This is a genomic window from Achromobacter sp. GQ309 (assembly GCF_059759315.1).
On record NZ_JCAXDP010000003.1, the window covers coordinates 565,734 to 679,960 of the forward strand.

Below are 114,227 nucleotides of genomic sequence, written 5' to 3' on the forward strand. Positions count from 1 at the left end.
CGTCGCCACGCTGGCGCCCGTCACCGTGCAAGCCGACGGCTTCGGCGCGACGGAGGGGGCGCATAGTTACGCCATGACCGGCCCCTTGTCTTTTGCCACCGGCCTGCCGCTCACGCAGCGCGAGACGCCGCAAACCATCAGCGTCATGACGCGCCAGCGGATCGAGGACGAGGGCGTCGACAGCATCGAGGCGCTGCTGGACCGCACGCCGGGCATCTCGGTGCAGAACATCGGCACAGGACGGTTCTCGATTCTTTCGCGCGGCTACAACATCGATAACTATCAGTTTGATGGCGTTCTGACCGCGACCGACATCGTGTCGCAGAACATCCCGCAGAGCCAGACGGACTTGGCCATCTATGATCGCGTCGAGGTCCTGCGCGGCGCAACGGGGCTGATGACGGGGGCGGGCGATCCCTCGGGCACCGTCAACCTCATCCGCAAGAAGCCCACGCGCGAATTCCAGGGCTATGCCAGCGTGGGCGCAGGCACCTGGGGCCGTGGCCGCGGCGAACTGGACGTGGGCGGGCCCATCAACGACGCCGGCACCTTGCGCGGCCGCTTCGTCGCTGCGCACGAGCAGGGCAACACGCATATCGACTATTACAAGGAAAACAAGTCGGTTTTCTACGGCGTGCTGGAGGCCGACCTTACGCCGAACACAATGCTCACAGCGGGCATCGACTACCAGATCAACGATCCGCGCGGACAGTCGTCGACCGGACTGCCGCTCTTTTACGCTGACGGTCAGCAGACCGATTTCAAGGCGTCCGACAACGCCGGGGCACGCTGGAACACCGACGAGCTCAAGGTCTACAACGCCTTCCTCAACCTCGAGCACAAGTTCGTCAACGACTGGAAGCTCAAGTTTTCGGGCAACTACCTTCACGGCAAGCGCGAATTTTCGTCGGCCGACGCCAGTTGGGGTTTCGTCGAGCGCAATACGGGCGACGGCGTGCAGTTCTATGGCGGCCTGGGCAGCGCCCGCCAGCGCCAGACCGGCTTCGACGTGCAGGCGGCCGGACCATTCGAATTGTGGGGAAGGCAGCACGAGTTCGTCGTGGGAATGAATTGGGCGGAGTTCAATAACTATCACGAGCCGGCCGACGACGACATCGAAGGCCGTGACGTCAACATTTACACCTGGGGCAACGACCCTGCAGGGCCCACCGCGTCAGGCCAGAAACTCATGGATTACGACGGCTGGCAAAAGCAGCAGGGCGTCTATTCCGCGTTGCGCCTGAAGCCCACAGACGACCTCGCCGTCATCGTGGGGGCGCGCGTCAGCAACTACCGCTACAAGCTCTCGCAGATCTACACGTCGCCCGCGCTGGCGCGAAACAACAAGATCACGGAAATGAGTGAGAGCGGCGTTGTCACGCCCTACGCCGGCATCGTCTACGACCTGAACGACCAGCATTCCGTCTACGCCAGCTACACCAGCATCTTCAAGCCGCAAAGCGCCCGCGATCGCAATGGCAACGTGCTGGACCCGCGCACCGGCGACAACTACGAAATCGGCTTGAAGAGCGACTACTTTGGCGGCCGTCTCACCAGCGCCATCGCGCTCTATCAGATCCGCCAGGACAACCTTGCCGAAGTCGACGAAGGCCAGTTCGTGCCCGGCACCGTGCGGGAACCGGCGTACCGCGCCGTCAGCGGCGCCAAAACGTCGGGCCTGGATATCGAGTTCAACGGCGAATTGGCCCCCGGCTGGCAAGCCGCGCTCAGCTACAGCTACAGCATCACCAAGGACGGCGAGGGCGGGACTATCCGAACGATCTTCCCGCGCCACATGGCCAAGCTGTGGACCACCTACCGCCTGCCCGGCGACTGGCATCGCCTGACCGTGGGCGGCGGCGTCAACTGGCAAAGCCGCATCTACTACAGCGCCACCACCTGGTCCCTGCCGGGCGTCACCCTCAAAGGCGAGCAGCCCGCCTACGCCGTCGCCAACCTGATGGCGCGCTACGACTTCAACCGCCAGCTCTCGGCCACGCTGAACCTGAACAACGTGTTCGACAAGAAGTACCTGCAGGGGCTGGACACCACCTTCTACACCGGGATTTACGCGCCTACCCGCCACGCCATGCTGACGTTGAAGTATCAGTTCTGACCTGGGAGGCCGCGCCCGCGCCCGACCTGCTTCGGTGGGAGGGGGGAAGGCTGACGTGGGCGGCCAGGCGACCCGAGCTGCCTGACGCGGCCACCCTAATGCGAGTAAGGTACGGGAAAGGCCGTTTCGCCTGGCACGCCGGCCTGTGCCGCCAGCAGGAACCGAACACCATGAAGATTCATCACGCAGCGCTGCGCCTGGCGCTCGCCGGGGCGGCCATCGCAGCCCTCGCCGCCTGCGCAGAGACCCCGCAGCAACCGCGAAACAACGTGGACTACCGCAGCCGGCCGCTGGATTCGCCGGCGGGTTCCAACAACAACGCCAACCCGTCCGGCCAGCGCCTGACGATTCAATCGGGCGAGGGCGAACGCCTGAATCTCCCCTGGTTCATCGAAGGAGCCCAGGACTGGGTGAACCGGCAGTGACCCAGACGAAAAAAATCCTCAAGGGTCTGCACCCTTGAGGATTTTTGGTTTCAGCTGACGTTGCTGAACGGAATTTGGTGGAGCCGGGGGGAATTGAACCCCCGTCCGCAAGCCCTCCGCAACCAGTTCTACATGCGTAGTCGATTTATTTGGTTTTAACTTTGGACTTAGCCAACCGACAGGCCGGACCAAAGCGATTCACGTAATTTAAATCTGAGCCGTGTGACCCCAGCGCAGACCGATTCCTTGTGAATGTCGCTGCTGCGGTTCGAGGGTTACCCCCCTAGGAAGTTGCCTTCCTCCGCCTGACCCAAGGACAGATCAGTGCAGCGGCTCACCGCTTAAGCGGCGAGAGCGAAACGCTCGTCGTTGGCGTTTGTAGTGTTCCAGTGGTTTAACGAGCGTACTGGTGCTCGGCATGCCCTGAGTTGTTTCGCGACCCACGTCGAATCCGGATCGGCCCCAAGACCTTCCATTGTACTGCAAATGCAAGCGCCTGCCATCCTGTAAACCCAAGCGGTGTCAAGCGTGGCGGGGGCGAGACAAGCTTGGCGTCAGGCCGCGTTGGCGCACGCCGCCTTGGATTGCCGCCGGCCCCGGGACGCCGCCATCATCAGCGCGGCCAGCCCGACGGCAACCGCCACGATGACGGCCGCGGCGCCGCCCAGCGTCGCCAGGCCGTAGTGGTCGATCACATGTCCGCCAACCACCGCGCCCAGGCCGATGCCGATGTTCGCGCCGGAGATGTTCAGCGACGCGGCAAACGCGGGCGCCTCGGGGGCGGACTTCATCAGCCGTACGTGGCAGACGATGAAAAGTGCGGCCTGGGCGATTCCCCAGATGCCCAGCGCGACGGCCAGCAGGCCGTGCGATTGCATGACCGGCGCGACGAACGCCAGGCCAACCGCCATCAGCGACGAAAACAGCGCCGTCGCGCCGAGCGGGCTGCGGTCCACCAGGCGTCCGCCCAGCGTGTTGCCCACCAGCCCGACGGCGCCAAACGCCATCATCGTCCAGCCGACGGTCTCGCCGTCAAAGCCGCCCAGCCGCTCCAGCATGTCGGCAAGATACGTATAGGCCGTAAACATGCCGGTGAAAACCAGCAGCGACAGCACCACATGGCTCACAACGATGGGTTTGCGCAGGATCCGCAGCTGCGTGACGAGGCGCACGCTGTCGGCGCGGATGCGCGTGCTGGGGAAGGTCAGCAGCAGCAGCAGGGCCTTGGCAAACGCCACCACGGACAGCACCCAGAACGCGGCGCGCCACCCGAACGCGTCCGAGATCAGCACACCGATCGGAATGCCGAACACCGTGGCGGCGACGATGCCGAACGCTACCGTCGAAATGGCGCGGCCGGCGCGCGCGGGACCCACCAGTTCGACGGCGGTGGCGCTGGCCAGCGACCAGAACACCGGCAGGGCCAGCGCCGGCACAAAGCGCGCGATCGCCATGATCCAGATGTTGGGCGCCACGGCGGCCAGCGCGTTGGACAGGCCAAACAGCACCAGCACCCCGATGAACAGGCGCTTGCGTTCCATGTTGGCCATCAGGGCGGTGAGCAGGGGGCCGGTCGCCGCGACCGTGAAGGCAAACAGCGTCACCAGCAAGCCTGCCTGGGAAACGGTCACGTCCAGATCGCGGGCAAGGCCGGGCAGCAGCCCCACGATCAGGAACTCGGTGGTCAGGATGGTGAAGCCGGCGGCGGAAAGTAGTAGGATGGGCAAAAGCATAGGCATTCCTTGGACGCGAGGCCGGATGGCGCCGCGCGGGCAGGGAGTTGAAGGCAAGGTCAAAAGGTCGGGCGTGCGCCGCGTCAACGTAGCGGGCACGGTGCGGCGGGACGCGGAGGTCCGCCAGCACGGAGATGTCGTCGCCGCCTGCGGGAGGCTGCAACGCCGGCATGAGCCGGAAACGGAGCGATCCGGACAACCCCGGATCGCGATGCACGGTTCACACTTTAGGGGAGATCGCCGGACGGATAAACCCCCGGCATCCGGATAGATTGTTCGGCCTGCTGCACTAATTCGACAGAACAATCGCCGGCAGCTGCGGCGTCATCAGCGGGGATGCCGCGTTGGAAGGTGCGTCATCACCGAAGGCGGGGCGTGACCGAAGGCGGGGCGGACGGGCAAACGACCCAGCCCCGGCATTTAGCGCAAGTCGCGGGGCAGCAGCGGCTCGATGGCGGACCAGAGTTCCTCTGGCGAATTCGCGCAGGTTTCCGCCTGCCAGGCAATGACGTTGTCGTCTTCGCCGACATAACCATAGGCCGCGGCGACAGCGGGCATGCCCGCCGCGTGGGCGGCCTGGATATCGCGCAGGTCATCGCCGACGTAGACGCAGCGGTCGGTCTCAAAACCCGCTTCGCGCGCGGCGTGCTGCAAGGGCAGGGGATGCGGCTTGGCGTGGGCAGTGGTGTCGCCGCAAACCAGCACGGCGCTGTCGCGCGTCAGGTCCAGGAATTCGACGATGGGCAGGGTCAGGTAGGTGACCTTGTTGGTGACGATGCCCCAGGACATGCCACGGTTGCGGATGTCGGCCAGCAGGTCTTCGATCCCGGGGAACAGCTTGCTGTGCACCGTCGAGCTGGCGGCGTAGTCTTCCAGAAACTGCAGGCGGGTGGGCTCATAGTCCGCGTCGCCCGGTTGCAGGTTCAGCGCCACGCGCAACAGTCCGCGCGCGCCCTGAGATGCCACGGGACGCAGCGCCTCGTATGCCATTGGCTCCAGGCCGCGGCGGGTGCGCTGACGGTTCGCGGCGGCTGCCAGGTCGGGGGCGGTGTCGGCCAGGGTGCCGTCGAAATCAAACAGGATCAGGGCGCTCATTTACGGGTTGCCATCAGATAGTTGACCGAGGTGTCGGAAGTCAGCGAGTAGATCTGGGTGATCGGGTTGTATTCCATGCCGCGCATGCTCACCGGTTCCAGGGCGGCGCCGCGCGCCGCCGCCGACAGCTCGCTGGGCTTGATGAACTGGTCGTAGGTGTGGGTGCCGCGGGGCAGGAGGCGCAGGACGTACTCCGCGCCGATGATCGCGAACACGAACGACTTGGCGTTGCGGTTCAACGTCGAAAAGAACACCCAGCCGCCGGGTTTCACCAGCGTCGAGCAGGCGCGCACGATCGAGGCCGGATCCGGCACGTGCTCCAGCATTTCCATGCAGGTCACCACGTCATACTGGCCTGGCTGCTCGGCAGCCAGTTCTTCGACGGGCACCTTGCGGTACTCCACCTTCACGCCCGATTCCAGGCCATGCAGGCGCGCGATCTTCAGGGACTTGTCGGCCAGGTCGATGCCGGTTACATCGGCGCCGCTGCGGGCCATCGCTTCCGACAGGATGCCGCCGCCGCAACCTACGTCCAGCACCTTGCGGCCGGCCAGGCTGCCGGCGCATTCCTGAATCCACTCCAGCCGCAGCGGATTGATGGCGTGCAGCGGCTTGAACTCGCTTTCGGGGTCCCACCAGCGGCTGGCCAAGGCGCTGAACTTGTCGATTTCTGCCTGATCGGCGTTGACGGAGGCTTGCGCGGTGTCGTGAGTTTGCGTGTTCATGGGCGGTCCGGCGTAAGGCTGCTCTATATATAGAGGGGTCCAGCGCGCTAGGCGAGGAAGGGGCTTGCCGATGCACCAGAGGGGTGCATCGCAGGCGAAAAAAAGGGCCTCGCTATGCGAGGCCCCCTTATTGTAGCTAGTCCGGCAATTACTTGCGGCTACCCACGATTTCGATCTCAACGCGACGGTTCTGGGCGCGGCCTTCCTTCGTCTTGTTGGAAGCGATCGGCTGCAGTTCGCCCTTGCCTTCCGTGTAGATACGGTTGGGGTCGATGCCCAGGCTGACCAGGTAAGCCTTGACCGAAGCGGCGCGGCGCTCGGACAGCTTCTGGTTGTACTGTTCGGTACCGATCGAGTCGGTGTGGCCGACGGCGATGATCGTTTCCAGATCGATGGTGCTGGCTTGCTGAGCGACTTGCTGCAGCAGTTGGCGACCTTCGGGCTTCAGGGTCGACTTGTCGAAGTCGAAGAACGTGTCAGCATTGAACACGACCTTTGCCGCCATCGGGGCCGGCTTCGCCTTCTGTTGGGCAACCGGGACGCCGTCGCAACCGGGGATACCGGTGGCCGGGGTCCAGAAGGCATCGCGCCAGCACAGTTCGTTCGTGCCGTTCTTCCAAACGTTACCGAACGGGTTGCGCCAGTTGTCCACGGTTTGCGCGGAAGCTACACCAGAGGCCGTGACGGCGGCGAAGGCGAGCGCCAGAGCGAATTTGGAGGGTTTGTTCATGTTTCTCCTCGTTGAGCTTGAAGCTGGATAAGTGACTCGCAGCGAACCCCCGCCGCATATCAGGAAAACGGGGCCAGTATAGCAACGCCAAGAGCTGGTTCAAAGGAATAGCTACTGGGTTTCCTGCGTGCTGGAAACAATCTTAAGGCATTTGGGGGGCTTTGGCTTCCCTGGACAGGCGCATTAATGCTGGATATGACGTTTTCGGCACTCCTGCCGTTTCCCATGTTGGTTTTTGACAACAGGGCCGCAGGGCGCGGGTGGGCGTGGCCGGGCGGCGTTTCTGATCGGTCCGTTGCGGCCCGCTTGCGGCGCCTTCGGACGGCCCATCGGACCGGTCCCCCAATCGAATGATAGAATTTCCTGTTTACCCGGCCCGGGTTCCTCCTTACACGATTCTGTCGTTATATATATGGATTCCTTTGCCAAGGAGACGCTTCCGGTATCGCTGGAAGAAGAGATGCGCCGCAGTTACCTCGATTACGCGATGAGCGTGATCGTCGGTCGGGCGCTACCGGATGTGCGGGACGGCTTGAAGCCTGTCCACCGGCGCGTGCTCTACGCGATGCACGAGCTGAACAACGACTGGAACCGCGCCTATAAGAAGTCAGCGCGTATCGTCGGGGACGTCATCGGTAAGTACCACCCCCACGGCGACCAGTCCGTGTACGACACCATTGTCCGCATGGCGCAGGATTTCTCCATGCGCTACATGCTGGTCGACGGCCAGGGCAACTTCGGTTCCATCGACGGCGACAACGCCGCGGCGATGCGTTACACCGAAATCCGCCTGGCCAAGATCGCCCACGAACTCCTGGCCGACATCGACCAGGAAACCGTCGACTTCGGACCCAACTACGACGGCAGCGAACAGGAACCCCTGCTGCTGCCGTCGCGCCTGCCCAACCTGCTGGTCAACGGCAGCTCCGGCATCGCGGTGGGCATGGCGACCAACATTCCGCCGCACAACCTCCAGGAAGTGGTCGACGGCTGCCTGTACTGCCTGCGCAATCCGGCGTGCACGGTCGATGAGCTGATCGAGCTCATCCCGGCGCCGGACTTCCCCACGGGCGGCATCATCTATGGCATGTCCGGCGTGCGCGAAGGCTATCGCACGGGTCGCGGCCGCGTCATCATGCGCGCCAAGACGCACTTCGAAGACATGGAGAAGGGCAATCGCCAGGCGATCGTGATCGACGCGATTCCCTACCAGGTCAACAAGAAGACGCTGCAGGAACGCATCGCAGAGCTGGTCAACGACAAGAAGATCGAAGGCATCTCCGACATCCGCGACGAGTCGGACAAGGACGGCATGCGCCTTGTCATCGAGCTCAAGCGCGGCGAAGTGCCCGAGGTCGTGCTGAACAACCTCTACAAGAACACCCAGCTGCAGGACACCTTCGGGATGAACCTGGTGGCGCTGGTCGATGGCCAGCCCCGCCTGCTCAACCTGAAGCAGATGATCGACTACTTCCTGCAGCATCGCCGGGAAGTGGTCACGCGCCGCACGGTTTTCCAGTTGCGCAAGGCCCGCGAGCGCGGCCACGTGCTGGAAGGTCTGGCGGTGGCGCTGGCAAACATCGACGATTTCATCGCGATCATCAAGGCGGCCCCGACTCCTCCTGTCGCCCGTCAGGAACTGATGGCGAAGTCCTGGGATTCGTCGCTGGTGCGTGAAATGCTGTCGCGCGCCGACGGCGACACGCCGGGCGGCCGCGCGGCTTTCCGTCCGGACGATCTGGGCGTCGAGTTCGGTCTTCAGGGCGACGGCCTGTATCGCCTGAGCGATACGCAGGCCCAGGAAATCCTGAACATGCGCCTGCAACGCCTGACCGGGCTGGAGCAGGACAAGATTGTTGGCGAATACAAGGACATCATGTCCACCATCGCCGACCTGCTGGACATCCTGGCCCGTCCCGAGCGCATCACGACGATCATCAGCGAAGAGCTGCAGGCCATCAAGGCCGAGTTCTCGACCGGCGCCAAGGATTCGCGCCGTTCGGAAATCGAACTGAACGCGACGGAACTCGATACCGAAGACCTGATCACGCCGACCGACATGGTCGTGACGCTGTCGCACGGCGGCTACATCAAGAGCCAGCCGCTGTCCGAGTACCGCTCGCAAAAGCGTGGCGGGCGCGGCAAGCAGGCGACGGCCATGAAGGAAAACGACTGGATCGACCAGCTCTTCATCGCCAACACGCATGACTTCCTGCTGTGCTTCTCGAACCGCGGCCGTGTGTACTGGCTGAAGGTCTGGGAAGTGCCGCAAGGCACGCGTAACTCGCGCGGCAAGCCGATCGTCAACATGTTCCCGCTGGCCGACGGCGAGAAGATCACGGTGGTGCTGCCGGTCAAGGAATTCAGCGAAGACCACTATGTCTTCATGGCGACCTCGCGCGGCACGGTCAAGAAGACCCCGCTGTCCGACTTCTCCAACCCGCGCAAGGCCGGCATCATCGCCGTCGACCTTGACGATGGCGACTACCTGATCGGCGCGGATCTCACCGACGGCAAGCACGACGTCATGCTGTTCTCGGACGCCGGCAAGGCCGTGCGCTTCGACGAAAACGACGTGCGTCCGATGGGCCGCAACGCCCGCGGCGTGCGCGGCATGATGCTCGAGGACACGCAGACGGTCATCGCGCTGCTGGTCGCCGGCGACGAAACGCAGACGGTGCTGACCGCCACCGAAAACGGCTACGGCAAGCGCACGCCGATCGCGGAGTACACGCGCCATGGCCGCGGCACGAAGGGCATGATCGCCATCCAGACCACCTCGCGTAACGGCAAGGTGGTGGGCGCGGTGCTGGTCACGCCTACCGATGAGATCATGCTCATCACCACCGGCGGCGTCCTGGTGCGCACCCGTGTCGCGGAGATCCGCGAAATGGGCCGTGCGACGCAGGGCGTCACGCTGATCAACGTCGACGACGGCAGCACGCTGTCCGGCGTGCGCCGTGTCGTCGAAAGCGACGCGGACGATGACGGCGAACTGGACGAAGACGGCCAGCAAACCGGTGGCGACGACAGCAACGACGCAGCAGATTCGACGGAACCTACGGAGCAATAATGGCCCGCCCCTGGAACTTCTCGGCCGGCCCCTCGGTCTTGCCCGAGGTGGTGCTGCAGCAAGCCGCTGCAGAAATGCTGGACTGGCACGGCAGCGGCATGTCCGTGATGGAAATGAGCCATCGCGGCAAGCATTTCGTGCAGATCTGCGATGAAGCAGAGTCCGATCTGCGCGACTTGCTGGGCCTGCCGGCCGATTACGCCGTCATGTTCATGCAAGGCGGCGGTTCCGGGGAAAACGCCATCGTTCCCATGAATCTCATGGGACGCCGCGGCGCCCCAGCTGCGGATTTCGTCGTGACGGGCCATTGGTCCAAGCGTTCGTACAAGGAAGCCGGCCGCTACGGCAGCACGCACATCGCGGCCAGTTCCGATCACGCCACCAAGATCGACGGCCGCGAACAGGCGCCGCTGACCTGGGTGCCGCCTGCCGATACCTGGCAGGTGCGCAAGGAATCGGCCTACCTGCACCTGTGCAGCAATGAAACCATTGGCGGTGTCGAATTCCTGGACTGGCCCGACACCGCTGACCTGGGCGCACCCGACGTGCCCCTGGTCATCGACGCCTCTTCGCACTTCCTGTCGCGCCCGATGGACGTGTCGCGCTGCGGCATGATGTACGCCGGCGCGCAGAAAAACGCTGGCCCGGCCGGCGTCACCATGGTCATCGCGCGCCGCGACCTGATTGGCCAGGCCTTGCCGATCTGCCCCTCGGCGTTCGACTACGCCAACGTAGCGGCCGAACACTCGCGCTACAACACCCCGCCCACCTTTGCGATCTACATCGCGGGCTTGGTGTTCAAGTGGGTCAAGGCCAACGGCGGCGTGGCCGGCATGGAAGCCGCCAACAAGGCGAAGGCCAATCTGCTGTACGGCTACCTGGACAGCACCGGCTTCTACCGCAATCCCATTCACGCGCCCGTGCGTTCGCGCATGAATGTGCCGTTCGTGCTGCATGACGAGTCGCTCAACGACGCCTTCCTGAAGGGCGCCGAGGCAGCGGGCCTCACGCAGTTGAAAGGCCACAAGAGCGTGGGCGGCATGCGCGCCTCCATCTACAACGCGCTGCCGCTCGAAGGCGTGGCGGCGCTGGTCGAGTACCTGAAGGAATTCGAGCGCCGCCATGGATGACGAGCTGCAGCGCAAGCTGCTTCCCCTGCGCAAGCGCATCGACGACCTCGATGCGCAGATCCTCGATCTTCTGTCGCAGCGCGCGCGCGCCGCGCTCGAAGTGGGTGAGGCCAAGCATGCCGCGCACGCCGATGGACCCGTGCTGCGTCCCGAACGCGAAGCCGAGGTCATCCGCCGCCTGCAGCAGATCAATCCGGGTCCGTTCCCGAACGCCGGCGTGGCGTCGGTCTGGACCGAAATCATCTCCGCATGCCGGGGCCTGGAGCGCGGCATGACCGTCGCGTTTTTGGGACCGCAGGGTTCGTTCTCGGAGCAGGCTGCGCTGGAACACTTTGGCCATGCGGTCCAGAAGCTGCCTTGCGCCTCGTTCGACGAGGTCTTCCGGGCTGTCGAGGCCGGTCAGGCAGACGTGGGCATGGTGCCGGTGGAAAATTCCACCGAAGGCGCTGTCAACCGCAGCCTGGACCTGCTGCTGAACACGCCGGTCAAGATCCTGGGCGAGCGTTCGCTCGTCATCCGCCATTGCCTGATGTCGCAATCGGGCGGCATGGACGGCATCAAGACCATTTCCGCGCACCCGCAGGCGCTGGCCCAGTGCCAGGGTTGGCTGACGCGCAACTATCCCGACGTCGAGCGCGTGGCCGCCTCCAGCAATTCCGAAGCAGCGCGCGCCGCCGCGTCGGATGCGAGCATCGCGGCCATCGCCGGCGAAGTGGCCGCGCCCGCCTGGAACCTGCAGATCGTCGCCGCCGGCATCCAGGATGACCCGCACAACCGCACCCGCTTCCTGGCAATCGGCAACATCGAGCCCCTGGTCAGCGGCAAGGACAAGACCAGCCTGATCCTGGCGGTGCCGAACCGCGCGGGCGCCGTCTATGAAATGCTGGCGCCCCTGGCCGCCAACGGCGTGTCGATGACGCGCTTCGAGTCGCGCCCCGCGCGCACGGGCCAGTGGGAATACTATTTCTACGTCGACGTCCTGGGCCACCGGAACGACCCGAATGTCGAGCGCGCCCTGGCGGCCCTGCAGGCGCAGGTTGCCTACCTCAAAGTGCTGGGCTCGTACCCGGCGCAGTGAATCCCACATCATGACCCACGCATCCAAGCCCCTCGTTGCTCCCGCGCACGTCAGCGCCATTGCCCCGTACCAGGCAGGCAAGCCGATCGAAGAACTGGCCCGCGAATTCGGGCTGGATCCGGCGACCATCGTCAAGCTGGCCTCCAACGAAAACCCGTTGGGCATGCCCAAATCGGCGAAGGCGGCCATGCTGGCCGCGGCCGAATCGCTGGCACGCTACCCGGACCCCAACGGCTTTGACCTGAAGGCGGCGCTGGCTGAAGGCTACGGCGTGCCGATGAACTGGATCACGCTCGGCAACGGCTCGAACGACATCCTGGAAATCGCCGCGCTGGCGCTGCTGGAGCCGGGCGCTTCCGCGGTGTACGCGCAGCACTCGTTCGCGGTCTACCGCCTGGCCACGCAGGCGCGTGGCGCGCGCCACATCGTGGTGCCGGCCGTGGACCACGGCCACGACCTGGATGCGATGTTCGACGCGATCGCCGACGACACGCGCCTGGTGTTCATCGCCAACCCGAACAACCCCACCGGCACTTTCGTGCCGGGCGACAAGGTCGCGGACTTCCTGGAACGCGTGCATGCCGCGCATGGCGACCGCGTCACGGTCGTGCTGGACGAGGCCTACAACGAATACCTCGATCCGGAGCTGCGCTTTGACAGCACCGCGCTGGCGCGCCAGTACCCGAACCTGATCGTGTCGCGCACGTTCTCCAAGGCTTACGGCCTGGCGGGCCTGCGCGTCGGTTTCTCGGTGGCGCAGCCCGGCCTGACCGACCTGCTCAACCGCGTGCGCCAGCCGTTCAACGTCAATACGCTGGCCCAAGCCGCGGCCATCGCAGCGCTCGGCGATGCCGAATACCTCGAGCAAGCCTACGCTTCCAACAAGGCAGGCAAGGCCCAGCTGTGCGCCGCGTTCGACAAGCTGAATCTGCGTTACGTGCCCAGCTATGGCAACTTCGTGCTGGTTCACGTGGGCGACGCGCCGCGCATCAATCTTGAACTCCTCAAGCGCGGCGTTATCGTGCGTCCCGTTGCGGGCGACGGTCTGCCGGAGTGGCTCCGCGTTTCCATCGGACTGCCTCAAGAGAACGCCCGATTCATCGACGCCCTGACCGCCATCCTGACCGCATGAACGACGCGTTACCTTCTTCAGATCAGGGGGCCGCGGGCCCCCTGATTCCTGTATTGGCAGTGGTTGGCGTCGGCTTGATCGGCGGATCGTTCGCGGCGGCCTTGCGGCAGGCAGGGCAGGTGGGCAAGGTGCTGGGCGTGGGGCGCAATGCGCAGTCGCTGGAACGCGCTGTGGCGCTGGGCCTCATCGACGAGGCCGTGACGGCCGAAGCCGCGGCGGCCCAGGCGGATCTCATCATGCTGGCCACGCCGGTCGGCGGCCTGACAAACGTGCTGTCGCAGATGCGGACGCACCTCTCGCCGCACGCCGTGCTGACCGACGGCGGCAGCACCAAGGCTGAAGTGGTCGAGGCGGCGCGCGATGCGCTGGGCGATCGCATTGGGCAGTTCGTGCCGGGCCATCCCATCGCGGGCGCCGAGCGCACCGGGCCGGAAGCCGCGGATGCGGATCTCTACCGCGGACGCACCGTCATTCTCACGCCCGTGCCTGAAAACGGCGCGGCGGCCATGGCGCTCGTGCGCCAGGCTTGGCAGGCTTGCGGCGCGCACGTGATCGACATGGACGCCGGCGCACACGATCGCGTGCTCGCGTCGGTCAGCCATCTTCCGCATCTGCTGTCGTCGGTGTATATGGAACAGGTGGCCACGGCCGCCGACGCCGCGACCCGGCTGGAACTGGCGGGCAGCGGCTTTCGTGATTTCACCCGTATTGCCGCCGGATCGCCCGAGATGTGGCGCGACATTTTTTTGTCCAATCGCGACGCCATGCTGGCCGAGCTGGCCGCTGTGCGCGGCGTGCTGGACCGGGCCGAGCGCGCCATTGCCGATGGCGACGGCGAGGCTTTGCTGACGCTGCTGGACACGGCGGCGCGTGCGCGCCGCGGCTGGCGCAAGGAGTAGTTCAATGGGCGCTTTGTCTTACCTCGATCTGCCGCGCGTGCGGCGTGCGCAGGGCGCGATGGCCTTGCCGGGATCCAAGAGCATTTCCAACCGCGTGCTGTTGCTGTCGGCCATCGCCGAAGGCACGACGGTCATCACCGGCCTGCTGGACTCCGACGACACTCGCGTCATGCTGGCGGCATTGCGTCAGCTGGGCGTGCAGGTGTCCGACCTGGACGCCGGGCGCGTCACGGTGCAGGGCGTGCGCCGTTTTCCGGTCGAAAGCGCCGACCTCTTCATGGGTAATGCGGGCACCGCAATCCGTCCGTTGACGGCGGCACTGGCCCTCATGGGCGGCGACTACCGCCTGTCCGGCGTGCCGCGCATGCACGAGCGACCGATCGGCGACCTGGTCGATGCCCTGAACGCGCTGGGCGCGCGTATCGATTATCTGGGCCAGCCGGGCTATCCGCCGCTGCACATCGGCCGCGGCGACATCGCTGAAAACGCCGTGACCCGCGTGCAGGGTTCGGTCTCCAGCCAGTTCCTGACCGCCTTGCTGCTGGCCGCGCCTTTGCAGGCTGCTCGCAGCGGCAAGCCCGTCACGATCGAGGTCGTGGGAGAGCTGATTTCCAAGCCCTACATCGAGATCACGCTGAACCTGATGGCGCGCTTTGGCGTGCTGGTGCAGCGGGACGGCTGGAGCCGATTCGTTGTGGACGCGGGCGCCGCCTATCGCAGTCCGGGGCAGATCGCCGTGGAAGGGGACGCATCGACGGCGTCGTATTTCCTGGCGCTGGGCGCCATTGGCGGCGGCCCGGTGCGCGTGACCGGCGTCGGCGCCGACAGCATCCAGGGTGATGTGGGATTCGCGAGCACCCTGGCCGACATGGGCGCCAAGGTTACCTACGGTGCGGACTGGATCGAGGTGTCGGGCGTGCAGGTTGCCGACGGCGAGCGCCTCAAGGCCTTTGATACCGATTTCAATCTGATCCCCGACGCGGCGATGACAGCCGCGGCGCTGGCCCTGTACGCCGACGGTCCTTGCCGGCTGCGCAACATCGGCAGCTGGCGCGTCAAGGAGACGGACCGCATCCATGCCATGCAGACCGAGCTGGAAAAGCTGGGCGCGCAGGTGGAGTCCGGCCCCGATTGGCTGCGCGTGACGCCGCCGGCGCAGGACGCCTGGCGCGATGCCCACATCGGCACCTGGGACGACCACCGCATGGCGATGTGCTTTTCGCTGGCGGCATTCGGACCGGCGGCGGTCCGCATTCTTGATCCCGGATGTGTCAGCAAGACGTTCCCGGGTTACTTTGACGTCTACGCCGGCCTGGTTTCGGCCTAGCGCTGCATCGCATCCATGACTTTGACTGCTTCAACTTCCGCCTCCCTGGCCCCGGTCATCACGATCGACGGTCCCACCGCGTCCGGCAAGGGCACCGTGGCTCATCGCGTCGCCAAGGCGCTGGGCTGGGCGGTGCTGGACAGCGGCGCCCTCTACCGGCTGACTGCGCTGGCTGCCATCAACCGCGGCGTTGCCGCCGACGACGAGCCCGCCGTGGCGCGCGTGGCCGAGACGCTGGATGTAAGGTTCGACGGACCGCACGTTTACCTCGAGGGGGCCGATGCCGGCCATGACATCCGCCGCGAGGAAGTGGGCAATTTCGCATCTCGCGTGGCGGCTTTCCCGGGGGTGCGGCAGGCCTTGCTCGAGCGCCAGCGCGCCTTCCGGCTGCCGCCCGGCCTGGTTGCGGACGGCCGCGACATGGGCACCGTCGTGTTCCCGGACGCGTCCCTGAAGGTCTTCCTGGTCGCCGACGTGGTCGCCCGGGCGGAGAGGCGGCGTAAGCAGTTGATCGAAAAGGGAATTTCTGCTAATCTAGACGACCTTTTGCGGGATATGCGCGAGCGTGACGCGCGCGACACTGGGCGCGCCACTGCGCCGCTGGCTCCCGCAGCAGATGCACACGTGCTGGATTCGTCCAATCTGACGATCGCGGAAACGGTGCAGGCAATCCTGGATTTCTGGCAGCAAGCCAACCCGTGAAGTTAGTGAAGTTAACTGAATTTACGGGCAGTGTTGCTACAGGCAGTATTGCTACCGGCAGTTTTTAGCATTTTTTGATTAGGCCCTGCTCAAGCCAGGCGACTCCCCCACGGGCCACCCCGCAAGGGTCAGCCAGCCGGCAGGTATTTTGACTCCACTGTGGCGGGCAATCCGCTGCGGTGTGTTCTTAACGGCCATTTCGGCCCAATGGATTTCAACCCCATGTCTTCCGTTTCCACTACCGCCACCGGCGGCGAAAGCTTCGCCGACCTTTTCGCACAAAGCCTCAAGAGCCAGGACATGAAGTCCGGCGAGGTCATCAGCGCCGAAGTCGTGCGCGTCGACCACAATTTCGTCGTCGTCAACGCCGGCCTGAAGTCCGAAGCGCTGATCCCCCTGGAAGAGTTCCTGAACGACCAGGGCGAGCTCGAAGTGCAACCTGGCGATTTCGTCTCGGTGGCCATCGATTCCCTGGAAAACGGCTACGGCGACACCATCCTGTCGCGTGACCGCGCCAAGCGCCTGTCGGCCTGGCTGCAACTGGAAAAGGCCCTGGAGAACGGCGAACTGGTTACCGGCACCATCACCGGCAAGGTGAAGGGCGGCCTGACCGTCATGACCAACGGCATCCGCGCGTTCCTGCCGGGTTCGCTGGTGGACCTGCGTCCGGTCAAGGACACCACCCCGTACGAAGGCAAGACCCTCGAATTCAAGGTCATCAAGCTCGACCGCAAGCGCAACAACGTTGTGCTGTCGCGTCGCCAGGTGCTGGAAGCCAGCATGGGCGAAGAGCGTCAAAAGCTGCTCGAAACCCTGCACGAAGGTGCCGTGGTCAAGGGCGTGGTCAAGAACATCACCGACTACGGCGCGTTCGTCGACCTGGGCGGCATCGATGGTCTGCTGCACATCACCGACATGGCCTGGCGCCGTGTGCGTCACCCCTCCGAAGTCCTGCAAGTGGGTCAGGAAGTCGAAGCCAAGGTCCTCAAGTTCGACCAGGAAAAGAGCCGCGTCTCCCTGGGCGTCAAGCAGCTTGGCGAAGATCCGTGGGTGGGCCTGGCTCGCCGCTACCCGCAAGGCACCCGCCTGTTCGGCAAGGTCACGAACCTGACCGACTACGGCGCGTTCGTTGAAGTCGAAGCCGGCATCGAAGGTCTGGTCCACGTATCCGAAATGGACTGGACCAACAAGAACGTCGACCCGCGCAAGGTTGTGACCCTGGGCGAAGAAGTCGAAGTCATGGTCCTGGAAATCGACGAAGACCGTCGCCGTATTTCGCTGGGCATGAAGCAGTGCCGCCAGAACCCGTGGGAAGAGTTCGCCACGAACTTCAAGCGTGGTGACAAGGTCCGCGGCGCCATCAAGTCGATCACCGACTTCGGCGTGTTCGTCGGCCTGCCCGGCGGCATCGACGGCCTGGTTCACCTGTCCGACCTGTCGTGGGCGGAATCTGGTGAAGAAGCCGTGCGCAACTTCAAGAAGGGTGACGAAATCGAAGCCGTGGTTCTGGGCATCGACACCGACAAGGAACGCATCTCGCTGGGTATCAAGCAGCTGGAAGGCGACCCCTTCAACAACTTCGTCGCCACGTTTGACAAGGGCGCCGTCGTTCCGGGCACCATCAAGTCCGTCGAAGCCAAGGGCGCCGTCGTGACGCTGTCCGTGGACGTCGAAGGCTACCTGCGCGCTTCCGAGATCTCCTCGGGCCGCGTCGAAGATGCCACCACCGTGCTGTCCGCCGGCGAAAACATCGAAGCCATGATCGTCAACATCGACCGCAAGACGCGTTCGATCCAACTGTCGATCAAGGCCCGTGACAACGCCGAAACCGCCGACACGATCCAGCGCATGTCCGATGCCAGCGCTTCGTCCGGCACCACCAACCTCGGCGCGCTGCTGAAGGCCAAGCTGGACCAACAGCGCAACGACGGTTAATTCGTGACCAAGTCGGAGCTGATCGCCGCCTTGGCGGCCCGCTATCCTCAGCTGGCCGCCCGCGACACCGATTACGCGGTCAAGACCGTACTGGATGCAATGACTCAGGCCCTGGCCTCGGGTCAGCGCATCGAGATCCGCGGTTTTGGCAGCTTCTCGTTGTCGCAACGGTCACCCCGTATCGGTCGCAATCCCAAATCCGGCGAGCAGGTGCTGGTGCCTGGTAAACAGGTGCCGCACTTCAAGGCAGGCAAGGAATTGCGCGAGCGGGTGGACCTGGTCGGCGGCAATGACGAGGACGCTCAATCCTCTGGGTCGAGCGAGTCGATGCCGTCTTCCATGGCAGGTTTGCACGCCATGCACTGACGCGTCGGCCAGGCAGGGCTGCCTTCGGGCAGATCGGACCGCGAGCAAAGCCCCTTGAGAAATCAAGGGGCTTTGTTTTTGTGGCGCCGGTTCATGCGGGCGCCCGGCTTGCGCAAGGGCGGGCCGTGCTCCGCCTTGGGGCTTTTTTTTCTCTCGTCATGAAGACGTCGCTTACAATTGACGGTCTCGAATCATCTGGAGCATGCGCCATGCGCTATCTCGTCTGGGCCCTGCGATTGCTCGTCTTTGTTGCGGTGTTGATGTTCGCCTTGAAGAACACCGACCCCGTCGCCGTGAAGTTCTACGCCGACTACGTCATCCAGGATGTCCCGCTGATCGTCGTCATGCTGGTCGTGTTCGTGCTTGGCGCGCTGTTCGGCCTGCTGCTGACGGTGCCCGCCGCGCTGCGCCGCCGCCGCGAGGCCATCCGCCTGCGCCGCGAACTGGATCGCATCCAGGCCGCCGCCAATGGCACGACGCCCGTCGTGCCCCCCGAAGCCGTCGCTCCCATGTCGCCGCTGTGACATCGCGCCGCCTTTTTGCACCGAATTACCGCATGAGTCCGAATAGTGGATTTTGAACCTTGGTGGTTGATATTCGTCCCGGTGCTGTTCGCGCTGGGCTGGCTGGCCGCGCGATTCGACATCCGGCAGATGCTCCGGGAAACGCGCAGCCTGCCCGACTCCTATTTCCGCGGGCTGAATTTCCTGCTCAATGAAGAGCCTGATCGCGCCATCGACGCCTTCGTCGAAGTCGCCAAGCTGGATCCGGAAACCACGGAGCTGCACTTTGCTTTGGGCAGTCTGTTCCGCCGCCGCGGCGAAATGGAGCGCGCCATCCGGGTGCACCAAAGCCTGCTGAACCGTTCCGACCTGCCGCAGGCCGAACGCGAACACGCGCAGCACGAGCTGGCGCAGGACTTCCTGAAGGCAGGGATGCTGGATCGCGCCGAAAGCGGTTTCGAGCAGCTCAAGGACACGCGCTACGCCTTGCCCGCGCTGCGCTCGCTGATCCGCATTTATGAATCCGAGCACGATTGGCCGCGCGCGATCGAGGCCGTGAAGACCCTGCAAGGCCTGATCGACGAGCCCGTCCCGCAAATCGTGCATTACTACTGCGAACAGGCCCAGACCGCGTTGGCGGCCAAGCCCGCCGACGTCGAGGCCGCGCACGAGGCGCTGGACGCGGCGGACCATGCGCTGTCCACCACCGAAGCCGCCTCGAGCAAGGGCGCCAAGGTGCGCACCGCCATGCTGCGGGCGCGCCTGGCGCTGATCGAACAGGATCCGAAGCGCGAACGGCTGTATCTCGAGTCGGTCATGACCGACGCGTCCGAATACGCCGGGCTGGTGGCCGAACAGTTGCTGGCCAATTACCGCAATGCCAACCAGGTGGCGGAGGGCTTGGATTTCCTGCAAAAGCAGTATGGCCGCCATGCGTCCCTGGACCTTTTCAATGTCGTGTTCCGGGAGCTGCGGGTGCAGCAGGGCGCCGCGACCGCGTGGGCCTTTGCCCGCGGCGCGCTGCGCAGCCATCCTTCGCTGTTGGGGCTGGATCGCCTGCTGGAAGCCGAACTCGCCAACGGCGACAGCGACGGCGATCACGGTCCGGTGCCGGGCGCCGATCTGACGCTGCTGCGCAGCCTGATTCACAAGCACACGCAACGGCTCGATCGCTACGCATGCCGCAATTGCGGTTTTCAAGCGCGTCGTTTTTACTGGCAATGTCCCGGTTGCAACGCCTGGGAAACCTATGCGCCGCGCCGTCTGGAAGAACTTGAATGAACTCTTTTCCCGCCGAAGCCATTTCGCGTAGCCGCGTGCTCGTGGTTGGCGACGTCATGCTGGACCGCTACTGGTTCGGTGAAGTCGAACGTATCTCGCCCGAAGCGCCGGTGCCGGTCGTGCGGGTCGCGCGACGCGAAGACCGTCTGGGCGGCGCCGCCAACGTGGCGCGCAACGTCGCGGCCCTGGGTGGCCACGTGACCCTGGTCGGCGTGCTGGGCCAGGACGAAGCCGGCGACAGCGTCCGGCGCCTGGCCACCGAGGCCGGCATCCAGGGCGACCTGATTGCCGACAACGAACTGCACACCACCCTCAAGATGCGCGTGCTGGGCCGCCAGCAGCAGCTGCTGCGTGTGGACTTCGAACAGCATCCCACCCAGCCATCGCTTGACGCGGTGGACGCCGCGCTGGCCCGGCATCTGGCCAACCACGACATCGTCGTTCTGTCGGACTATGCCAAAGGCGTGCTGACCCGGGTCGAATCGCTGATTGCGCTGGCGCGCAGCGCGGGCATCCCGGTGCTGGTGGACCCCAAGGGCGACGACTATTCGCGTTATCGCGGCGCGACGCTGGTCACGCCCAACCGCTCGGAGATGCAGCAGGCAGTTGGCCGCTGGACGTCCGAAGCCGAATTGACCGATCGTGCGCAGCGCCTGCGCGCCGATCTGGACCTTGAAGCCTTGCTCGTGACGCGGTCCGAGCAGGGCATGACTTTGTTTTCCGACGCGGGACGCGACCACACCGACGCGCAAGCGCATGAGGTGTTCGATGTGTCCGGTGCGGGCGACACCGTGCTCGCCACGCTGGCGGTTACGCGCGCCATCGGTTTGCCGTGGGCCGAAGCCATGGGCTGGGCCAACAAGGCCGGCGGCATCGCCGTGGGCAAGCTGGGCACGTCCGTCGTCACGGCCGCGGAATTGGCAGGAGAATCCTCATGATCGTCGTTACCGGAGCCGCGGGCTTCATTGGCAGCAACCTGGTTCGCGGACTCAACCGCCGCGGCATCGAAGACATCATTGCCGTCGATGACCTGACCGAAGGCGACAAGTTCGTCAATCTGGTCGACTGCAAGATCGCCGACTACATGGACAAGGACGACTTCCGCCGGCGCGTCGCCGATGGCAGCCTGCCCGAAATCCGCGCGGTGCTGCACCAGGGCGCGTGCTCGGACACGACCGAGCGCAACGGCCGCTACATGCTGGACAACAACTACCGCGTCACGCTGGAACTCTTCGAGTTCTGCCAGGCGCGCCGCGTGCCGTTCCTGTATGCGTCCTCGGCGGCCGTGTACGGCGGTTCGACGACCTACGTCGAGCATCCCGACAACGAAGGCCCGCTGAACGTCTACGGCTATTCCAAGCTGCTGTTCGACCAGGTGCTGCGCAAGCGCATGGACAGCCTGACGGCGCAGGTCGTCGGTCTGCGATACTTCAACGTGTACGGTCCGCACGAGCAGCACAAGGGCCGCATGGCCTCGGTGGCGTTCCACAACATGAACCAGTTCCTGGAGCACGGGCACGTGCGCCTCTTTGCGGGCTGGGACGGCTACGTGGATGGCGGCCAGAGCCGTGACTTCATCTCGGTCGAGGATGTGGTGGCGGTGAATCTGCATTTCCTGGATCACCCCGAGCAATCGGGCATCTTCAATTGCGGCACCGGCAAGGCGCAGCCGTTCAACGACGTGGCGGCCGCGGTGGTGAACACGCTGCGCGCCGAGCGGGGCGAAGCCGAGCTGACGCTGGCTCAACTGGCCGAGCTGGATCTGATCCGCTACATCCCGTTCCCGGACGACCTCAAGGGACGCTACCAGAGCTACACGCAGGCGGACGTCACGCAGCTTCGGGCCGCCGGTTTTGCTGCGCCGATGCGCGATGTGCAGACGGGCGTGGCCGAGTACGTGCGCTACTGGCGCGCCCGGAAGTAATCCGCCGCGCAGGCAAGGCGACAACGAAGGCCACCGCGACGCGGTGGCTTTTTTTTGCCCGCGACGTTGCCTGCCATTGGCCGGGGACATTGCCGGGGTATCTGCACGCGTAGTTGCCGGGGTGGATGTTTTGGTTCACCGGACCGGCGCTGCGAGCCGCCCGCCCCGATGATGGCAACGGGGCGCGTCAACCGTCGCGTCCAGAACCGTCAGGAGAACCCCATGAATCCCTTCGTCCATCCCACCGTTGCCCGCAACGTGCCTCTGGCCTCGTGGCGCCGCGCGCGTCCCGCGGCCATGACCGCATGCCCCCGAGAGCGGCACCGCATCCTGCGGCGGGCGCTCGGCGCGTTGCTGCTGTCCGCTGGCCTGGGCGTGGCCGCGCCGCCCGCGCATGCGGTGGACATCAACCAGGCCACCGCAGCCCAGCTTGAGGGCGTGCGAGGCATCGGCCCGCGCACCGCTGAAATCATCGTCCGTGAACGCGAGCGCGGCGGCGGCTTTGAGTCGCTGGACGACCTGACCGAGCGCGTGCGGGGCATCGGCCAGAAAAAGGCTCAGGCGCTGCAGGCGGCGGGGCTGACAATCGGCGCGGCGGGTGCGGCCGCCAAGCCGTCGGCAGGCGCGGCCGGCGCGGCGCCCGGAGCCCGGTTCGCGCCCGGCAAGGCCGCTGCGCCAAAGCCGGCGCCGCCTGCCGCCAGTGCGCCGGCACAGGTCCGCGCAAAGCCCTGAGCCGGGTTCTGGCTAACCCTGGCGGGTGCGCGGCTTTTGCGGCCGCGCGGCGCCGGGCGGAGTTATGATCGACCGCATGACTACTACCTACCCCACTATCGAGCAGACCGTCGGCAACACGCCCCTGGTGCGCCTGCAGCGCATTCCTGGGGCGGCGGGCGACGCGCGCGGCAATGTCATCCTGGCCAAGCTGGAAGGCAACAACCCGGCGGGATCCGTGAAGGATCGTCCCGCCTTGTCGATGATCCAGCGCGCGGAAGAGCGCGGCGACATCAAGCCCGGCGACACCCTCATCGAGGCCACCAGCGGCAACACCGGCATTGCGCTGGCCATGGCGGCCGCCATGAAGGGTTACCGCATGATCCTGATCATGCCGGACAACCTGTCCGTCGAGCGGCGCGCAGCCATGGCCGCCTATGGCGCTGAGCTGATCCTGACGCCGGCCGACAAGGGCGGCATGGAATACGCCCGCGACCTGGCTACCGAGATGCAGGCCGATGGCCGTGGCGTGGTGCTGGACCAGTTCGCCAATCCCGACAATCCGCGCGCGCACATCGAAACGACGGGCCCGGAACTCTGGAATCAGACGGAAGGACGCATCACCCACTTCGTCAGCGCGATGGGGACCACGGGCACGATCATGGGCGTGTCCACCTACCTGAAGTCTCGCAATCCCGCCGTGCAGGTGGTGGGCGCGCAGCCGGCCGAAGGATCGCAGATTCCCGGCATCCGCAAGTGGCCCGAGGCCTACCTGCCCAAGATCTTCGACCGCAGCCGCGTGGACGCCTACGAGTCCATCCAGCAATCCGAGGCCGAAGTGATGGCACGGCGGCTGGCTGCCGAGGAAGGCATTTTCGGCGGCATTTCGTCGGCCGGTGCGCTGGTCGCGGCGCTGCGGGTTGCCGAACGCGTCAACGATGCGACCATCGTGTTCATCGTGTGCGACCGCGGCGATCGCTATCTGTCGACGGGCGTGTTCAACTGACACGCAGGGCCCCCGCCGGCCGCCCCGGCCAGTAGGGCACCCAAATGAAAAACGCCCTGGCGGTTGAACCTGCCAGGGCGTTTGTCTTTCGGCGCGGACGTGTCCGCACGAGGTCGCTCACCGAGCGACGCGGGCCTCGATCTCCGTTGCCAGATCCGCCACCGACGTCGCATAGAAGTAGCTGCGGTTGTACTTGGTCAGGGCAAAGAAGTTGGGCGTGCCCACGCGATACTGCGCCGTGCCGCGCATTTCTTCGACCAGATCCACCACGCCCAGCGGCTGGCTGCTCCAGCCATCGCTGGTCGCGCCAGGCTTGAGCTGCGAGCCGGCCGCCGACAGCGTGGTCCAGTTTTGCTTGGGCTCCAGGCCGCCGTCCACCAGCGCGGTGGGATCGGCGGGCAGCACCACGGGTGCGAACACCGGCAGGCCGCGCTGCCAGCCGTGCTGCGCCAGGAAGCTGCCCACGGACATGATCGCGTCCTGCGTGTTGTTGGTCAGGTCGATATGGCCGTTGCCGTCGCCGTCCACGGCATAGTGCATCACGCTGGTCGGCATGAATTGCGGCATGCCGATGGCGCCGGCATAGGAGCCCTGCGTTTCCAGCTCGAGCTTGTCGTTCATGACCAGCGTCAGGAAGTCCGCCAATTGGGTGCGGAACATGGTGGCGCGCTCGGGCTTGGCGGGGTCGGGGTAGTCAAAGGCTAGCGTGGCCAGCGCGTCCAGGACGCGGAAGTTGCCCATGTTGCGGCCATACAGCGTTTCGACGCCGATGATGGAGGCAATGATGGGCGCGGGCACGCCGAACCGTTGCGCGGCCTGATTCAGCAGGTCGCGGTTTTCGTTGTAGAACTCGACGCCCCAGGCGATGCGCTTGGGCTCGACGAAGCGCGACCGGTAGGTCAGCCAGCTGCGCCAGACCTTTTTGCCCGGCGGGGAGGGCGCAATCAGCCGCGCGACCGTCGCGTTGTAGCGCGAGCTTTCCAAGGCGGAGACCATCGGCGCCAGCGGCAGCTGCCGTTCGGCGGCCAGGTTCTCGACGAAGGTGCGGACTTCGGGGCGCAGCGCGCCCGACGGCGTCAGCGTGGCGGGCGCGTCGTCCGCCAGTTCGGGGCCGAGCGTCGGCGTGCTGGGCCCGATGCGGATGGGGGTTGTCCCTGAAGCCTGGGCCGTTTGGGGAGCGAGGGACGTGGAGGGTGCTGCGGTGGGAGTGGTGGTGGAGCACCCCGCCAGCAGGGCGGAAAGCGCGCCGAGTTGCAGTATTCGCCGACAGATGAACATAATCTTCCTTATGGAGACCATGTATCTTACCCACCCGGCATGCCGCTTGCATGAAATGGGAAGCTGGCATCCGGAAAGCCCCCAGAGGCTGGACGCCATCTCCGATCAGTTGCTCGCAAGCGGATTGATGCCTTATCTGGATGACCGGCAGGCGCCGCAGGCGTCCCGCAATGACCTCTTGCGCGTGCACACTGTCCAGTACCTGGACAGTTTGCAGAAACATACGCCGGACCAAGGGTATTACCCTATCGATCCCGACACCCTCATGAACCCGCACACCTACGAAGCCGCGCTGCATGCCGCGGGCGCCGGGGTGGCCGCGGTCGACGCGGTGCTGGGCGGCGAGGCGCGTACGGCCTTCTGCGCGGTGCGTCCGCCGGGGCATCATGCCTGCCGATCGCAGGCCATGGGATTCTGCTTTTTCAATAACGTCGCCATTGCGGCGCAGCACGCCATGGACTTCCACGGCCTGACGCGCGTGGCAATCGTCGATTTTGACGTTCACCACGGCAACGGCACGGAAGACGTCTTCGCCGGCGATGACCGGGTGCTGATGTGCAGCTTTTTCCAGCATCCGTTCTTCCCCAACAGCGGCGCGAATCACCCGGCCGCCAACATGCTGAATGTGCCCGTGCCTGCCTACACGGCGGGCGCCGCGGTCCGGACCATCGTCACGGACACGTGGCTGCCGCGGCTGGAAGCGCATCGCCCCGAACTGATCCTCGTGTCTGCGGGCTTTGACGCCCACCGCGAGGACGACATGGGGCAGATGGGGCTGGTCGAGGCGGACTATGCCTGGATCACCGAGCAGCTTGTCGACGTGGCTGACCGCCACTGTCAGGGCCGGATCGTGAGTACGCTCGAGGGCGGTTACAACTTGTCGGCCCTGGGCCGCAGCGTGGTCGCGCACATACGGGCGCTGGCGAAGCTGTAGAATCAGGAAAAAATTGTGCAATGCGATCCCGGCGCAAAGCCGGGTCATTATTTTCCAATTGGAGGCAGCGGGATGAAGGTGTTGGTACCTGTCAAGCGCGTCGTTGACTACAACGTCAAGGTGCGCGTCAAGTCTGATCAGACCGGCGTGGATATCGCCAACGTGAAGATGTCCATGAACCCCTTTGACGAAATCGCCGTCGAAGAAGCCACCCGCCTGAAGGAAAAGGGCGCGGTCGCTGAAGTCGTGGCGGTTTCTTGCGGCGTTGCGCAATGCCAGGAGACACTGCGCACCGCCATGGCCATCGGCGCCGATCGCGGCGTGCTGGTCCAGACCGATGCCGAACTGCAACCGCTGGCTGTCGCCAAGCTGCTCCGCGCGCTGGTCGACAAGGAACAGCCCCAGCTCGTGATCCTGGGCAAGCAGGCCATCGACGACGACGCCAACCAGACCGGCCAGATGCTCGCCGCGCTGCTGGACTGGCCGCAAGCCACGTTCGCCAGCAAGGTCGAACTGGCCGACGGCAAGGTCACCGTGACGCGTGAAGTCGACGGCGGCCTGGAAACCCTGTCGCTCAAGCTGCCCGCCATCGTGACCACCGACCTGCGCCTGAACGAGCCGCGCTACGTCACGCTGCCGAACATCATGAAGGCCAAGAAAAAACAGCTGGACACCGTCACGCCGCAGGACCTGGGCGTTGATCCCGCGCCCCGCCTGAAGACGCTGAAGGTCAGCGAGCCGCCCGCCCGCAAGGCCGGCATCAAGGTTGCCGACGTCGCGGCGCTGGTGGACAAACTCAAGAACGAAGCGAAGGTGGTCTGATCATGACGACGCTGGTTATTGCCGAACACGATAACGCCCAACTCAAGGGCGCAACCCTGAACGCCATCGCCGCCGCCGCCAAGATCGGAGGCGACGTGCACGTGCTGGTCGCCGGCGCCAACGCGCGCGCCGTGGCCGACCAGGCTGCCCAAGCCGCTGGCGTGGCGAAGGTGCTGTTGGCCGATGCCCCGCATCTGGCGGACGGTCTGGCCGAAAACGTCGCGGCGCAGGTGCTGGCCGTGGCCTCGAACTACAGCCACATCCTGTTCCCGGCCACCGCGTCGGGCAAGAACGTGGCACCGCGCGTTGCCGCCAAGCTGGACGTGGCCCAGATCTCCGACATCATCGGTGTCGAATCCGCCGACACGTTCCAGCGCCCGATCTACGCCGGCAACGCCATTGCCACCGTGCAATCGGCCGACGCCGTCAAGGTCATCACCGTGCGCACGACCGGCTTTGACGCCGTCGCCGCCCAAGGCGGTTCCGCCTCGGTCGAAGACGCCGCTGCCGTGGCCGATTCCGGCCTGTCCACGTTCGTGGGCCGCGAAGTCGCCAAGAGCGATCGTCCCGAACTGGCCGGCGCGCGCGTCGTGGTCTCGGGCGGCCGTGGTCTGGGCAGCGCCGAGAACTTCAAGATCCTGGATCCGCTGGCCGACAAGCTGGGCGCCGCGCTGGGCGCTTCGCGCGCCGCCGTCGACGCCGGCTATGCGCCGAACGACTGGCAGGTTGGCCAGACCGGCAAGATCGTCGCGCCGCAGTTGTACGTGGCTGTCGGTATCTCGGGCGCCATCCAGCATTTGGCCGGCATGAAGGATTCGAAGGTCATCGTCGCGATCAACAAGGACGCCGAAGCGCCGATTTTTGGTGTCGCCGATTACGGCCTGGTGGGCGACCTGTTCACGGTCGTTCCCGAGCTGACGAACGCGCTGTAAGCCACAGCCACTTCGATGAAAACCGCGGGCCTTCGGGTCCGCGGTTTTTTTTGTAGAAGCACCGCTCACATATTTCAAAAATTCGAAAATCTTTGATTTTCGGAAAGACTCTGATAAGGTACTTCGCGCGCTACTCACTGTTTGCGATTGTGCTTGACCTGTACAGAACGAAGGAGATTCGTGATGGAATGGTTCTTTGACACGCTACGTAAGTTCCCAGAGCTGGCGATTTTCTTGACCCTGGGCCTGGGTTATTGGATCGGGGCCAAGAAAATCTTCGGATTCAATCTGGGCGCAGTGACCGGGACATTATTGGTGGGCGTCCTGGTCGGCCAGCTCAATATCTCGATTGCTCCCATTCTGAAGCAGGTGTTCTTCCTGCTTTTTCTTTTTGGTCTTGGCTACGGCGTCGGACCGCAATTCTTCCGCGGCATGAAAAGCGATGGCCTTCCGCAGGTCATTTTTGCCGTCATCATCTGCGTGCTCTGCCTGCTGGTCACCTGGGTGACGGCCATCGGATTCGGCTTTGATGCCGGGACCGGCGCGGGGCTGCTGTCCGGCGCGCAGACGATATCGGCGGTCATGGGCGTGGCGACCGACACGATCAACGGCCTGTCCGTCGACGCGGCGACCAAGAAGCAGTGGATCGACAACATTCCCGTCGCGTACGCGGTCTGCTACATCTTCGGCACGGTCGGCAGCGCCTGGCTGCTGGCGTCCCTCGGTCCCAAGCTGATGCGCGTGGACATCGTGAAGGAATGCAAGGACTACGAGGCCAAGATGTCCGGCGGGGCCGATTCGATGGAATTGTCGGGCTACCGCAAGTTCACGGCGCGGGCCTACCGGCTGGACCACACGGAATACGCCGGAAAGACGGTGGGCGAACTGGAAGCAAAGTTCGTGGACGCCCGGGTCTTTGTCGAGCGCATTCACCGCGGCGACCAGATCATCGACGCCGACTCGACCACGATGCTGCAGGCCGGCGACGTGCTCGGCGTGACGGGCCGCCATGACGCGCTGGTGCTGCAGGCCTCGGGCCTCATCGGCACCGAGGTCGAGGACCGCGACGTCATCAACCTGCCGGCGGAGATCGTCGAAGTCGTGCTGACCAACAAGAACGTGGCCGGCAAGACGCTCAAGGAACTTGCCGAGAACGAGACCGTGCGCCAACTGGGCCGCGGCGTGTTCCTGCGCAAGGTCGTGCGCGGCGGCCACGAGATGCCGGTCAACTGGGGCCTGAAACTGGACCGCGGCGACCGCCTCTTCATCCTGGGCGCCACACGCGACGTCGAACGCGTGGTCAGCAAGCTGGGCTACGTGGACCGCGCCACCAACCAGACCGACATGGTGTTCGTGGGCTTCGGCATCCTGCTGGGCGGCCTGTTCGGCACGCTGGTGCTGACGGTGGGCGGCATTCCGATCACGCTCTCCACCTCGGGCGGCGCGCTGATCTCGGGCCTCATCTTCGGCTATCTGCGGTCGGTGCATCCAACGTTCGGGCGCGTGCCCGAGCCGGTGCACTGGTTCCTGACATCGGTGGGCCTGACCGCATTCGTCGCGGTGGTGGGCATCGTGTCGGGACCGGGCTTTGTGCAGGGCTTCCAGCAGCTGGGCGCAAAGCTGTTCATCGCGGGCGTCATCGCCACCAGCATCCCGATGATCCTGGGCGTGCTCATTGCCCGCTACGTCTTCAAGTTCCACCCTGCCATCTCATTAGGCGTGTGCGCGGGGGCGCGGACCACCACCGCGGCGATCGGCCAGATCACCGAGACGGCAAAGAGCCAGGTCCCGGCGCTTGGCTACACGGTGCCTTACGCCATCGGCAATACCCTGCTCATCATCTGGGGCATTGTCATCGTCATGCTCATGGCTTAGCAGGACTGCCCGCAAGCGCCGGCTTGCGGGTGCTGGATAGAAGCGCGGCAATCGTAACGGCGCTCGACTTGATGGCGCCTGTCAACACGCACACCAGGAGTACACAAAATGGCTTCCACTGCGCCTGTCACCGTCAGCCTGGCCTCGGCCCTGAAGACCACGCGTTCCCACCAACGCGACCTGGAGCAACTCTCACCGTTCGAACTGAAGGACTACCTGATCACGTTGGCCAAGGACAGCCAGCAGTCTGCTGCGGCGTCCATGTTGAATGCGGGCCGTGGCAATCCCAACTGGATCGCCACGGAGCCGCGGGACGCCTTCTTCCTGATGGGCCGGTTCGCCATGAAAGAGGCGCGCCGGGTGCGCGACGAGGGCATCCTGGCGGGCATGCCGGCCAAGAAGGGATGCGCCGACCGGCTGCGCAAGTTTCTGTCCAAGCACAAGAGCGAGGACGGCTATGATTTTCTCGTCGGGGTGCTGGAATACGGCGTCAAGATCAAGGGGTTCGATCCGGACGAGTGGATCCATGAACTGACCGACAGCATCATCGGCGACCACTATCCCGTGCCGCCGCGCGCGTTGGTGCACACCGAGCAGATCATCCACGACTACCTGATCAAGGAAATGTGCGACGGCCGCCCGCCCAAGGGCAAGTTCGACCTCTTCCCGGTGGAAGGCGGCACAGCCGCCATGTGCTACATCTTCGATTCGCTGATGGTCAACGGCCTTTTGAAGCAGGGCGACACCATTGCGCTGTTCCTGCCGACGTTCACGCCCTATATCGAGATCGCGCACCTGGAGCGTTTCCAGTTCAAGATCGTCGGCATCAACGCCAGCAGCCTGCGTGCCGACGGCACGCACGATTGGCATTATCCGGCCTCGGAAATCGCCAAACTGGAAGATCCCAAGATCAAGCTGGCGGTCACGGTGAACCCCAGCAACCCGCCGTCGGTGGCGTTCAGCCCTGCCGAGATGAAGCAGATCGTGCGCATCATCCGCAAGAATCCCGACCTGGTGCTGGTGACCGACGACGTGTACGGCACCTTCGTGCCGAACTTCCGCTCGCTGATGGCGGAGGTGCCGCAGAACACCATCTGCGTGTACTCGTTCTCAAAGAACTTCGGCTGCACCGGCTGGCGCCTGGGCGTCATCGCCACGCACGAAAACAACACGATGGACCGGCGCATCGCCGAGCTGCCCGCGTCCTGGAAAAAGCGCCTGGACAAGCGCTACGGCGCCATGACGATGGAGCCCGAAAAGCTGAAGTTCATCGACCGCCTGGTTGCCGACAGCCGCGAGGTGGCGCTGAACCACACGGCGGGGCTGTCCTTGCCGCAGCAGGTGCAGATGGGCTTTTTTGCGCTGTCGCATCTGCTGGACCTGAAGGACGCCTACAAGCACCTGACCATGCAGATCGTGCGCAGCCGACGCGACGCGTTGTGGCGCGGGCTGGGCATCCCGATGCCGCCGGAAGATCCGATGCGCGGCTGGTATTACGTCGAACTGGACTTCATGGTCTGGGCCAAGATCATGTACGGCGATGCGTTCTGCAAGTACATGATCGACAACTACGAACCGGTGGACTTCCTGTTCCGCCTGGCGGAGAAGACGGGCGTGGTGCTGATGGACGGCGGCGGGTTTGGCGGGCCGCCGTGGTCGATCCGGATCTCGCTGGCGAACCTGGACGATGCGGACTACGCCAAGATCGGCAAATACATGGTCGAGTCCGCGACCGAGTATGTCGAGGCGTGGAAGGCGTCCGAGCTGGTGCGTTCCGGCCCGACCGCGGGCAAGGGCCAGACGGTCAAGGCATCGGCCGCCAAGAAGGGCGCGGCTGCCGGCAAGACCGCCGCCAAGAAGGCCGTGAAAAAGGCGGTGAAGAAGGCGGACACGGCGGCCAAGTCGGCCAAGAAGGCGACCGCGAAGTAGGCCACCGAGAGACAGGCAACCGCGACGCCGGCAACCGTGCAGTCGGTTGGGGGCGACGCGGGCTGCCGCAGGCCAAGCAACCGCAAAGCAGGCAACCGCAGAGCAGGCAACCGCAGAGCAGGCAACAACAGGGCGGCGTGGACTTATGACGTGTTCGGTCGGGTTTTTCAATAGCGTTCCCATCGCGGTGCTGTTCGTCACGGTGGGTTTGGGATACCTGATCGGCAAGCTGAAGGTCGGGCCGATACAGCTAGGCGGCGTGTGCGGCACGCTCATCGTCGCCCTGCTGATCGGCCAGACGGGCTGCCAGATGCGCGGCGACCTGAAGGAGGTGGCGTTTGCCCTGTTCATCTTCGCCATGGGCTACTCCGGTGGCCCGCAGTTCTTCGCGAACCTAAACCGGTCCAGCCTGCGCTATGTCGTCCTGCCGCTGATCGAGGCGGTGCTGGTGCTGACGATCGTGCTGGCGGCCGTGCCGCTGTTCGGGCTGGATGCCGGCACTGCTGCAGGCCTGGCGGCGGGCGCTGCGACGGAATCGGCCGTGGTGGGCACCGCCGCCGAGGCGCTCAAGCACCTGGGCCTGCCGGACGCGGAAGTGCAGCGCATGGAGGCCAACATCGCCACCGCCTACACGCTGACCTATCTGGTGGGCCTCATCAGCATCGTGTTCTTTACCAGCCAGGTGGCGCCCGCGTTGCTGCGCATCAACCTGCGCGAAGCGTCCAAGGCGCTGGAGGCCAAGCTGGGTGCGGCGCCCGGCGACAACGAGGAGGCCAGCCTGCCGACGCTGCCGCGTCTGGTGGGACGCGCCCACATGGTCAAGGACGTGGACGGCAAGCGGGTGGGCGACGTGGAGGCGCAACTGGGCGGGCGCACCGTAATCAGCCGCGTCCTGCGCAACGGCGAGGCCGTCGACGCCACGCCCGACTACGTGCTTGCGACGGGCGACATCGTGGTGGTGCTGGGGCTGCGCCGCTTTGCCCTGCGCGCCGGATCGGTGATCGGTCCGGAGATCCAGTTGCCCGAGGCGCACGCGGACGACCTGCAATTGAGCGAGCTGCAGGTCATCGTCAGCAAGAAGGCCGTGAACGGCCACACGGTGGGCGAGCTGGCTTTGCGGCCCAATGCCCGGCGCGCGCGAGGCGTGTTCCTGCAATCCATCTCGCGTTCCGGCCACGTGCTGCCCCTGACGCCGGCGACTGTGGTGCAGTTCGGCGATCTGGTCACCCTGGTGGGGGCAGAGCCCGAGCTGTCCGAGGCGGGCGCGGCGCTGGGTTCCGAATTGCGCCGCAGCGGGGTGACGGACCTGGTGTTTCTGGCGTTTGGCATTCTGGCCGGGCTGATGATCGGCAGCCTGGGGGCAAGACTGTGGGGGATTCCGGTCTCGCTGGGCAGCGGGGGCGGGGCGCTGGTCAGCGGTCTGGTGTGCGGCTGGATCAACGCCAAGCGGCCGTCGATCGGGCACATGCCGGCTCATGCGGTGCAACTGCTCAAGGACCTGGGCCTGGCGATTTTCGTGGCCTGCGTGGGCTTGTCCGCCGGGCCGGATGCGCTGTCGCTGATCCGCGAGCATGGGGCGGTGCTGCCGCTGATCGGCCTGCTGGTGTCGCTGGGGCCCGCGTGCCTGTCGCTGTGGGTGGGACACAAGCTGTTGAAGATCGAGGGGCCGCTGCTGGTGGGCGCCATTGCCGGGCAGCATGTCAGCACACCGGCCATCAGCGCCATCCTGACCGCCAGCGGCAGCTCGGTGCCGCTGCTGGGCTACACGGTGACATACGCGATCGCCAACGTGCTGCTGCCCGTGCTGGGACCGATCATCGTGTCGCTGGCCTATCACCTGAGCTGACCCGGTGGCAGGGGCCGCCAGCGCTCGGCGTTAAGACGGCTGCGAATATTGCATAAGGTTATATGACTTGCGTATTTCCTCGCCTAAAGGTTTGATGGAAGAATCGTTTCACACGCGGTAACGTCACACGGCAACCTCCGCCACGAAACGCGATTGCCCGCTGCAGTCCATGCCGGACCGTCAGCCGGTCCCTACAACTGAATCCCGTACAGGAGACATCATGAGTCAACTACGCCTGGGCGACGTCGCCCCCGATTTCGAGCAGGAATCCTCGGCTGGCAAGATCCGCTTCCACGAGTACCTGGGCAACAGCTGGGGTGTGCTGTTCTCGCATCCGGCCGATTTCACGCCGGTTTGCACGACCGAACTGGGCTACACGGCCAAACTGGCCGACGAGTTTGCCAAGCGCAACGTGAAGGTCCTGGCCCTGTCGGTCGATGGCGCCGATTCGCACGCCAAGTGGATCGAAGACATCAACGACACGCAATCGACGACGGTCAACTTCCCGATCATCGCCGACAAGGATCGCAAGGTTTCCGAGCTTTACGACATGATCCACCCGAATGCCAGCGCCACGGCGACCGTGCGTTCGGTGTTCGTCATCGATCCGAACAAGAAGGTCCGCCTGACCATCACGTATCCCGCCAGCACGGGCCGCAACTTCAATGAAATCCTGCGCGTCATCGATTCGCTGCAGCTGACCGACAGCCACAGCGTGGCCACGCCGGTCAACTGGGAAGACGGCGACGACGTCATCATCGTTCCGTCCCTGCAGGACGAAGCGGTGATCAAGGAAAAATTCCCGAAGGGCTACAAGGCCGTGCGTCCGTACCTGCGCATCACGCCGCAACCGAATAAGTAAATTCGAAAAATGGGGGGTTGGCCCCCCGGCTTGAACGCGGTCCCGCGCCGCCCGAACCGCCGCGATCTTCATAGAGGATCGCGGCGGTTTTTCGTTGTTGGGATGCCTGTCCTATATGCCTCTTGGCGATGAGCAACCAAATAATGATTCGTTCCGTTCAGATCGGCCAACACGCAAACTTGCCTCCACATTGCAGATCACAGGGAGCAAGGGATGTCTTTCAGGAAAGCCGGTTGGTTGGCCGCCTTGGCCGCAGTGACGGTTTCATTTGCCGCGATTGCGCCGGCGCAGGCGCAGCAGAAGCAGACGCTGCTGAACGTGTCCTACGATCCGACGCGCGAGCTCTACCGCGCGATCGATGACGCCTTCATCAAGCAGTACAAGGAAAAGGCGAACGTCGATCTGACGATCCGCCAGTCGCACGGCGGTTCCGGCCGCCAGGCGCGCTCGGTGATCGACGGGCTGGAAGCCGACGTGGTGACGCTGGCGCTGGCCTACGACATCGACGCCATCGCCGACCGCGGTCTCTTGCCCGAGAACTGGCAGGCCCGCCTGCCGCAGAACAGCTCGCCGTACACGTCCACCATCGTGTTCCTGGTGCGCAAGGGCAACCCCAAGCAGATCAAGGACTGGGACGATCTGCTCAAGGACGGCGTGCAGGTCATCACGCCCAATCCCAAGACCTCGGGCGGCGCCCGCTGGAACTATCTGGCCGCCTGGGCGTATGCGCTGGAGAAGAACGGCGGCAGCGAGGACAAGGCGCGCGCCTTCGTCGGCGATCTGCTCAAGCACGTGCCGGTGCTGGATACCGGGGCGCGCGGCGCCACCACGACGTTCGTGGAACGCGGCGTGGGCGACGTGCTGCTGGCGTGGGAGAACGAGGCTTTCCTGGCGCTGGAAGAACTGGGTCCGGACAAGTTCGACATCGTGGTGCCGTCGCTGTCCATCCTGGCCGAACCGCCGGTGGCCATCGTCGATAAGGTCGTGGACAAGAAGGGCACCCGCGCCGCCGCGCAGGCCTATCTGGAATTCCTGTACACCCCGGCCGCGCAGGAAATCATCGCCAAGAACTACTACCGGCCGCTGGACAAGACGGTCGCCGCCAAATACGAAGCCAAATTCCCCAAGGTCAAGCTCGTCACCATCGACGACAAGATCTTCGGCGGCTGGCGCAAGGCACAGAAGGATCACTTCAGCGACGGCGGCACCTTTGACCAGATCTATCAGCCGCAGAAGAAGTAACTGCATAACGTTCGGACGACGGCCATGACTTCAGCCTCGAACCCGGCGGCAATCGGCGCGCAAGCGCCTTTTGCCGTTCGGCGCAACAGCCCGGGCGTACTGCCCGGATTCGGCATTTCCATGGGCTACGCGGTGCTGTATCTCAGCGTGCTCGTGCTGATCCCGCTGGCCGCCTTGCCCATCAAGAGCGCCGGCCTGGGATGGCAGGGTTTCTGGGACGCGGTGACCGCGCCGCGCGTGATGGCCTCGTACAAGCTGACTTTCGGCGCGTCGTTCATCGCCGCGCTGGTGAACCTGGTGTTCGGCACGGTCGTCGCCTGGGTGCTGGTGCGCTATCGCTTTCCCGGCAAGAAGATCCTGGATGCGCTGGTCGACCTGCCGTTTGCGCTGCCGACGGCGGTGGCGGGCATCGCGCTGACGGCGCTGTATTCGCAGAAGGGCTGGCTGGGCGGGCCGCTGTCCGACTGGTTCGGCCTGAAGGTGGCGTTCACGCCGCTGGGTATCGTCATCGCGCTCATCTTCATCGGGGTGCCGTTCGTCGTGCGCACGGTGCAGCCGGTGCTCGAAGACGTGGAGCGCGAAATCGAAGAGGCCGCCGCCAGCCTGGGCGCGGACCGCTGGCAGACCTTCCGGCGCGTGCTGCTGCCGACGATCATGCCGGCCCTGATGACGGGCTTTGCGCTGGCGTTCGCGCGGGCGGTGGGCGAGTACGGCTCGGTGGTGTTCATCGCCGGCAACATGCCGATGGTGTCCGAGATCACGCCGCTGCTGATCATTTCCAAGCTGGAGCAGTTCGACTACGCCGGCGCGGCCGCCATCGCGACCGTGATGCTGGTGCTGTCGTTCGTGCTGCTCCTCATCATCAACCTGTTGCAGGGCTGGCAGGCGCGCCGCGGCCTGGGGAGGCAGTCATGAGCGCACCGGATCGTCCCGCGCATTTGACCGAGCCGCGCTGGGTGCGCGGCGTTTTGCTGTTCATCGCGCTGGGATTTCTGGCGCTGTTTCTGCTGGTGCCGCTGGCGGCCGTGTTTGCCGAGGCTTTCCGCAAGGGATGGGCGCTTTATCTTGAAGCGATCGTCGAGCCGGACGCCTGGGCGGCCATCCGGCTGACGTTGCTGGTCGCGGCCATCGCCTTGCCGGTGAACCTGGTGTTCGGCGTCGCCGCCGCGTGGGCCATCACCAAGTTCCAGTTCCGCGGAAAGCAGTTCCTGATCACGCTGATCGACTTGCCGTTCTCGGTGTCGCCGGTGGTGGCGGGCCTGGTGTTCGTGCTGCTGTTCGGCTCGCAGGGCTGGTTTGGCGAATGGCTGCAGGCCCACGACATCAAGATCGTCTACGCGGTGCCCGGCATCATTCTGGCGACGTTGTTCGTGACCTTTCCGTTCGTCGCGCGCGAGCTTATCCCGCTGATGCAGGCGCAAGGCAGCGAGGAAGAGCAGGCGGCGCTGACGCTGGGTGCGAGCGGCTGGCAGATCTTCTGGCGGGTGACGCTGCCGAACATCAAGTGGGGCTTGCTGTACGGCGCGATCCTGTGCAATGCGCGGGCCATGGGCGAATTCGGCGCGGTGTCGGTGGTGTCGGGCCAGATCCGCGGGCTGACCAACACGATGACGCTGCATGTCGAGATTCTCTACAACGAATATCAGTATTCCGCGGCGTTCGCCGTTGCCTCGCTGCTCGCGCTGCTGGCGCTGGTGACGCTGGTGGCCAAGAACGTGGTCGAGTGGCGCAACGCGCGCCTGCAGCAGAACGCGGACCAGCCGGTGGAGTATCCCGGCGCCGCGGTAGCCATCAAGCCGGCGGTCGCCTGACGTGACCGGCCGGACAAGGAGACAGGCATGAGTATCGAAGTACGCAATCTATCCAAGCGGTTCGGACAGTTCCGCGCGCTGAACGACGTGTCGCTGCACATCGAAACCGGCGAACTCGTGGCGCTGCTGGGCCCGTCGGGCTGCGGCAAGACGACGCTGCTGCGCATCATCGCCGGGCTGGAATCGGCCGATTCGGGTAGCGTGCTGTTCGCCGGCGAGGACGCCACCGCGGTGGACGTGCGCCAGCGCCAGGTGGGATTCGTGTTCCAGCACTACGCGCTGTTCAAGCACATGACGGTGTTCGAGAACGTGGCGTTCGGCTTGCGCGTCAAGCACCGTTCGCAGCGCCCGTCCGAGGACCAGATCAAGCGCAAGGTGCACGACCTGCTGGGCCTGGTGCAACTGGACTGGCTGGCCGACCGCTATCCGGCGCAATTGTCGGGCGGACAACGCCAACGCATTGCCCTGGCGCGTGCGCTGGCGGTCGAGCCGCGCGTGCTGCTGCTGGACGAACCGTTCGGCGCCCTGGACGCCAAGGTCCGCAAGGAATTGCGCCGTTGGCTGCGGCGGCTGCACGACGAGTTGCACGTGGCCAGCGTGTTCGTCACGCACGATCAGGAAGAGGCGCTGGAAGTCTCGGACCGCGTGGTGCTGATGAACGCCGGCCGCATTGAGCAGGTGGGCACGCCCCGCGAGGTCTGGGAAGGTCCGGCCACGCCGTTCGTCTACGGCTTCCTGGGCGACGTGAACCAGCTCCAGGGCACGGCCACGCGTGGCGTGTTCGAAGGGGCGGGCCTGTCGCTGCCCGCCCCGGAGCTGGCGCAGGCCGATGCGCAGCGCGCCACCGCGTACGTGCGTCCGCACGAGTTCGAGGTCGAGCGTTATCGCGCCGGCGCGGATGGCATCCCGGTCCGTCTGTCGCACGCCTATCTGGCCGGTCCCAGCGCGTATCTGGAACTGGCGCGCCAGGACACGGACGCGATCATCGAAGCCGAGGTACCCGAATCGCTGTATCAGGAGCTGAATCTGCGGGACGGCGAAATCCTGCTCGCGCGTCCCCGCCGGGCGCGCATCTTTGCGGTGCAGCCATGACGACGACCGATACCTCCGTTGAACTGACCCCGGCGCTGGCGGCGCGCTGGCGCGATCTGACCGAGCGCCTGGCGGACATCCAGCGCCGTTATCCGGACGCCGCGCTGGCGTCGTCGCTGGCGGCCGAAGACATGGTGCTGACACACGCCATCTACGACGGCGGCCTGGACCTGGAAGTGTTCACTCTGGATACCGGCCGCCTGCACGCCGAGACGCTGGGCGTGCTGGACGCCGTGCGGGAGCGCTATGGCCATGAGGTCACCGTGTACCGGCCCGTTCAGGCGGCGGTCGACGAGCACGTCGCGGCGCACGGCGCTTATGCCTTTTACGAAAGCGTCGATCTGCGCAAGGCCTGTTGCCAGATCCGCAAGGTCGAGCCCTTGAAGCGCGCGCTGGCCGGACGGGGCGCCTGGATCACCGGACAACGGCGCGCCCAGTCCACGACGCGCGGCGAGCTGCTGCTGGAAGAGGACGACGCGACCTTTGGCCTCTACAAGTTCAACCCGCTGGCCGAGTGGAGCGAGGACGAGATCTGGTCCGCCATCCGCGCGCTTGGCATTCCGTACAACCCGCTGCACGACCAGGGCTACCCGTCCATCGGTTGCGAACCCTGTACGCGCGCCATCCGCCCCGGCGAAGACCTGCGGGCAGGGCGCTGGTGGTGGGAGTCGTCCGACTCGAAGGAATGCGGCCTGCATGCGGGCAACCGGGTCATCACCATTGCGGCGCGCGCCGATTGAGCGCGGCCATGAATTCAAAATTGTTTTAGGGGAATATCTATGTCTGCCGTGATCCAACGCAGCCACCTGGATTGGCTGGAATCGGAAGCGATCTTTATCCTGCGCGAAGTCGCCGCCGAATGCGAAAAGCCCGTCCTGCTCTTTTCGGGCGGCAAGGACTCCGTCGTGCTGCTGCGCCTGGCCGAAAAGGCCTTCCGGCCGGGGCGCTTTCCGTTTCCGCTGATGCACATCGACACCGCCCACAACTTCGACGAGGTGATCGCCTTTCGCGATGCCCGCGCGGCCGAGCTGGGCGAAACCCTGATCGTGCGCAGCGTTGAAGACTCGATCAAGCGCGGCAGCGTCGTGCTGCGCCGCGAGACCGATTCGCGCAACGCGGCCCAGGCCGTGACGCTGCTGGAAGCCATCGAGGAGTTCGGGTTCGACGCCTGCATCGGCGGCGCGCGCCGCGACGAGGAAAAGGCGCGCGCCAAGGAACGCATCTTTTCGTTCCGAGACGAGTTCGGGCAGTGGGATCCCAAGGCTCAACGCCCCGAACTCTGGAACCTGTTCAACACCCGCGTGCATCGCGGCGAGAACATGCGCGTCTTTCCGATCTCGAACTGGACCGAGCTGGATGTCTGGCAGTACATCCAGCGCGAACAGCTGGCGCTGCCGCCGATCTATTACGCGCACGAGCGCGAGGTGGTGCGCCGCAAGGGCCTGCTGGTGCCCGTTACCCGCCTGACGCCGCCGGCGGAAGGCGAACAGGTTGAGCGCCTGTCCGTCCGGTTCCGCACGGTGGGCGACATCTCGTGCACCTGCCCGGTCGCCTCCGACGCCGCCGACACCATGGCCATCATCGCCGAGACCGCCGTGACGGACATCACCGAGCGCGGCGCCACGCGCATGGACGACCAGACTTCCGAGGCCTCGATGGAGCGCCGCAAGAAGGAAGGTTATTTCTGAATGAGATGACGCGCCGGCGCATGCCGGCGCCTGGGGAACCACATGAATGCACTGAACGATTCCTTTCTTTCCGGCGCCGACACCGGCGTGCTGCGGCTGATCACGGCGGGCTCCGTCGATGACGGCAAATCCACGCTGATCGGCCGCCTGCTGTACGACAGCAAGGGCGTCTTCGCCGATCAGCTGGACGCGATCTCGCGCGCCAAGCACAAGCGGGTGGCGGGCGACGGCATCGACTTTTCGCTGCTGACCGACGGCCTGGAAGCCGAACGGGAGCAGGGCATCACCATCGACGTCGCCTACCGCTACTTCTCGACGCCCACGCGCAAGTTCATCATCGCCGACGCGCCGGGCCACGAGCAGTACACGCGCAACATGGTGACCGGCGCGTCGACCGCGGACGTCGCCGTGATCCTGATCGACGCGACCCGCGCCGCCGACGGCAAGCTGCTGCCGCAGACCAAGCGGCACAGCACCATCGCGCGTCTCTTGGGCATCCGCCACATCGTCGTGGCGGTCAACAAGATGGACCTGGTGGACTGGGACCGCGCGGTGTTCGAACGCATCCGCGATGCCTATGCGGACCTGGCGGTCAAGCTGGGCATCCCGCACTTCGACGCGCTGCCGCTGTCGGCGCTGAGCGGCGACAACGTCGTCACGTTGTCTGCCAAGACGCCCTGGTACGAAGGGCAGCCGCTGCTCGCCCTATTGGAATCGCTGGATCTGTCGGGCGACGGCCGCACCTTGCCGCTGCGCTTTCCGGTGCAGTGGGTGTCGCGTCATGGCGGCGATCGCGCGGATGATTTCCGCGGCTATGCCGGCCGCGTCGCCAGCGGCGTGCTGCGCCCCGGCGACGAAGTGACGGTGCAGCCGTCGGGCGTGACGGCGGTGGTGCAGGAAATGCGTGCGTTTGATCGTGCGCTGGATGAAGCGGTGGCTGGCGATTCGATCACGCTGGTGCTGGACCGCGACGTCGACGTGTCGCGCGGTGACGTGATCGTGCACACCGCAGCGCCGGCGCAGGTCTCGCGCGAGTTCGAAGCCGAACTGTGCTGGCTGGATGCGCAGGCGTTGAATCCTGCGCGCAAGTATCTGCTGAAGTCAGGCACGCGGCTGACGTCGGCGAAGGTGCGCGCGGTGTTGTCGCGTCGGGACATCCATGAACTGCAGGAGGTCGAGAACACAGAAGGCACCTTGCGCATGAACGACATCGGACGCGTGACGCTGACGACGCGCGAGTCGCTGGCGGTTGATCGTTATGACGATGTGGCGGCGACCGGCGCGTTCATTCTGATCGACGAAGCCACACATCAGACGGCCGCGGCGGGCATGCTGCGGTAAACCGCAATTTTGGATGAAAGGCGGGCCCGCGCGGCCCGTTTTTTCGTGTTGTTTTTCGTCCAAACCCAATGCTGGCGCGGGTTTCCGGGCCATATCGCAAGATGAAATCGAATTGTTCAGACGATGTCTTCTTCTTGCGGTAAAGTTGGGCTGTCTTACGAAAAGGCTTTTGGTGCTTGTCAAAACCACTGTGTTTTTGTACAGTAGTTTTTATGGCACGCACCGATCATTCTTTTCCCGCCGGTTCTGGGTCCCCGGCTGCCGCCCCCGCCGCCTTGCGCGGTCGGGGTGCGGTTACTAATGTTCGGCATCGCTTTCAGCGCGATGACCGCGTGCAGGTCGACGACGGCTGGTCCGCTTCCGGTCTGCCTGCCGACTTCGTCGATTCTGTCCCCGATTCCTTTCCCGATATTTCATCGTCTGCCGGGCAAGCCGCTGCGGTTGAACAGACTGCAGGCGCTGCTGCCCGCGCCACGGTCATCCCCATCCTGCCCGACACGCGCTCCACGCCGGCCGCCCCTAAAACCACGGTCACTGCAGAAGAGGCGCGCAAGATCCTGTCGCGCAACGATTCCCCTGACATTCCCTTTGAAGTGGCTGCCAATCCGTACCGCGGTTGCGAGCACGGTTGCGTGTACTGCTATGCCCGGCCCACGCATTCCTACCTGGGTTATTCACCCGGGCTGGACTTCGAAACCCGGCTGGTCGCCAAGGCCAATGCGGTCGAGGCCCTGCGCGCCGAACTGGCCCGCCCCGGCTACAAGCCGTCGCCCATCAATATCGGCTCGGCCACCGACGCCTACCAGCCCATCGAGCGCGACTGGCGCCTGACGCGCGGCATGCTCGAACTGGCGCTTGAAACCCGCCACCCGGTCACCATCGTCACCAAGAACGCGCTGGTTGCCCGCGACCTGGACCTGCTGGCGGCTCTGGCGCAGCAGAATCTCGTGGTGGTCTACATCAGCATCACCACGCTGGATGCCGGCATGGCCCGCACGCTGGAACCGCGCGCCGCCGCGCCGTGGCGCCGCCTGGAAGCGGTGCGCAGCCTCACCGACGCCGGCGTGCCGGTGGGCGTGCTGGTGGCTCCGGTCATTCCGTTCATCAACGACGAATCCATGGAACACATCCTCCAGGAGGCCAAGGCGGCCGGCGCGCATTACGCCAGCTACACGGTCCTGCGCCTGCCCTGGGAGGTCAAGACGCTGTTCGAGGACTGGCTCAACGCCCATTACCCGGACCGCGCGCAACGCGTCCTGCATCGCATCGAAGACCTGCGCAACGGCCGCCGCAACGATCCCAACTTCGGGTCGCGCATGCGCGGCACGGGCATCTGGGCTGACCTGCTGCGCCAGCGTTTTGCCGTTGCCACGCGCAAGCTGGGGCTGAACCGTACCCGCCTGTCGCTCGATTGCAGCCGGTTCGTGCCGCCCGCGGCGCCCGGTGCCTCAGCGTCGCTATTCGATGGCTCGGCGTCCGGAGCTGCAGGAGTTGACGCAGCGGGTGCTGCAACCGGCGTAGCCGCAACGCCGTCGGGATCAACCAGCGTTGCTGGCGATGCCCGCACGGCTGGCGCCGGCAACGCGGCCGGCTCCGCCAATGCCGCTACCGATTTTCAATCCCCGGTTGGCGCGAAAGCGTCTTCAGGGGTCCCTTTTCCTGGTGGTTTGCCCGCGGTCAGCGGCGCATACGGGCGCGGTGCGCGCCAGTTGCGCGCCATGGCGGCCGGCCAATTGTCTTTGTTCGATTGACCGCAGGCTGCTGTTGCCTCGGGTGCATGCCAGGGCGATTTGCCTCGGCGCTGGAACGTTTATCCAAGGAGTTCCCATGAACACCGCTGATTTTTCCGTCCTGCCGGATGAGCTTGTCGTTTCCCTGAATCCGCTGCGCCGCGGCGCCAACCGCGCGCGCATCTTCTGCGCCCGGCTGACCGGCATGGCGATGCCCTGGAGCGGCACGATGTCCGGCCAGCCGGCACGGTCGACGCGCATGCCCGCCCGCTGGCCGTTCCCCCCGGCGCCCACCCCCGAGGAAGTCTCGGGCGCCGCAGGGGAGGCCGTCGCGCCGGCGGCCAGTGCTCCAGCGGTTGGCGTCCCGGCGGCCGGCCTTCCGGCGGCTGGCGTACTGGCGGGTCTGCCCGTTGCCGACGCTGCCACTTCCACGCCGGCCGCGCCCGTCGCTGCGGCGCGCAATCACAGCATCGGAGACGCCAAGGCGCAGCCGGTGGCCAATCAGCTCACGATGAAAGCCATGATTACGGACGTAGTGCTGGTGCTGGCCTGGGGCGCGATGATCCCCGGCCTGATGTGGTTGGGCGTGGCTGGCGGCTTCTGATGGCCGCTGGCTTCTGACGACCCGCGGCGGCGGTCAGCTCGACCCCAGCAGGATCACGCCCGCCAGAATGGACACGCAACCAGCCAGACGGCCCACGCCCACTTTTTCGCGCAGCAGGAACATGCCGGCCAGGGTGCCGAGCATCATGGACATTTCCCGGGCAGGCGCCACCAGGCTTAGCGGCGCGCCGTTGCGCAGCGCATACAGCACCAGGATGTACCCCAGCGGCGACAGAAACCCCACGGCCAGTGCCAGATGCCAATGGCCGCGCATGGATTCCCACGATTGGGTGGGGCGGCGCAGCATATGCGGGGTCATCATGGCGGTGCGGGTCACACAGGTAAACCAGTCGAACAGCACCGGACTGATCAGCAGCACTTTCACGCCGTACGCGTCCACCACCGTATAGGCCGCGATGAACAGGCCGATCACCACGCCCCAACGCACGCCGATCCACGCCTGAGCCTGCTTGAAGATAGCGAGCCGACCCTGGGTGGCGATCAGCAGCACGCCGGCCACGACGCACAGCATGCCGGTGATGCCGGAGCTGGTGGCGGGTTCGCCCAGCAGCAGGAAAGCGCCTGTCGTCGACAGCAGGGGGCCGGTGCCCCGCGCAATCGGATACACCACGGACAGGTCGGCCACCTGATAGCCGCGCTGCAGGCACAGGCTGTAGCCCAGATGCAACAGGCTGGATGTCAGGATGGCGCCCACGACGGGCCAGGTCCAGTTCATGCCGTCGTGCATCAGCACCCAGATCACCCACGGCGCATACAGCACCGTCGCGCACAAGCCGTAGGCAAAGACGAACGGCGCGCCCACCATGGCCGCGCGCTTGGCAAGGAGGTTCCACGTGGCGTGGGCCATCGCCGCCAGGACGACCAATATCAGGGACGAGTACGACATGAGGGAACAGCGTCAGATGACGTGTTTGTTACAGGGAGTTGGAAGGGTACCGCAAACCGTGCTCAAGGCGCACATGTTACCCGAGGCTCTGGGGAATTTTTGGTGTAGAATCATCGGTTTGCCAAATCTCATCCTCTGCTTGCGGCATAGCATCGCAATACACGCCAACAGGAAAACCGCACTGCGGCTTACCTAGTGGACAGGTTGCCATGCACACGCACCAGGCCGGATGTGGCCGAAGTCTTGATTCTTCAGTCTGGAATCCTGGGCCACGCGAAAGCCGGGCGTGAACAACATCGATCGGCAAAAGTTTTAGTCCGCAAAGACATGATGATCTAGGAGTTCACATGAACCTCATCGCTATCCTGGAACAGGAAGAAATTGCCCGTCTGACCGGCGGTCAAGCCAAGCCTGAATTTGCTCCTGGTGACACCGTCATCGTGAGCGTCAACGTCGTTGAAGGCACCCGCAAGCGCGTGCAGGCTTTCGAAGGCGTTGTTATCGCCAAGCGCAATCGCGGCCTGAACTCCGCGTTCACCGTGCGCAAGATTTCGTCGGGTGAAGCCGTGGAACGTACGTTCCAGCTGTACTCGCCGCAAATCGCCAGCATCGAAGTGAAGCGCCGCGGCGACGTGCGCCGCGCCAAGCTGTACTACCTGCGCTCGCGCTCGGGCAAGTCGGCTCGCATCAAGGAAAAGCTGGTCAGCAAGCAAGCCCCCGCGGCTTGATCGCTTATCGGTACACGGCCCTGACAGTGTCGGACGTTCACGCCAATCCGCGTTTCCGTCCGGCACGGTTTTCCGGGTTAAAAAGGCACCTGCGAGGGTGCCTTTTTTCTTACTTCTGAGCGTATGTCTGAAACCTCGTCCTCCGCGCGGCCTCGACGGCCGCTGGCGCGCCCCGGATTCGACCCGGCGACGCAACCGTGGGTGGTGGCCAACGAATCGCTGCCGCCCGTGCCCACCCGCCTGCTGACGCCGGATTCCCTGCGCGGCACGCTGAGCCAGCCGTCCACCTGGACGCTGGAGCTGTCGCGCGACAACGATCTTCGCTATCCCGGCCGCGAGGGCACGCCTGTGCCCGCTGCCGTGCTGATCCCGCTGGTGACGCGCGACGAGGGCGTGAACATCATGCTGACTCAGCGCGCGGCGCATCTGCACGACCACGCGGGCCAGATCAGCTTTCCCGGCGGTCGCATCGAGACCAGCGACGCCACGCCGGTGGATGCGGCGCTACGCGAAGCCCAAGAAGAAACGGGCCTGCCGGCCAATCATGTCGAAGTCCTGGGCAGCATGCCGCCGTACCTGACGGCGACCGGCTTTTCGATCATTCCCGTGGTGTCGCTGGTGCGGCCGGGTTTTGAACTGGCGCCCGACGCGTTCGAAGTGGCCGAGGTGTTCGAGGTGCCGTTGTCGTTCCTGATGGACCCGGCCAATCATCGCCTTTATGAAGCCCGGCTCGATGACGGACGGGTGCGCCAGTATTACGGCATGCCGTACGGCAAGCACTTCATCTGGGGCGCCACTGCGGGCATGCTGCGCAACCTCTATCACTTGCTGCGCCACGGATTCACGCCGCGCTGATTGGCCTTTGAATCCGCTTCGGAAGATCGGGCGTGCAGGCCCGCACAAGCAAACGGCCCCGATGGGGCCGTTTTCAATGGGGGGCGCGGCAAGCGTCAGTAGCGCTGCTGGCCCGCCAGGTTTTCTTCAAGGATGCGTTCGTACAGCGCGTAGCGCGCCGGATCGATCCTGCCGCTCTGCAGCGCCGCCACCACCCCGCACCCGGGTTCGTGGCGGTGCGTGCAGTTGTAGAAGCGGCATTCCTCGATGGGCTGCGTGAACTCCGGAAACCCGCGAATGATGTCATCCCGCGTCAGGTGATGCAGACCGAAGGCCTGGAACCCCGGTGAATCGATCAGGTCGCCCCCCGGCGCCGGCAAATGGTAGAGCCGGGTGCTGGTGGTCGTGTGCTTGCCCATGTCCAGCGCGGTGGAGTGCTCGCGCGTCGCTGCGGCGGCATCCGGCACCAGCGCGTTGAGCAGCGTGGATTTGCCCATGCCGCTCTGTCCCAGCAGCAGGTTCGTGCGGCCGGCCAGGCGCGGCGCCAGCAACGTGTGGACTTTTTCGGGCTCGAGCGCGCTCAGTTCGATGATGTCCACGCCCAGCGCCGCGATGGGCGCGAGCCGCGCGCGCGCGGCCGGCAGCTCGTCGGTCAGGTCCGTCTTGTTCAGGATGATGAGGGGCGCGATGCCGGCGCTCCATGCGCCCGCCAGCGCGCGGCCGGTCAGGTCGTCCGAAAAGGTGGGCCGGACAGCCACGACGATCAGCAACTGGTCGACGTTGGATGCAAACTGCTTGGACCGCATTTCGTCGGAACGATAGAGCAGGTTGCTGCGGGGCAGAATGGCGTCGATGGCGCCTTCGTCCTTGCCTTGCGGCGTGATCTTGACCCGATCGCCCACTGCGGCGCCGGTTTTCTTGCCGCGCGGGAAGCACTTGCGTAGGGCCCCATCGGCCAATTCCACGGTGTAGTGGCGGCCATGCGCGGCGATGATGCGGCCTTCCATCGGCGCGCTCATGCGGCGGCCGCCATCAGGTGGCGGATGCGCACGGCGGCAGGAGGGTGACTGTCGTAAAAGGCGGAATGCACAGGGTCGGGCGTCAGGGTTGCAGCGTTGTCGTCGTACAGCTTGACCAGCGCCGAGACCAGACGGTCCGGCGAGCTTTGCTCGGCGGCATAGCGGTCCGCTTCGAATTCGTCGCGGCGCGAGTACCAGCTGGCCAGCGGCGTCAGCATGAAGGTGAATACAGGAATGACCAGGAAGAACAGCAGCAGCGCCATGGCGTCGTTGCGGCCGCCCAATTGCGGCATCACGCCCAGGCCCACATAGAACCACGGCTGCTGCGCGATCCAGCCCAGGATGGCAAAGAACACCAGCGCGGCGGCAAAGCTGAAGATCACGCGCTTGATGATGTGGCGCTTGGCGAAATGCCCCAGCTCGTGCGCCAGTACGGCCTCGATTTCGTCGGCGTTCAGGCGGGCCAGCAGGGTATCGAAGAATACGATGCGGCGGGATTTTCCGAAGCCTGTGAAATACGCGTTGCCGTGGGCCGAGCGGCGCGAGCCGTCCATGACGAACAGGCCATTCAGGGCAAAGCCGCAGCGCTGCGCCAGACGCTGGATGCGGCCGGCCAGTTCAGGGTCGGACAGCGGCGTGAACTTGTTGAAGAGCGGGGCGATGAACATCGGGTAGATGATCAGCAGGGCCAGGTTGAACACGGTCCATAGCGCCCAGGCCCAGATCCACCAGTAGGCGCCGGCGCTGCCCATCAGCCACAGCACCGCGGCGGCGAGCGGCAGGCCCAATACCGCCGCAACAAGGAGACCCTTGGCGGCGTCGGCGACGAACAGCCCCGGCGTCATGCGGTTGAAACCAAAACGCGCCTCCAGCTTGAACTGCCGCCAAAGCGTGAAGGGCAGACCGAGCAGGCCCAGCACCAGCGCAACCACCACCAGCAGCAGCATCTGCCGCACGAAGTCGTTGCTGGTAAGCTGGCTGACCATCAGGTCGATGAACTGCAGGCCGCCCAGCAGCGTCAGGGCGACCAGCACCAGGGCGTCATAGGTGCGCTCGAGCATGCCCAGCCGAACCCGCGCCACGGTGTAATCCGCTGCCCGCTGATGGCTGGTCAACCCGATGCGATGGGAGAATTCCGCGGGCACCTGGTCGCGATTGCGGGCGACATGGCGGATCTGGCGTGACGCCAGCCACATGCGCACGGCAATATCGGTCAGCAGGAAGGCAACGAACAGCAGTGTGAACATGGGCAAAGCGTTTTGCTCAAGAAGGGATGTGCGAAAATCGCGCGTTTTAAAGGCAAATTATATGGCTGCGAACGAAAACCGCCTGATCTGGCTCGACATGGAAATGACGGGGTTGGACCCCGAGAAAGAACGCATTATCGAGGTCGCCGTCGTGGTGACCGAACCCGACCTGACGGTCGTGGCCGAAGGTCCGGTCATCGTCGTGCACCAGTCCGACAGCCTGCTCGACGCGATGGACAACTGGAACAAGTCGACCCACGGCAAGAGCGGGCTGATCGACAAGGTCAAGGCGTCCACGGTGACCGAGGCAGAGGCAGAGGATACGCTGTTGGCGTTTCTTGCGCAGCATGTGCCGGCGGGCAAATCGCCCATGTGCGGCAACACCATCAGCCAGGACCGCCGCTTCATGTTTGCCTACATGCCGCGCCTGGAACAGTTCTTCCATTACCGCAACCTGGACGTCAGCACGCTCAAGGAGCTGGCGCGCCGCTGGGCCCCAGCCGTCTACAAGGGATTCGAGAAAAAGAGCCGCCACGAAGCGCTGGCCGACATCTACGAGTCCATCGACGAGCTCAAGTATTACCGCGAGCATTTCCTGAAGGTCTGAGACCGTCGGCGGACCGCCCGGTTCCCACGGACTTTCGCCGCACCCGACTGTCATGCCGTCCTACTCCGTCGCGCAGATCCGCCAAGCCGAACAGCGCGCCCTGGCAACGGGGCGTGCGCTGATGCCGCTGGCCGGCGCGGCGGCGGCCGGCTTCGTCGCGGCGCGGGCGCCGGCCGGCACGTCGATTCTGGCGCTGGCCGGGCCCGGCAATAACGGCGGGGACGCATTGGAAGCGACTGCGCTATTGCTGGCGCGCGGCCTGGATGTCCTCGTGGTGCTGCCGTCGGGGCCAGACAGGCTGCCTGCTGATGCAGCGCGCGCCTGGGACCGCTGGCTGGCCGCGGGCGGAGCATCCCGGACGCACGCCGTGTTGCCGGCCGGGCCGTTTCAGGGGCTGGTCATTGACGGGCTGTTCGGCATCGGCTTGAACCGTCCGCTCGATGCCGCGTGGCAATCCCTGATCGACACGGTCAATGCGTGGCAGGTTCCGGTGCTGGCGCTGGATGTGCCCAGCGGCATTGATGCCGACACCGGCGTGGCGCTGGGCCGCCCGATCCGGGCGCGATGGACGTTGTCGTTCATTGCGGCATGCCGTGGACTCACGCTGGCCGGCGCAGGACGCGAGGCGGCGGGAGAATGCCACGTCGACACGCTGGGCATCGTCATGGCCGGCGAGGACAGCCCGGGCCGCTAAACCCGCAACGCGCCGGCCGTCAGGCTGGCCGGCCGCCAAAGCGCGATTCGACTTCGGACGACAGGGGGCGGTAGCGTTCGTTGTCCTGCCCGGCCTGGGCATTCAGGTGGGTTTCGGAGGGATCGAACACCTTCCAGTAGAGCCGTCCGCACAATTCCCGCGCGGCGTGCCCGGGCCAGTTGTCGGGCAGCATGGGGGCGGGCAGTTGCGGATCGTGCAGCACGATCCGGCGCCAGTTGTGCAGCACCATGACGCGGACGGTGAACGCCTCGGCGGGCGAGGGCGCCTCGTCCAGCAGCTTTTCCAACGGGCCGAAGTTGCGCGAGAACTGGCGGTATTGCTCGGCCACGTCGTCCAGGTTCCAGCATTGCGTGGCCAGGCTGGCGATCGGCAGCCCGCCGGCGCCGGCCAGGTCGCGGGCCGACAGCACCAGCGCCCGGTCCGGGATGCCCAGCTTTTCAAGAATGTCGTGCGCGGCGCGCGCCTCGGTGTGCGGATGCGCAAACAGCCCCGGCGCGATCATGCCGAAGCCTTCCCACGTCAATTCGCGGCGCAGCTCGCCGCGTTCTGCCAGTCCGTTGCCTGTGCGCGGCAGCGCGACCAGCGTCCATTCCCCGTTCCATTCCTTGGCGCCGCCCACGTAAATGCGCTGCGACGCGTGCGACGTGTGGCGCAAGCCCTGCTCGGAAATCAGGTAAAGGCTGCGCCGGCCATGGCGTTCGGATTGCAGCCAGTTTTGCGCCACCAGACGAAAGACGCTGGTGCGCAGCAGGCGTTCGTTGATCCCGAGCGGGGCCAGAAGCTCGATCAGGCTGCCCAGCCAGATGGCGCCGCCGTGCGGCGCCAATGCATCGCCCAGCACGCTGACGCAGAGCGATTTCGCGCGGGGCGGATCGCTTTTCAATAAGCGGGACAGAGCGCGTTCCAGGGTCGACTGAGGGTTTGCCATGAGGAGGGCCGCGGACGGCCGATATCGGGATGCCGGATATGATACATAAATCCAATGTGATACAGATTTGAGTTTGACAATGATTTTTTTGTATTAAATAATCGTCTCATGACATGACGGCACTGCGCAGCGTTTGCTTTGCGTTTTCGCAAACCGTCTCAAGGAGACAACTATGTACGCTCAACTCGTCGAAACCGGCGTCAAGCAGGTCAAGACCGCGGACCAGCTTGAAGGCCTGGAACAGACGTTCCAGCGGCGCATCGACGACGGCGTCCGCATCGAGGCCAAGGACTGGATGCCCGAGGCCTACCGCAAGACGCTGGTGCGGCAGATTTCGCAGCACGCGCACTCGGAAATCGTGGGCATGCTGCCGGAAGGCAACTGGATCACCCGCGCGCCGTCCCTCAAGCGCAAGGCCATCCTTCTGGCCAAGGTGCAGGACGAGGCGGGCCACGGGCTCTACCTGTACAGCGCCGCCGAAACGCTGGGCGTGTCGCGCGACGACCTGATTGACGACCTGCACGCCGGCCGCGCCAAGTACTCCAGCATCTTCAATTACCCCACGCTGAGCTGGGCCGACATCGGCATGATCGGCTGGCTGGTCGACGGCTCGGCGATCATCAACCAGATCCCGCTGTGCCGCTGTTCCTACGGCCCGTATGCGCGCGCCATGGTGCGCGTCTGTAAGGAAGAGTCCTTCCATCAGCGCCAGGGTTACGACCTGCTCATGCAGATGTGCCTGCACGGCACGCCCGAACAGAAGGCAATGGTTCAGGACTCGCTCAACCGCTGGTGGTGGCCCGCGCTGATGATGTTTGGCCCGTCGGATGCGGATTCGCCCAACAGCGCCCAATCGATGGCCTGGAAGATCAAGCTCTTCTCCAACGACGAGCTGCGCCAGAAGATGGTGGACCAGACCGTGCCGCAGGCCGAGTACCTGGGCCTGACCGTGCCGGATCCCGATCTGAAGTGGAACGCCGAGCGCGGTCACTACGATTTCGGTGAGATCGACTGGACGGAGTTCTACGCCGTGCTCAAGGGCAACGGTCCGTGCAACCGCGAACGGCTTGCCGCGCGCGTGAAGGCGCACGAGGACGGCGCCTGGGTGCGCGACGCGCTAGTCGCCTACGCCGACAAGCAGTCCGCCCGTAAAGCCGCCTAGAGGTCCCCCCCCCGGAGCGCTGCGCGCTTCCCCCCCAGGGGGGCGCCGCAGCGGACCGGCGGAGCCCGGATCCGCGCGGCCCCGCTGGCCCTCGCTGCGCTTCGGGATTGGGCACATCAGGCATTCGCAGTCCTAATTCATTTATTGCAGACCGGCCGTGCACTGCGCACCCGGCACTAGAGGAAATCCATCATGAGCAAAGACTGGCCTCTGTGGGAAGTCTTCATCCGCAGCCAGCACGGCCTGGCGCACAAGCACGTGGGCAGCCTGCACGCGCCGGATGCGGAAATGGCGATCAATCACGCCCGCGACGTGTACACGCGCCGCAACGAGGGTCTGAGCATCTGGGTGGTGCGTGCGTCGGATATTTCGGCCAGCAGCCCGGGCGACAAGGATCCGCTGTTCGAGCCGGCCAACAGCAAGGTCTACCGGCATCCGACCTTCTTCCCGATGCCCGAAGAAATCAAGCACATGTAAGGCGGGTGGGGGAGACATGGACAAAGCATTGTTTGAATACCTGCTGCGCCTGGGCGACACGTCGCTCATCCTGTCGCAGCGGCTGGGCGCCTGGACGGGCCACGGTCCCATCCTGGAAGAGGACCTGGCGCTGACCAATACCGCGCTCGACCTGCTGGGCCAGGCCCGCATGTGGCTGACGCTGGCCGGCGAGGTCGAAGGCGCGGGCCGCGACGAGGACGCGCTGGCCTATCTGCGCGACGCGCACGAGTTCCGCAACGCGCTGCTGGTCGAGCGCGACAACGGCAACTACGCCGACACCATGGCGCGGCAGTTCCTGTTCGACGTCTGGCACTACTTCCTGCTGCAGCGCCTGGAGGCGTCCACGGATGAGCGCGTCGCGGCCATCGCGGCCAAGTCGCTCAAGGAGGTGACCTATCACGTGCGCCGCTCCTCGGACATGGTGGTGCGTCTGGGCGATGGCACGGCGGAAAGCCACGCCAAGATGCAGGCCGCCATTGACGACGCCTGGCGTTTCACGGGCGAGCTCTTCACCGACGACGATATCGACCAGGACGTCGCGGCGCGCGGTATCGGTTGTGTCCTGTCTGCGCTGCGCCAGCCGTGGCTTGCGCACGTGTGCGAAGTGCTGGAAGAAGCCTCACTCACCGTTCCCGACGAAGCCGCCGCCAACCACGCCGCGCATCGCGGCGGCCGGCAGGGCAAGCACACCGAGGCGCTGGGCTATGTGCTGGCGGAGATGCAGCATCTGCACCGCGCCTACCCGGGAGCCACGTGGTGAACGCGCTGGCGCCCATTTCCGCCGACCAGGTCTATGCCTGGCTGCAGGAGGTCCCGGACCCCGAGATCCCCGTGCTGTCCGTGGTGGACCTGGGCGTGGTGCGTGACGTGTCGTGGGACGGCGATGCATGCGTCGTCGTCATCACGCCCACCTATTCGGGCTGCCCGGCCATGCGCGAGATCACGCAGGACATCCGTCAGACGCTCGAACGCCACGGCGTGTCCGAGGTCCGGGTGGAGACGCGTCTTGCGCCCGCCTGGACGACCGACTGGATGAGCGAAAAAGGGCGCGAGGCGCTCAAGGGCTACGGCATCGCCGCGCCCGCTGAACGCGCCATCGACATTTCGGGCATCAGCCGCCGCACGGCGGCCCCGGCCATCGCCTGCCCGCGCTGCGGCTCGCGCGACACGCGGCTGGTCAGCAATTTCGGGTCGACGTCGTGCAAGGCGCTGTATCGCTGCGTTTCGTGCCGCGAGCCCTTCGATTATTTCAAGACTCACTAAAGAGTGGTTTCGAGATGAGCCAGAACCAATTCCATGCTTTGAAGGTGGCGTCCGTGGCGCGCAATACGCGCGATGCCGTGGTCGTGACCTTTGATCTGCCCGACACGCTGACGGACGAGTTCGCCTTCCTGCCCGGCCAATACCTGACGCTGCGCACCCAGCTCAATGGCGAAGAACTGCGCCGTTCGTATTCGATCTGTTCGGCGCCGCACGACAAGCTCTTGCGCGTGGCGATCAAGAAGGTCGACGAGGGCGTGTTTTCGAGCTGGGCCAATCACGAATTGCAGCCCGGCCAGACCCTGGAGGTCATGGCGCCGGCGGGCAACTTCACGGTGGACTTCTCGCCCGAGAACCAGCGCCACTACGTGGCGTTTGCCGTGGGCAGCGGCATCACCCCCGTGTTTTCGCTGGTCAAGACGGCGCTGTCGACCGAGCCGCGCAGCAAGTTCACGCTGTTCTTCGGCAACCGCGCGTCGTCCGCGGTGCTGTTTCGCGAGGAAATCGAGGACCTGAAGAACCTGTACATGGACCGCTTTTCGCTGGTCTACGTGATGAGCCGCGAAACGCAGGACATCGAGCTCTTCAACGGCCGCCTGGATGGCGACAAGGTCGACCAGCTGATGTCGGCCTGGATGAGCCCCGAGGATATCGATTACGCTTTTGTGTGCGGTCCGCAGACCATGACCGAGAGCGTGGTCGAACGGTTGCAGGCGCGCGGCATCCCCAAGTCGAACATCAAGTTCGAGCTCTTCGGCGCACCCAAGGGCCCGCGCGCGCTGCGCACCGGCCAGGACGCCCCGCAGGCGCCCGGCAAGGGGCAGTGCGAAGTCACCGTGGTGCAGGACGGACACAGCCGCATGTTCGTCATCGACAAGAACAAGGACAGCGTGCTGGATTCGGCGCTGGCGCAGGGCATTGAACTGCCGTATTCGTGCAAGGGCGGGGTGTGTTCCACCTGCCGTTGCAAGGTGATTGAAGGCGAGGTGGACATGGACGCCAACTTCGCCCTTGAAGATTATGAAGTCGCGCGCGGGTTCATCCTGAGCTGCCAGAGCTTCCCGGTCAGCGACCGGCTGGTCATCGACTTCGACCAGGAAACCTGACCCGGCGCGCGCCAGGCAAGCATTCAAAACTTATTGGAGAGACGAGCGTGTCCCAGAAATTCTTCGAACGTCACCAGCCCCTGCTGGAACAATCCCTGGCTGCCGCCGCGCTGCGCGGCTACTGGAGCCCGTTTGCCGAGTCGCCCAGCCCGCGCAACTACGGCGAGACCGCCAACGACGAAGGCCGCGCCGCCTTCGAAGCGCTTCAGGGCAAGCCCTTTCCGCTGAACCTGCATGATGCCGACGGCGTCGTGGGCGGCGAAAAATCTCCCTATGGTTTCGACCTGGGCATCACGTATCCCCGCGTGCCGGCGGACAAGCTGATCGCCGCCTCCAAACGCGCGCTGGAAGACTGGCGCCGCGCCGGTCCCCACGCCTGGGTGGGCGTGTCGCTGGAAATCCTGGCGCGCCTGAACAAGCTCAGCTTCCAGATCGCCTACGCGGTCCAGCACACCACGGGCCAGGGCTTCATGATGGCCTTCCAGGCCGGTGGCCCCCACGCGCAGGACCGCGGCTTTGAAGCCGTGACCTACGCCTGGCAGGAAATGTCGCGCATCCCGGGCATCGCCGTCTGGGAAAAGCCGCAGGGCAAGAACGATCCCATTCGCATGGAAAAGCAGTTCACCGTCGTGCCGCGCGGCGTCGCGCTGGTGATCGGCTGCTCGACCTTCCCGACGTGGAACGGCTACCCGGGCCTCTTCGCCAGCCTGGCGACGGGCAACACCGTCATCGTCAAGCCGCACCCGGGCGCGATCCTGCCGCTGGCCATCACCGTGAAGGTGGCGCGCGAAGTGCTGCAGGAAGCGGGCTTCGATCCCGACGTCGTGCAACTGGCCGCGCACGAGGCAGGTGACGACACTGCGCAGAAGCTGGCGCTGGACCCGGCCGTCAAGATCGTTGACTTCACCGGCAGCACCGCCAACGGCGACTGGCTCGAAAACAATGCGCGCCAGGCTCAGGTCTACACCGAGAAGGCCGGCGTGAACCAGGTCATCATCGATTCGACGAACGACCTGAAGGGCGTGGCCCGCAACCTGGCGTTCTCGCTGGCCCTGTATTCCGGCCAGATGTGCACCGCGCCGCAGAACATCTACGTGCCGCGCGACGGCATCAACACGCCGGAAGGCCGTGTCAGCTTCGACGACGTGGCCGCCGCGCTGGGCGTGGCGCTGGAAAAGGTGGGCGCCGACGCCGCCAAGGCCGTCGAGCTGACGGGCGCCATCCAGAACGAAGGCATTGTCGAACGCATCGAGAAGGCTCGCGCGCTGGGTCTGCCCGTTGTGGCGGACAGCAAGACGCTGGCGCATCCCCAGTTCGAAAACGCCCGCGTGCGCACGCCGCTGCTGCTGCGCACCGAGGCCGGCAATGCGGCGCTGGGCCAAGAGTGGTTCGGCCCCATCGCGTTTGTCGTCGCCACGGATTCCACCGCTCACAGCATCCAGCTGGCGCGCGACAGCGTCATCAAGCACGGCGCGCTGTCGCTGTCGGCCTACACGACGGATGATCGCGTGGCCGAGCAGGTGCAGGACGCCGCCGAAGTCTCGGGCGTGTCGCTTTCGCTGAACCTGACGGGCGCGGTGTTCGTCAACCAGACCGCCGCCTTCAGCGACTTCCACGGCACCGGCGCCAATCCGGCGGCCAACGCCGCGCTGTCGGACACGGCGTTTGTCTCGAACCGCTTCCGCGTGGTGCAAACCCGCCGTCACATCTAAGCCGGGCGATCGCAGATGAGCTATCAGGATATTCAATTCGACCTGTCCGGCGGCGTTGCGCGCCTGACGCTGAACCGCCCGGACAAGCTGAACAGCTTCACGGCCAACATGCACGCCGAAGTGGCCGACGCGCTGACCCGCGTCGAAACCGAAGGCGCGCGCGTGCTGGTGCTGACCGGCGCGGGCCGCGGCTTCTGCGCCGGCCAGGACCTGAGCGAGCGCAAGCCCGCACCGGACGGCACGCCGCCCGACCTGGGTGAGACCGTCGACAAGTTCTATGGCCCGCTGGTGCGCCGCCTCAACGCCTTGCCCATGCCCGTCGTGGTGGGCGTCAATGGCGTCGCGGCAGGCGCGGGCGCCAATCTGGCCTTCGCGGGCGACATCGTCATCGCCAAGGCCTCGGCCAGCTTCATCCAGTCGTTCTGCCGCCTGGGCCTCATCCCCGACACGGGCGGCACGTTCGTGCTGCCGCGTCTGGTGGGCCGCGCGCGGGCCATGGGCCTGGCGATGCTGGGCGACAAGCTCAGCGCCAAGCAGGCAGAAGAGTGGGGCCTGATCTGGCAGTGCGTGGCGGACGAGGAATTCGATGCCACGCTGGACCGCCTGGCCACGCACTTCGCGGCCGCGCCCACCAAGGGCCTGGCGTTCACCAAGCGCGCGCTGCAGGCCAGTTTGGGCAATGACCTGTCCACGCAGCTCGACCTGGAACGCGACATGATGCGCGAACTGGGCCAAAGCGCGGACTACGCCGAAGGCGTCGCCGCGTTCCTTGGCAAGCGTGAACCGCAGTTCAAGGGGCAATGATGAGCGTGCACGTTCCCCCCGTTGAAGTGCCGACCGACCCGCAGGCGCTGGCGCAGGCCGTGGGCTCGGTGATGTATGCCGGCGACGCGGCCACGCAAGGCCTGGACATGAAGATCGAGGAAATGGCGCCGGGCTATGCGCGGCTGACCATGCGCGTTCGGCCCGACATGCTGAACGGCCACAAGACCTGCCACGGCGGTTTCATCTTCGCCCTGGCCGACAGCGCGTTCGCGTTTTCATGCAATTCGCGCAACGTCAGCACGGTGGCGTCGGGCTGCACGATCGACTATCTGGCGCCGGGATTCGAAGGCGACCTGCTGACCGCCGTCGCCCAGGAGCGTTCGCTGGCCGGCCGCACCGGCGTCTATGACGTCACCGTCACCAATCAGGATGGACGCAACGTGGCCTTGTTCAGGGGGCGTTCCTACCGCATCAAGGGCCAGATCGTCGGGACGCCCACGGACGCCTGACTGCTGCACCGTACCAAAGAGAAGAGAGACATCATCATGCCCAACACCATGAGCAAGCCGGGACTGGATCCTATCGAGCATGCCAGCCAGGACGAGCTGCGGGCCCTGCAGCTCGATCGCTTGAAGTGGACCCTCAAGCATGCGTACGAAAACGTCCCGCACTACAAGAAGGCGTTCGACGAAGCCGGCGTGCATCCCGACGACCTGAAGCAGTTGTCGGATATTTCGAAGTTCCCGTTCACGACCAAGAAGGAACTGCGCGAGAACTATCCGTTCGGCATGTTCGCCGTGCCGCGCGAGCGCATCTCGCGCATTCATGCGTCCAGCGGCACGACCGGCAAGCCGACCGTGGTCGGCTACACCCAGGGCGACCTGGACAACTGGGCCAACCTGGTGGCGCGCTCCATCCGCGCCGCAGGCGGCAAGCCCGGCGATACCGTGCACGTGGCCTATGGGTACGGGCTGTTCACCGGCGGCCTGGGCGCGCACTACGGCGCCGAGCGCCTGGGTTGCACGGTCATTCCGATGTCCGGCGGGCAGACCGAAAAGCAGGTGCAGCTGATCAATGATTTCCGTCCGGACATCATCATGGTCACGCCTTCCTATTTCTGCAACATCCTGGAAGAGCAGCGCCGCCAGGGCATCGACCCGCGTCAAAGCTCGCTGCGCATCGGCATCTTCGGCGCCGAGCCGTGGACCGGCCAGATGCGTGCCGACATCGAAGCCGAAGCGGGCATCGACGCGGTCGATATCTATGGGCTGTCTGAAGTGATGGGCCCGGGCGTGGCGAGCGAATGCGTCGAGACCAAGGACGGTCCGGTGGTCTGGGAGGATCACTTCTACGCCGAGATCATCAACCCGGATACCGGCGAACCGGTGGCCGACGGCGAACCGGGCGAACTGGTGTTCACGTCGCTGGCCAAGGAAGCGATGCCGATCGTGCGCTACCGCACGCGCGACCTGACCCGCCTGTTGCCGCCCACCGCGCGCAGCATGCGCCGCATCGGCAAGATCACCGGCCGCAGCGACGACATGCTGATCGTGCGTGGGGTGAACATGTTCCCCACGCAGGTGGAAGAACTGGTCCTGAAGATCGCGCAGCTTGCGCCGCACTATCAGCTGGTGCTGTCCCGTTCGGGCAACATGGACGAACTGGAAATCCTGACAGAAGTGCGCGCGGAGTTCTCGGGCCTGTCCGACGCCGAACGCGCCAATCTGGGCAAGCAGCTGCAGCATGCCGTGAAGACGCACATCGGCGTGAGCGCGCGGATCCAGGTGTCGGATGCCGGGCATGTCGAACGCACCTTGACCGGCAAGGCACGCCGGGTGATCGACAAGCGTCCGAAGTAGAGGGCGCATCGCTACGCAAAAAAGGCAGCCAACCGGCTGCCTTTCTTCATTTCGCGACCTTTATCGCCCCACCGTCCGCAGTATGCGCCGATACCAGAGGTGCAGCAGGACCGCCGACAAAGCCAGCCCGAACATGGCCATCAGCCACATGCTGCCGGCACCCTGCGGCGAGCCCGGCACCAGCACTTCGCGCAGACCGTCGATGCCGCCCCGGCCGGGACCAAACCCAAACCACCAGCCCCCAACCAGCCCCACGCCCGCCAGCGCGACCGTCTGCAGGATCAGCGGCACGACCGCGATCTTGTACGCGCGCAGCAGGTACGAGTTGATGCACTGCATCGAATCGAACAGGTGAAAGAGCGGCAGCACGGCGAGCAGCGTGGTTGCGACGGCGGCAACCGCGCCGTCGTCCGTGTACGCGGCCAGGATCAGCGGACGGCCGATCAGCAGCACCGCAGCCGTCAGCAGCGCGCCGATCAGACCCAGCGCCAGACCGGCCATGCCGGTGCGATGGGCGTGCGCATAATTGCCCGCGCCGATGGCCTGCGCCGTCAGCGCGGCGGTCGCCACGCCCAGCGCCATCGGCATCATGTAGCAGAGGGCCGCCAGGTTCGACATGATCTGATGCCCGCCGGTCACGAAGGTGCCCTCGCGCGCCACCAGCAGCGCCATGAACGTGAACGCTGAGACCTCGACCAGGTACGAGCCGCCCATCGGGATGCCCAGGCGCAGCAGTTCCTTGAGCGCCTTCCAGTCCGGCTTGCCGATGCGAAGCTGGAAGCGGCGGTAATAGCGATCGTGCGTGATCACCCACAGACCCAGGCCCAGGCTCATCCACGACACCACGGCCGTCGCCAGCCCCGCACCGGCCGCGCCCATCGCCGGCAGGCCCAGCTTGCCGTAGATGAAGAGCCAGTTGAACAGCGCCTTGAAACCGATGATGGACAGGTTGATGGCCATCACGAGCTTGGGCCGCGACACCGCGGTGCCCAGCGCGTAGATGGTGCGGAACACCAGCGCGGCGGGCAGGGCCAGCACCAGTGCCTGCAGGTACGACGCGATGCGGTCGCGTACGCCCGGGGCGACGTCCCCCGACATGAAGAGCCACATGTCCGGAAACAGCATTAGCGCGGCTCCCACGACCGACAGGCCGAGCGCCAGCCACACGCCTTGGCCCCAGCTCTTTCCGACTTCCGCGTTGTTGCCGGCGCCGAACTGCTGCGCCAGGATCGGGATCAGGGCGTGCACGACGCCCATCAGGCCGACGAAGACGGTGATGTAGATGGAAGCGGAAAGCGCCATCGCCGCCAGATCGTCGGGGCTGGAGTGTCCCGTCATGGCGGTGTCCAGCACCCCGAAAGAGATGCTGGCCCACTGGCTGATGAGGACGGGCCAGGCCTGCTTGGCGATGCCGCGCAGGGTGGCGCCGAAGGTCATCGGCGCCCCGATCGCGGCGGTCATGGCTTGACGCCGGTTCGCAGCAGGCGGAAGACTTCGGAACGGTCGGCGCGGCGGCCGCCTTGCCAGAGGACTTCGGCGCCTTCGCTGTACGCGGCCGTGCCGTCGCGCAGGCTCTGGTTGGTGGTCTGTTGCAGGACCAGCGTGCAGCGCGTGTCGAACGGGAACGACAGGTTGTTGAAGATCAGGAACGAGGCACGCTGGCCGCTGCCCAGGCTGAGCCCCCGGATGCACTCGCCCGGGCGCTTGTGCTGCGCGATGGCCAGGGCCAGTTGGCCGGACACCGTGCGATAGCTGCGTGCGTAGTCCACGGCAGGTTGCCACAACAGCACGAGCAGGATCCACGTTACGGTCAGGCCGCCGGCCGACAGCACGGTGCCGCGCCACAGCGCCTGGGGACGCACGCGCAGCCGCCAGACGACCAGGACGATCCACCCCAGGGTGAAGAGCAGCGCCAGCGCAAAGGCGACCCACGAGATCACGGGTTCATAACCGGTGGTCTGGCGGGCGATGTTGCGGGAAATCTGCGCCGGCCACTGGAAGTGCAGGGCCACCCAGCCGAGCCAGGCGGTGGCCACCGTCAGCGAAAAACACATGACGGCAAACCAGTCCAGCGTGTTCACCACGCCGCGGCGCAGCGTGGGCAGCGAGAACGCGCCCAGCACCGCGCACGGCACGGCCAGCAGCACGAATTCGGAATCGCTGGCCTCATCCACGAAGAACAGGATCACCGCCGAACACACCAGCAGCATCAGCGGCACCCAGATGTGCGGCGCGTAGATCCAGGCGCGCCACCGCCAGATCGCCAGCAGCGCCAGCGGCCAGGTCGGCCACAGGTACCACGGCAGGTCGCGTAGCGTGCGGGCGGCGTCGTGCAGGCCAGGGATGGCGAAGGACGACAGATTCCAGGTCTTCCAATTGCGGATCCAGTACTCGCTGCCCTGGCTGGCGGGAATCCACCAGGCAAGGATCAGACCGGTAGCCAGCACCGCGGCCCACAGCATCCAGCGCTTGCACTTCCAGAGCTGGCTGCGCGGATAGAAGGCCAGTGCCACGCCGACCATGATGGGCAGGGCGCCCACCCAACCGCGCGTCAGGAAGCTGGCAGCCAGCGCAATGCCCAGCGTGGTCGAGCCGGTGACGGGACGATCCACCGTGCGCGCCAGCGAATAGAACGCAAGCGCCTGGCAGGCCATGATGGCGGGGATGACGGTGGTTTCGTGGGTGCGCTGCAGGATGCCGACCGTGGCAAGCAGCAAAAGGAGGGCGGCGTCGGCCAGCATGCGGCCGTAGTCGCGCGGTTCGGGTTCCCCGCCAAAAGGCAGCGCCAGCGGCTGGGCTTCGGCCCGGCGGCCGAGCAGATACGTGCCGTACCAGACGCTCGAGGCCGTGATGCCGAACCACAGCAGATTGGGCAGGCGGCCGGCAGTGATGTCCCCGATGAACGGCCCGAACAGCCAGATGCTGATGGCGCCCACCCAGGTGATCAGCGGACCTTCCTCGGCGTGGGCCAGGTGCCCCACCTGCGGCAGCAGCCAGGTCAGGCCGCCTTCGCGGATCGCGGTGATCATCGTCGCCAGTCCGACGGCGTCGTCGGTTTTCCACGGGTCGCGCATGAACAGCCCGGCCACGATGTAGGCCAGGGACAGGCCCAGCAGGATAAGGCGGGGCAGTTTTGCGGTGGCTACCGACGTAAGCCGGGCCGGCGTGGAAATGGAAAGTGGGGACACGGGCGTTAATGTAACCGAGTGGTCGGGATGCGCCACCCCCTGACCGGCCTTCTGGCGTCGAGGGGGGAAAAAAAAGCAGCCCGAAGGCTGCCTTTTTGCTGTGACTCCCGTAGGAGCAACAGGATCAGGAAGCGGACTTGACCGTGCCAGCCGTGCGGGCGAAGCGGGCGCGGAACTTTTCCACGCGGCCGGTTTCGACGATGCGGGTCTGGGCGCCAGTGTAGAACGGGTGCGATTCGGAGGTCACGTCGCACTTGAAGAGCGGGTACGTCTTGCCGTCGAGTTCAACGGTTTCGCGCGTTTGGACGGTCGAACGGGTGATGAACTTGTTGCCCGTTTGCAGGTCGGCGAAGACGACTTCGCGGTATTCGGGGTGAATGCCTTCTTTCATGGTGCTTTCCTAGACTCGGTCGAGTCTTTTTCAAGAGTTAGGGTCGCCAGCTACAGCTGCCTGGTTCCGCTGCCGCGGTTCGCTACCAAATCTTGGCGCGACAGGCGCTAGCCACGTATCCAAAAAGTAACCCCGCATTCTAGCACGCGATGCTGCCTGCGGCCAGCCGCAAATGGGCGCCCGGGCTGTCATGCAGCCCGGGTTTCAGCGCGACGCAAATGTCAGAGATCCGTGCGCAGTTTCCAGATTTCCGGAAACAGCACCACTTCCAGCATGCGCCGCAGGTAATCCACGCCAGACGTGCCGCCCGTGCCCCGCTTGAAGCCGATGACGCGTTCGACCGTCGTAACGTGGCGGAATCGCCACAACCGGAAGGCGTCTTCCAGATCGGTCAGCTTTTCACCAAGCTGGTAGAGCGCCCAATAGCGGTCCGTGTCGCGGTAGACCGTCAGCCAGGCGGCTTCGACCGCCGCCGACGCCTGATACGGCTGGGTCCAGTCGCGTTCCAGGTGATCGGCCGGGATATCCAGGCCGTTGCGCGCCAGTAGCCGCAGTGCCTCGTCGTACAGCGACGGGGCCTCGTAGGCGCTCTGCACCTGGGCCAGCAGGTCGGCGCGGTGCGAATGCGGCTTGAGCATGGCCGCGTTCTTGTTGCCAAGCAGGAATTCGACCTGGCGGTACTGGTAGCTCTGGAATCCGCTTGAGCGCGCCAGATAGGGACGCAGCGCAGAGTATTCAGGCGGCGTCATGGTTGCCAGCACGTCCCAGGCGTGGACGAGCTGCTCCATGATCTTGCTGACGCGCGCCAGCATCTTGAAGGCCGGCTGCAGGCGGTCCTCTGCGACGCTGGCGATCGCGGCCCGCAGCTCGTGCAGCATCAGCTTCATCCAGAGCTCGCTGGTCTGGTGCTGGATGATGAACAGCATCTCGTTGTGCTCGGGCGACATCGGGTGCTGGGCGCCAAGCAGTTCATCCAGATGCAGGTAATCGCCGTAGGTCATGTCGCGCGCGAAATCGAGTTGCGCCTTTTCCTGGTGGACGATGTCTTCGGGGCGTTCGTTCTGGCTCATGCGCGGCCTCCGTGGCAGGGCGGCGCGGCGCGGCGGGCGGATGCGGGCAGGGCGCGCCAGTGGGGCGCGAATAGGAATTGCATGGTCGATTCTCCAAGCGGGGCGGCTGCTGTCGGGCAGCCGCGCCCGGGCCGGCAAATCAGCCTACAGTTCGCGCAGGACCGCGCGGACCGGGCTGGCATCGGCCTGGATCAGCGCCAACGGCAAGGCGATCAACTCGTAATCGCCTTCCGGCACGTCGTCGAGCACCAGGTTCTCCAGTACCCGCATGTCGTGCCGCAAGATCGTATGGTGGCTGTCCAGGGTCTTGCTGGAAGCGGGGTCGATGCTGGCGGTGTCCAGACCGATCAGCATGACGCCGCGTTCGGCCAGCCATTCGATGGTCTGGGGCGCGTAGGCGGAGAAGTCATCCGTCCACCAGTCCTGCGCGGCGTGCTTGGCGGTGCGCACCAGCACGCGGGGCGGCAGGTTGTGCGCCGCATGGGCTAGATGGTCGATCGTGATGAGGTCGCCGCAGTCGATCGCATGGATCACGCGGCAAGGGCCCAGGAAGGGTTCAAGCGAAACCGCGCCGATGGCTGCGGCCCCGTTCTGGTAGTGCAGCGGGGCGTCGGCATGCGCGCCGATGTGCGGCGACATCGTGATTTCGCTGACGTTGACCGGACAGCCGGGCGTAACCGTCCACTTCCATTGCTGGCGGTACGGCGTGTCGCCCGGAAAGACGGGAGATGCCGTCGAGACGGGCGGGGAAATGTCCCACAGGCGTTTCATGGCGGGCAAGGAAAGGTCGCGAGGGCCGGAATTAGGTTAAGCCTAAAACAATATCGGGCGGTAGTCTAACGGAATTCCGGCGCTTGTTGCGGTCAGAGGCAGCCCAGTTCAGCCAGCGACACCGCCGAGCCTCCCGCGACGATCAGGTGGTCGATCAGTTTGATGTCCACGAGCGCCAGGGCTTCCTTCAGGTGCCGCGTGAAGCCGTGGTCTGCCGCGCTGGGCGACGCCACGCCAGACGGGTGGTTGTGCGCCACGATGAGGGCCGCCGCGTGGTGGCGCAAGGCCTCGCGCACGACCTCCCGCGGGTAGACCGCCGCCTGCGAGAGCGTGCCCCGCGCCAGTTCGCCCGTGGCGATCAGGCGCAGCTGGGCGTCCAGGTACAGGGCGATGCAGTGCTCCACTTGCAGATGGCCGAGCGCCGCCTTGCAATATTGTTTCACTCGGGTGGGGTGGTTCATGGCGGTGTTCCGGACCAGGTCTTCTTCCATGGCGCGGCGGGCCAGTTCCAGCAGCGCTGCCAGGGTGCAGGCTTTGGACGCCCCCAATCCGGCGATGGACATCAGGTCCTGGGGCGAGGTGCTCAGCAACCCGCGCAGCCCGCCGAACCGGTCCAGCAATTGACGGCACAGATCCACTACATTCAGCCCTGGAATCCCCGTGCGCAGCGCGACGGCCAGCAGTTCGGCATCCTGGATCGATGCGGCCCCGTGACGGAGCAGACGCTCTCGGGGACGGTCTTGTTTTGGCAGCCGGACGGACAATTTCATAAGAGGCTCTAAAATCAGGGTTTACTCAAATACCCATACGGTGGCAGATCGTGAGCATCGCCTCTAATGAAGTGAACGTTTTGGTCCGTCCGGATTCCTACCTGACGCTGCATTACCGCATCACCCTGGCCTCGGGCCCGGGAGCGGGTTCGGTGTTCACCGACACCTTCGACGGCCGTCCCGGCACGTTGCAGATGGGCGGCGGGCAGTGGGCGCCTGGCCTGGAGGCCGCGTTGGTCGGCCGCGCCGAGGGCGACAAGTTCAGCGTCACCATCGAGCCGGCAGACGCCTACGGCGACCGCAATCCCGAACTGATCCAGCGCGTGACGCGCGCCATGCTGGCGCAGCACGCCGGCGAGGACGCCACGTTCGAACCCGGCGACCTGGTTGAATTCACCGCGCCCAATGGCGGCCGCTATTCGGGCGTCCTCAAGGAAATCAACGACGAATCCGCGCTATTCGATTTCAACCACCCGCTGGCAGGCATCAGCCTGAAAGTGGACGTGGCGCTGCTGGGAGTGCTTTGATGAGCCAGGCTGTCACCGCCTCCGACGCCGAAGTCCTGCTGGCGCAGCCGCGCGGCTTCTGTGCAGGCGTGGATCGCGCCATCGATATCGTCGAACGGGCCATCGAACTGCACGGCGCGCCCATCTACGTGCGTCACGAGATCGTTCACAACCGCTACGTCGTGGAAGACCTGCGCGCCAAGGGCGCCATCTTCATCGACGAGCTCGACGATGCGCCCGCGGGCGCCATCGTGGTGTTTTCGGCGCATGGCGTCTCCAAGGCCGTGCGCGCTGAAGCGGAAGCGCGCGGGCTGCAGGTCTTTGACGCCACCTGCCCGCTGGTCACCAAGGTTCACATCGAAGTCGCGCGCATGCGCGCCGCCGGCCGCGAGATCATCATGATCGGCCACAAGGGGCATCCCGAGGTCGAAGGCACCCTGGGCCAGGCGCAGGGCGGCATGTACCTCGTCGAAACCGTCGAAGACGTCGCCAGCCTCGAAGTCACCGATCCCGAAAACCTGGCCTACGTCACGCAGACCACGCTGTCGGTCGATGACGCGGCCGCGGTGTCGCAAGCGCTGAAGGCGCGCTTTCCCAGCATCGCCGAGCCCAAGAAAAGCGACATCTGCTACGCCACGCAGAACCGGCAGGATGCGGTCAAGATCCTGGCGCCGGAATGCGATCTGGTGCTGGTCGTGGGCAGCCCCAACAGCTCGAACTCCAATCGCCTGCGCGAAGTGGCCGAGCGCAAGGGCGTCGCGTCCTATCTTATCGACGGCGCGGAATCCATCGACCCCGCCTGGCTCGTCGGCCGCAAGCGCATCGGCGTGACCGCGGGCGCCTCGGCGCCGGAAGTGCTGGTGCAGCAGGTGATCGCGCGCGTCAAGGAACTTGGCGCCGTCTCGGTGCGCAAGATGCCGGGGCTGGAAGAAAACGTCGCGTTTCCGCTGCCCAAGGGCTTGTCGCGCAAGGCGGCCCAGACCGAATCGCTGGAATGAACAAGCGCCGCCCACGCGGGCGGCGCCACAAGAATACCGAGGAGATACCATGCAGCTTTACAGCTACTTCCGCAGCTCGGCCGCGTATCGCGTACGCATTGCCCTGAACCTGAAGGGCCTGCCGTACGAGACCGTGCCGGTTCATCTTCTGAAGGATGGCGGCCAGCAACTGTCGGCCGGCTACCGCAAGGTGAACCCGACCGCGCTGGTTCCCACGCTGGTCGATGGCGATGCGGTCATCGGCCAATCGTTGGCGATCATCGAATACCTGGAAGAAACGCACCCGGAAACGCCGCTGCTGCCTGCCGACGCCATCGGCCGCGCCCGTGTGCGCGATCTGGCGCTGGGCATCGCCTGCGATACGCATCCGCTGAACAACCTGCGCGTGCTGAAGTATCTGAAGCACACGCTGGGCGTGGATGAAGCGGCCAAGACGGCCTGGTACAAGCACTGGGTGCATCAGGGTCTTGAAGCGTTGGAAACCCAACTGGCTGCTTCCCGCGCCACGGGTCAGTTCTGCCACGGCGACACGCCGACCATCGCGGACCTGTGCCTGGTGCCGCAAGTGGCGAATGCGCAGCGCTTCGAGTGTGACCTGTCGGCCATGCCCAATGTCCTGCGCATCGACGCGGCGTGCCGGGCATTGCCGGCATTTGAGGCGGCCGCGCCGGGCAAGCAGCCCGACGCGGAGTGATGCCCGGCTGATCAGACCCGGCTGATCAGCCGATCTGCACCGGCACGAAGATCTTGTCTTCGCCGCGTTGCACCAGCAAGGCTACGGTCTTGCCCGCCTTCGACAACTCGGCCTTCACCTGGCCGACGTTGTGCACCGGCACCCCATTGAGGGACAGCAGCACGTCGCCGGGCTGAATGCCAGCCTTGGCGGCGGGGCCTGCAGAACGCTCGATGAGCAGGCCTTCCGCACCCGACTCCTGCTGCTCCTGAGGGCTCAGGGGGCGCAGCGCCAGGCCAAGCTGGCCGCGCTGCACTTCCTGGCCGTCGGCCGACGCCTGGGTCTTGTCCTTGGGCACGCCACCCAGCGTTGCGACCATCTCCTTCTGCCCGCCGTTGCGCCATACGTCCAGCTTGATCTTCTCGCCGGGGGCGGCCATGGTGATCGTCGAAGCCAGGTCGCCGGAAGACACGATGGTCTTGCCGTCGATCTTGCGCACCACGTCGCCCGGCTGCAGGCCGGCCTTTTCGGCGGCGCTGCCCTTTTCGACGCTCGACACCAGTGCGCCCGACGGCGAATCCAGCTTGAACGAGTCGGCCAGGTCCTGATTCACTTCCTGCACCGTCACGCCCAGGCGCGCATGCTGCACCTTGCCGTGCTCAAGGATCTGGTCCTTGATCTTGTAGGCCAGGTCGATGGGAATCGAGAACGACAGGCCCTGGAAGCCGCCGGTGCGGCTGTAGATCTGCGAGTTGATGCCCACGACTTCGCCGCGGTCGTTGAACAGCGGACCGCCCGAGTTGCCGGGGTTCACGGCCACGTCGGTCTGGATGAACGGCACCGAGGTGTCGTCCGGGAGCGAACGGCCCTTGGCGCTGACGATGCCGGCGGTGGCGGTGTTCTCCAGGCCGTAGGGCGAGCCGATGGCCAGCACCCATTCGCCCACCTGCAGCTTGTTCACGTCGCCCACCTTGATGACCGGCAGGTTCTTCGCCTCGATCTTGATGACGGCGACGTCGGTCTGCGGGTCGGCGCCCAGGACCTTGGCCTTGTATTCGCGGCGGTCGGTCATCTTTACTGTCACTTCCTTGGCGTCCTGGACCACGTGCGCATTGGTCAGGATGATGCCGTCGGAACTGACGATGAAGCCCGAGCCTTCGCCGCGCATCGGGACTTCACGAGCCGGCGCGCGGCCACGAGCGCCGGGCACCTGGCCAAAGAACTGCGCGAACGGGTCGTCGCTTTCGGCGGCCGACACCTTGCGCGTGCCGCTGACGCTGATGTTGACGACGGCCGGACCGGACTCGCGCGTGATTTGCGCGAAGTTGGGCGGCACGGACGCGCTGATCGGCTGGGACGCAGCGGTGGCGGCGGGGGCTTCGGCGGCCATCGAAACGCTGCCGGTCAAGGCGGTTGCGCCTGCGCCGCCAATGGCGCCGGCTGCCAGCAGCGCCAGGACGAGGCGCGAGGGTTTGATTTGCGTGGTCTTCATGTCGGCTCCTGCGATCATGTTGGGAACATGGCGCTATCTTCGGGCCGCACACTTAGGGGAAACTTAAGCGGGAAAAATCCAGGCTAAGCGGGAAAATTGACGCGCGCACGAAGCCCTTGGCCGGACGGCGCGTCTTCAAGGGTGATGGATGCGCCGTGGCGGTCGGCAATGGTGCGTGCGATGGCCAGTCCCAATCCGCTGCCATGCGTCGTGTTGCCTTCGGCCCGGTAGAAGCGGTCGAACACGCGTTCGCGCTCATGGACCGGGATGCCGGGTCCCTCGTCGTCGATCATCAGCGAAATGCGGCCCGGGCGGTGGTCCAGGCGCATCCCGATGCGGCCACCGGCAGGCGAGTGCTTGATCGCGTTGTCCAGCAGATTGCGCACCAGCAGCACCAGCGCATCGCGATTGCCCTGCATCTGCGCTTGCGTATCGCCGTCCAGCGTGACGTCGATGGATTTGGCGTTTGCTTCTGGCAGTGTCTCGGACAGCGCCTGCCGCAGCACGTCCGCCAGATCCACCGGCGCCAGCGGCGTCTGCTCCTGGGCGCCTTCCTGGCGCGCCATCGACAGCAACTGCTCGACCAGCCGCGTAGCGCGGTCGATGCCGGCAGTCAGGCGCTGTTCGGCAAGCTGGCGCGCGGCGGGGTCTGCTGCGCGCTGCAGCGCCTGCATCTGCAGGCGCAACGCCGCCAGCGGCGAGCGCAGTTCGTGCGCCGCGTCGCCCACGAATTGCTTCTGCTGCGCAAAAGCGCCGCGCATGCGTTCGAGCAGCAGGTTCAGTTCCTGCACCAGCGGGCGGATTTCATCAGGCAGCCCGCGTACGCTGACGGGCGACAGATCTTCGGGCTGGCGAGCGGCCACCTGGGCGCGCGCGCGCTTGACCGGACGCAGCGACCAACTGACGACGCACCAGATGATCAGCATCAGCAGCGGCGCGGTGGCGGCAATCGGCGCGACGGTGCGCAGCGCAAGGGCGCTGGCCATGTTCTTGCGCACGCGCATGTCCTGCGCCACCTGAATCACCTGGAAGGGCGTGGCCAGCGAATACACGCGATAGGTTTCGCCTTCCAGCTTCGCGTCGGAAAACCCTAATACGATCTGGCTGGGCAGGCGCAGGCGCGAGCGTGAGTTGAAGACGCGCAAGCCGTCCGGCGTCCAGATCTGGATGATGAGGTCATCGGCAACCGGCGATCCGGCGCCGCGCGCATGTGTGGGGCCGGTGCTCAGCAGCCCGTCGCCGGTGCCCAACGACAGGGCGGTGCGCTGCAGCAGCGAGTCGAAGATGTCGTCGGCCTGCGCCAGGGTGCTGCGGTAGGCGATTGCGCCTTGCACGAGCGCGCCGACCGCGATGGCGGCCAACAGAAAGAAAAGCAGCCGGGCTCTCAGCGAATAGCTAAGCGGAATGCTCATGTTTTGGGGATGACATAGCCGACGCCTCTGACGTTCTGGATCAGGTTGGGACCCAGTTTCTTGCGCAGGCCATGAATATAAACCTCAACGGCATTGCTGCTGATGCTGTCTTTCCAGCTATAGAGTTTTTCCTCGAGCTGGGCGCGCGAAAAAATCATGCCGGGCCGCGCGATCAGCGGTTCCAGCACCGCCCATTCGCGCGCGGTCAACGCCACCGGCGCGCCGTCGACCATGGCGGCGTGCGATTGCGGGTCGATGGTAACGCCGTCGTGTTCAAAAATGGGCTCGGCCCGGCCCGCACTGCGGCGAATCAGTGCCCGCATGCGCGCCAGCAGTTCGTCCACGTCATAGGGTTTGACGATGTAGTCGTCGGCACCCGCGTCCAGCCCGGCAATCCGGTCGCTGACCGCGTCGCGCGCAGTGGCGATGAGCACCGGCGTGCGGTCCTTGCGGGTGCGCATGTCGCGCAGCAACGTCAGTCCGTCCCGCTTGGGCAGGCCCAGGTCGAGCAGTACAAGGTCGTAAGGATCGGTGCGCAGCGCAGAGTCCGCCGCGCTGCCGTCCCGAACCCAATCGACGGCGTAGTGTTCCGCGCGCAGGCAGTCCAGTACGCTTTCGCCGATCATCATGTCGTCTTCCACGAGAAGAATGCGCATGGTTTATTCCGCTGGGATGGTCCAAGGGGGTTGGACGCGCGGCGATCAGCGCGAGTTCCCGGCCAGGGTGGCGGGGTGGAGATGAGGGCGGGCAGGGATGAAATGAAAAAAGCAGCCCGAGAGGGCTGCCTTTTTGGAAATCTGGTGCCGGCAATAGGAGTCGAACCTACGACCTTCGCATTACGAATGCGCTGCTCTACCAACTGAGCTATGCCGGCAAGACCATTTGCTTTTGTTTCTGGACCAAGCCGGAAAGCGCTAGCAAAACATCTTTTTTCTTCCAGTTCGTCGGCTTTTTTAGGGCCCGATCTGGAAAGACCGAAACTATATCAGAGTTTTTTCGCGATGGGCAACTAGAAGCGGAAAAAATTCAGAAAAAAACGAGATTTGCATGCGCCGAATTTTTAGTTCATAATTTCGGTCTTGGCAGATCCCCGATAGCTCAGTCGGTAGAGCGACGGACTGTTAATCCGCAGGTCGCTGGTTCGAGCCCAGCTCGGGGAGCCAAAAGAATTTTGGGCCGCTCACGCAAGTGAGTGGCCCTTTTGGTTTTTGCGGTGGTGTTCGCGTCTCTGTGCGTAAAGGTCCACAGCATGGGTATTTACCAAGTGCGCATCGACAACTAAGGCGATCGGCATGAATGACGACAAGCGCGGCCGCGATCAAGGCGGGCAGGGCGACCGGCCGGTGCAAGACAAGCGCATCGGTGTCACCGTCATCTCGGGCTTTCTGGGCAGCGGCAAGACGTCGCTCTTGAACCGGCTGCTGCAAGCGCCTGAGTACGCCGACGCGGTGGTCATCGTTAATGAATATGGCGATATCGGCGTGGACCATCATCTGGTGCGTCTGGCGCCGGACAAGGTCGTGCTGGTCGAGGGTGGGTGTCTGTGCTGCGTGGTCAGCGGTTCGGTGGTCGACACCTTGCGTGATCTCTTCATGCAGGCGCTCGCGCGCAAGATCAAGCCGTTCCGGCGCGTCATCATCGAGACTAGCGGTCTTGCCGATCCGGCGCCCATCCTCTTCACACTGAAGCACGAACGCTTTCTGGCCGAGCGCTACGCGTATCGCGGCGCAATCGTCGTGGTGTCAGCTGCGCACGGCGCGGAACAGCTGCGCGCGCAGCCCGAGGCGGCCCGGCAGCTTGCGCTTGCTGATACCGTCGTAATCAGCAAATCCGATCTTGTCGATGCGGCGCAACTGCACGAAGTCGAACTGGCGATCGAGGCCATCAATCCTGGCGCGCGGCGCTACGTGCAACGCCCGGATGCCCCGTTGGCCGATGGCTTGCTCCAAGGGCCGGACTTGCTTGCTCGTCGCGACGGGAAGGTCACGGCAAAGTGGCTTGGCGCATTCTCGTCATCGGCCGCTGTACGGCATGCGGACGTAAGCAGTTTTTCACTCACGCTGGAAACGCCGATGAGCCGAGCGGCGTTTTTGGCAGGCGTCGCGCCTATCCAGGAGCGCTACGGGCCGGGCGTGCTCCGGATGAAAGGCATCGTGTGTTTCGCCGGTGAATCAAGTCCGTGTGAAGTGCATGGCGTGCATGGCGAGTTGTATCCGTTGCAGTCCTTGAACGAATGGCCGGATGATGTGCGCGTCTCGCGGCTGGTGTTCATCGTTCGCGGCTTGGCCGTGCCGGAGGTGGCTGCCGCTGTGCGTCACGCTTTGGGCCAATCGTCCGCGTGATTGCGCCGAAGGACCCCGTTTCATTGATCGATATTCCGTTGCGGATGCTGCACGGAAATACGGTATAACCGGTACGGTCTGATGCACTTGCCGAGACAGTGATGGATCGACTGAAAGCCATGCAGGTGTTCGTTGAGGTTGCCGATCGGGGCAGCCTGTCGGCGGCCGCCGTGCATCTGGACATGTCTCGCGCCATGGTGTCGCGATACCTGGCCGAGATGGAGCAATGGGTTGGGGTGCGCCTGCTGCATCGCACGACGCGGCGCCTGAGCCTCACGCCAGCTGGCGCCGAAACCCTGCCGCGCTGCCGCCAGATGCTGGATATGGTCGGCGATCTGCACAGCGCCGTCGCCACACCCGAGGATACGCCGCGCGGCCTGCTGCGCATCACGACAAGCATGTCGTTTGGCGCCCGCCATCTGGCGCCGGCCGTCACCGACTACGTCAAACGCCACCCCGGAACGTCCGTGGACCTGATGCTGGTCGAGCGCGCGGTCAATCTGGTGGAAGAGCGGGTCGACCTCGCGGTGCGCATCACCAATGATCTGGATCCCAATCTGATTGCGCGCAAGCTGGCGGTGTGCCGATCGGTGGTCTGCGCCTCTCCGGAATATCTTGCGCGCGAAGGCGTGCCTGCGCGCGTCGAGGATCTGTCATTGCGCAATTGCCTGACCCATTCGTATTTCGGCAAGAGCCTGTGGCGTTTCGAGCGCGATGGCGAGCCGGTCGACGTGCCCGTGGGGGGAAGCATCAGTGCCAACGAAGTCTCGGTGTTGTGCAGTGCCGCCGTGGAAGGGGCGGGTATCGCGATGTTGCCGACGTACTATGCGGCCGAATACATCGCGTCGGGCAAGCTGCAGGTCATCCTGCCCCAATGCAAACCCCAGGAACTAGGCATTTATGGCGTGTACGCCTCGCGCCGGCAGATGCCCCTGATTTTGCGTTCGATGATGGATTATCTAGCCGAGCGGCTGGGGTCGGCGCCGTGGGACAAGCCGGCGGGCTGAGTGGCGGACGGGTGAGGGGTAGGCCGGCGCGGCGGGTTGGCGGGCCGATAACGGGTACGCCGCAGCTTGAGGCCTGAATAGATGGCGGTATAATTTGCCAGCTTTTGACCCAAAAAATACCTAACAATCGTTCCGGCCTGGTGGCAGGCCGGCGCAATCCAGAGCCCGGCTCGGTTTGCGCAAGGGGGCGAGCCGGTCTGGCAGCGGCGTTCGGCCGCACGGCAATGGCCGATGCCCGTCGGTTCTAGTCTTTGCTATCAATCTTCGCGGAAAGGGTTGGTGCCGGAGGTTCCGGCGCGTTCCGCGGCCATATTGGCGATAGGCGTCAGCGTTGCTGGCGCCAGCTTTTCCAGAATTTGCTCAGACGTTTTGCCGCAGCCGCGCAGCCGCGGCAGGCATTCCGCCTTACGGGCGCCGGCGTGGTGGTTTTAGCGCAGGGCAGCGCCATGAGGTGTGGGCGTGGCGGTAAACAGGAACCCAGTGACAATTTCGCAAGCCAACATTGACTGTTGCGTCGCCGCTTTTGCGGCGGCTCGGTCGTTTGCGGGCGAGCGTCGCGTTGGGAGATCCGCGGGTGGCCGCGCCGAGATGCGTGGATTTGGATTCCGCGGCACCGCTGCCGGTGGCGTCGAAACGAATCACGTCGTTGATTTGAGTTGCGGTGCGCGATTGAATCGCGGCACGGGTTCGAAGTGCCACGCGGGTTTGAATTGCCACGCCGATCGCTCGTTTATTTATTTTGAATCCGGCGCCGCAAATGAAAAAGGCCCGGCGAATGCCAGGCCTTCATCAAATTGGTTGCGGGGGCAGGATTTGAACCTACGACCTTCGGGTTATGAGCCCGACGAGCTGCCAGACTGCTCCACCCCGCGTCTGAGAAAAGAATATTAACCTTATTTCCAACCAAGCGCAAGTTAGCCCCTTTTTGAATTTGGATGTCGATGAACGATAGCGAGGCAATACTCGTGCTGGAAACCGCGCTGCTGTGCGCGGTTCAGCCGATGCAGATTTCCGATATGCGCAAGCTGTTCGGGGATGATGAACAATTCGACAGCAGCACGGTGCGCCGGCTTCTGGAGACCTTGCAAGGCAACTGGGCCGACGGCGGGCTGGAGCTTGTACAGCTCGCCTCCGGCTGGCGTTTCCAGAGCCGCCCCAGCATGCAGCGCTACCTGGAGCGCCTCAGCCCTGAAAAGCCGCCCAAGTATTCGCGCGCCGTGATGGAAACGCTTGCTATCGTCGCCTGGCGCCAGCCCGTGACGCGCGGCGACATCGAAGATATCCGCGGCGTGACGGTTTCGTCGCAGATCGTGAAGGCCCTCGAGGACCGCGGCTGGATCGAAGTCATTGGCCACCGCGACGCGCCGGGTCGTCCCGCGCTGTTCGGCACTACGCGCCAGTTCCTTGACGATCTGGGGCTGCGTGCGCTGGACGAGCTGCCGCCGCTGGAAACCGCGCACGCTGCCGCCGCGCTCGCCGGGCTGGATCTGGGCGAAGTGCAGCAGGTGCTGGGCGAGACGCCGGAACCGGCTGATGGCGAGGGCGGTGCGGACGCGTCGCCGGAGCCGGCTGATGGCGAGGGTGGTGCGGACGCGGCGCCGGCGGAAGATGGCGCGCAAGCGGCTGAATCCGGGGCGGACGGCATCGTCCAGCAGGGGGCGGACGCCCCGCAACAAGCGTCGCAAGAAGGCGAAAATCCGCCTGCTGCCGATCCTGATGCCGAATCCTCCGAGATTTTCCCCGTTGCGGAATTGTCTGTTTCGGAAGACGATGTCCCCATAGCGGCCATCGATAGCGTAGAATCCCAGCTTTCGCGCACAGAAGAAGGCGCGGATCCCGCCGACGAATCCACCGTCCGGGAGCAAGCCGAAGGCTTGTCCAATACGCCGCTCTCGTCCGATCTTCCCGACGACAGGGCTGGCAACGACATTTCCGATATGGCCGCCGATGCCTCCGAGGCCGGTGCTGCAAAGGAAAGAGTCGAGAACGCAAAACACGCGGAACCGACTGACCCGACTGACAAGACCGATGCCGAGGCCCCTGGCGACGCCAGGCGTGAGCCCGTTTACGGTCTTGACGAGGCTGTTCAGTCCGAACCCGATGCTGCCGCCGCGGCTTCGGAACAGGCGGACCCCGACCGGTCCGGGTCTGAACCGGATTCGGCGTCCCCAGATGATGACGAGCCTGCTCCCGGCAGGCCTACCCAAGTTTGAAATTCGGAGCTGTCCCAGTGACAACGAATACAGCAATGCAGGACGACACCCCCCGTTCGGATGACGCCGCTGCCGGCGCGCAGCCGGAATCCTCCGCCGCGCGCGAACCGGCCGCCGAGGGCGAAGCCGGCGCCCGCAGCCGCGGCCGCAAGCTGAGGACCCCGTTCCGCCGCCGCCGCGGCGACGCTGCCGCCGAACAGGCGCCCGCCGCCGAAGGGCAGGCCACTGCGCCCGCCGCACCGGTCGAGTCCGTGGACTCCCGGGGTGGCGAGCAGGAAGCCGAGCAGGCGCTGTCCTACCTGGATACGGCTGACCGCATGGAGCAGCGTCTGGGCAAGTACCTGAACAGCGAAGTGGTCATGCCCAAGCTGCACAAGGTGCTGGCCGACGCAGGCATCGGGTCGCGCCGCGAAATGGAAGAGCTGATCGTCGCGGGCCGGGTGTCCGTTAACGGCGAACCGGCGCATATCGGTCAGCGCGTGGGGCCCAACGATCAGGTGCGTGTCAATGGCAAGCCCATCATGCGCACCAACACGAAAAAGCCGCCGCGCGTGATCCTGTATCACAAGCCCGCCGGCGAGATCGTCAGCCACGACGACCCCGGTGGCCGCGCCAGCGTGTTTGCCCGGCTGCCCAAGCTGCGTACCGGCAAGTGGCTCTCGGTGGGCCGCCTTGACCTGAACACCGAAGGCCTGCTGATTTTCACGACGTCGGGCGACATGGCCAACCGGATCATGCACCCCCGCTATGGCACGGAACGCGAGTACGCCGTTCGTGTCCTGGGCGAAATGGACGAGGCGCAGCGCCAGTCGCTGGTCGACGGAATCGAACTCGAAGACGGCTTGGCCGCGTTCGGCGCGCTGGACTACCTGGGCGGCGACGGCAGCAACCGCTGGTACCGTGTCACGCTGCAGGAAGGCCGTAACCGCGAAGTCCGCCGCATGTTTGAAGCGGTCGGCGTCACTGTCAGCCGCCTGATCCGCACGCGCTTCGGCGATGTCGTGCTGCCGCGCACGCTGCGCCGTGGCCGCTGGGACGAACTGGACGCTTCGCTGGTGACCGCGCTGATGGTCCAGTTGGGACTGTTGCGCGATGACGACGATTCGTCGGGCAACCGTCGCCGCTCCAAGCAGCCGCAATCGCACGACAGCGCCTTGCCTCCCGGATTCGGCACGCTCGACCGCAACGGCATGAACGGCGCCCGCATCGGCCGCCGTGGCAAGTTGCAGGGCGGCGGCCTGGGCAGTGCAGGGCAGGCTGCGGCGTGTCCTTCTGATCCTTTCGGCACCGGCCTCATGATCGCCGGTGGTTACGCCAACGGCCACCCGCTCTCGGGCGAACCCGGCCTGGGTAATCGCAAGGGCAAAGCGGGTCCGCGCTCCGCGGGCGCCGGCAAGTCCGGTGGCAAGCAGGGCGGCAAGGCCGGCGGCAAGCCGGGTGGGCGCGCGGGCGGCAACGCACGCGGTCCCCGCGCCGCAGCGAACGCCGCAGCCGGCAATCCGATGGCAAGCAGCCCGGTGGCCGGCAATCCGGTGGCCGGCAATCCGGTGGCCGGCAATCCGGCAGCGGGCGGCATGGGCGATGCGCCGGCTGGCGCTGGCCGCCGTCCTGGCGGCAAGTCCGGTGGCAAGCCTGGCGGCGGCAAGCCGGCTGGCGGCAAACCGGCAGGCGCGCGTAGCGGCAATCCGGGTCGTGGCGGCAAGCCCGCTGCGGGCGGTCGCGGCGGCAACAAGGCCGAAGGCGCGCGCACCGGCGGCAACAACAAGGGTCCGGGCGCCGGTGGCAAGCCGCGTGCGCCGCGTAGTGGCGGTCCCCGCGCCGAAGGCGGCCAGCGTGGCGACGATTGGCAACCCCGCAGCGCTTCGGCTCACGAATCGCGGCTGGGCGTCATGGGCGGTGGCCGGGGGCGTCAGGGTCGCTGATCCCCGCAGGGCGGCCCGCAGACTGCGCCGCCGCCCCGCATCCGTCCCATATAAACGTAAGCCCGTGACGAATCAGGCGATTTTCCCGTTTATCTGGTAAAATCAATGGTTTTCATGGCTTCGCGTCATGGCTTTTTGCTGGAAGCACTGGATTCTTTAAGTGCGCTTTACCGCAAAAAGCACGTCGGCTGCATGCTTGTTGGCTGCATTTGGGCCGATCGGGCGCACGGCCTTGTGGTGGCGTGTTGCTGGCTGGCGTGTGGCCGGGCGCTGTTTGCAGCAATCTCCTTGGCGCGTGCCGCTATTCGCGGAAGGCGCACAGGCGCCTGAGTACCCAGCCAAGTCCGGCGAAAGCCGGGTTCGGCACCGGGTCGGGAAATCAGGGCGGCGCAAGCCAAAAATTAGGTCGCAATATAGGGCACTGCCCAGCATTGCTCCTTACGTGTAGTAGGGAAGCGGCTGGGCTCTGTGCAATATCGGTGGGCTGGGCGTACAGCCCATTTTTTTTGAGTATATGGCTGATTTATTCGCATTGACCGAAGAGGCTCTGGCCGGCATGGACGTCGAACTTGTCGACGTGGAACGTGCCGCCCTGGGCCTTTTGCGCGTCACGATCGATCGGGTCGGCGGTGTGCGCATCGAAGACTGCGAGCAGGTGTCCCGCCAATTGTCGCGGGTCTATGAGGTCGAGAACATCGACTACAAGCGCCTCGAAGTGGGTTCGCCGGGTGTTGACCGCCCGCTGCGCACCGAGGCCGAGTTCCGCCGTTTCGCAGGCGAGCGCATCGAAATCAAGCTGCGTGAGGCATTGGACGGCCGCAAGGTCTTCTCGGGCACGTTGACCGTGCCGGAAGACGAGGCCGCAGCCGACGCAGCTGCTGGGATGCACAAGACCGTGTTCGGTCTCGAATTTGAGGCAAAAAAGAACGAAGTCCAGGTGTTGAATTTCACGGTCGAAGATATCGAGCGTGCAAAACTGGATCCCGTTCTGGATTTCAAGGGCAAAAAGCGATGAGTCGCGAAATTCTTCTGTTGGTCGATGCCTTGGCGCGTGAAAAAAACGTCACGCGTGACGTCGTGTTCGGCGCTCTCGAAAGTGCGCTGGCCTCGGCCATGAAAAAGCGCTTCAAGGATGATGCGGACATTCGTGTTTCCATCGATAGGGAAACGGGAGACCACGAAGGCTTCCGCCGCTGGCTGGTCGTGCCCGACGAGGCCGGTCTGCAAGAACCCGACAAGCAGGAAATGCTGTCGGATGCCGAGGAAATCGTCCCCGGCATCAAGGAAGGCGAGTACATCGAAGAGCCCCTCGAACCCATCGAGTTCGGCCGTATCGGCGCCCAGGCCGCCAAGCAGGCCATCCTGCAAAAGATCCGCGACGCCGAACGCGAACAGGTGCTGAACGACTTCCTGGACCGTGGTGAAACCATCGTGTCCGGAACGATCAAGCGCATGGACAAGGGCGACGCCATCGTCGAAACCGGCAAGATCGAAGCGCGCCTGCCGCGCTCCGAAATGATTCCCAAGGAAAACCTGCGGGTTGCCGACCGCGTCCGTGCCTTCGTGTTGCGTGTTGACCACGCCGCGCGTGGCCAGCAAGTGATCCTGTCGCGCACGTCGCCCGAGTTCATCCGCCAGCTGTTCGAGAATGAAGTGCCCGAAATCGAGCAGGGTCTGCTCGAGATCAAGGCTGCCGCCCGCGATGCCGGCGTGCGTGCGAAGATCGCCGTCGTGGCATACGATAAGCGTATCGATCCCATCGGGACGTGTGTGGGCATGCGCGGTTCGCGCGTGACCGCCGTGCGCAACGAACTCGGCGGCGAGCAGGTCGACATCGTGTTGTGGTCCGAAGACCCCGCGCAGTTCGTCATCGGCGCGCTGGCGCCGGCCAACGTCGAATCCATCGTTGTCGACGAAGACAAGCATGCGATGGACGTCGTGGTGGACGAGGAAAACCTGCCGAAGGCCATCGGCGCCAAGGGCCAGAACGTGCGCCTGGCGTCCGAACTGACCGGCTGGCAGATCAACATCATGACGCCGGAAGAAAGCCTGAACCGCCAGGAAGTCGAGCGTTCGGGTCTGCGCACCACGTTCATGAGCAAGCTGGACGTCGACGAGGAAGTCGCTGACATCCTGATCGACGAAGGATTTACTGGTATCGAGGAAATCGCCTACGTTCCCATGCAGGAACTGCTGGAAATCGAGGCGTTTGACGAAGACACCATCAACGAGTTGCGCGCCCGTGCCCGCAATGCGCTGCTGACCGAGGCAATCGCCCAGGAAGAGCGCCTTGAGACCGCACAGGATTTGCTTGAACTCGAAGGCATGACGCCGGAACTGGCCGCCAAGCTGGCCGAGCGTCAAGTGCATACGCGTGATGATCTGGCCGAATTGGCAACGGACGAACTGGCGGAAATCGCCGGTCTGACCGAACAGGAAGCCAGCGATCTCATCATGCGTGCCCGCGCCCATTGGTTCGACGAAGAATAACCAAAAGGACACGGGTCTGCGGTGGGCGCTGCAGCCGCTTCATCCACCGCAAGTTCACGTTGTTTGTAATAGCTGCCTATAGGGAAGAGAGAGCCTAATGTCGAGTAATACCGTCGCCCAGTTCGCTACCGAGCTGAAAATGCCTGCCAACGTGCTGCTGGATCAGCTGCGTTCGGCTGGCGTTGACCTCAAATCGGTCGACGACTCCGTCACCGACAGCGACAAGGCGAAATTGCTCGAATCGCTGCGTCGCGCGCACGGCGCAACCGAAGGCAAGAAGATCACGCTGACGCGCCGCCAGACTTCCGAGATCCGGCAAGCCGACGCCACCGGGCGTTCGCGCACGATCCAGGTCGAAGTGCGCAAGAAGCGCGTCTTCGTCAAGCGCGACCCGTCCGAACTCGCCGCCGAACAGGCCGCCTCGGCCCGTCCCGAAGAAGAAGTCGCGGCAGACGCCGCACCGCAGGTTTCCGCACCGGCTGCACCCGCAGCTCCCGCGGCGCCTGTCGCCGCAGAAGCTCGCGAAACGGCGCCTGTAGAGGCCGAAGCTCCCGACCAGGCCGAAGCGCCGCAGCAGGAGCCCGTCGCAGCCGAAGCCGCCGCCCCGGCAGAAGCGCCCGCGGCAACCGAATCCGTCGCGGCCGAAGCGCCCGCCCCCGTCGAGGCCCAAGCGCCCGAAGTCCAGGCTCAGCCTGAACCCGAACCGACGCCGGCGCCTGCTCCTGCCGAGCCCGTGGCCGAAGAGGCCAAGCCCGAAATCAAGACTGAAACCACCGAGCCTCTGGCTGAAGAAGCCAAGCCGGAACCTGCTGTGCTAGCCAATAAGTCCGAAACATCTTCCTCCCAGGCCGCCGCGCCTGTCGCCCAGGCGCAGCCTGCCGCGAAACCCGAATCCGTGAAGCCCGCCGCCGCCGCGCCCGCCGCTGCGCCCAAGGTGGGTGGTCGCGTCGACAACCGCCGTGCCGCGCCGCCGCTGGCCGCTTCCGCCACGACCGCAGGCCGCGACGAAGCCCGCCGCGCCGCCGAGGCCGAGGCCGCCGCGCTGCGCGAAATGCTGAACCGTCCCCGCAAGGTGCTGCGCGCGCCTGAGCCCGAGGCGCCTGCCGCCGCGCCGATCTCCGGCACGCTGCACAAGCCTGCCGGCAAGCCCGGCGCCGCCCCCGCGGCCAAGAAGGACGCCAAGCCGGCTGCCCCTGGCGCCAAGAAAACCATCAAGACCGCCGAAGTCGCTTCGACCTGGTCCGATGATTCGTCGCGCAAGAAGCCGGCCGACAAGCCGGCAGCCCCGGCCAGCCGTGACGGCTGGCGTGCGGGTGGCAAGGGCGGTGGCAAGTCGGGCGGCCGTGGTGGCCGTAACCAGCAGAACGACCGCCGCAACGAGCCGGCGCCGCAGGAATTCATCGCACGTGAAGTCCACGTGCCGGAAACCATCAGCGTGGCCGACCTGGCTCACAAGATGTCCGTCAAGGCCGCCGAAGTCATCAAGCAATTGATGAAGCTGGGCCAGATGGTCACCATCAACCAGGTGCTGGATCAGGAAACGGCCATGATCGTGGTCGAGGAACTGGGCCACGTGGCCATCGCCGCCAAGCTGGACGACCCGGAAGCCTTCCTGGACGAATCCGCCACCCAATCCGAAGCCGAGCAACTGCCGCGCGCGCCGGTCGTGACCGTCATGGGCCACGTCGACCACGGCAAGACCTCGCTGCTGGACTACATCCGCCGCGCCAAGGTTGCCGCGGGCGAAGCCGGCGGCATTACGCAGCACATCGGCGCCTACCACGTCCGCACCGAGCGCGGCATGGTGACCTTCCTTGACACCCCGGGCCACGAGGCGTTTACCGCCATGCGTGCCCGCGGCGCCAAGGCGACCGACATCGTGATTCTGGTGGTTGCCGCCGACGACGGCGTGATGCCGCAGACGCGTGAAGCCATCCACCATGCCAAGGCCGCAGGCGTGCCCATCGTGGTGGCCGTGACCAAGATCGACAAGCCCGCCGCCAACCCGGAACGCGTCAAGCAGGAACTGGTTGCCGAGCAGGTCGTGCCGGAAGAATACGGTGGCGACGTGCCGTTCGTGGGCGTGTCCGCCAAGACCGGCCAGGGCATCGACGACCTTCTCGAAAACGTGCTGCTGCAAGCCGAAGTGCTGGAACTGAAGGCGCCCGAAGACGCACCCGCCAAGGGTCTGGTCATCGAAGCCCGTCTGGACAAGGGCCGTGGCCCGGTCGCGACGATTCTCGTGCAAAGCGGCACGCTCAAGCGCGGCGACGTCGTGCTGGCCGGCGCAAGCTTTGGCCGTGTGCGCGCCATGCTCGACGAAAACGGCAAGCCGATCCAGACGGCCGGTCCCTCGATCCCCGTTGAGATCCAGGGCCTGACCGAAGTGCCGGCCGCCGGTGACGAACTGATGGCGCTGTCCGACGAGCGCAAGGCGCGCGAAATCGCGCTGTTCCGCCAAGGCAAGTTCCGCGACGTCAAGCTGGCCCGCCAACAGGCAGCCAAGCTGGAATCGATGTTCGACAACCTCGGCGAAGGCACCCAGACCCTTACCCTCATCGTCAAGACCGACGTGCAGGGTTCGCAGGAAGCCCTGGTGCAGTCGCTGGTCAAGCTGTCCACCGACGAAGTGCGTGTGCAGGTCGTGCACGCCGCAGTCGGCGGCATCTCGGAAACCGACATCAACCTGGCCATCGCCTCGCACGCCGTCGTCATCGGCTTCAACGTGCGCGCCGACGCCAGCGCCAAGAAGCTTGCCGAGAACAACGGCATCGACGTGCGCTACTACAACATCATCTACGACGCCGTGGATGAGGTTAAGGCCGCCATGTCGGGCATGCTGGCGCCCGAGAAGAAGGAAGAAATCATCGGCCTGGTCGAGATCCGCGAGGTGTACAGCATCTCCCGCCTCGGCAACATCGCCGGTTGTATGGTGCTCGACGGCATCGTGCGCCGCGATTCCCAGGTCCGCCTGCTGCGCAACAACGTGGTTCACTGGACGGGGCACCTCGAGTCGCTGCGCCGCTTCAAGGACGACGTCAAGGAAGTCAAGTCGGGCTTCGATTGCGGTCTGACGCTGCGCGGCAACAATGACATCCAGGTGGGCGACCAGCTGGAAGTCTTTGAAATCAAGGAAATTGCGCGCACGCTGTAAAGCAGGCGCCAGGCATTGTTAATGAGCCGTCACAAGTCCAAAGCCATTCCCGGCCGCAATCTGCGGCTGGCCGACCAGATCCAGAAGGATCTGGCCGGGATCATCCAGCGCGAAATCGACACGAAACGCGCTGGACTGATCACGATTTCGGGTGTGGAACTGTCGACCGACTACGCGCATGCCAAGGTGTGGTTCACGGTTTTGGGCGCCGAGCCCGAAGCCGCCACCACCTTGCTGAACGAGAAGGCCGGCTGGCTGCATTCGCAGCTCTACAAGCTTCTGCACATCCACACCGTCCCCACTTTGCGTTTCTTCCACGACGAGCAAGTCGCCCGTGGCATCGAAATGTCGATCCTCATCGACCGCGCAAACCGCCCCGGCCCGCACTCGGGCGTACCCGACGAGCCTGAAGACAAGTCCTGATCGGGCTGTCGTCACTGCTTCATTTTTTTCCGGATTTCGACGATGGCTAAACGACGCGGGCTTGCGCTCGACGGTGTGCTGTTGCTTGATAAACCTGTGGGTTTGTCGAGCAATCACGCCTTGCAGCGCGCCAAACGCGCCATGGACGCGGCCAAGGCTGGCCATACCGGCACGCTGGACCCTTTTGCCACCGGCCTGCTGGTGTGCTGCATGGGCCGCGCCACCAAAATTTCCGGCGCGATGCTTGACGCCGACAAGGCATATCGCGCTACGCTGCAATTTGGATCGGAAACTGATTCCGGCGACCTGACGGGCAACGTCACCGCGACCGCCGAACCCGGTTTTGTTGTCGAGGAACAGGCGCTGCGCGATGCACTGTCACGTTTCTCGGGCACCATCGAGCAGATTCCGCCGATGTACTCGGCGCTCAAGCGCGACGGCAAGCCGCTGTACGAGTACGCCCGCGCGGGCATCGAGCTGGAGCGGGCGCCGCGCAAGATCACGATATACCGCATCGAGCTGTTGTCCCTGACCGGGACGCAGGCAGAGATCGATGTGGCTTGCAGTAAAGGCACATACATCCGAACACTGGCCCAGGACATCGGGCGCGTGCTGGGCTGTTTCGCCCACCTGACGGCGCTGCGGCGCACGCACGTCGGGCCCTTCTCTCTGGAACGCGCCGTTGAACTGGAAGCCTTGCAGGCCATGCCAGACCCCAAGCAGGCATTGCTTGCACTGAACGAATTGCCGGAGGGCTTGCTGCCCTCCACCCTGACCTTAAAGGACTCGCTATGACTCGCGCCTTGCGCAACGTCGCCATCATCGCCCACGTTGACCACGGAAAAACCACCCTGGTCGACCAGCTGCTGCGCCAATCCGGCACCTTCCGCGAAAACCAGGCGCTGACCGAACGGGTCATGGACTCGAACGACCTGGAAAAGGAACGTGGCATCACGATTCTGGCCAAGAACTGTGCCGTTGAGTACGAAGGCACCCACATCAACATCGTCGACACCCCGGGCCACGCCGACTTCGGCGGTGAAGTCGAGCGCGTGCTGTCGATGGTCGACGGCGTGCTGCTGCTGGTTGACGCGGTCGAAGGCCCGATGCCCCAGACCATTTTCGTGACCCGCAAGGCACTGGCCCTGGGCCTGAAGCCGATCGTCGTGGTCAACAAGGTCGACCGTCCGGGCGCCCGCACCGATTTCGTCATCAACGCCACGTTCGACTTGTTCGACAAGCTGGGCGCCACCGACGAGCAGCTGGACTTCCCGGTCGTGTACGCATCGGGTCTGTCCGGTTACGCCGGCCTGACGCCGGATGTGCGCGAAGGCGACATGCGTCCCTTGTTCGAAGCCATCCTGCAACACGTGCCGCAGCGCGAGGACGATCCCAACGGCCCGCTGCAGATGCAGATCATTTCGCTGGACTACAACAGCTACGTCGGCAAGATCGGCGTGGGCCGCATCAACCGTGGCCGTATGCGCCCGGGCATGGAAGTGGCCTACAAGTTCGGTCCCGATGGTCAAGGCGGCCGCGGCCGCATCAACCAGGTGCTGAAGTTCCATGGCCTGGAGCGCGTCGTGGTGGACGAAGCCGAAGCCGGCGACATCGTGCTGATCAACGGCATTGAAGACCTGGGCATCGGTTGCACGGTGATGGATCCGGTCAACCAGGAACCGCTGCCGATGCTGCGCATCGACGAACCGACGCTGACCATGAACTTCATGGTGAACACGTCGCCGCTGGCCGGCCGCGAAGGCAAGTTCGTGACCAGCCGCCAGGTGCGCGACCGTCTGGATCGCGAACTGAAGTCCAACGTGGCGCTGCGTGTGCGCGACACGGGCGACGACACGGTTTTCGAAGTGTCGGGCCGTGGCGAACTGCACCTGACCATTCTGCTGGAAACGATGCGCCGCGAAGGCTACGAGCTGGCCGTGTCGCGTCCGCGCGTGGTGTTCAAGGAAATCGACGGCGTGAAGTGCGAGCCGTTCGAGTCGCTGACCGTTGACGTCGAAGACGCGCACCAGGGTGGCGTCATGGAAGAGCTGGGCCGCCGTAAGGGCGACCTGCAGGACATGCAGCCGGACGGCCGTGGCCGTACGCGTCTGGAATACCTGATCCCGGCCCGCGGCCTGATCGGTTTCCAGAACGAATTCCTGACGCTGACGCGCGGTACCGGCCTGATGAGCCACATCTTCCACGAGTACGCGCCGATCAAGGAAGGCTCCATCGGCGAGCGCCGCAACGGCGTGCTGATCAGCCAGGACAACGGCGACGCCGTGGCCTACGCGCTGTGGAAGCTGCAGGATCGCGGCCGCATGTTCGTCAACCCGGGCGATGCGCTGTACGAAGGCATGATCATCGGCATCCACAGCCGTGACAACGACCTGGTCGTGAACCCGATCAAGGGCAAGCAGCTGACCAACGTGCGCGCGTCGGGCACCGACGAAGCCGTGCGCCTGGTTCCGCCGATCCAGATGTCGCTGGAATACGCCGTGGAATTCATCGACGACGACGAACTGGTGGAAATCACCCCGAAGTCGATCCGTCTGCGCAAGCGCTACCTGCTCGAAAACGAGCGCAAGCGTGCCGCGCGCGAAGCCGCGGTCTGAGCTTGAAGGCGGCAGTCGCCGCCTTGTCGCCGGATCAATGAAAAGCCGCGCACCTTCGGGTGCGCGGCTTTTTTTTGCAACCACTGCGGCCGCCGGCTACACCGCGCCGTGCTGGTGCCGGTACTCTTGCGTTCGCCCGCCATAGCCATAGGCCGCCGCGCGCGCGTCGATCACATGGACGTACGAGCACTCGTGCAGTTCGCCCAGGATCTCCTGGAACGCGGCATAGACGTCCTTGATGAAGCGCGCCTTCTCGGACTTGGTGTTGGTCTCGTCCGTGACGCTGATGTCCAGGTGGAATGCGTTTTTGCCCTGCTCGGACAAAGGACGCCCGCCGATGAACCAGAGTTCGTGCGGAATGTGCTGCAGCGTGATGGCGATGACGGGCAGCTTTTTACCGAGCACGGACTGGGTCAGCCCGGCGATGGATTCGACGATGCGTTGGTCAATGGCGGCATCGGTTGTGCCGGAACGATGGATGACGATGTGGGGCATGACGGCTCTCCGGTTGGGTAGGTACAGGGCCAGTGTAGAAAGCGCGTTGACATCGGAAAAGCGGGAAATTACGATTTCATCCATCGATTTAGCCGTTGGATAAATCATGAGCGGATTCGACCTGGACCAGCTTCGCACGCTGGTTGCGGTGCTGGACGCGGGCAGCCTGACGGCCGCGGCGCCCAAGGTGTTCCTGTCGCAATCGTCCGTCAGTGAACAGATGCGCAAGCTGGAGGACAGGGCGGGCCAGCCGTTGCTGGTGCGCGGCAAAGCGGGCGTGCGCGCCACGCCGGCCGGTCAGCGCCTCCTGGCGCATGCGCGCACGATCCTGGCCCTGAGCGACGAGGCCTACCGCGACCTGCGCGGCGTGGCGCTTCGGGGCGAACTGCGCCTGTGCATCACCGATTACTTCCGGCCGGGGGACGTCGCCCGTCTGCTGCGCCGCCTGAACGAGCAGTATCCGCAGGTGCGGCTGCACGTCACCATCATGAAAAGCGGCGCGATCGAAGCGGCTTACGAGCGCGGCGAGATCGACGTCGGCATATCCATGGTCATCCAGGAGCGGGGCGCGACGCGCGGCCGGGCGGACGGCGCGCTGCTGCGGCGTGAACCGCTGCTGTGGATGGCGGCCGAGGGCGTGACGCCGCCGCTGGCCGAACCCTTGCCGTTGCTGGCGCTGCCGGAAACCTGCGCGCTGCGCCAATACGTAGAGCGGATGTTGTCGCGCCGCGGCGTGCCGTATGCGGTATCGCACGTGGCGTCCGGCGTCGCGGGACTGCAGTTGGCCGTCGCCGCGGGATTGGGCGTTGCGTGCCTGAACGAATCGGCGCTGGGTGCGGGCATGGCGCGGCTGCAGGCGCCCGGCTTGCCGGCGTTGCCATCGGTGGAATTCAGGTTGCTCGCTGCCCGCCCCGGCGAAAGCGAGTTCGTGGGGCTGGCGCGCGAGGCGATCGTCAAGGCGATGACGTAGGCAGCGCCTTGACTGAAGGTTGCGGTGCGTGCGGACAAGCGCGGGCGACGCCCTGTCCGTAGCACAGCCGCCGTGTCAGGCGGGCAGGGAAGGGGCGTACTGTTCGGCGGACATCACCCGTTCATGGAATTCCACGACCTTTCGCACCACCTTGACGGGGTCGTCTTCGATGATGAAAAGATCCAGGTCGTGGGCGCCGATCATGCCGTTGCCGAGCACCTGGTCGCCCAGCCATTCGGCCAGTCCCGACCAGTACTCGCTGCCGACCAGCACGATCGGCGCCGGCGGCACCTTGCCCGTCTGGATGAGCGTCAACGCTTCGAAGAGCTCGTCCAGCGTGCCAAAGCCGCCGGGCATCGCCACGTAGGCGAAGCTGTGCATGAAGAACGCTGCCTTGCGAGGGAAGAAGTACTCGAAGGACAGGCTGATGGTCTGGAATTCGTTGTTGTGGGCTTCGTGCGGCAGGCTGATGTTCAACCCGATGCTCGTGCCTCCTGCTTCAAATGCACCTTTGTTGGCGGCTTCCATGATGCCGGGGCCGCCGCCCGCGATGACTGCGAAGCCAGCTTCTGCCAGCGCCGCGGAGATCGCGATGGTGGTTTCATAGTACGGAGAATTACGGCTGACTCGTGCGCTACCGAAAACGCTGACTGCGGGCCCGATGTGAGCGAGCTTGTCTGCCGCCGTCCTTATCTCTGACATAATCAGCGGAATTTGTTTGCCGGCGGGTGTATCCATATCTGCCTTTGTAACCATGAAAAAAACGCTATTACTGGTCGACGGTTCAAGTTACTTGTACCGCGCTTTCCACGCTATGCCCGATTTGCGCAACGCGCAAGGCGAACCGACAGGTGCGCTTTACGGCGTGGTCAATATGCTGCGCAAGCTTGTATCTGACCATAAGGCAGAGTATGCCGCATGTATCTTCGATGCTCGCGGCAAGACGTTTCGGGACGATCTGTATCCGGAATACAAGTCGCACCGTCCCCCTATGCCTGAGGACCTGGCAGCACAAATCGATCCCATCCACCGCGCGGTGCGCGCTCTGGGCTGGCCTGTGCTGGCGATCGAAGGCGTCGAGGCGGATGACGTCATTGGCACGTTGGCACATCGTGCCGCGCAGCATGACGTTCACACCATCGTCTCTACGGGCGACAAGGACCTGGCGCAACTGGTCAACAGCCACGTCACGCTCGTCAACACCATGAGCGGCGAGGTCCTGGACGAAGCCGGCGTCGTGAACAAGTTTGGCGTGCCTCCCGAGCGTATCGTCGACTACCTGATGCTGGTGGGCGACACGGTCGACAACGTCCCGGGCGTCACCAAGGTCGGGCCCAAGACGGCCGCCAAATGGATTACGGAATTCGGCTCGATTGACAAGCTGATCGAAGGCGCCGATGGCATCAAGGGCGTGGCCGGCAACAACCTGCGCGAAGCCATCCCCAATTTCCCGCTGACGCGCCAACTGCTCACGGTCAAGTGCGATTGCGATCTGACCGGCCACATCGACAGCGTGGATGACCTGATGCCGCGCCCGCGCGACGACGCCACGCTGACCGAACTGTACGAACGCTACGGCTTCCGCACGTGGCTGCGCGACCTGACCGGTGATGTCGAGCGCGTGCCCACGGGCGATGCGCGCGTCGCGCACGAGGCGCCCGCCGCGCCCGCCACGCTGGATTACCGCATCATTTCCGACTGGGCCGCGTTCGACGCCTGGATGGAACTGATGCAGCAGGCATCGCTGGTTGCGCTGGACACCGAGACGACGTCGCTGGACGAGATGCAGGCCCGGCTGGTGGGCTTGTCGATGTCGGTGGCGCCCGGCGTGGCCTGCTACATCCCGGTCGCGCACCGGGGTCCCGACGGTGCGGTCCAGTTGCCCAAGGATGAAGTGCTGGCCCGTTTGAAGCCCTGGCTGGAAGACGCGGCGCGCGCCAAGCTGCTGCACCACGCCAAGTACGACACGCACGTGTTCGCCAACGAAGGCATCCGCCTGGCCGGCGCCGCTGAAGACACGATGCTGCAGGCCTACGTGCTGGAATCGCATCGCGGCGTGGGCCTGAACGATCTGGCGCAGCGTTATCTGGGACGCAGCGGCGTGTCCTACGAGGACCTCTGCGGCAAGGGCGCCAAGCAGATCGGGTTTGACGAAGTGGCGGTGGACAAGGCCGGGCATTACGCGGCCGAAGACGCCGATTTCACGCTGCAACTGCATCAGGTGCTGCGTCCGATGGTCGCTGCCGACGAAGGGCTGGAACGCATCTATCGCCTGGAAATGCAGGTGTCCGGCGTGCTGACCACCATCGAACGCAACGGCGTGAAGGTCGATGCCGCGGAACTGGGCCGCCAGAGCAACAAGCTGGGCCAGGAGATGCTGCAGCTCGAGCAAAAGGCCTATGAACTCGCCGGCCAGCCGTTCAACCTGAATTCCCCCAAGCAGCTTGGCGAAATCCTGTTCGGCCGCATGCAGCTGCCGGTGGTGCGCAAGACCGCGAGCGGCGCGCCCTCCACGGACGAGGAAGTGCTGAGCAAGCTGGCGCTGGACTATCCGCTGCCGCAGGTGTTGCTGGACTACCGCGGGCTGTCCAAGCTGAAGTCCACCTACACGGACAAGCTGCCGCGCATGATCAATCCGGCGACCGGGCGGGTGCACACGCACTATTCGCAGGCCGCCGTCATCACCGGGCGTCTGGCGTCGTCGGATCCCAACCTGCAGAACATTCCGGTCCGCACCGAGGCCGGGCGTCGGGTGCGCGAGGCGTTCATTGCCGAGCGCGGCCTGCTGTTGTCCGCAGACTATTCGCAGATCGAGTTGCGCATCATGGCGCACGTTTCGGACGACGCGAATCTGCAAAGCGCCTTCGCGGCGGGCGAAGACATCCACCGCGCCACCGCATCCGAAGTGTTCGGCGTGCCGCTGGACGCCGTGACCACCGATCAGCGCCGTGCCGCCAAGGCCATCAACTTTGGCCTGATCTACGGCATGGGCGTGTTCGGCCTGGCGTCCAACCTGGGCATCACGCGCGACGCCGCGCAGGCTTACATCGACCGCTACTTTGCGCGCTATCCCGGCGTGGCCATGTACATGGACGACACGCGGCGCCTGGCGCGCGAGCAGGGCTACGTGGAAACCGTCTTTGGACGGCGGCTGCAGTTGCCGGAAATCCGCGGCGCCTCGGGGCCGCGCAGGCAGGGCGCCGAGCGGGCGGCCATCAATGCGCCCATGCAGGGCACCGCGGCCGACCTCATCAAGATGGCCATGGTGGCGGTGCAGGACTGGCTCGACAGCGAGAAGCTGCAGACGCGCATGATCATGCAGGTGCACGACGAACTGGTGATGGAAGCGCCGGACGAGGAGCTGGAGCTGGTCAAGGAGGCGCTGCCGCGCCTGATGTGCAACGTGGCGACGCTGCGTGTGCCGCTGGTCGCGGAAGTGGGCATGGGCAAGAACTGGGAACAGGCGCACTAAAGGGACAGAGCGCCCCGGGCCGTCTTCGGACGGCCCATTTCCGGTTTTTGGATTGCAACAATATAATGTTGCGCTTCCCCCCGCCTGATCTTTTCCCCCTCCATGTTGCTGCTCTGGGTTTTGCTCGCCACCATTACCGGCGGCCTTATTGCTGTCCTCATCGCGAGCTGGCTCGCGTACAAGGTCTTTGCCAAATACCTGCATCACATGGTGAGCCTGTCGGTGGGCGTGCTGCTGTCGGTCGCGCTGCTGCACCTGCTGCCCGAAGCGTTCGAGACCGGCGTTGGCAACGCGCATGTGCTCTTCGGGCTGATGCTGGCGTCGCTAATCGGGTTCTTCGTGCTGGAGAAGATTGCGCTGCTGCGCCACAGCCATCACCACGAAGGCGACGGCCATCACCACCACAAGGGACACGACCGGCACGAGGCGGGGCGCGGCGGGATGCTCATCCTGATCGGCAGCTCGCTGCACAACCTGTGCGATGGCGTGCTGATCGCCGCGGCGTTTCTCACCGATCCGCTGTTGGGGGTGCTGACCGCGGCGTCGATCATCATCCACGAGATACCGCACAAGCTGGGCGACTTCGTCGTTCTGATCAATGCCGGCCTGCGCCGCCGCCGGGCCTTCGCGCTGATTCTCTTTACCAGCTTGTGTTCAGCGGTCGGCGGCATAATAGGCTACTTCGTGCTGCAGCAGGCGCAGGACTGGACGCCGTACATTCTGGTGGTTGCCGCCAGCAGCTTCCTGTATATCTCGGTGGCCGACCTGATGCCGCAGATGCACGAGCGGGTATCCCTGTCCGATGCCGTCCCGCAATTGCTGCTGGTCGGTGTGGGTGTGGCGCTGATCTACAGCGTGACGACCCTGATGCACCACGGGCACGACCATGGCGGCCATGACCATGGCGCGCCGCATGCGGAGCACGGCCACCAGCACTAGCGCTGGCACGGCGGTAGGGATGGCCGGCTTTCGTCGACCCCAACCAAGGAGTTCTCCATGAGTTTTTCCACCGCCGCAGGCAATGTCGCCCCCACCGTGATCCACACGGACACGCAGGGCCTCGTCCATGGGGATTTCCAGCTACCCGTCACGGGTGGCCCCATCGATGCCTACTACGCGGCGCCCGAGGGCAAGCGCGATCTGCCGATCGTGCTGGTGATCCAGGAAATCTTTGGCGTGCATGAACACATCAAGGACATCTGCCGCCGCGTCGCCAAGGCCGGCTATCTGGCCGTCGCCTGCGATCTGTATCAGCGCCAGGGCGACGCATCCTCCTACACCGACATCCCGAAGCTCATCTCCGAACTTGTCAGCAAGGTCCCGGACGAACAGGTGTTTGGCGACTTGGACGCCAGCGTCGCCTGGGCCGCCGCCAACGGCGGGGACCCACGCCGGGTGGCGGTGACGGGTTTCTGCTGGGGCGGGCGCCTGACGTGGATGTACGCCGCGCACAATCCCGACGTGAAGGCGGGCGTCGCCTGGTACGGCAAGCTCAGCGTGGGCCACGGGCCGCTCATCAAGCGCGTGGCGCTGGATGTGACGAACGAGCTGCACGGTCCCGTCCTGGGCCTGTACGGCGGGCGCGACGCCAGCATTCCGCTGTCTGATGTGGAAGCCATGAAGACGAAGCTGGCCGCCGGCAACGCTGCGGCGAAGCAGTCCGACATCGTGGTGTATCCCGAGGCCGATCATGCGTTCCTGGCGGATTACCGCGCCAGTTATCACCCGGAGGCCGCGAAGGATGGCTGGGCGCGGATGCTGGAGTGGTTCAAGCGGTATTTGTGAAGCGGGACGGGCGAGCCACGAAAGTGGCCCACCGGATGTGAGCTTCGCAGAAGAAAGCCGACCCGCGGGTCGGCTTTTTCATGCGGGGCCGCCCCCTCGGGGGGCAGCAAGCGTGCGAAGCGTGCGCGGCGTGGAGGCTATTAATTCCCCGCTTCGCGCAAACGGCTGGGCAAGAGCTCGCCGTGGCGTGCCAGCAAGGGGTACGCCGCCGCGCCTACCAGATGCGAGTTGATGCCCTTCATATCCCGCAGGATGTCCAGATACAACGCGCCGACTTCCGCCGCGTCGACCTGGCCCGACTTGATCTTCTGCAGGTGCGTGTCGGCCGCCTGGGTTTCGATCGTGCGGAAACGCGCCTTTTCGCCGGCCAGCGAACGCGCCTGGCGCAGGTCGTCGTTCACGAAAAGGGCGGCGGCGGTGCGCTGGTTGGCGATGAGCTGGCCCAGCGTGTCGTCCAGGCTGGCGCGTTGCTCGGGCGAGAACGTCCATCCCTGTTTACGCAACTTGGCGACGTGGCTGAGCAGCCCGTGATGGGCGATATCGCCAGCGTGTCCGATGTTGCTGGTGAAGGCCAGGATGTCGTCGAGCCGCTGGATGTCGTCGCGGGTCATGTTTTCCTGGTCCAGCGTCGCCAGATACGTCGTGATGGCGTTTTCCAGCTTGTCCAGCGCGCCGTCGAGCTGGCGCGCCTGCACCATGCGGTGGCGGTTGTCGCGCTTGAAGCCCGCCCGCGCGTAGAGCAGCAGCGTCTGCAGCATGTCTGCCATCCGCAGGGCTTCGCGCGCGGCGTTGCCCAGCGCCACGGCCGGCACGTCGTGCGCCCATTCGTCCAGGTATTGGGGCCGCGACGGGTCGTTCGGGTCGGCGCGTTTGGGCAGCCAGCGGGTGAGGAGGGCGGCGTACGGCGTCAGGAGCGGCAGGAAGGCCAGGGCAATGACCACATTGAACAAGGTGTGGAAGTTGGCGACCGCGCGGGCGGGGTCGCGCGCCAGGTCGCTCATCCAGGGCTGCAGGAGCGGCAGCAGCAGCAGGCCGGCCAGCACGCCCAGCACCCGTGTCAGCAAATTGCCCAGCGGCAGGCGGCGGGCGGCGGGGTCGTCGCCGGTCACGCCTTCGATCATCGGGTTGATTGCCGTGCCCAGGTTGGCGCCCAGCACCAGCGCAAATGCCACATGCGGCGCCACCATGTTGTGGCTGGCCAGCGACATCACCAGCACCACCACGGCCACGCTGGAGTGCGCCGCCCACGTGAATGCCGCGGACAGCAGCACCGCAGCGACGGGCTGGGTCGCCAGCGCGTCCAGGACCATGCCCAGCATGGGCGCGGTCTGGAAAGGGGCAAAGAGTTCGACGAGCTGGTGCAGCGACAGCAGCAACAGGCCCAGGCCGATGAAAACCCGGCCCAGGTCGCGGGTGCGGCCCGGCGGGTAGCGTCGGAACATCCAGACGCCGGCAAGGATCAGGATCGGCGCAAGCTCGGTCAGGTCGAAGGACAGCAGCTGGACGATCAGCGTGGTGCCGACGTTGGCGCCCAGCATGGCCGCCAAGGCGGGCACCAGCCCGACGACGCCGCCCGCGGCAAAGCCGGTGATCATCAGGCCGGTGGCGGTGCTGCTCTGCAATGCGGCCGTGATGCCCAGGCCGGCAAAGAATGCCCGCAGCCGCGTGCCAAGGGCGCGTCCCAGCGCCGCGCCCAGTGCCGCACCAAACGCGCGTTGGACGCCCGTTTGCACCATGTGCACGCCCCAAAGCAGCAGCGCCACGTAGCCGGCGAAGTCAAGCAGGGTAATGAGTCCAGACATCCAGGCGTTTTTCCGTTCTTTTTATGACAAGTAATAATTCTGTAATGATCGCATGCCCCGCCGGGCTTTGACACCCGGCGCGAAGATACAGGATACGCCCGGCGGGGCTTTGCTGCGTGCGCCCGGGGCTACGCGTATCATTGCCTGATCATTTGTGGATGTCTTGGAGTTTGGCGTGGCCGTTTCCGTTTTCGATCTGTTCAAGGTGGGTATCGGCCCGTCAAGTTCCCACACCGTGGGTCCGATGCGGGCGGCGCTGCTGTTCGCCCAGGGCCTGGAGCGTGACGGCCTGATTCCGCGGGTCGCCAGCGTGCGGGCCGAACTGTACGGATCGTTGGGCGCCACCGGCAAGGGCCACGGCACCGACAAGGGCGTGCTGCTGGGCCTGATGGGCGAGGCGCCCGACACCGTCGATCCGGCTGCCATCGCCGGCATGGTCGCGTCCGTGCGCGCCAGCCGCCAACTGCCGTTGCTGGGCAAGTACCCGCTTCCCTTCGTGGAAAAGGAACACCTGATGTTCTACCGCCGAGAAGCCATGGCCGAGCACCCCAACGGCATGAAGTTCCACGCCTTCGACGCCGACGGCCAGAGCCTGCGCGAGGCGCGCTACCTGTCGGTGGGCGGTGGCTTCGTCGTCACGGCGGGCGCGTCCAACAGCCAGGTCATCGCCGCGCACGACCAGTTGCCGTACCCGTTCCGCATGGGACGCGAGCTCTTGGCCATGTGCCAGGAAAACGGCATGACCGTCGCGCAGATCATGATGCAGAACGAGCTGACCTGGCGCGAAACCTCGGAAGTCAATGCCGGTCTGGACCGGATCTGGCAGGTGATGCAGGACTGCGTGGCGCGCGGCTGTGGCATCAACTATCCGGAGGCGGACGGCGAGCTGCCCGGTCCGCTGCGCGTGCGCCGCCGTGCCCCGGAGCTGTACCGCAATCTCACGCAGCGCGCCGAGCGCACGCTGTCCGACCCGCTGTCCGTCATGGACTGGGTGAACCTGTACGCGATGGCCGTCAACGAAGAGAACGCCGCGGGCGGCCGCGTGGTCACCGCGCCGACCAACGGCGCGGCGGGCATCATCCCGGCGGTGCTGCACTATTACGATCGCTTCGTGCCGGGCGCCAACCGCGATGGCGTGCGCGACTTCCTGCTGACCGCGGCCGCGATCGGGCTGCTGTACAAGTACAACGCGTCGCTGTCGGGCGCGGAAGTGGGCTGTCAGGGCGAAGTTGGCGTGGCCTGTTCCATGGCGGCCGGCGGATTGGCGGCGGCGCTGGGCGGGTCGGTGGAGCAGGTGGAAAATGCGGCCGAGATCGGCATGGAGCACAACCTGGGCCTGACCTGCGACCCGGTCGGCGGACTGGTGCAGATTCCCTGTATCGAGCGCAACGCCATGGCCTCGGTCAAGGCCGTCAACGCCGCCCGCATGGCGCTGCGCGGCGACGGCCAGCATTATGTGTCGCTGGACTCGGTCATCAAGACCATGCGCGAAACCGGCGCCGACATGAAGACCAAGTACAAGGAAACGGCGCGGGGCGGCTTGGCGGTGAATATCGTCGAGTGCTGAGCGCGGCCTGGGTGGCGGCCTCCCATCCACGCACTTGTGCTTGATACGTACGCGAAAAAGCCCGCCGAAGCGGGCTTTTTTGCGGCCAAGGGCCGGGGCCGATCAGATCACGCGCGCATTCTGCAGCGCGGCGATGCGGGCCGGGATCGGCGGGTGCGAGGCGAACATGGCTGCCAGGCCGCCCTTGCCGGTGATGCCGGACGCTTCGAAGGACTTGGGCAGTTCGCCCGGTTCCAGGCCGCCCAGGCGGGCAAGCGCGCGGATCATCGGTTCGCGGGCGCCCATCAGGTGGGCCGAGCCGGCGTCGGCGCGGTATTCGCGCTGGCGCGAGAACCAGGCCACGATGATCGAGGCCAGGACGCCGAAGATGATTTCACAGACCAGCACCGTGACGAAGTAGCCCGGGCCGATGCCGCGTTCGTTCTTGAACACGACGCGGTCGATGAAGTAGCCGACCACGCGCGCCAGGAAGATGACGAAGGTGTTCACCACGCCCTGGATCAGGGTCAGGGTGACCATGTCGCCGTTGGCGATGTGCGCGACTTCGTGCGCCAGCACGGCTGCGACTTCCTCTTCGGACATGCTTTCCAGGAGGCCCGTCGAGACGGCGACCAGCGAGTCGTTCTTGAACGCGCCGGTGGCAAACGCGTTGGGGGCGCCTTCGTAGATGGCGACTTCGGGGCGGCCGATGCCGGCGCGGTCGGCCAGTTGGTGGACCGTGTCGACCAGCCAGGCTTCCCGCTGGTTGCGGGGCGCGTTGGGATCCAGCACTTGCGCGCCGGTGCTCCACTTGGCCATCGGCTTGCTCATGAGGAGCGAAATGATGGCGCCGGTGAAGCCGACCACGACCGAGAAGATCAGGAGCGCGTTGAAGTTGATCCCGTTGGCCGTGATGACACGGTCCACGCCCAGGATGCGCAGCGTGGCCGACAGCACGAGCATGACGGCCAGGTTGGTGATGACGAACAGAACAATGCGTTTCATGTTTTTTTATTCCTCTGCGAGCGGCAAATACCCGGATTTCGACATCGCGGGGCCTCGCCAGTTCCCCGACTCGCCGGCTCCGCTCCGGGTGACGGAGAGTATAGTATCGCTTTCCCTTATTCCATCCCCCCTTTTCCCTTAGCGTAGACCCGCATGCAGGCACTTTGGATGTTGGTGGCGTCCGCCATGTTCGCCATCATGGGGTCGTTCGTGAAGCTCGGCACCGAACACGGCGCGTCGCTGCCGCAGGTCGTGCTCTTTCGCGGCCTGCCGTCGGTGATCCTGCTGCTGATCTGGGCGCGCGCCGGCCGCCAGTCCATCATTCCCACGAGCTGGAAGCTGCACATCTGGCGCAATCTGTCCGGCGTCACATCGATGTGGCTGGGCTTTTTTGCCATCTCCCATCTGCCTTTGGCCACGGCCACCAGCCTGAACTACACGGCGCCGCTGTTCATCGCCTGTTGGATGCTGGGGTGGGGCGGGGCGCAGCGCGATCCGGTGCGGATCCTGGCCGTGGCGCTGGGGTTCATGGGCGTGATTGCCGTGCTGCGGCCGAGTATCAACGAAGACCAGTGGCTTGCCGCCCTGCTCGGCATGGGGGCGGGCGCCATGTCCGCCATCGCAATGATGCAGATCCGCCAGCTGGGCCGCATCGGCGAACCCGAATGGCGCACGGTGCTGTTCTTCTCGGTCGCGGTGTGCGCGTCCAGCGGCGCCGGACTGGCGTTTGAAGGCTGGGGCTATGCGGACTGGACCGGTTATCTTTCGCTGCTGGGCGTGGGCGTCGCGGGGCTGTTTGGCCAGTTGGCCATGACCCGGGCGTTCGGCATGGGGTCGGCGCTGCTGACCGCCGCCCTGCAGTACAGCACCATCATTTTTGCGGCGCTGATCGGCATGGGCTTCTGGGGCGACCATCTGGACGTCGTGGCCTGGGCCGGCATGGGCCTCATCATCTTCGCGGGCCTGCTGTCGGTGTGGCGCACCATGCGCGATCCCAAGCCGGTCTGAACCCAGCATCCGCCGAATTCCACAGGAGCCCCCTCGCATGACGACGACCCTGATCTCCGCCGCTGACCTGGCCGCGCGTTTGGATACGCCCGACGTGCGCGTGTTCGACGTGCGCCACGATTTGACCAACCACGCGGCGGGCCGCCAGGCCTATGACGCGGGCCACATTCCCGGCGCCCGCTACCTGGATCATGAAACCGAGCTGGCCGCCGCGAAGACGGGCGAGAACGGCCGCCATCCGCTGCCGGACCGCGCCCAGTTCGGCGCGCTGATGGCCGCCCACGGCGTGACCCCCGGCACGCTGGTCGTGGCGTACGACGCCAGCGGCGGCATGTATGCGGCGCATCTGTGGTGGATGCTGCGGTGGCTGGGCCATGACCAGGTCGCCGTGCTGGACGGCGGATGGCAAGCCTGGACGGCCGCTGGCCTGCCCGTCAGCCATGACGCGGCGCCCGCCGTGCAGCCGGGCAAGCCGGTCGAGCCAGGCGCACCGCTGGCCGGCACGGTGGATGCCCAGACGGTGCTGGCCAACATCGCCCAGCCGGCCTTCACCGTGATCGACGCGCGCGCCGCCAATCGCTATCGCGGCGAAGTGGAACCGATGGACCCGGTGGCCGGCCATATCCCCGGCGCGCTGAACCGCCCGAACGGCGAAAATCTGCAGCCGGACGGCCGCTTCAAGTCAGCCGACGCGCTGCGCGCGGAATTCGGGGCGCTTCTGGCGGGGCGCGATCCGGCGTCCATCGTCCACCAGTGCGGCTCGGGCATCACCGCCTGCCACAACCTGCTGTCGATGGAAATCGCCGGCCTGTCCGGTTCCCGCCTGTATCCGGGTTCCTGGAGCGAATGGTGCAGCGATCCCGCCCGGCCGGTGGCCAAGGGCGAATGAACGACAAAAAGCCAGGGCCTATACCCTGGCTTTTTTCATGGTCGCGGGCGGGCAGTTACCAGACCGCGGCCAGCTTGACGCGTCCGGACACGCTTTCGGCGATTTCCAGGAAGTGATCGAGCGGCGGCGTGGCCAGCCCCGGCACCTTGGCCATGTCGTCCCACCGCCGCAGGCGGATCGCATCGGGCGCGCCGGGCATGCTGGCGAAGTCCACCGCCTGGCCGGCGTCGAAACTGCCACCCTGCAGTGCCAGGCTGCGGCGGGAATCCTCGGATAGCCTCGCTTCGTACTGCGGTTCGACATAGCAGAGGTAGCGCTTGGCCTCGACGTGCAGGCGGATGGGATCCAGCACGGCGGCGCTGAACAAGCCGCGCAGGAAGGGCAGCACGAAATACTGATGCTTGTCGTCGATGCCGCGCAGCGTCGGCGTGCCGGGCCGATCGGCGATCAGGTGGCCCAGGTCATGCAGCAGGCTCGCCGTGATGAGATGGGCGTTGGCGCCGTTCTGTTCGGCCAGCGTCGCCGTCTGCAGCGCGTGCCGCAGATGGCTGACGGATTCGCCATGATAGGAACGGTGCCCGCGTTCCAGGAAAAGCTGTTCGATATCCTGCAGGGTCAAGGCCATGGTTGTCTCCTGAGTGGCCGCAAGGGGAAGAGGCGGGCAGTGACCGCAACGGTCAGCCGGCTGCCGGCGCCATCTCCAGAAAGCGCGCGATAAGCTGCACCGGTTGGCGCTCGCGCAGGCAGTACAGGTACTCATTCATCACGATGCCGGCGTCTTCGATGTCGAGGGCCGCCAGATCGGGGTGGGACGGGATTTCGCGCGACGGGATCAGGCTGATGCCCAGTTCGCACAGGATGGCTTGGCGGATCGACTCGCGGCTGCCGATTTCCAGCGTGCGGCGCACGGTGACGCCGGCGGCTTGCAGCGCCTCTTCCGTCAGGTGGCGCGTCATGGAACCCGGCTCGCGCAGCAGCAGCGCATAATCCGCCAGATCGGCAAGGCGCACCTGCCCGCGCCGGGCCAGCGGATGTGTCCGGTGCACCACCACGCGGATCGGGTCCGCGGCGATCTTGCGCCGGTACAGATGCTTGTCATCCATCAGAAAGGAAGACGTGGCAATCTCGATGCGGTAATCCTGCAGCGCCCGGAGCATCGACTGCGAATTGCCGATCGTGACGGTCAGGTCGATGCCGGGATAGCGCTGGTTGTAGCGCCGCACGGTGTCCATGATGTAGTACGGGCCGGTCGCGCCGATGCGCAGGTTGCCCTCGCGCAGATCGCTCGCGTCGCGCAGCCGGAAGTCGATCTCGGTCTCCTGCTGCACCAGCTTCTCGACCATCGGCATCAGGTTCTGCCCGGCGTCCGACAGCCGCATGCCGCGCCCCTGCCGGTGGAACAGTTCGATGCCGTAGCGCGATTCGAGCTGACGCAACTGCCCGGTCACCGTGGGCTGGCTCACGCCCAGTTGGGCGGCGGCCTTGGTGACGGTTCCGCAGCGGGCCACGGCATAGAAGGATTTGAGTTCGGCGACGAGCACGATCGGGGGCGAGGATTGGACGCAATGCGCAAGACCGCCAGTACACCAAAATAATTTGATGTTTTTATTACTGCATTTGCGCGAAGTGTCATAAACGCTCAATACGCCGATTCCATACTGCCTTCGTTCCCAGACCGGAGGCCTCATGCCCCAACGCGATACCGCCTTTCTCTCCGTGCAGAATCTCGTCAAGCGATTCGGCACCCACACGGCGCTGGCCGATGTGTCGCTGGATATCCGCGCCGGAGAGCTGGTGTGTCTGCTGGGGCCGTCGGGTTGCGGCAAGACGACGCTGCTGCGCGCGATTGCCGGGCTGGAGCGCCAAGACAGCGGCACCATCGTGCTGTCGGGCCGCGACATCTCCCATGCCGAGCCGCAGGCGCGCGACTACGGGATCCTGTTCCAGTCGTATGCGCTGTTTCCGAACCTGACCGTGGCCCAGAACGTGGCTTACGGCTTGAGCGGCAAGCGCGCCCACCGCAGCCACGTCGCCAGCCGCGTCGAGGAAATGCTGACGCTGGTGGGTCTGGCGGGCGCGTCGAACAAATATCCCGGCCAGATCTCGGGCGGCCAGCAGCAGCGCGTGGCGCTGGCGCGCGCGTTGGCGCCGTCGCCGTCCCTGCTGTTGCTGGACGAACCCATGTCCGCGCTGGATGCGCGGGTGCGTGAACACCTGCGCATCGAACTGCGTGCGCTGCAAAAGCGCCTGTCCATCACCACGCTCATGGTGACGCATGACCAGGAAGAGGCCATGGTGATGGCCGACCGCATCGCCGTGATGAACGGCGGCGTCATCGAACAGTACGGCACGCCGCGCGAACTGTATCGTCAGCCCGGATCGGCCTTCATCGCCGATTTCGTGGGCGAGGCCAACTGGCTGCCGTTCGAACGCATCGACACCCACCGCGCCCGCGTGGGCCGCCAGGAGCTGGCCGTGGACGCCGCGCTGGACGCTGGCTCGGGCAAGCTTTTCGTGCGGCCCGAGGCCGTGCGCGTTTCCATGGCCAAGCCGGAAGCGCCGAACGCCATGCTGGCCGACGTGCTGGATGGCGTGTTTCTGGGCCGCAATTATCGTCTCGCCCTGCGTCTGGAAGGCGTGCCCGGCGCCACGGTCCATTCCATCGTGTCCCCTGAAACCGGAGACGCCCTGTTGGGCGCTCACGCTGCCGGCCGCTGCTGGGTGGAGCTGCCGCGCCATGCGATACGCGCCTACGCTTGATCCGGTCGTGAACAATTCCCGCGCCATCGGCCAGCCCGCTGCGGTTTCCGCTGCGCCCGCGGTTCCCGCATCCGCGCCGCTGCCCGCCTTGGGACGCCGCCCGTTGCCCGCGTGGGTCGGCGCGCTGGGCCTGGCGCTGGGGCAGGGCGGCCTGGCGCTTGGCCTTCTGCTTTTCCTGGCGTTGCCCTTGGCGGCGATCCTGCTCAAATCGGTCACGGACGCTGACGGCGGCTGGGCGGGCCTGTCGGTCATCGCCAGCATCATCGGCGCCGACGGCTTCATGGACATGGTTGGGCGCAGCCTGGCGGTGGGCGTCGTGACGACCCTGCTGGTGGTGCCGTGCGCGTACGGTTTTGCCTATGGCCTCACCCGCACCCGCCTGCCGGGCAAGGGCCTGCTGCGCACGATCGCGCTGCTGCCGCTGCTGGCGCCGTCGCTGCTGCCCGGCATTGCGCTGGTCTACCTGCTTGGCAATCAGGGCCTGCTCAAGGGCCTGACCGGCGGCGCCACCATCTACGGCTTCTGGGGCATCGTCGTCGGCGAGGCCTTCTACACGTTTCCGCATGCGCTCATGATTTTGCTGACCGGCCTGGCGCTGGCAGATGGGCGTCTGTATGACGCCGCACGCGCCATGGGCGCGGGGCCGTGGCGCACCTTCATGACGGTCACGCTGCCCGGCACGCGCTATGCGGTGTTCTCGGCCTGCTGCGTGGTGTTCACGCTGACCGTCACGGACTTCGGCGTGCCCAAGGTGGTGGGCGGCGATTACAACGTGCTGGCGATGGAAGCCTATAAGGCGGTGGTGGGGCAGCAGAATTTTCCGAAGGGGGCGGCGATTGGCATCCTGCTCCTGCTGCCGGCGCTGCTGACCTTCGTGCTGGACCGCCGCTTGCGTGCCCGTCAGGGCGCCCAGATGAGCGGCCGCGCGCAGCCTTACGCGGCCAGCGTGAACGGCCGCCGCGACGCGGCGTTCCTGGCGCTGGCGGGCGTGATGGCGGCCTTCCTGCTGCTGATCATCGGCGTGGCGGTCTGGGCCTCGTTCGTGAAGATGTGGCCGTACAACCTGTCGATGTCGCTGCGTTCGTACGACTTCGACAACATGGACGGCGGCGGCTGGCTCGCCTGGCGCAACAGCCTGCAACTCGCGTTCTGCACCGCGCTCGTCGGAACCCTGGTGGTCTTTGTCGGCGCGTGGATGATGGAGAAGGTGCCGGCCCGCAGCACGATGGCGCGCGGCCTGCGCGGCATGGCCGGCATGCTGGCGCTGATGCCGATGGCCGTGCCGGGACTGGTGCTGGGCCTGGGCTACATCTTCTTCTTCAACAGCGTGTCGAACCCGCTGAACGTGCTGTACGGCACGATGCCGCTGCTCGTGCTGTGCACGGTGGTGCACTTCTATACCAGCGCCCACCTGACGGCCGCCACCGCGCTCAATGCGCTGGACCCGGAGTTCGAGGCCGCCTCCGCATCGCTGAAGGTGCCGCGTCTGACGACCTTTTTGCGCGTGACGCTGCCGATGTGCCTGCCCGCGGCGCTGGACGTGGCCCGCTACCTGTTCGTGTCCGCCATGACGACCGTGTCGGCGGTGGTGTTTCTGTACAGCCCGTCCACGGTGCTGGCCGCCGTTGCCGTGCTGAACATGGACGACGCCGGCTTCATCGGCCCGGCCGCCGCCATGTGCACGGTCATCATGGCCAGTTCCGCCGTCGCCGCGCTGGTCCTGCACCTGGCGAGCCGCGCCCTGGTGGCGCGCACCCAGGCCTGGCGGCGCCCGGCGTCCCGCTGACCGATTATTTTTCCAGGATGACTTTCATGACTGCTCAACCTTTGCCCGTCCGTCTAGAAGCGGTGATCTTCGACTGGGCCGGCACGCTGGTCGACTTCGGTTCCTTTGCCCCCACCAAGGTGTTCGTGGATGCGTTTGCGCAGTTCGGCATGGACGTGTCGCTGAAAGAAGCGCGCGGCCCGATGGGCATGGGCAAGTGGGATCACATCCGCACGCTGTGCGACCAGCCCGCCATTGCCAGCCAGTACCAGGCCCGCTTCGGCCGCCTGCCGAGCGACGACGACGTCACCGCCATCTACGAGCGTTTTCTGCCGATGCAGCTGGAAAAAGTGGCGCAGTACTCGGCCGCCATTCCGGGCGCCGCGGACGTGATGCGCGCCTTGCGCGCGCGCGGACTGAAGATCGGATCGTGCTCCGGCTATCCCGCCAGCGTGATGGGCCGCGTGGTCGAACGCGCCGCCACCGAGGACCTGACGCCCGACTGCATCGTCGCCAGCGATGAAGTGCCGCGCGCGCGTCCCGCGCCCGCCATGGCCTTGAAGAATGTGGTGGAACTGGGGCTGTCCGACGTGGCCGGCTGCATCAAGGTCGACGACACCGCGCCCGGCATCGAAGAGGGCCGCCGCGCGGGCATGTGGACCGTGGGGCTGCTGCTGTCCGGCAACGCTGCGGGCCTGACGCTGGATGAGTACAAGGGCCTTTCCGAACCCGCCCGCGACGCGGCACGCGATGCCGCCCGCGCTGAGCTGGATCCGGCCGGCCCGCACTACCTGATCGACACGGTGGCCGACCTGCCGGCCGTGGTCGACGACATCGAAGCCCGACTGTCGCGAGGCGACCGCCCCTGAACTAGACGCTGCCGCCCGGCGTCCCGGGCCATCCATAGACCTTTGACTCACCACGATCCGCAGCCGGCAGCCGCCGGCCGTGGGGACCTCGTTCACCCTGCTTTTCCGCTCACTCACGGAGTTGTTCATGAATCGCTACAAGCTGCTTGCACTGGCCGCCGCCCTGACGGGCGTGATGGGCGCCGCCTCGGCCGAGACCACGCTGACCGTCTACACGGCGCTGGAAGCCGACCAGATCAAGGCCTATCAGGCCGCCTTCGAAAAGACCAACCCCGACATCAAGATCCAGTGGGTGCGCGACTCCACCGGCATCATCGCCGCCAAGCTGCTGGCCGAAAAGAACAACCCCAAGGCCGACGTGATCTGGGGTCTGGCCGGCACGGCGCTGGGCCTGATGGACAAGGAAGGCATGCTGCAGCCCTACGCCCCGAAGGGCCTGGACCAGATCGCCGCCAACATGCGCGACGCCAAGGCCGAACCGGCCTGGGTCGGCATGGACGGCTACGCCGCCGCCATCTGCTTCAACACGATCGAAGCCGAAAAGCAGAAGCTGCCCAAGCCCACGTCGTGGCAGGACCTGACCAAGCCGGTGTACGCCGGCAAGATCGTCATGCCGAACCCGGCCTCGTCCGGCACGGGCTTCCTGGACGTCAGCGCCTGGCTGCAGATCTTCGGTGAAGAAAAGGGCTGGGCCTATATGGACGCCCTGCACAAGAACATCGGCTCGTACACGCACTCGGGTTCCAAGCCGTGCAACATGGCTGCCGCCGGGGAATTCCCGATCGGCATCTCGTTCGACTACCGCGCCGCCAAGCTGAAGGCCGACGGCGCGCCGGTCGAAGCCGTGTTCCCGTCGGAAGGCCTGGGCTGGGAAGTCGAAGCCACCGCCATCATGAAGGGCACCAAGAACCTCGACGCCGCCCGCAAGCTGGCTGACTTCTCGGCAAGCCGCGAAGCCAACGAGCTGTACAAGGCCAACTTCGCGGTGCTGGCGATCCCGTCGATCGCGACCGCCAATCCGAACCTGCCGGCCGATCTGACCTCGCGCATGATCAAGAACGACTTCACGTGGGCCGCAACGAACCGCGACCGCATCATTGCCGAGTGGACGAAGCGCTACGACGGCAAGTCCGAGCCGAAGAAGAAGTAATTCCTGACCCATGGCGGCGGCAGCGCGCCGCCGCGCATCGGGAGACCCGCGGGGGTCTCCCCGACATTCCTCTCGCAGTAGTTCAAAAATGAAGACTTACGACGTAATCGTGGTGGGCGCGGGCATGCTCGGCATCGCGCATGCCTGGGCGGCCGCCAAGCGCGGCCTGTCCGTGGCCGTCATCGAGCGCAGCCGCCAGGCGCACGGCGCGACGATCCGCAACTTCGGTCAGGTCATCGTGACGGGCCAGGCGCCCGGCACGATGCTGTCGCACGCGCAGCAGTCCCGCGAGCTGTGGCTCGATCTGGCGGACAAGGCGGGTTTTCATGTGCGTGCCAATGGCGCGCTGGTGCTGGCGCGCAATGCCGACGAGGCCGACGTGTTGCGGGAATTCGCGGACATGCGGCTGCGGCAGGAAGGTTACCGTGCCGACCTGCTGTCGGCTCGCGAGGTGGGGGCGCTGTACAACGGCCAGTTGGCCCACCACTGCCTGGCGCTGCGCGGCCACGATGACCTGCAGATCTATTCGCGCGAGGCGCTGCCGGCCATCACGCACTATCTGCAGTCCTCGCTGGGCATCGACTTCATCACGGGAACCCTGGCGCGCGCCGTGGAAAACGGCGAAGTCAGCACCTCGGCGGGCGACTTCAAGGCGTCGCATGTGTTCGTGTGTCCCGGCCACGATTACCTGACCCTGTTGCCCGAACAGTTCGCGCCGCTGAACCTGGAGGTCACGCGCCTGCAGATGCTGCGTGCGGTGTTCGACGGCGCGCCCATCGCGCTGGACCGGCCGCTGCTCACCGGCCTGTCCTGCGTGCATTACGGCGCGTTCTCGGACCTGCCGACGGCGCAGACGCTGCGCGGCGTGATTCAGGCGCGTACGCCGATGCTGCTGGAAAACGGCATCCACCTGCTGATCAGTCCCACGCCGTACGGCGAACTGATCATCGGCGACTCGCACCAGTACGGGCAGGACGCATTGCCATTCAACGACGAAGCCGTCGACAACGCCATGCTGGATCTGGCCGCGCAGGCGCTGGGCGCGCGGCTGCGCGTGGTCGAGCGGTGGCAAGGCGTCTACGGCGCGCACGGACCGGCGCCGTTTTCCGTGATGCCGGTGGACGCGGCCACCACGGTGGCGGTCATGCACTCTGGCGTCGGCATGACGGTGGGGTTGGCGATCGGCGAACGGACGGTGGCGGGCGTTATTGGACGTTAAACTCGGACGCTGAACCGCACAACGCCGCTGGACAAAAAAAGGGCCTTGCGATCCGTAAAGGATGTCGCAAGGCCCTTTGTCATGCGGGCTGAAGCCGTGGGGACTACACCGACTGCATGATGCGGCGGTACCACTCGTGGAAGTGCTGCATGCCGTCTTCCATGGGCGACTGGTAGGGACCGGTCTCGTTCACGCCGCGCAGCATCAACGCCTTGCGGCCGGCATCCATGCGTTCGGCGATCTCGTCGTCCTCGATGGCCGTTTCCATGTAGGCCGCGCGCTGCGCCTCGACGAACTCGCGCTCAAACGCAGCGATTTCCTCGGGGTAGTAGAACTCGACCACGTTGACCGTTTCCTGCGGGCCCTTCGGGTACAGCGTGGACAGCACCAGCACGTGCGGATAGAGCTCGATCATGTGGGTCGGGAAGTACGTGACCCACACGGCGCCGAAGTCGGGGGCGTCGCCTTCGCGGAACGACAGCAGGCGGTCGTGCCACTGCTTGTACACGTCCGAACCCGGCTGCGCCAGCGCGTTGTGCACGCCCACCTTCTGCAGGCTGTACCAGTCGTTGAACTCCCAGGTCAGGTCGTCGCAGGTGACGAAGCGCCCCAGTCCGGGATGGAACGGGCCGACGTGGTAGTCCTCGAGGTAGACCTCGATGAAGGTCTTCCAGTTGTAGTTGCACTGATGCACTTCAACGTGATCCAGCACGTAGTCGCCGAAGTCGAACTCGGGGCGCCCGAACAGTGGCGCCATGTCGGCAGCCGGGTCGCGCGGGCCTTCGAAGAGCAGCCCGTGGCAATCGCGCAGGCGGAACTTCTGCAGGTTCATGCAGGGCGTGGTTTCGAACTGCGGCGCGCCCAACAACTCGCCTTGGTTGTTGTACGTCCAGCGGTGCAGCGGGCAGACGATGTTGCCGCCGGTTGCCTTCAGGTTGCCGTGCGTGTTGCAGTTGCCGGCCACGTTGCCGGCTTCGCCACCAAGCATCAATGCCTGACGGTGACGGCAGACATTTGAGATGAGTTCGACGCCATGCTGGTTGCGAACCAGCGAGCGCCCTCCGTTTTCCTGGACCAACGTACGCCAATCCCCGATTTCGGGCACCAATTTCTGGTGGCCGACGTACAGCGAGGATTGCTTGAAAATGAGTTCTTGCTCGCGGGCAAAGAGGGCTTCGTCAAAATAAGCGCTGACGGGTAGCTGGGTGCGAGCTGGCACGACATGTGCCATCCGACCGATGTCGGTCATGATTCCCTCCGCTCGGATAAAAAAGCCAGGACGGTTTGAGCCTTGCCAGGCGCTTTTGTTCAAGTCCAGGTCCCTCGCGGTGTTTGCCGGGGGCCTTGTTCGTGAATTCGAGCCTGGTTGAATCCGTACTGGCGCGAAGAAAAATCGGTGTCTGGCCGATCAAATAAGCCGTGAATTGTACCCCAAGGGCTTGTACGACGCCCGTGGCAAAAGGGCAGGCCATTCGCGTGAATCCCGGGGTGGGTTTGACCGCGCGCAAACCGCGATTAACCCTTTATTCCGTAGGTCTTTCAGACGAGCCGGCGGGTGGCCGGATGACGCCTGAGCAACCAGCTGCTGGCGGCCGACAAGGCGAACACCATCATCGTCAGGAGCGGCACCACCCACGCATCGCGGTCCTGGCCCGAAAAAGCCCCGACGCGGCGCGCGACATCCAGGAAGACGGGATGGATGAGATAGACGCCAAACGTCAACGGGGCCAGCGCTGCAAGCCTTGGCAATCGCGGCGAGGACACGATCCATTGGAACGCAGCCAGCGACATGAACGGCACCGTCAGGCTGAAGTAGTCGTAGAAGTAGGTGTCCAGCACGTGGCCGTTGGACATGACGGTCACGCCCAACGCGGTCGCGGCCACGGTGGCGGCCAGCATCAGGCCCGGGCGCGGAACGCGCATCTCGCCATCGAAGATCAGACGGCCCGCGACGAAGTAGCCCAGGTAAGGCAGGAACCACGTCAGGAAAAAGCCATGCGGCGCGCCGAGCGCGCGGCGGTACAGGGCGTCAAGAATCGCCACGCCCAGGATGCCGACGACCCACAGCGCGCGCGCCTTCGGCGTGCTGCGCACATACAGCACGCGGACCAGCGGCGCGAACAGGTACAGGCCCACGATCATGTACAGGTACCAGAGGTGGTAGTAAGGCTCGCCCTGCGCGACCTTGCGCGGCCAGAACGAAAAATCGATGCGGCCGTCGTCCCACCAGTCCAGCCCCGTGCGCCATGCCAGGTAGAAGAGCGTCCAGAACAGCAGCGGGGCTAGGATGCGCGCAAGACGGCGGCTGTAGAAGCGCCGCGCGTCCTGGGGCTTGTCGGGGTCGAGCAGCAGGGCGCCGCTCACCATCACGAAGACGGGCACGCACCAGCGTGCGGCGGAGTCGTACAGATTGGCGGCCAGCCATGCGCCGCGGCCGTGGGCGGCGGGATCGCTGACGATGAGTGCGGCGCTGTGCAGCAGAACGACGGCCAGCGCAGCCAGCCAGCGGGCTGAGTCCAGGCGGGCGTATCGGTCTTCGGTCTGAGGCATCGGGCTCCCGGAATGGTTCGGCGACTGCGCCTTACCTTAGCAGCGACGTGACGCCGATTTCTGTATCCAGGGGTTAGGCCGCGCGTAAAAAACCGACAGGGCCGTGAGGGCGCTGTCGGGGGGAAAGGCATGCTCGCGGCAGGGCCGCGGGCACGCCGGTCGCGGGCCGGCACTCCGCGAACGTTTTGTCACGAAACCGGCGTGAAGGCAGGCTTACTGCAGGACGATGTTGGCCTGCTTGATGAGCTGCGACACGATGGGCTGCTCGGTCTTGATCTGCTTGTCCAGCTCGGCCGCCGTGCCCGAACGCGGGTCGATGCCCATGTCCAGCAGGCGCTTTTTCACCGCTTCGTCCTTCAGCGTTTCGGTCAGCGCGGCCTGCAGGCGCTCGACAACGGGTGCCGGCGTGCCCTTGGGGGCCACGAAGCTGAACCACGCGGTCATGTCGAACGCGGGATAGCCTTGCTCGGCCAGCGTGCTCACGTTGGGCTCGGTCGCCAGGCGCGTGGGGCTCGTGATTGCAAAGACCTTGACCTTGCCGGCGTCAGCCTGCGGCATGCCGGTCGCCACCATGTCGAAGAACAGGTCCACGTCGCCGCTGATCAGGGCGGGCAGGGCCTGCGTGGCGCCCTTGAAGGGCACGTGCAGGATGTCGATGCCGGCGCGTTCCTTGAAGAGTTCGCCGGCCAGGTGCGACGACGTGCCCGGGCCGAAGGTCGCGAACGTCAGCTTGCCCGGATTCTGCTTGGCGTACGCCACCACGTCCTGCGTGCTGTTGAACGGCCGCTTGGGCGAGGACAGCAGAACCAGCGGGCCGACGCCCACCATGCCGATCTTGGCGAAGCTGTCCGGGTCGTAGGGCAGTTCCTTGTAGAGATAGCGGTTGGTCACCAGCGTCGAGTTGGTGGCCATGAGGATGGTGTAGCCGTCCGGCGCTTCGCGTGAGACATAGGCCGCGCCAATCGACGTGCCTGCGCCGGCCTTGTTTTCCACGATCATGGATTGGCCCAGGTTCTTGGCCATCCGCTCGGCCAGGACGCGCGTCAGCACGTCGGTGGCGCCGCCCGCCGGGAAGGGCGAGATCACCTTGATCGGGCGGGACGGATACGTATCGGCCTGGGCGCCCAGCGCGGCGGCGCTGAGCACCAGGGTGGCGAGCAGTTTGAAGCTGTTGCGAATCATGTTTTCCCCTTGAAGTCGCATGGTCAGAGTGGATCGCCGGGCCTGGCTTGGCTGACGCGCATATCGTTCACGACGTCGCTTGCCAGGTCTCCTTGGATGTTTTAAATTCCGGAATATGGAATTTAATTCTGTCTTTCGAAATAAACTATAAAAACGAAGCGTATATAAATGCAACCGTTTTCTGGCGCCAAGCGCATCACCCTCCCGCCGTCCAAGCCAGACCAGAAGCTTGAACTGAGCCTGCCCGCCCGCCGCAAGCGGGCCGCCGGCGCGGGCGAGGGCGCCAATTCCCCTGACTTCATCACGGCGCTGGCGCGCGGCCTGGACGTGCTGCGGTGCTTCCGCCACGGCGTGGCCGCGCTGGGCAACCTGGATCTGGCGTGCCTGACCGGCCTGCCCAAGCCCACCATCAGCCGGATCACCTACACGCTCACGGAACTGGGTTACCTGCGCTATCACCCCGACACCGGCAAGTATTCGCCCGGCTATGGCGTGCTGGCGCTGGGATTCGGCCTGCTTGCCGGCCTGGAAGTGCGCGAACTGGCCAAGGCGTCCATGACCGATCTGGCGCGCGAGACCGGCGGCGCGGTGGCGCTGGGCGCTTTCGACGGCGACGCCATGACCTACGTCGAAGCGATCCACGGCTCGTCCGCGCTGTACCTGCGCCTGCCCGTGGGCTACCGCGCCACGCTGGACAGCGCCATGGGACGTGCGTACCTGGCCAGTCTGCCCGAAGACGAGTGCGACGCCGTCCTCGCGCGCCTGGACCAGGCGGCGCCGGCGCCCGAGGCCATCGCGCGGGCGCGCGCCGAACTGGCGCAGGCCGGCTGCTGCTGCGCCATCGGCGAATGGCAATCCGGCATCAATGCCGTGGCCGTGCCGTTCACGTCCATCACGGGCGAAGGCGTCTTCGTCATGAGCTGCGGCGGGCCGGCCAGCTTGCTGGAGGCTTCGCATCTTCGGGATCACGTCGCCCCGGCGCTCCTGGCGGCGGTGGCGGGCCTGGCGGGCACGCAGGCCTAGGGCATGGGACGCATCCGGGCCGCGTCTGGCTATCTCGTACAATTCACGGATTAATCCACCCCCAAGTGCCCCGGAGGCCCGTTTGGCCAAACCCACTCAAGCTGATCCGCAGAACGACGATCGTCCCTTGCCCCAGGATTTCGAAACGGCGCTGGCCGAACTGGAATCACTGGTCGCGGCCATGGAAGACGGATCGCTGCCGCTCGAGCAATCGCTGGCTGCCTACCGGCGCGGCGTGGCGCTCACGCGGGTGTGCCAGGATCGCCTGGCGCAGGCCGAGCAGCAGGTCAAGGTCCTCGAGGGCGGCCTGCTGCGGCCGCTGGATCCCGCGGCGCTGGACGACGAATAAGACACCGATGAAGCAAACTCAACTCGCATTTTCCGAGTGGTTGCAAGGCCGTGCGCGCCACGTCGAAGACGTGCTCGACGACCTGCTGCCCCCGGCGGATCAGGCGCCTGCCCGCTTGCATGAAGCCATGCGCTACGCCGTGCTCGGCGGCGGCAAGCGCGTGCGCGCCGCCCTGGTCTATGCCGCCGGACAGGCCTGCCCCGTCAGCGGCAGCGTGCTTGCCATCGAGGCCTCGCTGGACCGCGCGGCCGCAGCCGTCGAACTGATCCACGCCTACTCGCTGATCCACGACGATCTGCCCTGCATGGACGACGACACGCTGCGCCGTGGCCGTCCCACCACGCACGTGCAGTTCGACGAAGCCACCGCCATGCTGGCGGGCGACGCGCTGCAGCCGCTGGCATTCGAACTGATCGCGTCCATGCCGATCGCCCCGGCGTTGATCGTCCAGGCCACCCAGTCGCTGGCCCGCTCGGCCGGCAGTCAGGGTATGGCGGGCGGGCAGGCGATCGACCTGTTCAGCGTCGGCCGCTCGCTGTCGCGCGATGAACTGCAGATGATGCACGGCATGAAGACCGGCGCCATGCTGGCATGCAGCGTGGCGTTGGGCGGCATCGTGGCGGGCGCCAGCTCGGCATCGCGCCAGGCGCTGGACGCCTACGCGCAGGCCATGGGCCTGGCGTTCCAGGTGGTCGACGATATTCTTGACGTCACCGCGGACAGCGCCAGCCTGGGCAAGACGCCGGGCAAGGACGCCGCCGAAAACAAGCCTACGTACGTGTCCCTGCTGGGCCTGGACGAAGCCCGGGCCTTTGCCGAGGAACTGCGCGTGGCGGCGCTGGCCGCCCTGGCGCCGCTGGGCGACGCCGGCGCGCGTCTGGCCCAGCTCGCCGACTTCATCGTTCTTCGAGACCGCTGATCCGAGATCAGCCCGGCCTTCTTGGTAGGCCGGGCCAACGAACCCCATAAAAGCATGACGACAGATTTACTGGACCGTATTCAATCGCCGGCTGACCTAAAGCGCCTGGATCGCCGCGAACTGAAAAAGCTTGCCGATGAACTGCGCGGCTTTGTGCTGGAGTCGGTGTCCAAAACGGGCGGACACCTGTCGTCCAACCTGGGCACCGTCGAACTCACGCTGGCGCTGCACCAGGTGTTCGACACGCCGCACGACCGCATCGTGTGGGACGTGGGTCATCAGTCCTATCCTCACAAGATCCTGACGGGACGCCGCGCCGGCATGGCCAAGCTGCGCCAGCAAGGTGGCATTTCGGGCTTCCCGAAGCGCAGCGAATCCGAGTACGACGCCTTCGGCACCGCGCATTCGTCCACGTCGATCTCCGCGGCCCTGGGCATGGCGGTGGCCTCGCGCAATGCGGGCGAACAGCGCCAGCACATTGCCGTGATCGGCGACGGCGCCATGTCCGCGGGCATGGCGTTCGAGGCCATGAACAACGCGGGCGTCACGCCCGACATCAACCTGCTGGTGATCCTGAACGACAACGACATGTCGATCTCGCCGCCGGTGGGGGCGCTGAACCGCTATCTGGCGCGCCTGATGTCCGGACGCTTCTACGCCACGGCCAAGAACGTGGGGCGGGCGGTGCTGCAGCACGTGCCGCCGGTGCTTGAGCTGGCGCGCCGCTTCGAGGAGCACGCCAAGGGTATGGTCACGCCCGCCACGCTGTTCGAAGAGTTCGGCTTCAACTACGTTGGCCCCATCGATGG

General features: G+C 65.4%; 102 protein-coding genes, 3 tRNA genes and 1 other RNA gene (2 of these 106 cut by a window edge). 76 read left to right on the forward strand and 30 right to left on the reverse strand.

Annotation, left to right across the window (positions count from 1 at the left end; translation table 11 throughout):
• Both AC6CIE_RS11950 and AC6CIE_RS11955 read left to right on the forward strand, forming a co-directional pair.
• A protein-coding gene (locus tag AC6CIE_RS11950) for a TonB-dependent siderophore receptor (protein WP_498092287.1) crosses the window boundary here: on the forward strand, positions 1-2,116 show its 3' portion. Its footprint begins 332 nt before the window's first position; 2,116 of the gene's 2,448 nt are visible here — the last part of the coding sequence; the start codon falls outside the window, past its left edge; it ends in the stop codon at positions 2,114-2,116.
• Between the two features lie 170 nt (positions 2,117-2,286).
• Positions 2,287-2,541, forward strand: a complete 255-nt coding sequence (locus AC6CIE_RS11955; protein WP_498092288.1) for a hypothetical protein — start codon at positions 2,287-2,289, stop codon at positions 2,539-2,541.
• Positions 2,542-2,616: 75 nt separating this feature from the next.
• On the opposite strand, the gene ssrA is transcribed toward AC6CIE_RS11955, so the two are convergent.
• From ssrA to ompA, 5 genes are all read right to left on the reverse strand, one after another.
• Positions 2,617-3,005, reverse strand: a transfer-messenger RNA (tmRNA) gene (gene ssrA / locus AC6CIE_RS11960).
• Positions 3,006-3,095: 90 nt separating this feature from the next.
• On the reverse strand, positions 3,096-4,274 hold the full coding sequence (locus AC6CIE_RS11965; RefSeq protein WP_498092289.1) for an MFS transporter: 1,179 nt from the start codon (positions 4,272-4,274) through the stop codon (positions 3,096-3,098).
• 420 nt (positions 4,275-4,694) lie between these two features.
• Entirely contained in the window at positions 4,695-5,369 is a 675-nt protein-coding gene (locus AC6CIE_RS11970; protein ID WP_175122840.1) for an HAD-IA family hydrolase, read from the reverse strand.
• Entirely contained in the window at positions 5,366-6,094 is a 729-nt protein-coding gene (gene ubiG / locus AC6CIE_RS11975; RefSeq protein WP_105237922.1) for a bifunctional 2-polyprenyl-6-hydroxyphenol methylase/3-demethylubiquinol 3-O-methyltransferase UbiG, read from the reverse strand. The genes AC6CIE_RS11970 and ubiG overlap by 4 nt, the downstream gene beginning before the upstream one ends.
• Positions 6,095-6,242: 148 nt before the next feature.
• Entirely contained in the window at positions 6,243-6,824 is a 582-nt protein-coding gene (gene ompA, locus AC6CIE_RS11980) for an outer membrane protein OmpA (protein WP_056322232.1), read from the reverse strand.
• 412 nt (positions 6,825-7,236) lie between these two features.
• On the opposite strand from ompA, the gene gyrA reads away from it, so the two are divergent.
• The 15 genes from gyrA to cysM all read left to right on the forward strand — a co-directional run bounded on the left by gyrA (position 7,237) and on the right by cysM (position 23,891).
• Positions 7,237-9,897, forward strand: coding sequence for a DNA gyrase subunit A (gene gyrA / locus AC6CIE_RS11985; protein WP_175122839.1), 2,661 nt, complete (start codon positions 7,237-7,239; stop codon positions 9,895-9,897).
• The gene (gene serC / locus AC6CIE_RS11990; protein WP_218345148.1) at positions 9,897-11,027 is read left to right on the forward strand and encodes a 3-phosphoserine/phosphohydroxythreonine transaminase; all 1,131 of its coding nucleotides are present in this window, start codon (positions 9,897-9,899) and stop codon (positions 11,025-11,027) included. Before gyrA ends, serC begins: the two co-directional genes overlap by 1 nt.
• Positions 11,020-12,105, forward strand: a complete 1,086-nt coding sequence (gene pheA / locus AC6CIE_RS11995) for a prephenate dehydratase (RefSeq protein ID WP_175122837.1) — start codon at positions 11,020-11,022, stop codon at positions 12,103-12,105. Before serC ends, pheA begins: the two co-directional genes overlap by 8 nt.
• A gap of 10 nt (positions 12,106-12,115) precedes the next feature.
• Positions 12,116-13,237 carry a histidinol-phosphate transaminase gene (hisC, locus tag AC6CIE_RS12000; protein ID WP_498092290.1) on the forward strand — a complete coding sequence of 374 codons (1,122 nt, stop codon included), beginning with the start codon at positions 12,116-12,118 and terminating at the stop codon, positions 13,235-13,237.
• Entirely contained in the window at positions 13,234-14,136 is a 903-nt protein-coding gene (locus AC6CIE_RS12005; RefSeq protein ID WP_481146190.1) for a prephenate dehydrogenase, read from the forward strand. Before hisC ends, AC6CIE_RS12005 begins: the two co-directional genes overlap by 4 nt.
• 4 nt (positions 14,137-14,140) lie before the next feature.
• Positions 14,141-15,463, forward strand: a complete 1,323-nt coding sequence (gene aroA / locus AC6CIE_RS12010; protein ID WP_498092291.1) for a 3-phosphoshikimate 1-carboxyvinyltransferase — start codon at positions 14,141-14,143, stop codon at positions 15,461-15,463.
• Between the two features lie 21 nt (positions 15,464-15,484).
• Complete coding sequence (gene cmk, locus AC6CIE_RS12015; RefSeq protein ID WP_370633081.1) at positions 15,485-16,165, forward strand: (d)CMP kinase; 681 nt, start codon at positions 15,485-15,487, stop codon at positions 16,163-16,165.
• Between the two features lie 222 nt (positions 16,166-16,387).
• Positions 16,388-18,100, forward strand: a complete 1,713-nt coding sequence (rpsA, locus tag AC6CIE_RS12020) for a 30S ribosomal protein S1 (RefSeq protein WP_175122832.1) — start codon at positions 16,388-16,390, stop codon at positions 18,098-18,100.
• A gap of 3 nt (positions 18,101-18,103) precedes the next feature.
• Positions 18,104-18,466 carry an integration host factor subunit beta gene (locus AC6CIE_RS12025; protein WP_056322254.1) on the forward strand — a complete coding sequence of 121 codons (363 nt, stop codon included), beginning with the start codon at positions 18,104-18,106 and terminating at the stop codon, positions 18,464-18,466.
• A 209-nt stretch (positions 18,467-18,675) separates the two neighbouring features.
• Positions 18,676-18,990: a LapA family protein gene (locus AC6CIE_RS12030; RefSeq protein WP_062838607.1), complete on the forward strand. Its 315-nt coding sequence runs from the start codon at positions 18,676-18,678 to the stop codon at positions 18,988-18,990.
• Positions 18,991-19,035: 45 nt separating this feature from the next.
• Complete coding sequence (lapB, locus tag AC6CIE_RS12035; RefSeq protein WP_175137465.1) at positions 19,036-20,250, forward strand: lipopolysaccharide assembly protein LapB; 1,215 nt, start codon at positions 19,036-19,038, stop codon at positions 20,248-20,250.
• Positions 20,247-21,188 (forward strand): D-glycero-beta-D-manno-heptose-7-phosphate kinase, encoded by a 942-nt coding sequence (gene rfaE1, locus AC6CIE_RS12040; RefSeq protein WP_175122830.1) that lies wholly within the window; start codon positions 20,247-20,249, stop codon positions 21,186-21,188. The genes lapB and rfaE1 overlap by 4 nt, the downstream gene beginning before the upstream one ends.
• Positions 21,185-22,174: an ADP-glyceromanno-heptose 6-epimerase gene (rfaD, locus tag AC6CIE_RS12045; RefSeq protein ID WP_056567633.1), complete on the forward strand. Its 990-nt coding sequence runs from the start codon at positions 21,185-21,187 to the stop codon at positions 22,172-22,174. Before rfaE1 ends, rfaD begins: the two co-directional genes overlap by 4 nt.
• A 222-nt stretch (positions 22,175-22,396) precedes the next feature.
• The gene (locus AC6CIE_RS12050; RefSeq protein WP_498092292.1) at positions 22,397-22,906 is read left to right on the forward strand and encodes a ComEA family DNA-binding protein; all 510 of its coding nucleotides are present in this window, start codon (positions 22,397-22,399) and stop codon (positions 22,904-22,906) included.
• A gap of 76 nt (positions 22,907-22,982) precedes the next feature.
• A complete protein-coding gene (gene cysM, locus AC6CIE_RS12055; protein WP_056569425.1) occupies positions 22,983-23,891 on the forward strand; it encodes a cysteine synthase CysM in 909 nt (302 codons plus the stop codon).
• Between the two features lie 117 nt (positions 23,892-24,008).
• Here the strand turns inward: cysM and mltB are convergent, their stop codons facing one another.
• Positions 24,009-25,169, reverse strand: coding sequence for a lytic murein transglycosylase B (gene mltB, locus AC6CIE_RS12060; RefSeq protein WP_175124726.1), 1,161 nt, complete (start codon positions 25,167-25,169; stop codon positions 24,009-24,011).
• Between the two features lie 10 nt (positions 25,170-25,179).
• Between mltB and AC6CIE_RS12065 the strand changes: the two genes are divergently transcribed.
• From AC6CIE_RS12065 to AC6CIE_RS12140, 16 genes are all read left to right on the forward strand, one after another.
• Positions 25,180-26,103, forward strand: coding sequence for a histone deacetylase family protein (locus AC6CIE_RS12065; RefSeq protein WP_175124735.1), 924 nt, complete (start codon positions 25,180-25,182; stop codon positions 26,101-26,103).
• A gap of 72 nt (positions 26,104-26,175) precedes the next feature.
• On the forward strand, positions 26,176-26,925 hold the full coding sequence (locus tag AC6CIE_RS12070) for an electron transfer flavoprotein subunit beta/FixA family protein (protein WP_175137468.1): 750 nt from the start codon (positions 26,176-26,178) through the stop codon (positions 26,923-26,925).
• A 2-nt stretch (positions 26,926-26,927) separates the two neighbouring features.
• Positions 26,928-27,857: an electron transfer flavoprotein subunit alpha/FixB family protein gene (locus AC6CIE_RS12075; RefSeq protein ID WP_056567625.1), complete on the forward strand. Its 930-nt coding sequence runs from the start codon at positions 26,928-26,930 to the stop codon at positions 27,855-27,857.
• Between the two features lie 183 nt (positions 27,858-28,040).
• Positions 28,041-29,732: an aspartate-alanine antiporter gene (aspT, locus tag AC6CIE_RS12080; protein WP_498092293.1), complete on the forward strand. Its 1,692-nt coding sequence runs from the start codon at positions 28,041-28,043 to the stop codon at positions 29,730-29,732.
• A 108-nt stretch (positions 29,733-29,840) separates the two neighbouring features.
• Entirely contained in the window at positions 29,841-31,661 is a 1,821-nt protein-coding gene (locus AC6CIE_RS12085; protein ID WP_175184321.1) for a bifunctional aspartate transaminase/aspartate 4-decarboxylase, read from the forward strand.
• 145 nt (positions 31,662-31,806) lie between these two features.
• Entirely contained in the window at positions 31,807-33,507 is a 1,701-nt protein-coding gene (gene aspT, locus AC6CIE_RS12090) for an aspartate-alanine antiporter (RefSeq protein ID WP_175137471.1), read from the forward strand.
• 220 nt (positions 33,508-33,727) lie between these two features.
• Positions 33,728-34,369: a peroxiredoxin gene (locus AC6CIE_RS12095; RefSeq protein WP_175124722.1), complete on the forward strand. Its 642-nt coding sequence runs from the start codon at positions 33,728-33,730 to the stop codon at positions 34,367-34,369.
• A 213-nt stretch (positions 34,370-34,582) separates the two neighbouring features.
• Entirely contained in the window at positions 34,583-35,611 is a 1,029-nt protein-coding gene (locus tag AC6CIE_RS12100) for a sulfate ABC transporter substrate-binding protein (protein ID WP_175124721.1), read from the forward strand.
• Between the two features lie 24 nt (positions 35,612-35,635).
• Complete coding sequence (cysT, locus tag AC6CIE_RS12105) at positions 35,636-36,526, forward strand: sulfate ABC transporter permease subunit CysT (protein ID WP_218345141.1); 891 nt, start codon at positions 35,636-35,638, stop codon at positions 36,524-36,526.
• Complete coding sequence (gene cysW, locus AC6CIE_RS12110; RefSeq protein ID WP_175124719.1) at positions 36,523-37,422, forward strand: sulfate ABC transporter permease subunit CysW; 900 nt, start codon at positions 36,523-36,525, stop codon at positions 37,420-37,422. Before cysT ends, cysW begins: the two co-directional genes overlap by 4 nt.
• Positions 37,423-37,449: 27 nt before the next feature.
• Positions 37,450-38,514: a sulfate/molybdate ABC transporter ATP-binding protein gene (locus AC6CIE_RS12115; protein ID WP_175124718.1), complete on the forward strand. Its 1,065-nt coding sequence runs from the start codon at positions 37,450-37,452 to the stop codon at positions 38,512-38,514.
• Positions 38,511-39,254: a phosphoadenylyl-sulfate reductase gene (locus tag AC6CIE_RS12120; RefSeq protein ID WP_498092294.1), complete on the forward strand. Its 744-nt coding sequence runs from the start codon at positions 38,511-38,513 to the stop codon at positions 39,252-39,254. Before AC6CIE_RS12115 ends, AC6CIE_RS12120 begins: the two co-directional genes overlap by 4 nt.
• A 39-nt stretch (positions 39,255-39,293) precedes the next feature.
• The gene (gene cysD, locus AC6CIE_RS12125; protein ID WP_175137476.1) at positions 39,294-40,202 is read left to right on the forward strand and encodes a sulfate adenylyltransferase subunit CysD; all 909 of its coding nucleotides are present in this window, start codon (positions 39,294-39,296) and stop codon (positions 40,200-40,202) included.
• A 42-nt stretch (positions 40,203-40,244) separates the two neighbouring features.
• Positions 40,245-41,543: a sulfate adenylyltransferase subunit 1 gene (locus tag AC6CIE_RS12130; RefSeq protein WP_498092295.1), complete on the forward strand. Its 1,299-nt coding sequence runs from the start codon at positions 40,245-40,247 to the stop codon at positions 41,541-41,543.
• A 212-nt stretch (positions 41,544-41,755) separates the two neighbouring features.
• The gene (locus tag AC6CIE_RS12135; protein WP_498092296.1) at positions 41,756-43,294 is read left to right on the forward strand and encodes a PA0069 family radical SAM protein; all 1,539 of its coding nucleotides are present in this window, start codon (positions 41,756-41,758) and stop codon (positions 43,292-43,294) included.
• Between the two features lie 76 nt (positions 43,295-43,370).
• A complete protein-coding gene (locus AC6CIE_RS12140; protein ID WP_498092297.1) occupies positions 43,371-43,877 on the forward strand; it encodes a hypothetical protein in 507 nt (168 codons plus the stop codon).
• Positions 43,878-43,910: 33 nt separating this feature from the next.
• Here AC6CIE_RS12140 and AC6CIE_RS12145 read toward each other — a convergent pair whose 3' ends face one another.
• The gene (locus AC6CIE_RS12145; RefSeq protein WP_498092298.1) at positions 43,911-44,783 is read right to left on the reverse strand and encodes an EamA family transporter; all 873 of its coding nucleotides are present in this window, start codon (positions 44,781-44,783) and stop codon (positions 43,911-43,913) included.
• A 347-nt stretch (positions 44,784-45,130) separates the two neighbouring features.
• On the opposite strand from AC6CIE_RS12145, the gene rplS reads away from it, so the two are divergent.
• Together rplS and AC6CIE_RS12155 are read left to right on the forward strand one after the other, a co-directional pair.
• The gene (rplS, locus tag AC6CIE_RS12150) at positions 45,131-45,511 is read left to right on the forward strand and encodes a 50S ribosomal protein L19 (RefSeq protein ID WP_175124715.1); all 381 of its coding nucleotides are present in this window, start codon (positions 45,131-45,133) and stop codon (positions 45,509-45,511) included.
• 123 nt (positions 45,512-45,634) lie between these two features.
• Positions 45,635-46,366 (forward strand): CoA pyrophosphatase, encoded by a 732-nt coding sequence (locus AC6CIE_RS12155; protein WP_175137478.1) that lies wholly within the window; start codon positions 45,635-45,637, stop codon positions 46,364-46,366.
• 95 nt (positions 46,367-46,461) lie between these two features.
• On the opposite strand, the gene rsgA is transcribed toward AC6CIE_RS12155, so the two are convergent.
• Complete coding sequence (gene rsgA / locus AC6CIE_RS12160) at positions 46,462-47,364, reverse strand: ribosome small subunit-dependent GTPase A (RefSeq protein WP_175137479.1); 903 nt, start codon at positions 47,362-47,364, stop codon at positions 46,462-46,464.
• Positions 47,361-48,611: a M48 family metallopeptidase gene (locus AC6CIE_RS12165; protein ID WP_218345135.1), complete on the reverse strand. Its 1,251-nt coding sequence runs from the start codon at positions 48,609-48,611 to the stop codon at positions 47,361-47,363. The genes rsgA and AC6CIE_RS12165 overlap by 4 nt, the downstream gene beginning before the upstream one ends.
• Before the next feature lie 61 nt (positions 48,612-48,672).
• On the opposite strand from AC6CIE_RS12165, the gene orn reads away from it, so the two are divergent.
• Positions 48,673-49,218, forward strand: coding sequence for an oligoribonuclease (orn, locus tag AC6CIE_RS12170; protein WP_105237948.1), 546 nt, complete (start codon positions 48,673-48,675; stop codon positions 49,216-49,218).
• A gap of 52 nt (positions 49,219-49,270) precedes the next feature.
• The gene (locus AC6CIE_RS12175; RefSeq protein ID WP_498092299.1) at positions 49,271-49,912 is read left to right on the forward strand and encodes an NAD(P)H-hydrate epimerase; all 642 of its coding nucleotides are present in this window, start codon (positions 49,271-49,273) and stop codon (positions 49,910-49,912) included.
• A gap of 19 nt (positions 49,913-49,931) precedes the next feature.
• On the opposite strand, the gene paaX is transcribed toward AC6CIE_RS12175, so the two are convergent.
• Entirely contained in the window at positions 49,932-50,861 is a 930-nt protein-coding gene (paaX, locus tag AC6CIE_RS12180; RefSeq protein WP_498092300.1) for a phenylacetic acid degradation operon negative regulatory protein PaaX, read from the reverse strand.
• A 172-nt stretch (positions 50,862-51,033) separates the two neighbouring features.
• Here paaX and paaA point away from each other — a divergent pair, with 172 nt between their 5' ends.
• The 9 genes from paaA (at position 51,034) to paaK (ending at position 59,223) form a co-directional block, all read left to right on the forward strand.
• Positions 51,034-52,023, forward strand: coding sequence for a 1,2-phenylacetyl-CoA epoxidase subunit PaaA (gene paaA / locus AC6CIE_RS12185; RefSeq protein ID WP_175124709.1), 990 nt, complete (start codon positions 51,034-51,036; stop codon positions 52,021-52,023).
• Between the two features lie 192 nt (positions 52,024-52,215).
• Complete coding sequence (gene paaB / locus AC6CIE_RS12190) at positions 52,216-52,500, forward strand: 1,2-phenylacetyl-CoA epoxidase subunit PaaB (RefSeq protein WP_006388300.1); 285 nt, start codon at positions 52,216-52,218, stop codon at positions 52,498-52,500.
• 16 nt (positions 52,501-52,516) lie between these two features.
• Entirely contained in the window at positions 52,517-53,281 is a 765-nt protein-coding gene (gene paaC / locus AC6CIE_RS12195) for a 1,2-phenylacetyl-CoA epoxidase subunit PaaC (RefSeq protein WP_498092301.1), read from the forward strand.
• Entirely contained in the window at positions 53,278-53,784 is a 507-nt protein-coding gene (gene paaD / locus AC6CIE_RS12200) for a 1,2-phenylacetyl-CoA epoxidase subunit PaaD (RefSeq protein ID WP_218345130.1), read from the forward strand. Before paaC ends, paaD begins: the two co-directional genes overlap by 4 nt.
• Positions 53,785-53,798: 14 nt before the next feature.
• The gene (gene paaE / locus AC6CIE_RS12205) at positions 53,799-54,887 is read left to right on the forward strand and encodes a 1,2-phenylacetyl-CoA epoxidase subunit PaaE (RefSeq protein ID WP_498092302.1); all 1,089 of its coding nucleotides are present in this window, start codon (positions 53,799-53,801) and stop codon (positions 54,885-54,887) included.
• A gap of 47 nt (positions 54,888-54,934) precedes the next feature.
• A complete protein-coding gene (gene paaN, locus AC6CIE_RS12210; RefSeq protein WP_175124706.1) occupies positions 54,935-56,599 on the forward strand; it encodes a phenylacetic acid degradation protein PaaN in 1,665 nt (554 codons plus the stop codon).
• 15 nt (positions 56,600-56,614) lie between these two features.
• Entirely contained in the window at positions 56,615-57,403 is a 789-nt protein-coding gene (gene paaG, locus AC6CIE_RS12215) for a 2-(1,2-epoxy-1,2-dihydrophenyl)acetyl-CoA isomerase PaaG (protein WP_175124705.1), read from the forward strand.
• A complete protein-coding gene (paaI, locus tag AC6CIE_RS12220) occupies positions 57,403-57,873 on the forward strand; it encodes a hydroxyphenylacetyl-CoA thioesterase PaaI (protein WP_056569414.1) in 471 nt (156 codons plus the stop codon). Before paaG ends, paaI begins: the two co-directional genes overlap by 1 nt.
• Positions 57,874-57,909: 36 nt before the next feature.
• Entirely contained in the window at positions 57,910-59,223 is a 1,314-nt protein-coding gene (gene paaK / locus AC6CIE_RS12225; RefSeq protein ID WP_498092303.1) for a phenylacetate--CoA ligase PaaK, read from the forward strand.
• 60 nt (positions 59,224-59,283) lie between these two features.
• Here the strand turns inward: paaK and AC6CIE_RS12230 are convergent, their stop codons facing one another.
• From AC6CIE_RS12230 to radC, 6 genes are all read right to left on the reverse strand, one after another.
• Entirely contained in the window at positions 59,284-60,684 is a 1,401-nt protein-coding gene (locus AC6CIE_RS12230; protein ID WP_175124703.1) for an MATE family efflux transporter, read from the reverse strand.
• Positions 60,681-62,411: an ArnT family glycosyltransferase gene (locus AC6CIE_RS12235; protein WP_498092304.1), complete on the reverse strand. Its 1,731-nt coding sequence runs from the start codon at positions 62,409-62,411 to the stop codon at positions 60,681-60,683. The genes AC6CIE_RS12230 and AC6CIE_RS12235 overlap by 4 nt, the downstream gene beginning before the upstream one ends.
• Positions 62,412-62,535: 124 nt before the next feature.
• Complete coding sequence (locus tag AC6CIE_RS12240) at positions 62,536-62,802, reverse strand: type B 50S ribosomal protein L31 (protein ID WP_008164119.1); 267 nt, start codon at positions 62,800-62,802, stop codon at positions 62,536-62,538.
• Positions 62,803-63,023: 221 nt separating this feature from the next.
• The gene (kynA, locus tag AC6CIE_RS12245) at positions 63,024-63,872 is read right to left on the reverse strand and encodes a tryptophan 2,3-dioxygenase (protein WP_056567541.1); all 849 of its coding nucleotides are present in this window, start codon (positions 63,870-63,872) and stop codon (positions 63,024-63,026) included.
• A gap of 144 nt (positions 63,873-64,016) precedes the next feature.
• Entirely contained in the window at positions 64,017-64,643 is a 627-nt protein-coding gene (gene kynB / locus AC6CIE_RS12250) for an arylformamidase (protein WP_175184432.1), read from the reverse strand.
• Positions 64,644-64,735: 92 nt separating this feature from the next.
• Positions 64,736-65,413 (reverse strand): RadC family protein, encoded by a 678-nt coding sequence (gene radC, locus AC6CIE_RS12255; protein WP_498092305.1) that lies wholly within the window; start codon positions 65,411-65,413, stop codon positions 64,736-64,738.
• A gap of 50 nt (positions 65,414-65,463) precedes the next feature.
• Between radC and AC6CIE_RS12260 the strand changes: the two genes are divergently transcribed.
• From AC6CIE_RS12260 to maiA, 3 genes are read left to right on the forward strand one after another with little or no spacing between them, the layout of a single operon-like run.
• The gene (locus tag AC6CIE_RS12260) at positions 65,464-65,940 is read left to right on the forward strand and encodes an FKBP-type peptidyl-prolyl cis-trans isomerase (protein ID WP_175184333.1); all 477 of its coding nucleotides are present in this window, start codon (positions 65,464-65,466) and stop codon (positions 65,938-65,940) included.
• Positions 65,940-66,917: a 4-hydroxy-3-methylbut-2-enyl diphosphate reductase gene (gene ispH / locus AC6CIE_RS12265; protein WP_175124699.1), complete on the forward strand. Its 978-nt coding sequence runs from the start codon at positions 65,940-65,942 to the stop codon at positions 66,915-66,917. Before AC6CIE_RS12260 ends, ispH begins: the two co-directional genes overlap by 1 nt.
• A 49-nt stretch (positions 66,918-66,966) precedes the next feature.
• Positions 66,967-67,611: a maleylacetoacetate isomerase gene (maiA, locus tag AC6CIE_RS12270; RefSeq protein ID WP_498092306.1), complete on the forward strand. Its 645-nt coding sequence runs from the start codon at positions 66,967-66,969 to the stop codon at positions 67,609-67,611.
• Positions 67,612-67,636: 25 nt separating this feature from the next.
• Here maiA and AC6CIE_RS12275 read toward each other — a convergent pair whose 3' ends face one another.
• The 4 genes from AC6CIE_RS12275 to AC6CIE_RS12290 all read right to left on the reverse strand — a co-directional run bounded on the left by AC6CIE_RS12275 (position 67,637) and on the right by AC6CIE_RS12290 (position 71,368).
• Entirely contained in the window at positions 67,637-69,082 is a 1,446-nt protein-coding gene (locus tag AC6CIE_RS12275) for a DegQ family serine endoprotease (RefSeq protein WP_175124697.1), read from the reverse strand.
• An 83-nt stretch (positions 69,083-69,165) separates the two neighbouring features.
• Positions 69,166-70,494 carry an ATP-binding protein gene (locus AC6CIE_RS12280; RefSeq protein WP_498092307.1) on the reverse strand — a complete coding sequence of 443 codons (1,329 nt, stop codon included), beginning with the start codon at positions 70,492-70,494 and terminating at the stop codon, positions 69,166-69,168.
• On the reverse strand, positions 70,491-71,150 hold the full coding sequence (locus AC6CIE_RS12285; RefSeq protein ID WP_175124695.1) for a response regulator: 660 nt from the start codon (positions 71,148-71,150) through the stop codon (positions 70,491-70,493). The genes AC6CIE_RS12280 and AC6CIE_RS12285 overlap by 4 nt, the downstream gene beginning before the upstream one ends.
• A 142-nt stretch (positions 71,151-71,292) precedes the next feature.
• Positions 71,293-71,368: transfer RNA gene (locus AC6CIE_RS12290), tRNA-Thr, on the reverse strand.
• A gap of 213 nt (positions 71,369-71,581) precedes the next feature.
• On the opposite strand from AC6CIE_RS12290, the gene AC6CIE_RS12295 reads away from it, so the two are divergent.
• The 3 genes from AC6CIE_RS12295 to AC6CIE_RS12305 all read left to right on the forward strand — a co-directional run bounded on the left by AC6CIE_RS12295 (position 71,582) and on the right by AC6CIE_RS12305 (position 73,843).
• Positions 71,582-71,657, forward strand: a tRNA-Asn gene (locus AC6CIE_RS12295).
• Between the two features lie 129 nt (positions 71,658-71,786).
• Complete coding sequence (locus tag AC6CIE_RS12300; RefSeq protein WP_498092308.1) at positions 71,787-72,836, forward strand: CobW family GTP-binding protein; 1,050 nt, start codon at positions 71,787-71,789, stop codon at positions 72,834-72,836.
• Between the two features lie 101 nt (positions 72,837-72,937).
• The gene (locus AC6CIE_RS12305; RefSeq protein ID WP_175124693.1) at positions 72,938-73,843 is read left to right on the forward strand and encodes a LysR family transcriptional regulator; all 906 of its coding nucleotides are present in this window, start codon (positions 72,938-72,940) and stop codon (positions 73,841-73,843) included.
• A 795-nt stretch (positions 73,844-74,638) separates the two neighbouring features.
• On the opposite strand, the gene AC6CIE_RS12310 is transcribed toward AC6CIE_RS12305, so the two are convergent.
• Positions 74,639-74,715 (reverse strand) — tRNA-Met (locus tag AC6CIE_RS12310).
• A 63-nt stretch (positions 74,716-74,778) separates the two neighbouring features.
• Here AC6CIE_RS12310 and scpB point away from each other — a divergent pair.
• From scpB to typA, 8 genes are all read left to right on the forward strand, one after another.
• Positions 74,779-76,056 (forward strand): SMC-Scp complex subunit ScpB, encoded by a 1,278-nt coding sequence (gene scpB, locus AC6CIE_RS12315; protein WP_175124692.1) that lies wholly within the window; start codon positions 74,779-74,781, stop codon positions 76,054-76,056.
• A 35-nt stretch (positions 76,057-76,091) separates the two neighbouring features.
• The gene (rluB, locus tag AC6CIE_RS12320) at positions 76,092-77,978 is read left to right on the forward strand and encodes a 23S rRNA pseudouridine(2605) synthase RluB (protein ID WP_498092309.1); all 1,887 of its coding nucleotides are present in this window, start codon (positions 76,092-76,094) and stop codon (positions 77,976-77,978) included.
• A gap of 514 nt (positions 77,979-78,492) precedes the next feature.
• A complete protein-coding gene (rimP, locus tag AC6CIE_RS12325) occupies positions 78,493-78,993 on the forward strand; it encodes a ribosome maturation factor RimP (protein WP_175124690.1) in 501 nt (166 codons plus the stop codon).
• The gene (gene nusA / locus AC6CIE_RS12330) at positions 78,990-80,468 is read left to right on the forward strand and encodes a transcription termination factor NusA (protein ID WP_056322387.1); all 1,479 of its coding nucleotides are present in this window, start codon (positions 78,990-78,992) and stop codon (positions 80,466-80,468) included. The genes rimP and nusA overlap by 4 nt, the downstream gene beginning before the upstream one ends.
• 97 nt (positions 80,469-80,565) lie before the next feature.
• Complete coding sequence (infB, locus tag AC6CIE_RS12335; protein ID WP_175124689.1) at positions 80,566-83,622, forward strand: translation initiation factor IF-2; 3,057 nt, start codon at positions 80,566-80,568, stop codon at positions 83,620-83,622.
• Between the two features lie 21 nt (positions 83,623-83,643).
• A complete protein-coding gene (gene rbfA / locus AC6CIE_RS12340) occupies positions 83,644-84,045 on the forward strand; it encodes a 30S ribosome-binding factor RbfA (RefSeq protein ID WP_175124688.1) in 402 nt (133 codons plus the stop codon).
• Positions 84,046-84,087: 42 nt separating this feature from the next.
• Entirely contained in the window at positions 84,088-84,840 is a 753-nt protein-coding gene (truB, locus tag AC6CIE_RS12345; RefSeq protein WP_175124687.1) for a tRNA pseudouridine(55) synthase TruB, read from the forward strand.
• Positions 84,837-86,660: a translational GTPase TypA gene (typA, locus tag AC6CIE_RS12350; RefSeq protein WP_175124686.1), complete on the forward strand. Its 1,824-nt coding sequence runs from the start codon at positions 84,837-84,839 to the stop codon at positions 86,658-86,660. Before truB ends, typA begins: the two co-directional genes overlap by 4 nt.
• A 96-nt stretch (positions 86,661-86,756) precedes the next feature.
• Here the strand turns inward: typA and AC6CIE_RS12355 are convergent, their stop codons facing one another.
• Positions 86,757-87,155, reverse strand: a complete 399-nt coding sequence (locus AC6CIE_RS12355; RefSeq protein ID WP_498092310.1) for a tautomerase family protein — start codon at positions 87,153-87,155, stop codon at positions 86,757-86,759.
• 106 nt (positions 87,156-87,261) lie between these two features.
• On the opposite strand from AC6CIE_RS12355, the gene AC6CIE_RS12360 reads away from it, so the two are divergent.
• Entirely contained in the window at positions 87,262-88,125 is an 864-nt protein-coding gene (locus AC6CIE_RS12360) for a LysR family transcriptional regulator (RefSeq protein WP_175137495.1), read from the forward strand.
• Positions 88,126-88,200: 75 nt separating this feature from the next.
• Here the strand turns inward: AC6CIE_RS12360 and AC6CIE_RS12365 are convergent, their stop codons facing one another.
• The gene (locus AC6CIE_RS12365; protein WP_496349920.1) at positions 88,201-88,863 is read right to left on the reverse strand and encodes an LOG family protein; all 663 of its coding nucleotides are present in this window, start codon (positions 88,861-88,863) and stop codon (positions 88,201-88,203) included.
• Positions 88,864-88,879: 16 nt separating this feature from the next.
• Between AC6CIE_RS12365 and polA the strand changes: the two genes are divergently transcribed.
• The 3 genes from polA to AC6CIE_RS12380 all read left to right on the forward strand — a co-directional run bounded on the left by polA (position 88,880) and on the right by AC6CIE_RS12380 (position 93,382).
• Positions 88,880-91,597, forward strand: a complete 2,718-nt coding sequence (gene polA / locus AC6CIE_RS12370) for a DNA polymerase I (protein ID WP_239212403.1) — start codon at positions 88,880-88,882, stop codon at positions 91,595-91,597.
• Between the two features lie 102 nt (positions 91,598-91,699).
• Entirely contained in the window at positions 91,700-92,536 is an 837-nt protein-coding gene (locus AC6CIE_RS12375) for a ZIP family metal transporter (RefSeq protein WP_175124682.1), read from the forward strand.
• A gap of 57 nt (positions 92,537-92,593) precedes the next feature.
• Complete coding sequence (locus tag AC6CIE_RS12380) at positions 92,594-93,382, forward strand: dienelactone hydrolase family protein (RefSeq protein WP_175124681.1); 789 nt, start codon at positions 92,594-92,596, stop codon at positions 93,380-93,382.
• A 140-nt stretch (positions 93,383-93,522) separates the two neighbouring features.
• Here the strand turns inward: AC6CIE_RS12380 and AC6CIE_RS12385 are convergent, their stop codons facing one another.
• On the reverse strand, positions 93,523-95,184 hold the full coding sequence (locus tag AC6CIE_RS12385) for a Na/Pi cotransporter family protein (RefSeq protein WP_175124680.1): 1,662 nt from the start codon (positions 95,182-95,184) through the stop codon (positions 93,523-93,525).
• 175 nt (positions 95,185-95,359) lie between these two features.
• On the opposite strand from AC6CIE_RS12385, the gene AC6CIE_RS12390 reads away from it, so the two are divergent.
• Positions 95,360-96,751 (forward strand): L-serine ammonia-lyase, encoded by a 1,392-nt coding sequence (locus AC6CIE_RS12390; RefSeq protein WP_498092311.1) that lies wholly within the window; start codon positions 95,360-95,362, stop codon positions 96,749-96,751.
• A gap of 102 nt (positions 96,752-96,853) precedes the next feature.
• Here AC6CIE_RS12390 and htpX read toward each other — a convergent pair whose 3' ends face one another.
• Entirely contained in the window at positions 96,854-97,735 is an 882-nt protein-coding gene (gene htpX, locus AC6CIE_RS12395) for a protease HtpX (protein ID WP_056567464.1), read from the reverse strand.
• A 153-nt stretch (positions 97,736-97,888) separates the two neighbouring features.
• Here htpX and AC6CIE_RS12400 point away from each other — a divergent pair, with 153 nt between their 5' ends.
• Both AC6CIE_RS12400 and AC6CIE_RS12405 read left to right on the forward strand, forming a co-directional pair.
• The gene (locus tag AC6CIE_RS12400; RefSeq protein WP_175124678.1) at positions 97,889-98,743 is read left to right on the forward strand and encodes a DMT family transporter; all 855 of its coding nucleotides are present in this window, start codon (positions 97,889-97,891) and stop codon (positions 98,741-98,743) included.
• Positions 98,744-98,780: 37 nt separating this feature from the next.
• On the forward strand, positions 98,781-99,632 hold the full coding sequence (locus tag AC6CIE_RS12405) for a sulfurtransferase (protein ID WP_498092312.1): 852 nt from the start codon (positions 98,781-98,783) through the stop codon (positions 99,630-99,632).
• Between the two features lie 55 nt (positions 99,633-99,687).
• Here the strand turns inward: AC6CIE_RS12405 and AC6CIE_RS12410 are convergent, their stop codons facing one another.
• Complete coding sequence (locus AC6CIE_RS12410) at positions 99,688-100,257, reverse strand: phosphonate degradation HD-domain oxygenase (RefSeq protein ID WP_498092313.1); 570 nt, start codon at positions 100,255-100,257, stop codon at positions 99,688-99,690.
• A gap of 52 nt (positions 100,258-100,309) precedes the next feature.
• Positions 100,310-101,173 (reverse strand): LysR family transcriptional regulator, encoded by an 864-nt coding sequence (locus AC6CIE_RS12415; protein ID WP_175124675.1) that lies wholly within the window; start codon positions 101,171-101,173, stop codon positions 100,310-100,312.
• Positions 101,174-101,318: 145 nt separating this feature from the next.
• Between AC6CIE_RS12415 and AC6CIE_RS12420 the strand changes: the two genes are divergently transcribed.
• The 5 genes from AC6CIE_RS12420 (at position 101,319) to AC6CIE_RS12440 (ending at position 107,395) form a co-directional block, all read left to right on the forward strand.
• Entirely contained in the window at positions 101,319-102,392 is a 1,074-nt protein-coding gene (locus tag AC6CIE_RS12420; RefSeq protein WP_498092314.1) for a putative 2-aminoethylphosphonate ABC transporter ATP-binding protein, read from the forward strand.
• Positions 102,370-104,178 carry a putative 2-aminoethylphosphonate ABC transporter permease subunit gene (locus tag AC6CIE_RS12425; RefSeq protein WP_498092315.1) on the forward strand — a complete coding sequence of 603 codons (1,809 nt, stop codon included), beginning with the start codon at positions 102,370-102,372 and terminating at the stop codon, positions 104,176-104,178. Before AC6CIE_RS12420 ends, AC6CIE_RS12425 begins: the two co-directional genes overlap by 23 nt.
• Before the next feature lie 17 nt (positions 104,179-104,195).
• Positions 104,196-105,026, forward strand: a complete 831-nt coding sequence (phnX, locus tag AC6CIE_RS12430; RefSeq protein ID WP_498092316.1) for a phosphonoacetaldehyde hydrolase — start codon at positions 104,196-104,198, stop codon at positions 105,024-105,026.
• Between the two features lie 127 nt (positions 105,027-105,153).
• Positions 105,154-106,176, forward strand: coding sequence for a putative 2-aminoethylphosphonate ABC transporter substrate-binding protein (locus AC6CIE_RS12435; protein WP_498092317.1), 1,023 nt, complete (start codon positions 105,154-105,156; stop codon positions 106,174-106,176).
• 88 nt (positions 106,177-106,264) lie between these two features.
• Positions 106,265-107,395, forward strand: coding sequence for a TIGR03364 family FAD-dependent oxidoreductase (locus AC6CIE_RS12440; protein WP_498092318.1), 1,131 nt, complete (start codon positions 106,265-106,267; stop codon positions 107,393-107,395).
• Positions 107,396-107,498: 103 nt separating this feature from the next.
• Here the strand turns inward: AC6CIE_RS12440 and AC6CIE_RS12445 are convergent, their stop codons facing one another.
• The 3 genes from AC6CIE_RS12445 to AC6CIE_RS12455 form a co-directional block, all read right to left on the reverse strand.
• Entirely contained in the window at positions 107,499-108,644 is a 1,146-nt protein-coding gene (locus tag AC6CIE_RS12445; RefSeq protein ID WP_175124670.1) for an aromatic ring-hydroxylating oxygenase subunit alpha, read from the reverse strand.
• Positions 108,645-108,934: 290 nt separating this feature from the next.
• Entirely contained in the window at positions 108,935-109,945 is a 1,011-nt protein-coding gene (locus AC6CIE_RS12450; RefSeq protein ID WP_175138797.1) for an acyltransferase, read from the reverse strand.
• Between the two features lie 213 nt (positions 109,946-110,158).
• On the reverse strand, positions 110,159-111,127 hold the full coding sequence (locus AC6CIE_RS12455) for a Bug family tripartite tricarboxylate transporter substrate binding protein (protein WP_175124668.1): 969 nt from the start codon (positions 111,125-111,127) through the stop codon (positions 110,159-110,161).
• A gap of 168 nt (positions 111,128-111,295) precedes the next feature.
• On the opposite strand from AC6CIE_RS12455, the gene AC6CIE_RS12460 reads away from it, so the two are divergent.
• From AC6CIE_RS12460 to dxs, 4 genes are all read left to right on the forward strand, one after another.
• The gene (locus AC6CIE_RS12460) at positions 111,296-112,150 is read left to right on the forward strand and encodes an IclR family transcriptional regulator (protein WP_498092319.1); all 855 of its coding nucleotides are present in this window, start codon (positions 111,296-111,298) and stop codon (positions 112,148-112,150) included.
• A gap of 82 nt (positions 112,151-112,232) precedes the next feature.
• On the forward strand, positions 112,233-112,499 hold the full coding sequence (locus AC6CIE_RS12465) for an exodeoxyribonuclease VII small subunit (protein WP_056567431.1): 267 nt from the start codon (positions 112,233-112,235) through the stop codon (positions 112,497-112,499).
• Positions 112,500-112,506: 7 nt separating this feature from the next.
• Positions 112,507-113,418: a polyprenyl synthetase family protein gene (locus AC6CIE_RS12470; RefSeq protein WP_175138796.1), complete on the forward strand. Its 912-nt coding sequence runs from the start codon at positions 112,507-112,509 to the stop codon at positions 113,416-113,418.
• Positions 113,419-113,472: 54 nt separating this feature from the next.
• Positions 113,473-114,227, forward strand: the 5' end (the start) of a protein-coding gene (gene dxs, locus AC6CIE_RS12475; RefSeq protein WP_218345111.1) for a 1-deoxy-D-xylulose-5-phosphate synthase. 1,108 nt of this gene lie beyond the right edge of the window; the window shows 755 of its 1,863 coding nt (coding positions 1-755); the start codon lies at positions 113,473-113,475; the stop codon falls past the right edge of the window.

Excerpts from the sequence above, each read along its gene's own strand:
- AC6CIE_RS12005 (WP_481146190.1), top strand. The coding sequence starts at position 13,234 with ATGAACGACGCGTTACCTTCTTCAGATCAGGGGGCCGCGGGCCCCCTG.
- paaG (WP_175124705.1), top strand. The coding sequence starts at position 56,615 with ATGAGCTATCAGGATATTCAATTCGACCTGTCCGGCGGCGTTGCGCGC.
- AC6CIE_RS11955 (WP_498092288.1), top strand. The coding sequence starts at position 2,287 with ATGAAGATTCATCACGCAGCGCTGCGCCTGGCGCTCGCCGGGGCGGCC.
- aspT (WP_175137471.1), top strand. The coding sequence starts at position 31,807 with ATGACGTGTTCGGTCGGGTTTTTCAATAGCGTTCCCATCGCGGTGCTG.
- kynB (WP_175184432.1), bottom strand. The coding sequence starts at position 64,643 with ATGAAACGCCTGTGGGACATTTCCCCGCCCGTCTCGACGGCATCTCCC.
- AC6CIE_RS12375 (WP_175124682.1), top strand. The coding sequence starts at position 91,700 with ATGTTGCTGCTCTGGGTTTTGCTCGCCACCATTACCGGCGGCCTTATT.
- AC6CIE_RS12145 (WP_498092298.1), bottom strand. The coding sequence starts at position 44,783 with ATGTCGTACTCGTCCCTGATATTGGTCGTCCTGGCGGCGATGGCCCAC.
- serC (WP_218345148.1), top strand. The coding sequence starts at position 9,897 with ATGGCCCGCCCCTGGAACTTCTCGGCCGGCCCCTCGGTCTTGCCCGAG.
- AC6CIE_RS12365 (WP_496349920.1), bottom strand. The coding sequence starts at position 88,863 with ATGGATACACCCGCCGGCAAACAAATTCCGCTGATTATGTCAGAGATA.
- mltB (WP_175124726.1), bottom strand. The coding sequence starts at position 25,169 with ATGTTCATCTGTCGGCGAATACTGCAACTCGGCGCGCTTTCCGCCCTG.
- AC6CIE_RS12070 (WP_175137468.1), top strand. The coding sequence starts at position 26,176 with ATGAAGGTGTTGGTACCTGTCAAGCGCGTCGTTGACTACAACGTCAAG.
- AC6CIE_RS12135 (WP_498092296.1), top strand. The coding sequence starts at position 41,756 with ATGGCACGCACCGATCATTCTTTTCCCGCCGGTTCTGGGTCCCCGGCT.
- hisC (WP_498092290.1), top strand. The coding sequence starts at position 12,116 with ATGACCCACGCATCCAAGCCCCTCGTTGCTCCCGCGCACGTCAGCGCC.
- phnX (WP_498092316.1), top strand. The coding sequence starts at position 104,196 with ATGACTTTCATGACTGCTCAACCTTTGCCCGTCCGTCTAGAAGCGGTG.
- AC6CIE_RS12470 (WP_175138796.1), top strand. The coding sequence starts at position 112,507 with ATGAAGCAAACTCAACTCGCATTTTCCGAGTGGTTGCAAGGCCGTGCG.
- cysW (WP_175124719.1), top strand. The coding sequence starts at position 36,523 with ATGAGCGCACCGGATCGTCCCGCGCATTTGACCGAGCCGCGCTGGGTG.
- AC6CIE_RS12280 (WP_498092307.1), bottom strand. The coding sequence starts at position 70,494 with ATGAGCATTCCGCTTAGCTATTCGCTGAGAGCCCGGCTGCTTTTCTTT.
- nusA (WP_056322387.1), top strand. The coding sequence starts at position 78,990 with ATGAGTCGCGAAATTCTTCTGTTGGTCGATGCCTTGGCGCGTGAAAAA.
- paaC (WP_498092301.1), top strand. The coding sequence starts at position 52,517 with ATGGACAAAGCATTGTTTGAATACCTGCTGCGCCTGGGCGACACGTCG.
- AC6CIE_RS12155 (WP_175137478.1), top strand. The coding sequence starts at position 45,635 with ATGTCTGAAACCTCGTCCTCCGCGCGGCCTCGACGGCCGCTGGCGCGC.
- AC6CIE_RS12425 (WP_498092315.1), top strand. The coding sequence starts at position 102,370 with ATGCGATACGCGCCTACGCTTGATCCGGTCGTGAACAATTCCCGCGCC.
- rpsA (WP_175122832.1), top strand. The coding sequence starts at position 16,388 with ATGTCTTCCGTTTCCACTACCGCCACCGGCGGCGAAAGCTTCGCCGAC.
- paaK (WP_498092303.1), top strand. The coding sequence starts at position 57,910 with ATGCCCAACACCATGAGCAAGCCGGGACTGGATCCTATCGAGCATGCC.
- AC6CIE_RS12450 (WP_175138797.1), bottom strand. The coding sequence starts at position 109,945 with ATGCCTCAGACCGAAGACCGATACGCCCGCCTGGACTCAGCCCGCTGG.
- AC6CIE_RS12380 (WP_175124681.1), top strand. The coding sequence starts at position 92,594 with ATGAGTTTTTCCACCGCCGCAGGCAATGTCGCCCCCACCGTGATCCAC.
- htpX (WP_056567464.1), bottom strand. The coding sequence starts at position 97,735 with ATGAAACGCATTGTTCTGTTCGTCATCACCAACCTGGCCGTCATGCTC.
- paaE (WP_498092302.1), top strand. The coding sequence starts at position 53,799 with ATGAGCCAGAACCAATTCCATGCTTTGAAGGTGGCGTCCGTGGCGCGC.
- AC6CIE_RS12030 (WP_062838607.1), top strand. The coding sequence starts at position 18,676 with ATGCGCTATCTCGTCTGGGCCCTGCGATTGCTCGTCTTTGTTGCGGTG.
- AC6CIE_RS12460 (WP_498092319.1), top strand. The coding sequence starts at position 111,296 with ATGCAACCGTTTTCTGGCGCCAAGCGCATCACCCTCCCGCCGTCCAAG.
- AC6CIE_RS11965 (WP_498092289.1), bottom strand. The coding sequence starts at position 4,274 with ATGCTTTTGCCCATCCTACTACTTTCCGCCGCCGGCTTCACCATCCTG.
- AC6CIE_RS12140 (WP_498092297.1), top strand. The coding sequence starts at position 43,371 with ATGAACACCGCTGATTTTTCCGTCCTGCCGGATGAGCTTGTCGTTTCC.
- AC6CIE_RS12065 (WP_175124735.1), top strand. The coding sequence starts at position 25,180 with ATGGAGACCATGTATCTTACCCACCCGGCATGCCGCTTGCATGAAATG.
- AC6CIE_RS12410 (WP_498092313.1), bottom strand. The coding sequence starts at position 100,257 with ATGGCCTTGACCCTGCAGGATATCGAACAGCTTTTCCTGGAACGCGGG.
- rimP (WP_175124690.1), top strand. The coding sequence starts at position 78,493 with ATGGCTGATTTATTCGCATTGACCGAAGAGGCTCTGGCCGGCATGGAC.
- AC6CIE_RS12455 (WP_175124668.1), bottom strand. The coding sequence starts at position 111,127 with ATGATTCGCAACAGCTTCAAACTGCTCGCCACCCTGGTGCTCAGCGCC.
- AC6CIE_RS12130 (WP_498092295.1), top strand. The coding sequence starts at position 40,245 with ATGAATGCACTGAACGATTCCTTTCTTTCCGGCGCCGACACCGGCGTG.
- AC6CIE_RS12300 (WP_498092308.1), top strand. The coding sequence starts at position 71,787 with ATGAATGACGACAAGCGCGGCCGCGATCAAGGCGGGCAGGGCGACCGG.
- AC6CIE_RS12360 (WP_175137495.1), top strand. The coding sequence starts at position 87,262 with ATGAGCGGATTCGACCTGGACCAGCTTCGCACGCTGGTTGCGGTGCTG.
- typA (WP_175124686.1), top strand. The coding sequence starts at position 84,837 with ATGACTCGCGCCTTGCGCAACGTCGCCATCATCGCCCACGTTGACCAC.
- cysD (WP_175137476.1), top strand. The coding sequence starts at position 39,294 with ATGTCTGCCGTGATCCAACGCAGCCACCTGGATTGGCTGGAATCGGAA.
- AC6CIE_RS12165 (WP_218345135.1), bottom strand. The coding sequence starts at position 48,611 with ATGTTCACACTGCTGTTCGTTGCCTTCCTGCTGACCGATATTGCCGTG.
- AC6CIE_RS12385 (WP_175124680.1), bottom strand. The coding sequence starts at position 95,184 with ATGTCTGGACTCATTACCCTGCTTGACTTCGCCGGCTACGTGGCGCTG.
- paaI (WP_056569414.1), top strand. The coding sequence starts at position 57,403 with ATGAGCGTGCACGTTCCCCCCGTTGAAGTGCCGACCGACCCGCAGGCG.
- AC6CIE_RS12115 (WP_175124718.1), top strand. The coding sequence starts at position 37,450 with ATGAGTATCGAAGTACGCAATCTATCCAAGCGGTTCGGACAGTTCCGC.
- rfaE1 (WP_175122830.1), top strand. The coding sequence starts at position 20,247 with ATGAACTCTTTTCCCGCCGAAGCCATTTCGCGTAGCCGCGTGCTCGTG.
- rbfA (WP_175124688.1), top strand. The coding sequence starts at position 83,644 with ATGAGCCGTCACAAGTCCAAAGCCATTCCCGGCCGCAATCTGCGGCTG.
- AC6CIE_RS12095 (WP_175124722.1), top strand. The coding sequence starts at position 33,728 with ATGAGTCAACTACGCCTGGGCGACGTCGCCCCCGATTTCGAGCAGGAA.
- rfaD (WP_056567633.1), top strand. The coding sequence starts at position 21,185 with ATGATCGTCGTTACCGGAGCCGCGGGCTTCATTGGCAGCAACCTGGTT.
- pheA (WP_175122837.1), top strand. The coding sequence starts at position 11,020 with ATGGATGACGAGCTGCAGCGCAAGCTGCTTCCCCTGCGCAAGCGCATC.
- radC (WP_498092305.1), bottom strand. The coding sequence starts at position 65,413 with ATGAAATTGTCCGTCCGGCTGCCAAAACAAGACCGTCCCCGAGAGCGT.
- AC6CIE_RS12440 (WP_498092318.1), top strand. The coding sequence starts at position 106,265 with ATGAAGACTTACGACGTAATCGTGGTGGGCGCGGGCATGCTCGGCATC.
- AC6CIE_RS12275 (WP_175124697.1), bottom strand. The coding sequence starts at position 69,082 with ATGAAGACCACGCAAATCAAACCCTCGCGCCTCGTCCTGGCGCTGCTG.
- kynA (WP_056567541.1), bottom strand. The coding sequence starts at position 63,872 with ATGAGCCAGAACGAACGCCCCGAAGACATCGTCCACCAGGAAAAGGCG.
- scpB (WP_175124692.1), top strand. The coding sequence starts at position 74,779 with ATGTCGATGAACGATAGCGAGGCAATACTCGTGCTGGAAACCGCGCTG.
- AC6CIE_RS12285 (WP_175124695.1), bottom strand. The coding sequence starts at position 71,150 with ATGCGCATTCTTCTCGTGGAAGACGACATGATGATCGGCGAAAGCGTA.
- AC6CIE_RS12435 (WP_498092317.1), top strand. The coding sequence starts at position 105,154 with ATGAATCGCTACAAGCTGCTTGCACTGGCCGCCGCCCTGACGGGCGTG.
- ispH (WP_175124699.1), top strand. The coding sequence starts at position 65,940 with ATGAGCCAGGCTGTCACCGCCTCCGACGCCGAAGTCCTGCTGGCGCAG.
- AC6CIE_RS11970 (WP_175122840.1), bottom strand. The coding sequence starts at position 5,369 with ATGAGCGCCCTGATCCTGTTTGATTTCGACGGCACCCTGGCCGACACC.
- AC6CIE_RS12305 (WP_175124693.1), top strand. The coding sequence starts at position 72,938 with ATGGATCGACTGAAAGCCATGCAGGTGTTCGTTGAGGTTGCCGATCGG.
- AC6CIE_RS12075 (WP_056567625.1), top strand. The coding sequence starts at position 26,928 with ATGACGACGCTGGTTATTGCCGAACACGATAACGCCCAACTCAAGGGC.
- AC6CIE_RS12050 (WP_498092292.1), top strand. The coding sequence starts at position 22,397 with ATGAATCCCTTCGTCCATCCCACCGTTGCCCGCAACGTGCCTCTGGCC.
- cysT (WP_218345141.1), top strand. The coding sequence starts at position 35,636 with ATGACTTCAGCCTCGAACCCGGCGGCAATCGGCGCGCAAGCGCCTTTT.
- truB (WP_175124687.1), top strand. The coding sequence starts at position 84,088 with ATGGCTAAACGACGCGGGCTTGCGCTCGACGGTGTGCTGTTGCTTGAT.
- aroA (WP_498092291.1), top strand. The coding sequence starts at position 14,141 with ATGGGCGCTTTGTCTTACCTCGATCTGCCGCGCGTGCGGCGTGCGCAG.
- polA (WP_239212403.1), top strand. The coding sequence starts at position 88,880 with ATGAAAAAAACGCTATTACTGGTCGACGGTTCAAGTTACTTGTACCGC.
- AC6CIE_RS12175 (WP_498092299.1), top strand. The coding sequence starts at position 49,271 with ATGCCGTCCTACTCCGTCGCGCAGATCCGCCAAGCCGAACAGCGCGCC.
- rplS (WP_175124715.1), top strand. The coding sequence starts at position 45,131 with ATGAACCTCATCGCTATCCTGGAACAGGAAGAAATTGCCCGTCTGACC.
- AC6CIE_RS12445 (WP_175124670.1), bottom strand. The coding sequence starts at position 108,644 with ATGACCGACATCGGTCGGATGGCACATGTCGTGCCAGCTCGCACCCAG.
- paaB (WP_006388300.1), top strand. The coding sequence starts at position 52,216 with ATGAGCAAAGACTGGCCTCTGTGGGAAGTCTTCATCCGCAGCCAGCAC.
- gyrA (WP_175122839.1), top strand. The coding sequence starts at position 7,237 with ATGGATTCCTTTGCCAAGGAGACGCTTCCGGTATCGCTGGAAGAAGAG.
- paaA (WP_175124709.1), top strand. The coding sequence starts at position 51,034 with ATGTACGCTCAACTCGTCGAAACCGGCGTCAAGCAGGTCAAGACCGCG.
- AC6CIE_RS12240 (WP_008164119.1), bottom strand. The coding sequence starts at position 62,802 with ATGAAAGAAGGCATTCACCCCGAATACCGCGAAGTCGTCTTCGCCGAC.
- AC6CIE_RS12405 (WP_498092312.1), top strand. The coding sequence starts at position 98,781 with ATGACGACGACCCTGATCTCCGCCGCTGACCTGGCCGCGCGTTTGGAT.
- ompA (WP_056322232.1), bottom strand. The coding sequence starts at position 6,824 with ATGAACAAACCCTCCAAATTCGCTCTGGCGCTCGCCTTCGCCGCCGTC.
- paaX (WP_498092300.1), bottom strand. The coding sequence starts at position 50,861 with ATGGCAAACCCTCAGTCGACCCTGGAACGCGCTCTGTCCCGCTTATTG.
- AC6CIE_RS12400 (WP_175124678.1), top strand. The coding sequence starts at position 97,889 with ATGCAGGCACTTTGGATGTTGGTGGCGTCCGCCATGTTCGCCATCATG.
- AC6CIE_RS12120 (WP_498092294.1), top strand. The coding sequence starts at position 38,511 with ATGACGACGACCGATACCTCCGTTGAACTGACCCCGGCGCTGGCGGCG.
- AC6CIE_RS12420 (WP_498092314.1), top strand. The coding sequence starts at position 101,319 with ATGCCCCAACGCGATACCGCCTTTCTCTCCGTGCAGAATCTCGTCAAG.
- orn (WP_105237948.1), top strand. The coding sequence starts at position 48,673 with ATGGCTGCGAACGAAAACCGCCTGATCTGGCTCGACATGGAAATGACG.
- cysM (WP_056569425.1), top strand. The coding sequence starts at position 22,983 with ATGACTACTACCTACCCCACTATCGAGCAGACCGTCGGCAACACGCCC.
- AC6CIE_RS12230 (WP_175124703.1), bottom strand. The coding sequence starts at position 60,684 with ATGACCGCCGCGATCGGGGCGCCGATGACCTTCGGCGCCACCCTGCGC.
- ubiG (WP_105237922.1), bottom strand. The coding sequence starts at position 6,094 with ATGAACACGCAAACTCACGACACCGCGCAAGCCTCCGTCAACGCCGAT.
- rluB (WP_498092309.1), top strand. The coding sequence starts at position 76,092 with ATGCAGGACGACACCCCCCGTTCGGATGACGCCGCTGCCGGCGCGCAG.
- AC6CIE_RS12355 (WP_498092310.1), bottom strand. The coding sequence starts at position 87,155 with ATGCCCCACATCGTCATCCATCGTTCCGGCACAACCGATGCCGCCATT.
- aspT (WP_498092293.1), top strand. The coding sequence starts at position 28,041 with ATGGAATGGTTCTTTGACACGCTACGTAAGTTCCCAGAGCTGGCGATT.
- rsgA (WP_175137479.1), bottom strand. The coding sequence starts at position 47,364 with ATGAGCGCGCCGATGGAAGGCCGCATCATCGCCGCGCATGGCCGCCAC.
- AC6CIE_RS12085 (WP_175184321.1), top strand. The coding sequence starts at position 29,841 with ATGGCTTCCACTGCGCCTGTCACCGTCAGCCTGGCCTCGGCCCTGAAG.
- AC6CIE_RS12100 (WP_175124721.1), top strand. The coding sequence starts at position 34,583 with ATGTCTTTCAGGAAAGCCGGTTGGTTGGCCGCCTTGGCCGCAGTGACG.
- infB (WP_175124689.1), top strand. The coding sequence starts at position 80,566 with ATGTCGAGTAATACCGTCGCCCAGTTCGCTACCGAGCTGAAAATGCCT.
- maiA (WP_498092306.1), top strand. The coding sequence starts at position 66,967 with ATGCAGCTTTACAGCTACTTCCGCAGCTCGGCCGCGTATCGCGTACGC.